The organism is Spirillospora sp. NPDC048911, assembly GCF_043198015.1.
Taxonomy (GTDB): domain Bacteria; phylum Actinomycetota; class Actinomycetes; order Streptosporangiales; family Streptosporangiaceae; genus Spirillospora.
This window is the reverse complement of record NZ_JBICUD010000002.1, coordinates 715,827-831,169: the sequence shown is the minus strand read 5'-3', so window position 1 is coordinate 831,169 and position 115,343 is coordinate 715,827. Positions and strand designations below refer to the sequence as shown.

At 70.5% G+C, this 115,343-nt stretch carries 99 protein-coding genes (2 of these 99 cut by a window edge); 45 read left to right on the top strand and 54 right to left on the bottom strand.

Annotated elements, in window-relative coordinates:
* The 3 genes from ACGFNU_RS11065 to ppdK form a co-directional block, all read right to left on the bottom strand.
* Window positions 1–953 carry the 5' portion of a deoxyguanosinetriphosphate triphosphohydrolase gene (locus ACGFNU_RS11065; RefSeq protein ID WP_392592339.1) on the bottom strand. It extends 304 nt beyond the left edge of the window, so the window shows 953 of its 1,257 coding nt (coding positions 1–953); its start codon is at window positions 951–953; the stop codon falls past the left edge of the window.
* 55 nt (window positions 954–1,008) lie between these two features.
* Window positions 1,009–1,761, bottom strand: coding sequence for a YdcF family protein (locus ACGFNU_RS11060; RefSeq protein ID WP_392592337.1), 753 nt, complete (start codon window positions 1,759–1,761; stop codon window positions 1,009–1,011).
* 125 nt (window positions 1,762–1,886) lie between these two features.
* Window positions 1,887–4,565, bottom strand: a complete 2,679-nt coding sequence (gene ppdK / locus ACGFNU_RS11055; RefSeq protein ID WP_392592335.1) for a pyruvate, phosphate dikinase — start codon at window positions 4,563–4,565, stop codon at window positions 1,887–1,889.
* A gap of 332 nt (window positions 4,566–4,897) precedes the next feature.
* Here ppdK and ACGFNU_RS11050 point away from each other — a divergent pair, with 332 nt between their 5' ends.
* Window positions 4,898–6,775: a glycoside hydrolase family 15 protein gene (locus ACGFNU_RS11050; protein WP_392593497.1), complete on the top strand. Its 1,878-nt coding sequence runs from the start codon at window positions 4,898–4,900 to the stop codon at window positions 6,773–6,775.
* Between the two features lie 116 nt (window positions 6,776–6,891).
* Window positions 6,892–7,518: a Uma2 family endonuclease gene (locus ACGFNU_RS11045; protein ID WP_392592333.1), complete on the top strand. Its 627-nt coding sequence runs from the start codon at window positions 6,892–6,894 to the stop codon at window positions 7,516–7,518.
* Window positions 7,519–7,560: 42 nt separating this feature from the next.
* Here ACGFNU_RS11045 and secD read toward each other — a convergent pair whose 3' ends face one another.
* Together secD and ACGFNU_RS11035 are read right to left on the bottom strand one after the other, a co-directional pair.
* Complete coding sequence (gene secD / locus ACGFNU_RS11040; RefSeq protein ID WP_392592331.1) at window positions 7,561–9,828, bottom strand: protein translocase subunit SecD; 2,268 nt, start codon at window positions 9,826–9,828, stop codon at window positions 7,561–7,563.
* A gap of 42 nt (window positions 9,829–9,870) precedes the next feature.
* The gene (locus tag ACGFNU_RS11035) at window positions 9,871–10,293 is read right to left on the bottom strand and encodes a hypothetical protein (protein ID WP_392592329.1); all 423 of its coding nucleotides are present in this window, start codon (window positions 10,291–10,293) and stop codon (window positions 9,871–9,873) included.
* A gap of 223 nt (window positions 10,294–10,516) precedes the next feature.
* Between ACGFNU_RS11035 and ACGFNU_RS11030 the strand changes: the two genes are divergently transcribed.
* Entirely contained in the window at window positions 10,517–11,200 is a 684-nt protein-coding gene (locus ACGFNU_RS11030) for a hypothetical protein (protein ID WP_392592327.1), read from the top strand.
* 242 nt (window positions 11,201–11,442) lie between these two features.
* Here ACGFNU_RS11030 and ACGFNU_RS11025 read toward each other — a convergent pair whose 3' ends face one another.
* The 3 genes from ACGFNU_RS11025 to ACGFNU_RS11015 form a co-directional block, all read right to left on the bottom strand.
* The gene (locus tag ACGFNU_RS11025; RefSeq protein WP_392592325.1) at window positions 11,443–12,831 is read right to left on the bottom strand and encodes a glycine--tRNA ligase; all 1,389 of its coding nucleotides are present in this window, start codon (window positions 12,829–12,831) and stop codon (window positions 11,443–11,445) included.
* 228 nt (window positions 12,832–13,059) lie between these two features.
* The gene (locus ACGFNU_RS11020) at window positions 13,060–14,418 is read right to left on the bottom strand and encodes a DUF1906 domain-containing protein (protein ID WP_392592323.1); all 1,359 of its coding nucleotides are present in this window, start codon (window positions 14,416–14,418) and stop codon (window positions 13,060–13,062) included.
* A 71-nt stretch (window positions 14,419–14,489) separates the two neighbouring features.
* Complete coding sequence (locus ACGFNU_RS11015; RefSeq protein ID WP_392592321.1) at window positions 14,490–14,801, bottom strand: antibiotic biosynthesis monooxygenase family protein; 312 nt, start codon at window positions 14,799–14,801, stop codon at window positions 14,490–14,492.
* Here ACGFNU_RS11015 and ACGFNU_RS11010 point away from each other — a divergent pair.
* The 6 genes from ACGFNU_RS11010 (at window position 14,788) to ACGFNU_RS10985 (ending at window position 18,752) form a co-directional block, all read left to right on the top strand.
* Window positions 14,788–15,195 carry a DUF6703 family protein gene (locus ACGFNU_RS11010; protein WP_392592319.1) on the top strand — a complete coding sequence of 136 codons (408 nt, stop codon included), beginning with the start codon at window positions 14,788–14,790 and terminating at the stop codon, window positions 15,193–15,195. The two genes, ACGFNU_RS11015 and ACGFNU_RS11010, sit on opposite strands and share 14 nt — an antisense overlap.
* Window positions 15,196–15,238: 43 nt before the next feature.
* Complete coding sequence (locus ACGFNU_RS11005; RefSeq protein ID WP_392592317.1) at window positions 15,239–16,186, top strand: metal ABC transporter substrate-binding protein; 948 nt, start codon at window positions 15,239–15,241, stop codon at window positions 16,184–16,186.
* Complete coding sequence (locus tag ACGFNU_RS11000) at window positions 16,183–16,902, top strand: metal ABC transporter ATP-binding protein (RefSeq protein WP_392592315.1); 720 nt, start codon at window positions 16,183–16,185, stop codon at window positions 16,900–16,902. Before ACGFNU_RS11005 ends, ACGFNU_RS11000 begins: the two co-directional genes overlap by 4 nt.
* A complete protein-coding gene (locus ACGFNU_RS10995; RefSeq protein WP_392592313.1) occupies window positions 16,899–17,783 on the top strand; it encodes a metal ABC transporter permease in 885 nt (294 codons plus the stop codon). The genes ACGFNU_RS11000 and ACGFNU_RS10995 overlap by 4 nt, the downstream gene beginning before the upstream one ends.
* Window positions 17,780–18,151 (top strand): Fur family transcriptional regulator, encoded by a 372-nt coding sequence (locus tag ACGFNU_RS10990; RefSeq protein WP_392592311.1) that lies wholly within the window; start codon window positions 17,780–17,782, stop codon window positions 18,149–18,151. Before ACGFNU_RS10995 ends, ACGFNU_RS10990 begins: the two co-directional genes overlap by 4 nt.
* 175 nt (window positions 18,152–18,326) lie before the next feature.
* A complete protein-coding gene (locus ACGFNU_RS10985) occupies window positions 18,327–18,752 on the top strand; it encodes an OsmC family protein (RefSeq protein ID WP_392592309.1) in 426 nt (141 codons plus the stop codon).
* 199 nt (window positions 18,753–18,951) lie between these two features.
* Here ACGFNU_RS10985 and ACGFNU_RS10980 read toward each other — a convergent pair whose 3' ends face one another.
* The 3 genes from ACGFNU_RS10980 to recO form a co-directional block, all read right to left on the bottom strand.
* A complete protein-coding gene (locus ACGFNU_RS10980; RefSeq protein ID WP_392592307.1) occupies window positions 18,952–19,695 on the bottom strand; it encodes a TauD/TfdA dioxygenase family protein in 744 nt (247 codons plus the stop codon).
* Window positions 19,696–19,765: 70 nt separating this feature from the next.
* A complete protein-coding gene (locus ACGFNU_RS10975; RefSeq protein WP_392592305.1) occupies window positions 19,766–20,563 on the bottom strand; it encodes an isoprenyl transferase in 798 nt (265 codons plus the stop codon).
* Window positions 20,560–21,312: a DNA repair protein RecO gene (gene recO, locus ACGFNU_RS10970; protein WP_392592303.1), complete on the bottom strand. Its 753-nt coding sequence runs from the start codon at window positions 21,310–21,312 to the stop codon at window positions 20,560–20,562. The genes ACGFNU_RS10975 and recO overlap by 4 nt, the downstream gene beginning before the upstream one ends.
* 119 nt (window positions 21,313–21,431) lie before the next feature.
* On the opposite strand from recO, the gene ACGFNU_RS10965 reads away from it, so the two are divergent.
* Together ACGFNU_RS10965 and ACGFNU_RS10960 are read left to right on the top strand one after the other, a co-directional pair.
* Window positions 21,432–22,460, top strand: a complete 1,029-nt coding sequence (locus ACGFNU_RS10965; protein ID WP_392592301.1) for a M4 family metallopeptidase — start codon at window positions 21,432–21,434, stop codon at window positions 22,458–22,460.
* A 21-nt stretch (window positions 22,461–22,481) separates the two neighbouring features.
* The gene (locus ACGFNU_RS10960) at window positions 22,482–22,736 is read left to right on the top strand and encodes a protealysin inhibitor emfourin (protein WP_392592299.1); all 255 of its coding nucleotides are present in this window, start codon (window positions 22,482–22,484) and stop codon (window positions 22,734–22,736) included.
* 123 nt (window positions 22,737–22,859) lie between these two features.
* Here ACGFNU_RS10960 and leuA read toward each other — a convergent pair whose 3' ends face one another.
* The 3 genes from leuA to ACGFNU_RS10945 form a co-directional block, all read right to left on the bottom strand.
* A complete protein-coding gene (gene leuA / locus ACGFNU_RS10955) occupies window positions 22,860–24,566 on the bottom strand; it encodes a 2-isopropylmalate synthase (RefSeq protein ID WP_392592297.1) in 1,707 nt (568 codons plus the stop codon).
* A gap of 290 nt (window positions 24,567–24,856) precedes the next feature.
* Complete coding sequence (gene ddaH, locus ACGFNU_RS10950) at window positions 24,857–25,654, bottom strand: dimethylargininase (RefSeq protein ID WP_392592295.1); 798 nt, start codon at window positions 25,652–25,654, stop codon at window positions 24,857–24,859.
* Window positions 25,651–26,262: a zinc-ribbon domain-containing protein gene (locus ACGFNU_RS10945; RefSeq protein ID WP_392592293.1), complete on the bottom strand. Its 612-nt coding sequence runs from the start codon at window positions 26,260–26,262 to the stop codon at window positions 25,651–25,653. Before ACGFNU_RS10945 ends, ddaH begins: the two co-directional genes overlap by 4 nt.
* Before the next feature lie 123 nt (window positions 26,263–26,385).
* Here ACGFNU_RS10945 and ACGFNU_RS10940 point away from each other — a divergent pair, with 123 nt between their 5' ends.
* Window positions 26,386–27,300, top strand: coding sequence for a hypothetical protein (locus ACGFNU_RS10940; RefSeq protein WP_392592291.1), 915 nt, complete (start codon window positions 26,386–26,388; stop codon window positions 27,298–27,300).
* Here ACGFNU_RS10940 and era read toward each other — a convergent pair whose 3' ends face one another.
* The 3 genes from era to ACGFNU_RS10925 all read right to left on the bottom strand — a co-directional run bounded on the left by era (window position 27,301) and on the right by ACGFNU_RS10925 (window position 34,161).
* Window positions 27,301–28,209 (bottom strand): GTPase Era, encoded by a 909-nt coding sequence (era, locus tag ACGFNU_RS10935; protein WP_392592289.1) that lies wholly within the window; start codon window positions 28,207–28,209, stop codon window positions 27,301–27,303.
* Between the two features lie 75 nt (window positions 28,210–28,284).
* Window positions 28,285–31,950 carry a BTAD domain-containing putative transcriptional regulator gene (locus tag ACGFNU_RS10930; RefSeq protein WP_392592287.1) on the bottom strand — a complete coding sequence of 1,222 codons (3,666 nt, stop codon included), beginning with the start codon at window positions 31,948–31,950 and terminating at the stop codon, window positions 28,285–28,287.
* A 78-nt stretch (window positions 31,951–32,028) separates the two neighbouring features.
* Entirely contained in the window at window positions 32,029–34,161 is a 2,133-nt protein-coding gene (locus ACGFNU_RS10925; protein WP_392592286.1) for an MMPL family transporter, read from the bottom strand.
* Window positions 34,162–34,286: 125 nt separating this feature from the next.
* Here ACGFNU_RS10925 and ACGFNU_RS10920 point away from each other — a divergent pair, with 125 nt between their 5' ends.
* Window positions 34,287–34,619, top strand: a complete 333-nt coding sequence (locus ACGFNU_RS10920; RefSeq protein WP_392592284.1) for a cytidine deaminase — start codon at window positions 34,287–34,289, stop codon at window positions 34,617–34,619.
* Here ACGFNU_RS10920 and ACGFNU_RS10915 read toward each other — a convergent pair.
* The 5 genes from ACGFNU_RS10915 to ACGFNU_RS10895 all read right to left on the bottom strand — a co-directional run bounded on the left by ACGFNU_RS10915 (window position 34,612) and on the right by ACGFNU_RS10895 (window position 39,006).
* Window positions 34,612–35,286: a hypothetical protein gene (locus ACGFNU_RS10915; RefSeq protein WP_392592282.1), complete on the bottom strand. Its 675-nt coding sequence runs from the start codon at window positions 35,284–35,286 to the stop codon at window positions 34,612–34,614. The two genes, ACGFNU_RS10920 and ACGFNU_RS10915, sit on opposite strands and share 8 nt — an antisense overlap.
* Window positions 35,287–35,367: 81 nt before the next feature.
* Window positions 35,368–36,657: a hemolysin family protein gene (locus tag ACGFNU_RS10910; RefSeq protein ID WP_392593495.1), complete on the bottom strand. Its 1,290-nt coding sequence runs from the start codon at window positions 36,655–36,657 to the stop codon at window positions 35,368–35,370.
* A gap of 67 nt (window positions 36,658–36,724) precedes the next feature.
* Window positions 36,725–37,201, bottom strand: coding sequence for an rRNA maturation RNase YbeY (gene ybeY / locus ACGFNU_RS10905; protein WP_392592280.1), 477 nt, complete (start codon window positions 37,199–37,201; stop codon window positions 36,725–36,727).
* A gap of 209 nt (window positions 37,202–37,410) precedes the next feature.
* The gene (locus ACGFNU_RS10900; protein ID WP_392592278.1) at window positions 37,411–38,490 is read right to left on the bottom strand and encodes a PhoH family protein; all 1,080 of its coding nucleotides are present in this window, start codon (window positions 38,488–38,490) and stop codon (window positions 37,411–37,413) included.
* Window positions 38,491–38,661: 171 nt separating this feature from the next.
* On the bottom strand, window positions 38,662–39,006 hold the full coding sequence (locus tag ACGFNU_RS10895; RefSeq protein WP_392592276.1) for a histidine triad nucleotide-binding protein: 345 nt from the start codon (window positions 39,004–39,006) through the stop codon (window positions 38,662–38,664).
* A gap of 304 nt (window positions 39,007–39,310) precedes the next feature.
* Here ACGFNU_RS10895 and ACGFNU_RS10890 point away from each other — a divergent pair, with 304 nt between their 5' ends.
* A complete protein-coding gene (locus tag ACGFNU_RS10890) occupies window positions 39,311–39,898 on the top strand; it encodes a SigE family RNA polymerase sigma factor (RefSeq protein WP_392592274.1) in 588 nt (195 codons plus the stop codon).
* A complete protein-coding gene (locus ACGFNU_RS10885; protein WP_392592272.1) occupies window positions 39,895–40,611 on the top strand; it encodes a hypothetical protein in 717 nt (238 codons plus the stop codon). Before ACGFNU_RS10890 ends, ACGFNU_RS10885 begins: the two co-directional genes overlap by 4 nt.
* Before the next feature lie 133 nt (window positions 40,612–40,744).
* On the opposite strand, the gene ACGFNU_RS10880 is transcribed toward ACGFNU_RS10885, so the two are convergent.
* The 3 genes from ACGFNU_RS10880 to hrcA form a co-directional block, all read right to left on the bottom strand.
* Window positions 40,745–41,476 carry a 16S rRNA (uracil(1498)-N(3))-methyltransferase gene (locus ACGFNU_RS10880; protein ID WP_392592270.1) on the bottom strand — a complete coding sequence of 244 codons (732 nt, stop codon included), beginning with the start codon at window positions 41,474–41,476 and terminating at the stop codon, window positions 40,745–40,747.
* A gap of 97 nt (window positions 41,477–41,573) precedes the next feature.
* Entirely contained in the window at window positions 41,574–42,707 is a 1,134-nt protein-coding gene (gene dnaJ, locus ACGFNU_RS10875; protein ID WP_392592268.1) for a molecular chaperone DnaJ, read from the bottom strand.
* Window positions 42,708–43,721, bottom strand: a complete 1,014-nt coding sequence (gene hrcA / locus ACGFNU_RS10870) for a heat-inducible transcriptional repressor HrcA (RefSeq protein ID WP_392592266.1) — start codon at window positions 43,719–43,721, stop codon at window positions 42,708–42,710.
* A 146-nt stretch (window positions 43,722–43,867) separates the two neighbouring features.
* On the opposite strand from hrcA, the gene ACGFNU_RS10865 reads away from it, so the two are divergent.
* Window positions 43,868–44,722, top strand: a complete 855-nt coding sequence (locus ACGFNU_RS10865; protein WP_392592264.1) for a DUF3097 domain-containing protein — start codon at window positions 43,868–43,870, stop codon at window positions 44,720–44,722.
* A 65-nt stretch (window positions 44,723–44,787) separates the two neighbouring features.
* Entirely contained in the window at window positions 44,788–45,390 is a 603-nt protein-coding gene (locus ACGFNU_RS10860) for a DUF4870 domain-containing protein (RefSeq protein ID WP_392592262.1), read from the top strand.
* Between the two features lie 15 nt (window positions 45,391–45,405).
* On the opposite strand, the gene hemW is transcribed toward ACGFNU_RS10860, so the two are convergent.
* Together hemW and ACGFNU_RS10850 are read right to left on the bottom strand one after the other, a co-directional pair.
* Window positions 45,406–46,614, bottom strand: coding sequence for a radical SAM family heme chaperone HemW (gene hemW / locus ACGFNU_RS10855; protein ID WP_392592260.1), 1,209 nt, complete (start codon window positions 46,612–46,614; stop codon window positions 45,406–45,408).
* A gap of 118 nt (window positions 46,615–46,732) precedes the next feature.
* The gene (locus ACGFNU_RS10850; RefSeq protein WP_392592258.1) at window positions 46,733–47,173 is read right to left on the bottom strand and encodes a hypothetical protein; all 441 of its coding nucleotides are present in this window, start codon (window positions 47,171–47,173) and stop codon (window positions 46,733–46,735) included.
* Between the two features lie 187 nt (window positions 47,174–47,360).
* On the opposite strand from ACGFNU_RS10850, the gene ACGFNU_RS10845 reads away from it, so the two are divergent.
* Both ACGFNU_RS10845 and ACGFNU_RS10840 read left to right on the top strand, forming a co-directional pair.
* Complete coding sequence (locus tag ACGFNU_RS10845; RefSeq protein ID WP_392592256.1) at window positions 47,361–48,488, top strand: hypothetical protein; 1,128 nt, start codon at window positions 47,361–47,363, stop codon at window positions 48,486–48,488.
* A gap of 70 nt (window positions 48,489–48,558) precedes the next feature.
* A complete protein-coding gene (locus ACGFNU_RS10840; protein ID WP_392592254.1) occupies window positions 48,559–49,971 on the top strand; it encodes a hypothetical protein in 1,413 nt (470 codons plus the stop codon).
* A 125-nt stretch (window positions 49,972–50,096) separates the two neighbouring features.
* Here the strand turns inward: ACGFNU_RS10840 and ACGFNU_RS10835 are convergent, their stop codons facing one another.
* Window positions 50,097–50,255 (bottom strand): hypothetical protein, encoded by a 159-nt coding sequence (locus ACGFNU_RS10835; protein WP_392592252.1) that lies wholly within the window; start codon window positions 50,253–50,255, stop codon window positions 50,097–50,099.
* A 78-nt stretch (window positions 50,256–50,333) separates the two neighbouring features.
* Between ACGFNU_RS10835 and ACGFNU_RS10830 the strand changes: the two genes are divergently transcribed.
* On the top strand, window positions 50,334–50,660 hold the full coding sequence (locus ACGFNU_RS10830) for a DUF4870 domain-containing protein (protein WP_392592250.1): 327 nt from the start codon (window positions 50,334–50,336) through the stop codon (window positions 50,658–50,660).
* 131 nt (window positions 50,661–50,791) lie between these two features.
* Here the strand turns inward: ACGFNU_RS10830 and ACGFNU_RS10825 are convergent, their stop codons facing one another.
* A complete protein-coding gene (locus tag ACGFNU_RS10825) occupies window positions 50,792–51,541 on the bottom strand; it encodes a Uma2 family endonuclease (protein ID WP_392592248.1) in 750 nt (249 codons plus the stop codon).
* 311 nt (window positions 51,542–51,852) lie between these two features.
* Window positions 51,853–53,697, bottom strand: a complete 1,845-nt coding sequence (gene lepA / locus ACGFNU_RS10820; protein WP_392592246.1) for a translation elongation factor 4 — start codon at window positions 53,695–53,697, stop codon at window positions 51,853–51,855.
* A 270-nt stretch (window positions 53,698–53,967) separates the two neighbouring features.
* Between lepA and rpsT the strand changes: the two genes are divergently transcribed.
* From rpsT to ACGFNU_RS10805, 3 genes are all read left to right on the top strand, one after another.
* A complete protein-coding gene (rpsT, locus tag ACGFNU_RS10815; RefSeq protein ID WP_392592244.1) occupies window positions 53,968–54,237 on the top strand; it encodes a 30S ribosomal protein S20 in 270 nt (89 codons plus the stop codon).
* A gap of 97 nt (window positions 54,238–54,334) precedes the next feature.
* Window positions 54,335–54,883, top strand: a complete 549-nt coding sequence (locus tag ACGFNU_RS10810; RefSeq protein WP_392592242.1) for an RNA 2'-phosphotransferase — start codon at window positions 54,335–54,337, stop codon at window positions 54,881–54,883.
* An 8-nt stretch (window positions 54,884–54,891) separates the two neighbouring features.
* Window positions 54,892–55,305: an SRPBCC family protein gene (locus ACGFNU_RS10805; protein ID WP_392592240.1), complete on the top strand. Its 414-nt coding sequence runs from the start codon at window positions 54,892–54,894 to the stop codon at window positions 55,303–55,305.
* A 246-nt stretch (window positions 55,306–55,551) separates the two neighbouring features.
* Here the strand turns inward: ACGFNU_RS10805 and holA are convergent, their stop codons facing one another.
* A complete protein-coding gene (holA, locus tag ACGFNU_RS10800) occupies window positions 55,552–56,505 on the bottom strand; it encodes a DNA polymerase III subunit delta (RefSeq protein ID WP_392592238.1) in 954 nt (317 codons plus the stop codon).
* Between the two features lie 465 nt (window positions 56,506–56,970).
* Window positions 56,971–57,879, bottom strand: a complete 909-nt coding sequence (locus ACGFNU_RS10795; RefSeq protein ID WP_392592236.1) for a LysR family transcriptional regulator — start codon at window positions 57,877–57,879, stop codon at window positions 56,971–56,973.
* A gap of 116 nt (window positions 57,880–57,995) precedes the next feature.
* Between ACGFNU_RS10795 and ACGFNU_RS10790 the strand changes: the two genes are divergently transcribed.
* Window positions 57,996–59,531 (top strand): MFS transporter, encoded by a 1,536-nt coding sequence (locus ACGFNU_RS10790; protein ID WP_392592234.1) that lies wholly within the window; start codon window positions 57,996–57,998, stop codon window positions 59,529–59,531.
* Between the two features lie 5 nt (window positions 59,532–59,536).
* Here ACGFNU_RS10790 and ACGFNU_RS10785 read toward each other — a convergent pair whose 3' ends face one another.
* From ACGFNU_RS10785 to hflX, 6 genes are all read right to left on the bottom strand, one after another.
* On the bottom strand, window positions 59,537–61,507 hold the full coding sequence (locus ACGFNU_RS10785; RefSeq protein WP_392592232.1) for a ComEC/Rec2 family competence protein: 1,971 nt from the start codon (window positions 61,505–61,507) through the stop codon (window positions 59,537–59,539).
* A gap of 317 nt (window positions 61,508–61,824) precedes the next feature.
* Window positions 61,825–62,079, bottom strand: a complete 255-nt coding sequence (locus tag ACGFNU_RS10780) for a hypothetical protein (protein ID WP_392592230.1) — start codon at window positions 62,077–62,079, stop codon at window positions 61,825–61,827.
* 204 nt (window positions 62,080–62,283) lie between these two features.
* Entirely contained in the window at window positions 62,284–63,036 is a 753-nt protein-coding gene (locus tag ACGFNU_RS10775; protein WP_392592228.1) for a helix-hairpin-helix domain-containing protein, read from the bottom strand.
* 91 nt (window positions 63,037–63,127) lie between these two features.
* Entirely contained in the window at window positions 63,128–63,979 is an 852-nt protein-coding gene (locus ACGFNU_RS10770; RefSeq protein ID WP_392592226.1) for a DegV family protein, read from the bottom strand.
* An 892-nt stretch (window positions 63,980–64,871) separates the two neighbouring features.
* Window positions 64,872–66,086 (bottom strand): imidazolonepropionase, encoded by a 1,215-nt coding sequence (hutI, locus tag ACGFNU_RS10765; RefSeq protein ID WP_392592224.1) that lies wholly within the window; start codon window positions 66,084–66,086, stop codon window positions 64,872–64,874.
* Between the two features lie 888 nt (window positions 66,087–66,974).
* A complete protein-coding gene (gene hflX, locus ACGFNU_RS10760; protein WP_392593493.1) occupies window positions 66,975–68,378 on the bottom strand; it encodes a GTPase HflX in 1,404 nt (467 codons plus the stop codon).
* Between the two features lie 498 nt (window positions 68,379–68,876).
* Here hflX and aceB point away from each other — a divergent pair, with 498 nt between their 5' ends.
* From aceB to ACGFNU_RS10725, 7 genes are all read left to right on the top strand, one after another.
* Entirely contained in the window at window positions 68,877–70,484 is a 1,608-nt protein-coding gene (aceB, locus tag ACGFNU_RS10755) for a malate synthase A (protein ID WP_392592222.1), read from the top strand.
* 121 nt (window positions 70,485–70,605) lie between these two features.
* Window positions 70,606–72,063 (top strand): FAD-linked oxidase C-terminal domain-containing protein, encoded by a 1,458-nt coding sequence (locus ACGFNU_RS10750; protein ID WP_392592220.1) that lies wholly within the window; start codon window positions 70,606–70,608, stop codon window positions 72,061–72,063.
* Window positions 72,063–73,436: an FAD-binding oxidoreductase gene (locus ACGFNU_RS10745; RefSeq protein ID WP_392592218.1), complete on the top strand. Its 1,374-nt coding sequence runs from the start codon at window positions 72,063–72,065 to the stop codon at window positions 73,434–73,436. Before ACGFNU_RS10750 ends, ACGFNU_RS10745 begins: the two co-directional genes overlap by 1 nt.
* Window positions 73,436–74,785: a (Fe-S)-binding protein gene (locus ACGFNU_RS10740; RefSeq protein WP_392592216.1), complete on the top strand. Its 1,350-nt coding sequence runs from the start codon at window positions 73,436–73,438 to the stop codon at window positions 74,783–74,785. Before ACGFNU_RS10745 ends, ACGFNU_RS10740 begins: the two co-directional genes overlap by 1 nt.
* Before the next feature lie 260 nt (window positions 74,786–75,045).
* A complete protein-coding gene (locus ACGFNU_RS10735; protein WP_392592214.1) occupies window positions 75,046–75,765 on the top strand; it encodes a hypothetical protein in 720 nt (239 codons plus the stop codon).
* A gap of 157 nt (window positions 75,766–75,922) precedes the next feature.
* Window positions 75,923–76,537: a TetR/AcrR family transcriptional regulator gene (locus ACGFNU_RS10730; RefSeq protein ID WP_392592212.1), complete on the top strand. Its 615-nt coding sequence runs from the start codon at window positions 75,923–75,925 to the stop codon at window positions 76,535–76,537.
* A 564-nt stretch (window positions 76,538–77,101) separates the two neighbouring features.
* Window positions 77,102–79,057 carry a sensor histidine kinase gene (locus tag ACGFNU_RS10725; RefSeq protein ID WP_392592210.1) on the top strand — a complete coding sequence of 652 codons (1,956 nt, stop codon included), beginning with the start codon at window positions 77,102–77,104 and terminating at the stop codon, window positions 79,055–79,057.
* 517 nt (window positions 79,058–79,574) lie between these two features.
* Here ACGFNU_RS10725 and dapF read toward each other — a convergent pair.
* Entirely contained in the window at window positions 79,575–80,417 is an 843-nt protein-coding gene (gene dapF, locus ACGFNU_RS10720) for a diaminopimelate epimerase (protein WP_392592208.1), read from the bottom strand.
* Window positions 80,418–80,517: 100 nt separating this feature from the next.
* On the bottom strand, window positions 80,518–81,426 hold the full coding sequence (gene miaA / locus ACGFNU_RS10715) for a tRNA (adenosine(37)-N6)-dimethylallyltransferase MiaA (RefSeq protein WP_392592206.1): 909 nt from the start codon (window positions 81,424–81,426) through the stop codon (window positions 80,518–80,520).
* Between the two features lie 89 nt (window positions 81,427–81,515).
* Between miaA and ACGFNU_RS10710 the strand changes: the two genes are divergently transcribed.
* Entirely contained in the window at window positions 81,516–81,722 is a 207-nt protein-coding gene (locus ACGFNU_RS10710; RefSeq protein ID WP_392592204.1) for an antitoxin, read from the top strand.
* Between the two features lie 33 nt (window positions 81,723–81,755).
* Here ACGFNU_RS10710 and miaB read toward each other — a convergent pair whose 3' ends face one another.
* Window positions 81,756–83,288 carry a tRNA (N6-isopentenyl adenosine(37)-C2)-methylthiotransferase MiaB gene (gene miaB / locus ACGFNU_RS10705; protein ID WP_392592202.1) on the bottom strand — a complete coding sequence of 511 codons (1,533 nt, stop codon included), beginning with the start codon at window positions 83,286–83,288 and terminating at the stop codon, window positions 81,756–81,758.
* Window positions 83,289–83,604: 316 nt separating this feature from the next.
* Between miaB and ACGFNU_RS10700 the strand changes: the two genes are divergently transcribed.
* The 4 genes from ACGFNU_RS10700 (at window position 83,605) to ACGFNU_RS10685 (ending at window position 87,079) form a co-directional block, all read left to right on the top strand.
* Window positions 83,605–84,411, top strand: a complete 807-nt coding sequence (locus ACGFNU_RS10700; RefSeq protein ID WP_392592200.1) for an amino acid ABC transporter ATP-binding protein — start codon at window positions 83,605–83,607, stop codon at window positions 84,409–84,411.
* Window positions 84,412–84,452: 41 nt separating this feature from the next.
* On the top strand, window positions 84,453–85,283 hold the full coding sequence (locus ACGFNU_RS10695) for a glutamate ABC transporter substrate-binding protein (protein WP_392592198.1): 831 nt from the start codon (window positions 84,453–84,455) through the stop codon (window positions 85,281–85,283).
* Between the two features lie 84 nt (window positions 85,284–85,367).
* Entirely contained in the window at window positions 85,368–86,099 is a 732-nt protein-coding gene (locus ACGFNU_RS10690) for an amino acid ABC transporter permease (RefSeq protein ID WP_392592196.1), read from the top strand.
* Complete coding sequence (locus ACGFNU_RS10685; protein ID WP_392592194.1) at window positions 86,096–87,079, top strand: amino acid ABC transporter permease; 984 nt, start codon at window positions 86,096–86,098, stop codon at window positions 87,077–87,079. Before ACGFNU_RS10690 ends, ACGFNU_RS10685 begins: the two co-directional genes overlap by 4 nt.
* Before the next feature lie 66 nt (window positions 87,080–87,145).
* On the opposite strand, the gene ACGFNU_RS10680 is transcribed toward ACGFNU_RS10685, so the two are convergent.
* A complete protein-coding gene (locus ACGFNU_RS10680) occupies window positions 87,146–87,691 on the bottom strand; it encodes a hypothetical protein (RefSeq protein WP_392592192.1) in 546 nt (181 codons plus the stop codon).
* A 180-nt stretch (window positions 87,692–87,871) separates the two neighbouring features.
* Here ACGFNU_RS10680 and ACGFNU_RS10675 point away from each other — a divergent pair, with 180 nt between their 5' ends.
* The gene (locus ACGFNU_RS10675; protein WP_392592190.1) at window positions 87,872–88,939 is read left to right on the top strand and encodes an NAD(P)-binding domain-containing protein; all 1,068 of its coding nucleotides are present in this window, start codon (window positions 87,872–87,874) and stop codon (window positions 88,937–88,939) included.
* 88 nt (window positions 88,940–89,027) lie between these two features.
* The gene (locus ACGFNU_RS10670; RefSeq protein WP_392592188.1) at window positions 89,028–90,989 is read left to right on the top strand and encodes a prolyl oligopeptidase family serine peptidase; all 1,962 of its coding nucleotides are present in this window, start codon (window positions 89,028–89,030) and stop codon (window positions 90,987–90,989) included.
* Window positions 90,990–91,120: 131 nt separating this feature from the next.
* On the opposite strand, the gene ACGFNU_RS10665 is transcribed toward ACGFNU_RS10670, so the two are convergent.
* The 5 genes from ACGFNU_RS10665 to recA form a co-directional block, all read right to left on the bottom strand.
* Window positions 91,121–92,044 carry a trypsin-like serine peptidase gene (locus ACGFNU_RS10665; RefSeq protein WP_392592186.1) on the bottom strand — a complete coding sequence of 308 codons (924 nt, stop codon included), beginning with the start codon at window positions 92,042–92,044 and terminating at the stop codon, window positions 91,121–91,123.
* A gap of 506 nt (window positions 92,045–92,550) precedes the next feature.
* Entirely contained in the window at window positions 92,551–94,119 is a 1,569-nt protein-coding gene (gene rny / locus ACGFNU_RS10660; RefSeq protein WP_392592184.1) for a ribonuclease Y, read from the bottom strand.
* 460 nt (window positions 94,120–94,579) lie between these two features.
* The gene (locus ACGFNU_RS10655; protein WP_392592182.1) at window positions 94,580–95,422 is read right to left on the bottom strand and encodes an NAD(P)H-binding protein; all 843 of its coding nucleotides are present in this window, start codon (window positions 95,420–95,422) and stop codon (window positions 94,580–94,582) included.
* Window positions 95,423–95,823: 401 nt separating this feature from the next.
* Window positions 95,824–96,393, bottom strand: coding sequence for a recombination regulator RecX (gene recX, locus ACGFNU_RS10650; protein ID WP_392592180.1), 570 nt, complete (start codon window positions 96,391–96,393; stop codon window positions 95,824–95,826).
* A gap of 189 nt (window positions 96,394–96,582) precedes the next feature.
* Window positions 96,583–97,698 carry a recombinase RecA gene (gene recA / locus ACGFNU_RS10645; protein ID WP_392592178.1) on the bottom strand — a complete coding sequence of 372 codons (1,116 nt, stop codon included), beginning with the start codon at window positions 97,696–97,698 and terminating at the stop codon, window positions 96,583–96,585.
* 277 nt (window positions 97,699–97,975) lie between these two features.
* Here recA and ACGFNU_RS10640 point away from each other — a divergent pair, with 277 nt between their 5' ends.
* The 5 genes from ACGFNU_RS10640 to ACGFNU_RS10620 all read left to right on the top strand — a co-directional run bounded on the left by ACGFNU_RS10640 (window position 97,976) and on the right by ACGFNU_RS10620 (window position 101,814).
* Entirely contained in the window at window positions 97,976–98,833 is an 858-nt protein-coding gene (locus ACGFNU_RS10640) for an ATP-grasp domain-containing protein (protein WP_392592176.1), read from the top strand.
* Window positions 98,834–99,054: 221 nt separating this feature from the next.
* Window positions 99,055–99,438: a hypothetical protein gene (locus tag ACGFNU_RS10635; protein ID WP_392592174.1), complete on the top strand. Its 384-nt coding sequence runs from the start codon at window positions 99,055–99,057 to the stop codon at window positions 99,436–99,438.
* A 6-nt stretch (window positions 99,439–99,444) separates the two neighbouring features.
* Entirely contained in the window at window positions 99,445–100,602 is a 1,158-nt protein-coding gene (locus ACGFNU_RS10630; protein ID WP_392592172.1) for a glutathionylspermidine synthase family protein, read from the top strand.
* A 54-nt stretch (window positions 100,603–100,656) separates the two neighbouring features.
* Window positions 100,657–101,115 (top strand): DUF350 domain-containing protein, encoded by a 459-nt coding sequence (locus ACGFNU_RS10625; RefSeq protein ID WP_392592170.1) that lies wholly within the window; start codon window positions 100,657–100,659, stop codon window positions 101,113–101,115.
* A gap of 3 nt (window positions 101,116–101,118) precedes the next feature.
* Window positions 101,119–101,814, top strand: coding sequence for a hypothetical protein (locus ACGFNU_RS10620; protein WP_392592168.1), 696 nt, complete (start codon window positions 101,119–101,121; stop codon window positions 101,812–101,814).
* A gap of 63 nt (window positions 101,815–101,877) precedes the next feature.
* On the opposite strand, the gene ACGFNU_RS10615 is transcribed toward ACGFNU_RS10620, so the two are convergent.
* Both ACGFNU_RS10615 and ACGFNU_RS10610 read right to left on the bottom strand, forming a co-directional pair.
* The gene (locus ACGFNU_RS10615; RefSeq protein WP_392592166.1) at window positions 101,878–102,072 is read right to left on the bottom strand and encodes a DUF3046 domain-containing protein; all 195 of its coding nucleotides are present in this window, start codon (window positions 102,070–102,072) and stop codon (window positions 101,878–101,880) included.
* A gap of 9 nt (window positions 102,073–102,081) precedes the next feature.
* On the bottom strand, window positions 102,082–103,341 hold the full coding sequence (locus tag ACGFNU_RS10610; RefSeq protein ID WP_392592164.1) for an alpha/beta hydrolase fold domain-containing protein: 1,260 nt from the start codon (window positions 103,339–103,341) through the stop codon (window positions 102,082–102,084).
* A 123-nt stretch (window positions 103,342–103,464) separates the two neighbouring features.
* Between ACGFNU_RS10610 and ACGFNU_RS10605 the strand changes: the two genes are divergently transcribed.
* Window positions 103,465–108,288 (top strand): DEAD/DEAH box helicase, encoded by a 4,824-nt coding sequence (locus ACGFNU_RS10605; protein ID WP_392592162.1) that lies wholly within the window; start codon window positions 103,465–103,467, stop codon window positions 108,286–108,288.
* 31 nt (window positions 108,289–108,319) lie between these two features.
* On the opposite strand, the gene ACGFNU_RS10600 is transcribed toward ACGFNU_RS10605, so the two are convergent.
* Window positions 108,320–109,039, bottom strand: coding sequence for a hypothetical protein (locus ACGFNU_RS10600; RefSeq protein WP_392592160.1), 720 nt, complete (start codon window positions 109,037–109,039; stop codon window positions 108,320–108,322).
* A 75-nt stretch (window positions 109,040–109,114) separates the two neighbouring features.
* Window positions 109,115–110,005, bottom strand: a complete 891-nt coding sequence (locus tag ACGFNU_RS10595; RefSeq protein WP_392592159.1) for a DMT family transporter — start codon at window positions 110,003–110,005, stop codon at window positions 109,115–109,117.
* A gap of 69 nt (window positions 110,006–110,074) precedes the next feature.
* Here ACGFNU_RS10595 and ACGFNU_RS10590 point away from each other — a divergent pair, with 69 nt between their 5' ends.
* The gene (locus tag ACGFNU_RS10590) at window positions 110,075–110,638 is read left to right on the top strand and encodes a TetR/AcrR family transcriptional regulator (RefSeq protein WP_392592158.1); all 564 of its coding nucleotides are present in this window, start codon (window positions 110,075–110,077) and stop codon (window positions 110,636–110,638) included.
* 99 nt (window positions 110,639–110,737) lie between these two features.
* Here ACGFNU_RS10590 and secA2 read toward each other — a convergent pair whose 3' ends face one another.
* From secA2 to ACGFNU_RS10575, 3 genes are all read right to left on the bottom strand, one after another.
* Window positions 110,738–113,101 (bottom strand): accessory Sec system translocase SecA2, encoded by a 2,364-nt coding sequence (gene secA2 / locus ACGFNU_RS10585; protein WP_392592156.1) that lies wholly within the window; start codon window positions 113,099–113,101, stop codon window positions 110,738–110,740.
* 177 nt (window positions 113,102–113,278) lie between these two features.
* Window positions 113,279–113,950: a hypothetical protein gene (locus tag ACGFNU_RS10580; protein ID WP_392592154.1), complete on the bottom strand. Its 672-nt coding sequence runs from the start codon at window positions 113,948–113,950 to the stop codon at window positions 113,279–113,281.
* 339 nt (window positions 113,951–114,289) lie between these two features.
* Window positions 114,290–115,343, bottom strand: partial view of a glycoside hydrolase family 3 protein gene (locus ACGFNU_RS10575; protein WP_392592152.1) — the 3' portion only. Its footprint extends 407 nt past the window's final position; only the last 1,054 of its 1,461 coding nucleotides appear in the window; its start codon lies off the right edge, out of view; its stop codon occupies window positions 114,290–114,292.

Here is a 115,343-nt window from a genome sequence, read left to right as displayed (position 1 = left end):
CGGGTCAGCGGCCGGTCGCCGTAGCGCGCCCGGGTGGCGTCTTCGGCGGCCAGGCAGAACCGGCCGATCAACGTGCTGGTGAGGTTCTTGAGCGCGGCCAGGGAACGCGGCGTGCCGTCGTAGCGGTCTGGCCAGTACGGCTCGGCCATCAGCGCGGCGAAGCGTTCCTCCAGCTCGGCCAGGGTCGCGTCGTCGCAGTAGAGCTTGATCGCGGTGGCGGCCACCACGCGCCGCTCAGCCGGGTCGGCCAGCCGCGCGAAGTCGATGTGCCCGGCGACCAGCGCGTCCTCCAGATCGTGCACGGAGTAGGCGACGTCGTCGCTCCAGTCCATCACCTGCGCCTCGAAGCAGGTCTGCCGGTCGATGACGCCCGCGCGGACCCAGCGGGCCACGTCGGCGTCGTCCTCGTACACCCCGAACTTGCCGTTCACGGCCTCGGACTGCGGCCAGGGGTACTTCATGGACGCGTCGAGCGCGGCGCGGGTCAGGTTGAGGCCGACGCTCCGCCCGTGCAGCGGCGGCCCGTCCGCCGCGAACGACTTCGGCTCCAGCCTGGTGAGGACGCGCAGGCTCTGCGCGTTGCCCTCGAAGCCGCCACAGTCGCGGGCGACCACGTCCAGGGCCGACTCGCCGTTGTGGCCGAACGGCGGGTGCCCGATGTCGTGGGCGAGACACGCCGCCTCGACGAGGTCGGGGTCGCATCCGAACGATTTGCCCAGCTCACGCCCTACCTGGGCGCACTCCAGCGAGTGCGTGAGCCGCGTGCGCAGGCTCTGGACGTTGTCGGCCGCCGCGTCCGAGCCGGGCGAGGCCACCTGTGTCTTGGCCGCCAGCCGCCGCAGGGCGGCGCTGTGCAGCACGCGGGCGCGGTCGCGCTCGAACGCCGTGCGGTCGCGCCGCTTGGCCGCCTCGGGAGCCCAGCGCTTCCGGTCATGATCCGAATAACCCCTCATCGGTCACCAGGGTATGCGGGCCCCGTGCCGTCCCGATGAAATCCAGGCGTCACGGTCAGGACGGGCTGGGCGGGGTGCTGCCCTTGATGGTCTCGCTCGGCGGCTTCCAGCTCTTGCCGAGCAGGACGTAGGACAGGTAGCCGCCGGTCTCGCGGACGATGTAGTGGAACTGGGTGTCGCGGGTCTGCACGCTCGGGCCGCTGCGCGTCGGCGAGGCCGCCGCCTTGATGCCGCTGTCCTCGGCCATGCGCTTGGAACGCAGGCCGTGCCACGGGTCGGTGACGATCACGCCGGAATGCAGATCACGCTTCGTGAACTCCCGGCCGACGGCCTTCATGCTCTCCAGCGTGTCCCGGCCCTCCGCGACGGCGATCACCCGGTCGGCGGGCATCCCGCCCTTCTCGATCAGCCAGCGGCGGCCGGCCGCGGCCTCGGTGAAGTTGTCGTTCGGCTGCTTGCCGCCGACGGTGACGATGCGCGGCGCCACCCCGGCCCGGTAGAGGTCCAGAGCGTGCTGCAGCCGCCATTTCAGCGTCGGGGACGGCACGCCGTTGTACTGGGCGGCGCCCAGCACGATGATCGCGTCGGATTTGGGGTGTTCGTCCTGACGTGCCTGGTACCAGACCCGCCAGCCCACGGTGAGCGGCGTGAGCACCACGATCGCGAGCAGCCCGAGGACCACGCTCATCGTCAGAACGAACCAGCGCGGCCGGGGCTTGCGCCTCCGCTTCCCCTTGGGGGCCTCGTCTTCCGAGATCTCGTCGCGATCTTCGGCCTCGGTCTTCGGCAACTCGACTTCCAACGTCATCGCATCGGACACGTTAGTTAGATGGTCCGCCGTGCCGGTGGAGTTCACAACCATCGGCGTGGCGTGAACCTCACTAAAACGATCTAGGGCCCGAACCGGCCGGCTCGGGCCCCGGATCGCGAGGACTAAGAAGCGGCTTCGATAGCCGCTCGCCCGGCTTCCAGGCGTGCGACGGGGATGCGGAAGGGGGAGCAGGACACGTAGTCGAGGCCGACCTCGTGGCAGAAGTGCACCGATTCGGGGTCGCCGCCGTGCTCGCCGCAGATGCCGAGCTTCAGCCCGGGACGGGTCTCGCGGCCCTCCTCGGTGGCGATCTTCACCAAGCGGCCAACGCCGTCGCGGTCGAGCGTCTCGAATGGCGAGACGCCGAAGATGCCCAGATCCAGGTAGCGGGAGAAGAACGCCGCCTCGACGTCGTCGCGGGAGAAGCCCCAGGTGGTCTGGGTGAGGTCGTTGGTGCCGAACGAGAAGAACTCGGCCGCCTCGGCGATCTGCCCGGCCGTCAGCGCCGCCCGCGGCAGCTCGATCATCGTGCCGATCAGGGCGTTCACGTCGACGCCGGAGGCCTCCTTGACCTCGGCCAGGATCCGCAGCGCGTCCTCGCGCACGGCCTCCAGTTCCTGGACGGCGCCGACCAATGGGATCATGATCTCGGGCCGCGGATCGCCGCCGGCCCCGATCCGTCCGGCCGCCGCTTCGGCGATCGCCCTCACCTGCATCGAGAAGAGGCCAGGAATCGCCAAACCCAGCCGCACGCCGCGGAGTCCAAGCATAGGGTTCTGCTCGTGCAGCCGGTGAACGGCCTCGAGCAGCCTCCGGTCCTGGGGGTCCGCGTTGTCACCGGCGAGGGCCACCTTGACCGAGAGCTCGGTGAGGTCGGGGAGGAATTCGTGCAGCGGCGGGTCGATGAGCCGGATCGTCACCGGCAGGCCGTCCATCGCCGTGAAGATGCCCTCGAAGTCCTGCTTCTGCAGCGGTTCGAGGGCGTCGAGGGCCGCCTGCCGCTCGTCCGGCGTCTCGGCCAGGATCAGCTTCTCGACGAGCTGCCGCCGGTCGCCCAGGAACATGTGCTCGGTCCGGCAGAGGCCGATGCCCTGCGCGCCGAACCGGCGGGCCCGCGCCGAGTCCTCGGGGTTGTCGGCGTTGGCCCGGACCTTGAGCCGGGCGCGCCCGTCCGCGTGCTTCATGACCCGGTGGACGGCCTGGACGAGCTCGTCGCCGTCGGAGGCGCGCAGCTCGCCCTCGAAGTAGCGCACGACCGGCGAGTCCTCGACCGGCACCTCGCCGAGGAAGACCTCGCCGGAGCTGCCGTCGATCGAGATGACGTCGCCCTCGCCGACCGTCACGCCGCCCGGCGCGGTGAACGAGCGGGCCTTGACGTCGACGTCGAGCTCCTCGGCGCCGCAGACGCAGGTCTTGCCCATGCCGCGCGCCACGACCGCGGCGTGCGAGGTCTTGCCGCCGCGCGAGGTCAGCACGCCCTGGGCGGCGACCATGCCGGACAGGTCGTCGGGGTTGGTCTCGCGGCGGACGAGGATGACGTCCTCGCCCTGCGCGGCGAGCTCGACGGCCCGTTCGGACGTGAAGACGACCTTGCCCACGGCGGCGCCGGGCGAGGCGTTCATGCCCTTGGTCAGCTTCGTGGCCCCCTTGGCGGCGGCCGCGTCGAAGCGCGGGAACATCAGCTGGGCGAGCTGGTCGCCGGTGACCCGGCGCGCGGCCTCGTCGGCGTCGATGAGGTCCTGGTCGAGCAGCTGGCAGGCGATGCGGAACGCCGCGGCGGCGGTCCGCTTCCCTACTCGCGTCTGGAGCATCCAGAGCTTGCCGCGCTCGATCGTGAACTCGATGTCGCACATGTCGCGGTAGTGGTTCTCCAGCGTCTCCATGATCTCGAGCAGCTGGGCGTACGAGGTCTTGTCGATCTTCTCGAGCTCGACCAGCGGCACGGTGTTGCGGATGCCGGCGACGACGTCCTCGCCCTGCGCGTTCTGCAGGTAGTCACCGTAGACGCCCTGCTGGCCGGACGCGGGGTCGCGGGTGAACGCCACGCCGGTGCCCGAGTCCATGCCCAGGTTGCCGAACACCATCGAGCAGATGTTGACGGCGGTGCCGAGGTCGACCGGGATGCGCTCCTGGCGGCGGTAGAGGATCGCGCGGTCGGCGTTCCACGAGTCGAACACGGCCATCGTGGCCAGGTTCATCTGCTCGCGCGGGTCGGTCGGGAAGTCCCGGCCGGCGTGCTCGCGCACGATGCCCTTGAACGTCTCGACCAGGCCGCGGAAGTCGTCCGCGTCGAGGTCGACGTCGTCCTGGGTGCCCTTGCGCTCCTTGGCCGCCTCCAGCGCCTCCTCGAAGAGGTCGCCGTCGATGTCCAGCACGGTCTTGCCGAACATCTGGATCAGGCGCCGGTAGGAGTCCCAGGCGAACCTCTCGTCTCCCGCCTGGGCGGCGAGGCCGTGGACCGACTCGTCGTTGAGGCCGATGTTGAGGACCGTCTCCATCATGCCCGGCATGCTGAACTTGGCACCGGAGCGTACGCTGACGAGAAGCGGGTCGTCGGCCTGCCCCAGGCGCTTGCCCATCGTGCTCTCGAGCGCGGTCAGATGGGTGTCGATCTCGGCCTCGAGGCCGTCGGGAAGCGTCCCGTGCTCGAGGTAGTACCTGCAGGCCTCCGTCGTGATCGTGAACCCAGGCGGCACTGGCAGGCCGAGATTGGTCATCTCGGCCAGGTTGGCGCCCTTGCCACCCAGCAGATCCTTGAGGTCCTTGTTTCCCTCTGTGAAGTCATAGACGAGCTTCGGCACGAGGAGCTCCTTCACGCTCCGGTTCCACCCAATCGAACAGGGGCGCCCGGGTCGCCCCGGACGGCCGGGTCTCCCCGGTCGGGAGAACGCTGCGCCGCGATCCGCCTGGCCGTGGAAGCCCTATGCCCTGTTTGCCGGGACTGTACCCGCGAACCCGGCCGCCGCTCGGCGCCCCGCTCGCGGGACGCTGTTTTCGCAGGTCAGAACCAGTTTAGTGGTCTATTCCAATGCGGACATTCCAGACAAGTCACGTCGGAAACCGCTCTGACACATGGCGTACCCATTGCGATGGAGAGGGAATGATGGATCAAGGAGGTGAGGTTGTGAGGCCGATGGTCGCCGGAGGCCGGGCGGGGGATCCGTTCGCTCCGATCGCCGATTACGGGTTCCTGTCCGACTGCGAGACGACCGCGCTGGTGGCGCCCAGCGGGAACATCGAATGGATGTGCCTGCCGCGGATGGACTCCCCCAGCGTGTTCGGATCGATCCTGGACCGGGACGCGGGCTACTTCCGCGTCGGCCCGGCGGGGGTGGAGGTGCCCGCGGCCCAGCGCTACATCCCCGGCACCATGGTCATGGAGACCACCTGGTGGACCCACGGGGGCTGGCTGGTGGTGACCGACGCCCTGCTGATGGGCCCCTGGCACCACGAGACCGAACGGTCGCACACGCACCGGCGCGCCCCCACCGACTACGACGCCGACCACGTGCTGCTGCGCATGGTGCGGTGCGTGAACGGCCAGGTCCAGGTCCGGCTCGACTGCATGCCGAACTTCGACTACGGCCGCGCGCCCGCCCGGTGGGAGCACACCGGCGCCGGCTACCACGAGGCCGTCGCGCGGGGCAACGGCGTGTCGCTCCGCCTGACCACGGACATGAACGTGGGCTTCGAGGGCAGCCTGGCCACCTCGCGCACCCTCCTCAAGCAGGGAGAGGCCCGCTACGTCGCCCTCTCCTGGAGCGAGCACGAGCCGCCGCACACCTACGAGGACGCCCACGAGCGCCTCGTGTGGACCGTCCACCACTGGCAGCACTGGCTCGACCGGGGCCGCTTCCCCGACCACCCGTGGCGCAGCCACCTGCAGCGCAGCGCCCTCACGCTGAAGGGCCTGACGTTCGCCCCCTCCGGCGCCGTCGCCGCCGCGGCCACGACCTCCCTGCCGGAGACCCCCGGCGGCGACCGCAACTGGGACTACCGCTACACGTGGATCCGCGACTCCACGATGGCCCTGTGGGCGTTCTACACACTCGGGTACGACTGGGAGGCCAACGACTTCTTCTACTTCATCACCGATGTGGCCGAGGCCGCCGAGGGCAAGCTCCAGATCATGTACGGCCTCGACGGCCGCGAGGAGCTGCCCGAGTCGACGCTCGACCACCTGTCGGGCTACGACGACGCCAAGCCGGTCCGCATCGGCAACGAGGCCTACATCCAGGCGCAGCACGACGTGTGGGGCTCGATCATCGGCTCCATCTACCTCTTCGTGCGCAAGCGGGACCGCCTCGACGACCGGCTGTGGAAGATCGTCGTCAAGCAGGTGGAGGACGCCCTCGACAACTGGCAGCAGCCCGACTGCGGCATGTGGGAGGTGCGCGGCGAGCCGCAGCACTTCACCTCGTCCAAGGTGTTCTGCTGGGTCGCGGCCGAGCGCGGGGCGCGCCTGGCCCGCATCCGCGGCGACAACGAGCGGGCCCGGCGCTGGCAGGCGGCCGCCGACGAGATCCACGCCGACGTCCTGGCCAACGCCCTGGACGAGCGCGGGGTCTTCACCGCCCACTACGGCGCCTCGGCCCTCGACGCCTCGGCGCTGCTGATCCCCCTGCTGGGCTTCCTGCCCGCCGACGACAAGAGGGTCCGCGAGACCGTCCTCGCCATCGCCGACGAGCTGTCGGAGGACGACCTGGTCCTGCGCTACCGGGCCACCGAGACCGACGACGGCTTCGAGTCCGAGGAGGGCACGTTCACCATCTGCTCGTTCTGGCTGGTGAGCGCCCTGGTCATGATCGGTGAGCTCGAACGGGCCAAGGCCCTCTGCGAGAAGCTGCTCTCGTACGCCAGCCCGCTCCAGCTGTACGCGGAGGAGATCGACCCCCACACCGGACGGCACCTGGGCAACTTCCCGCAGGCCTTCACCCACCTGGCCCTCATCAACGCGGTCATGCAGGTGATCCAGGCCGAGGCCGACCAGAACCCGCCTCCCCTCGCCTGACCCCACCGCCGTGGCCGGGTTCACCCGGCCACGGCGGCTCACGACGCCTCACGACGGCTTACAACGACGCGCTGAGATAGGCTGAGCGCCCGGATTCGGCGCTTCGGGGAGCCAGCATGTCAGCGATCTTCGACTGGGCACGGGTGGAGAATCTCCAGCCCGAGCCGATCACTCTGGAGATCTGGAAGAAGCTGCCCGAAGATTTCTGCCGCCTCGTCGAAGTCGTCAACGGTGAAGCGATCAGAGCGGAGTCGCCGACCCGAGAACACCAGAACGCCGCCCGTCGCCTGGCGTCCATGCTCGAAAGCGCGGCCGACTCGCACGTCAGCCAGCACAAGGATGCTTGTCTCGACGTGTGCACCGACTTCGATGTCCTGCTGTGGGACGTGCCGCGGACGACCATCAGGCGCCCTGACGCAGCCCTGTTCGAGTGCGCTCCCTCGGACGAGAGGCCGCTGCGTGTCCACCGCGTAAAGCTCGTCATCGAGGTCGTCTCACCCGGCAGCGAGAAGGTCGACCTCAGCGACAAGAAGGCCGAGTACGCGGCGGCGGGCATCCCCTGGTATTGGCTGGTCTGGGTCTCCGACAACGCGGTGGCGTCCATCGAGATCCACGTGCTGGATCATGCGTTGGGCGCGTATCGCCGGTACCAAGTACTTGAGCAGGACGACGCTGGCACGACCATCGACGTCCCGGTCCGGATCAGGATCGAGTGGGACCGCCTTCGCGGGCTGAGCCGCTGAACGACGAGTCGCGCCGGGGTGCGGCGCGACTCGTCGTTTCCGTTAGACGACGGCGCCGGACTCGCCGGGCTGGCGGGCGGGGCGCTTGAGCGTCTTCTGGCGGGGCGCGGGGGCCTTGACGAAGCGCTCGAACTCGATGGCCAGCGGGGTCGCGGTGAAGACGCTGGAGTAGGTGCCGACGCCGATGCCCACCAGGAGGGCGAGGGCGAAGTCGGTCAGCGAGTCGCCGCCGAGGAAGGCCAGGGCCGCCAGGATGAAGACCGCGCCCATGCCGGTGTTGACCGTGCGGGGCACGGTCTGGAGGGCGCCGCGGTTGGCGATCTCGGCGAAGCGGGCCTTGGGCTGCGCGCCCCAGAGTTCGCGGATGCGGTCGAAGACCACGACGGCGTCGTTGACGGAGTAGCCGATGATCGTGAGCAGGGCGGCGAGGAAGACGCCGTCGACGGGTTTGCCGAGCCAGGCGAAGACTCCTGTCACGATGATCACGTCGTGGAACATCGCGAGGACCGCGCCGGCGCCGAAGCTCCAGCGGAAGCGGAGGGCCAGGTAGGCGAGCTGGACGAGCAGGGCGACACCGAGGGCGATGAGGGCCTTCTTGCGCAGCTCGTCACCGAGGCTCGGGCCGATCAGCTCGTCGCGTTGCTTGGTGGTCTGGCCGCCCTTCTCGGCCAGGGCGTTCTGGATCTTCACTACCTCGGCGTTGCTGAGGTTCTCGGTGCGGACGGAGATGTCGTCCTTGCCGGACGTCTGCACGACCGCCCGGGGGAAGCCCGCGTCGGCCACGGCCGAACGGGCGTCGTCGATGTCGAGGGCCTTGCTCGTCGAGTACTCGACCAGGCGGCCGCCGGTGAACTCGACGCCGTAGTTGAGCCCCTTGGAGAAGATCCCCGTGGCGGCGACGACGACGGCGAGGCCGGAGAGCGCCAGCCAGAGCTTGCGGCGCTTCATCAGGTCGGGGTTGCGGCGGTCCAGCCACGTGCGGAGGCGGCCGGTGGAGCCCAGGCCGGTCAGGCCGGGGCGGCGCGCGATGAACCTGCGGCTGAGGGCGGCGTCGGTGAGGACGCGGCTCAGGAGCATCGCCGAGATCAGCGAGCCGAGCACGCCGATCGTGAGCGTCACGCCGAAGCCCTTCACCGGGCCCGAGGCCAGGAAGAACAGCAGCGCGCCGGCCAGCAGGGTGGTGATGTTGGAGTCGGCGATGGCCGACCAGGCCTTGGTGAATCCGGTGGTCAGCGCGGTGCGCACGCCGCGTTTGGGTGACGCCTCGTACTCTTCGCGGGCCCGTTCGAACGCGAGGACGTTGGCGTCGATCGCCATGCCGATCGCGAGGACGAAGCCCGCCAGGCCGGGCAGGGTGAGGGTCGCCCCCATCAGGACGAGCGCGGCGTAGGAGATGAGCGCGTAGCAGGCCAGGGCGATGGTCGCCAGCGCCCCGACGAGCCGGTAGACGGCGATGATGAACAGGCCGGTCAGCAGCACGCCGATGACGGCGGCCTTGGCGCTGGCGTCGATGGCCGCGTCGCCCAGGGTCGGGCCGACCACCCGCTGCTCGATGGTCTTCACCGGGACGGGCAGCGAACCGCCCTGGACGAGCGCCGCCAGGTCCTTGGCCTCGTCGGCGCCGAAGTCGCCGGTGATCTGCGTCGAGCCGCCGGCGATGCCGACGTTGCACGGCACGTCCTGGACGACGCCCGGCGAGGAGATCACCTTGCCGTCCAGGACGATGGCGACGCGCCGCTCGTCGCCGGCGGCGCACGCGGCCTTGGCGGTGACCCGCTGCCAGGCCTTGCCACCGCCGCCGCGGAAGTCGATCGTGACGAACCAGCCGGTGCCGTTCTGGGTGTCGAGCGACGCCTGCGCCGAGCCGATGCCGTCGCCGTTCAGCGCGACGGGGCCGATGAGGATCGGCTGGCCGCGCTCGTCGGCGATGACCTGCTCGCCTTCGGCGGGCTTGCCGTCATTGGCGCGGACGGGGTGCGCGGTGAGCTGGGCCGTCTTGCCGATCACTTCGGCGGCCCGGGTGGGGTCCTGGACGTCGGGCAGCTCGACGATGATCCGCTTCTCACCGGACCGGGTGATCGACGATTCGGCCACGCCGAGCGCGTCGACGCGGCGGTGCAGCACCTCCTTGGCCCGGTCGGTGTTCTCCCGGGTCGCCTTGGCCTGCGGCGAGTCCTGGGTCTCGAGCACGATCTGGGTGCCGCCGCGCAGGTCGAGGCCGAGGCGGGCTGGTTTGGACAGGGCGAAGTACAGCGATGCGGCGAGCACGGCGAATGCCAGGATCGCCCGCACCACGTTGGCGCGAGTCAAAGGAAGAACCTTCCACGAGGTCTGATGGGGGATGTCGTCAGATCACGTGGAGAGCGGTGGAGCGCGCCCGCGGGGCAGGCCGGCCGCGACGGCCTCGGCCTGCTCGGGCCGCGCCGCCGGGCGGTCGGCGCGGACGCTGGACGGCCACACGTCGATGCCGGGTGGCAGGACCGCGGCGACGGGCGCCGGGGCGGGCGCGGCGGCGATCTGCCGCGCCGAGGCCGAGCTGGCCGCCGTGTCGGACCGGACGGGGCAGGGCTTGGAGCTCTTGCCCCGGTTGGCGAGATTGGCCTGGCCGGGCTGGGCGGCGGTGCCCGCCCGGATGCCGACGCCGGTCGCGCCGGACGCCGGTGCCGCGCCGGGCAGGACCACGAAGCCGAGGACGCCCAGCGCGACGAGGAGCAGCCGGGCGACCCGCCCGCGATCTTCGCAGGCAGGCGGAGAGGGCCGCTGAGCGTCGCTCACGCGCGTCCTCCCGTCCCGTCCGGCCGCCGGATCCACGCCACGCTACCGGACCGCCCGCGCACCTTGATCCGTTTCGGCCGGAGCCGGCCCGGAGCCGTCACCTCGGAAAACGCGAGGGTGTCTCAATCCGGCCATACCAAGGTCTCCACAAAGCATTGCAGAGCCGGTAAAAGACGAATTACTTTCACGATGCCCACCCCCGAACCGGACAGAGGAGTTTCCGGTGGCACGCATCCGACACACCGTCACGGTCGGCATCACGGCTCTCGCCGTCGTCGCCGTCGCCGCCCCGCCAGCATCCGCCGTCACCACGACCGTCCGTAAGGGCTCGGCCACCGCCGACGCCTACACCGGCAACGTCCGCGCCTCGCTGCTCGGCGAGGCCACCGTCACGACCTCCATCGGCAGCGGCAGCTGCAACCAGTCGACGATGACGGGGTCGATCGGGACCGGCGGTGCGAACCTCAGCATCTCGAGCGTCTCGTTCAACACCAACGGCGGCCCGTGCAGCGGCTCCGTGTCCTCCACCATCACCCCGCAGAACCTCCCGTGGACCGGCGGCAACGTCACCTGGGACTCCGCCCACACCGGCGGCCGGGACGCCACCGTCCTGATCTCCAACTTCAAGATCAAGGCCGTGGTGGACCTGCTCGGCGGCATCACCTGCTACTTCGGCGGCAACCTGACCGCCAACGGGTTCAACGGCGACAACCCCTCCCGGCCCGTGACCAGCAACGACCAGGCCCAGGTCGGCGTCAAGGACGCCGTCGTCAACAGGCAGTCGGGCGGCAACTTCTTCTGCCCGTCGACCGCGACGGTCAACGCCACCTACCAGCTCCAGGGTGAGACCACCCCAGGATCCGGCACCTACGACCAGCCCCTCTACGTGACCGGCACCAACCCCTGATCCACCCCCGCCAGCTCCCCCACCAGGAAAAAGAACGACCGCGTGACCACAACGAGGTGATCACGCGGTCGTCCGCCCGGGTATTCCTACGAGCTCAGCCCGCACGCGAGGGCGCTAACGGGTCGTGAAGCCAGCCGAAGGCGAGGCTTCACGAGAGATCGCGAAGCGATGTCGCGCTCGCCGCTTTGGCGGATCGGCGGGTGAGCCGCCAGGCGAGGCCGTCGAGGCCGCGAAACCCGTAGTTAACAGCCGATGAGCTGGGCGGCCAGGAAGGCTTCCACCTGGCCGATCGAGATGCGTTCCTGGCTCATGGTGTCGCGCTCGCGCACGGTCACCGCGTCGTCTTCGAGGGTGTCGAAGTCGACGGTGACGCAGAACGGCGTGCCGATCTCGTCCTGGCGCCGGTAGCGGCGGCCGATGGCCCCCGCGTCGTCGAAGTCGACGTTCCAGTTCTTGCGCAGCCGGGCGGCCAGGTCGCGGGCCTTCGGCGACAGGTCGGCGTTGCGCGACAGCGGCAGCACCGCGACCTTGACCGGGGCCAGCCGGCGGTCGAGCCGCATGACGGTGCGCTTCTCGAGCTTGCCCTTGGCGTTGGGCGCCTCGTCCTCGGCGTACGCGTCCATCATGAACGTCAGCGTGCAGCGGTCGACGCCCGCCGCGGGCTCGATCACGTACGGGACGAAGCGCTCACCGGCCTCCTGGTCGAAGAACGACAGGTCGGCGCCCGAGGCCTTGGAGTGCGTCGCCAGGTCGTAGTCGGTGCGGTTGGCGACGCCCTCCAGCTCGCCCCACTCGCTGCCGACGAAGCCGAAGCGGTACTCGACGTCGACGGTGCGCTTGGAGTAGTGCGAGAGCTTGTCCTTCGGGTGCTCGTAGAGCCGCAGGTTCTCCTTGTTGATGCCCAGGTCGACGTACCACTGCAGGCGCTCGTCGATCCAGTACTGGTGCCACTCCTCGTCGCTGCCCGGCTTGACGAAGAACTCCATCTCCATCTGCTCGAACTCGCGCGTGCGGAAGATGAAGTTGCCGGGCGTGATCTCGTTGCGGAACGACTTGCCGATCTGGCCGATGCCGAACGGGACCTTGCGCCGGGCCGACTGCTCGACGTTCTTGTAGTTGATGAAGATGCCCTGCGCCGTCTCGGGCCGCAGGTAGGCCAGGCCGGACTCGTCCTCGACCGGGCCGAGGTAGGTCTTCAGCAGTCCGTTGAACATCTTCGGCTCGGTGAAGGAGCCCTTCACGCCGCAGTTGGGGCAGGAGATGTCGGCCAGCCCGTTCGCGGGCGGCCGGCCGTGCTTCTCCTCGTAGGACTCTTCGAGGTGGTCGGCGCGGAAGCGCTTGTGGCACGACTGGCACTCGGTCAGCGGGTCGACGAACGCCTGGACGTGCCCGCTGGCCTCCCAGACCTCCCGGGCGAGGATGACGCAGGAGTCGAGGCCGACGACGTCGTCGCGGCCCTGCACCATCGACTTCCACCACTGGCGCTTGACGTTGTTCTTGAGCTCGACGCCCAGCGGCCCGTAGTCCCAGGAGGCGCGCAGGCCGCCGTAGATCTCGCTCGACGGGTAGACCAGGCCCCGCCGTTTGGCGAGGTTGACGATCGTGTCCATCACGTCGGAACGGCGTGCCATGAGCGTTTCTCCATCCGGCTGGCAGTCGGCGGGATTATTCGTACGCCCCGCGCGCCGCCCCTGCGGCGCGGTGGAAGGCGAGTGTGATCCCCGGTGGTGTGACGCCCTGGAACGCCCCGGCCGCGACGGCGCGCCCGGCGTTCCAAGAGCGTTTCCGAGTCTAGGGCACCGCCGTCGCCTCCCGAACGTCAACCCGGCGAATCCGGGCCGACACGTACCGTGACACGATCAGTAGACGCGGCCGTCCACGTGGTTGCTGTCGATGTTCAGCTTGACGCCGCCGTGCTTCTCCTTGTGGCTGCCCCGGTACTGCTTGATCCGGCGGTGCGGGTGCCACCAGTGGTCGAGGAGGTACGGGCTGCCGTACGCGGTCGGCTTGCCGTCCCAGTGCGCGAACCAGATCGCCTTCGGTTTGGTGATCCCGGTGGCCTGGCCGAGGTCGCGCACGGCCGATCCAGCGCTGCTGTAGACGCCGGAGATGTACCTCCGGGCGGCCAGCCCGTGCGACCAGGAGTTCAGGAAGGTCAGCACGGCCTGGCGACACTTGGTCTTGCCGCTCGGGTACGCCTCCATGTCGAAGTAGATGGGCCTCCTGCGCGGGATACCGAGGGCCCTGGCCCGCGCGACGGCATCGGCGGCGGCCAGGCGGCCCTGCCGTGCGGCGGCCTTGGCCTTGAAATGCGCGCGGAAGGTGTCCTCGTTGCAGGGCGCCTGCAAGCCGACGTACGTCGGGATCAGCCGGTAGCCCATACGGCGGACGGTGCGCACCCAGTACCTCGTGAGGTTGGGCTGGGAACATCCGCGCGAGGCGCCGCCGATGTAGATGTTGGTGACGCCGTACGAACGGCGCCAGGCGGCCATCGTCCGCACGGAGGGCGCCGTGCAGGTGTCGAAGCCCTTGCCCGTGACCCAGCCCCTCCCCCGCGCGGTGAACGTCGGGTCCGTTCTCACGCCCCGCGCCGGTTCGCTCCGCGCGGGCCGCGCGGGCCGCGCGGGCGGGTTCTTCGTCGTGGTCCCCGCCGGCTCGCCTCGCGCCGGTTCATCACGGCCGATGCCGAACGGGAGTTGCAGCGCGCGATCGGCGGTCAGCCGGATCGAGCGGATGACGTCCTGCAGCAGGCTCGTGTCCGCGCCGTACACGCCGGTGATCGCGGCGCCCACCTCGGGCAGCACGATCCGTACCTCGTGATCGGCGTCGTCCGGGACGGTGAAGCGGGCCAGCTTGGTGGCCCGCACCGCCTCCCGCCGTCGCTGCGCGGACACGGGGGCCCCGTCGAGCGGCTCGATATGCAGCGTCTCCGCGCCGCCGATCAGCCGGGCCGGGCAGTCGGGCTGCGACCCCTGCCGGCCGAGGTAGAGGGCGGGACGGTCGTGCCGTACGCACCGCGTCGGATCGAGGTCGAGCCGGTGCACCTCCCAGCCGGCCGGCACCGGGACCCGCACGCCGCGGTACTGGGCGAGGTGGGCCCCGGTCAGCGCGGCGGCCGGGACGGCCGGGGACCGCGCGGCGGCCGGCTCGAGGCCGGTGACGAGGGGTGCGAGACCCGCCACCCCGAGCAGTCCGCCGAGTACGACCGCATGCCGCATCACAACTCCCCCCGCCGGGCGCCCTGCCCGTCAGCGGCATGATCACCGGCGTGGGGAGCGGTGAAACGGGCTCAAAGACGATCTTGCCCGGAGCCTGCCGTTCGTTGACTGACGACCTCGTAGGCGCCGGCCTCGTCCAGCGCCATCGCGGCCATCGGGATGAAGACCAGGCGGACCTCGTACGCGCCGAGCGCGCGCCGGTAGTAGCCGGCGCCCTCCCACTCGGTGATGAGCGCCCAGAGGTCGGGCTCGTCGACCGTGCGGGCCAGCCGTCCCGACACGTAGCCCGGGCTCGCGGCGAGAGCGTCGAGGACGGAGGTCATCTGGGCGGCGAAGCCGTCGGCCTCCGGGCCCGGCACGCGGTACCGGGTGATAGCGATCATCGGCCCATCCTGCCAGTCCCGGCGTCCACCCGAGGCGGGTCGGCCGGGTCGAGGCCGGCCGGGGACGGCAGCGGCTACGTTTGGGCCTGTGGACACTGAGAGCGAGACCTCGGGAATGCGCGCCGGCGTGGAGCGGTTGAGCGCGAAGCCGGTGGTGTTCCTGCACACACTCCCGCGCTGGGTGCTGCTCGCCGCGGTCTTCGGGCTGCTGGTGATCGGCATGTGGGGGAACGGGTGGGTCGGCGCCGCGGGACTGCTGGTCCTGCTGCTGTTCCTGGCCTGGTTCGCCTACCTCAACTGGCCCGTGCTCGACACTTCGGGACGGGTCCTGCGGGTGGTCGGGATGGGGCTTTTGGCGGCCTTCGCGGTGGGTCACGTGGTTGGCGGGTTCTAAGTCGGTTTTGACAACCGTTTTCATCTTCGTACACACTTGAGGGGTGTTCACCTCCCCGAAGCCCCTCCGGTCCCTCTCGCTGCCGGCGCTCGCCGTCGCCATGCTGCTCGGCCTCACCGCCTGCGGCAGCGCCGGTGCCGACGGCGGCTCCGGCAAGACGAAGATCGTCGCGTCGTTCTACCCGATGGCCTGGCTGGCCGGGAAGGTCGGCGGCGGCCACGTGTCGGTCGAGACGCTCACCAAGCCGGGCGCCGAGCCCCATGACCTGGAGCTGACGGCACGGCAGATCGCCGATGTCCAGAAGGCCGACTACGCCGTCTACGTGAAGGGCGTCCAGCCCGCCATGGACGAGGCCGTCGCCAAGCACGCCAAGGACAAGTCCCTCGACGCCGCGAGCGTGGTCAAGACGCTGCCCGCGGGCGAGGACGAGCACGAGCACGAGGCGGCGGGGCACGAGCACGAGGGCGAGCTCACCTACGACCCGCACGTCTGGCTCGACCCGAGCCGCATGGCGACGATCGCCACGGCCCTGGGCGACCGGCTCGCCGCCGCCGACTCCGGCCACGCCGCCGACTACAAGGCGAACGCCAAGGCGCTCGCCACCCAGCTCGCCACGCTCGACCAGAGCTACAGCGAGGGCCTCAAGAGCGCCAAGGGCAAGACGATCGTCACCGCGCACGCCGCGTTCGGCTACCTGGCCGACCGGTACGGCCTCAAGCAGGTCTCGATCGCCGGAGTCGACCCGTCCAGCGAGCCGTCGCCCAAGCGCATCGCCGAACTCACCCACGAGGTGCGCGCGGCCGGCGCCACCACGATCTTCACCGAGACCCTCGTGAGCCCGAAGGTCGCCGAGAGCCTGGCCCGCGAGGCCAAGGTGAAGACGGCCGTCCTCGACCCGGTCGAGGGCGTCGCCAAGGGCTCCTCGGACGACTACGTATCGATCATGACGAAGAACCTCGCCACCCTCCGCACCGCACTGGGAGCCACATGAAGGGCATGACATCCGGCACGTCCGTGCCCTTCGAGATGACCGGCGGTCACGTCCGTCTCGAAGGGCGCGAGGTGCTGCGCGGCATCGACCTGACCGTCGAGCCCGGCGACGTCCTCGCCGTCATGGGCGCGAACGGCGCGGGCAAGTCCACCCTGATCAAGGCCCTGCTCGGGCTGATCCCGCTGGCGGCCGGCCGCACCGAGATCTTCGGTGCGGCCCCGGCCCGGTTCCGGGACTGGAAGCGCGTCGGGTACGTGCCACAGCGGTTGCCCATGGGCGGCGGCGTGCCGTCGACCGTGCGCGAGGTCGTGGCCTCGGGCCGGGTGGCGCGGCAGTCGCGCTGGCGGCCGGCCTCCGCCGCCGACCGCGCCGCGGTGGACCGGGCACTGGAGGCCGTCGGGCTGACCGGCCGGGCCCGCGACTCCGCGCACCTGCTGTCGGGCGGCCAGCAGCAGCGGGTGCTCATCGCCCGCGCACTGGCCGGCGAGCCCGAGGTCTTCGTGATGGACGAGCCCACCGCGGGCGTCGACGCCGCCAGCCAGGCCGCCCTTGCCGGAACGCTCCGCGAACTGGCCGCCGCAGGCCGTACGGTGGTCCTCGTCACGCACGAACTGGGGCCGATGGAGTCCGTCGTCACGCGGAGCATCGGCCTCGAACACGGCCGTGTCGCGTACGACACCACCCCCCTGACCGCACAGACCGGGACCCCCGCGTGACCGAGATGCTCCAGTACGACTTCATGCGCATCGCCCTCGTGATGGCGGTGCTGATCGGGCTGACCGCCCCCGCGGTCGGCACGTTCATCGTGCAGCGCAAGCTCTCCCTGCTGGGCGACGGCATCGGGCACATCGCGCTGACCGGTATCGGTCTGGGCCTGCTCACGGGCAACTCGCCCATCCTGGGCGCCCTGCTGGTCTCCGTGCTCGGCGCGGTCGCCATCGAGGTGCTGCGCGCGCGCAGCCGCAGCGGCGCCGACGTGGCGCTCGCGCTGCTCTTCTACGGCGGCCTGGCGGGCGGCGTGCTGCTCACCAACGGCCAGGACGGCGGCTCCAGCCTGCAGTCCTACCTCTTCGGATCCATCAGCAGCGTGTCGCGGGCCGACCTGTACGTGGTGGCCGGGCTGGCGGTGGTCGTCCTCGGCATCGTGGCGCTCTTCGGGCGGGAACTGTTCCTGCTCTGCCAGGACGAGGAGGTGGCCCGGGCGGCCGGGCTGCCCGTCCGGTTCCTCAGCATCCTGATCGCCGCGACCGCCGCCGTCACCGTGGTCATCGCGATGCGGGCCATCGGCCTGCTCCTCGTCAGCGCTCTGATGGTCGTGCCCGTGGCGGCCGCCCAGCAGCTCACCCGGGGATTCAAGAGCACGATGTTCGTGGCGATGGGCATCGGTGTACTGTCGGCGGTGTCCGGCCTGGCCGGCTCGTTCGAGTACGATCTCCCGCCGGGGCCCTCGATCGTGTTGCTGGCCCTCGCGGTGTTCGTCGTCGCGGTGATCGGAGGGACGGTCCTGCGGCGGAGACGGACCGCCGCGGTGCCGGTGCCCGCCGATCGGCCGGCGCGGGCCGGCGTGGAAGCCGAGGCGGAGGTGTTCGGAGGATGACGGCCCGTCGGAACGCGGTGCGGGAGGCCCTGAGCGGCTGCGAGAACTTCCGCAGCGCGCAGGACATCTACGCCGATCTTCGCGCGGACGGCTCGAAGATCGGCCTCACGACCGTCTACCGGGCGCTGCAGGCGCTGAGCGACTCCGGCGAGGTCGACGTGCTCCGCACGGACGAGGGCGAGGCCGTCTACCGCGCCTGCCGCACCGAGGAGCACCACCACCACCTCGTCTGCCGCGCCTGCGGCCGCACGGTCGAGGTCGAGGGCCCGGCCGTGGAGAAGTGGGCCGACGCGATCGGGGCCGAGCACGGCTTCGTGGAGATCACCCACACCGTCGAGGTCTTCGGCACCTGCTCGAACTGTATTTAAGGCTTTCGGGGCCTTGGGCCCTCGCCTGGCGGCTCGGACCCAAACCCCAAAAGCGGCGAGCGCGACATCGCTTCGCGATCTCTCGTGAAGCCTCGCCTTCGGCTTGCTTCACGACCCGGTCGCGCGCTCGCGCGCAGATTCCTGTTACCGGTGGGTAATAAGCAAGGATCGTCGCATGGCTACGACACGTACCGCGAACGCGCACTGGGAAGGGCCGCTGATGGGCGGCCAGGGCAAGGTCTCCTTGGACTCCTCCAACGTCGGCGAGTTCGAGGTGAGCTGGCCCTCGCGCGCCGAGGAGGCCAACGGCAAGACGAGCCCCGAGGAGCTCATCGCCGCGGCGCACTCCACCTGCTACTCGATGGCGCTCTCGCACGGCCTCGCCGGAGCGGGCACGCCCCCCGAGAAGGTCGACACCAAGGCCGACGTCACCTTCCAGCCGGGAGAGGGCATCACCGGCATCCACCTGACGGTCCGCGCCAGCGTGCCGGGCCTGTCGGCGGCCGACTTCGAGAAGGCGGCACAGAACGCCAAGGAGAACTGCCCCGTCAGCAAGGCCCTCACCGGCACCAAGATCACCCTCGACGCGGCCCTGCTTTAGGCTTTCACGGCCTCGGGGGCTCGCCTGGCGGCTCACCCCCGAACCGCAAAAGCGGCGAACGCGACATCGCTTCGCGATCTCTCGTGAAGCCTCGCCTTCGGCCGGCTTCACGACCCGGTCGCGCGTTCGCGTGCGGGGCTGGGCGTTCCGCTCGGAGTCGTACTGAGAAGGCGGGGGCGCACCTGCGCTCCCGCCCCGGTCAGGTGCCTACGGGGACGACGGAATCACCTGTGATGGTGGTGGCGTGGAGGCGCCGGGGCCGGTCGCCGAAGTCGTTGACGACCCGGTGCTGGGTGGCGCGGTTGTCCCAGATGGCCACGTCGCCTTCCCGCCAGCGCCAGCGCACGGTGTTCTCCAGGCGGGTCACGTACTCCTGGAAGAGCCTGATCAGCGCCTCGGAGTCGGCCCGCTGGCTGAGCCCGACGACGGAGTGCGCGAAGCCGCCGAGCAGGAGGGCACGTTCGCCGGTCTCGGGGTGGACGCGCACGAGGGGATGTCTGGTCTCCAGGGCGCCGTGCGCGGCGGAGTGCAGGAACCACAGCCGGTCGGCCAGATCGCGCAGCTCTACAGGAAGGTCCTCGTAGGCGGTGACGGTGTTGGCCCACACGGTGTCGCCGCCGTGCGCGGGCACCTCCAGGGCCCGCTGGACCGACGCGAGCGGCGGGCGGTCGAGGAACGTCGCGTCGCTGTGCCAGGCGTCGAGCGACGGGATGACCGTGTCGGGGTCGATGAGCTCGCCGAGCCGCCGCGTGAAGGCGGCCTGGGAGCGGGCGTCCAGGTGGTGCTGGCCGCGGAAGAAGACGACCTTGTGCCGGAGGAGCGCGAGGCGGATCTCGTCGACGGTCTCCTCCGCGAGCTCGCCGGAGAGCTCGGCACCCGAGACGACCGCCCCGATACGGCCGCTCACCGGGCTGAGTGCGAGCACGCTGGTTGCCGTGAGCATGGCAACGAACGTAGGTGACCCGGAACCTTAAGTCAACTATTCAAGTAGGAAATACCTGTAGCTGTGGAGCTCAAGAAGACGCGGCCGGCTCGGTGAGGTTGGGGACTGCTCCTCCGTAGCGCCGGTCGCGGCTGGCGTAGAGCTCGCAGGCGTGCCACAGGTGCCGCCGGTCGAAGTCGGGCCACAGCGTGTCGAGGAAGACCATCTCCGCGTACGCCGACTGCCAGAGCAGGAAGTTGGAGATGCGCTGCTCGCCCGAGGATCGCAGAAAGAGATCGACGTCCGGGATGCCCGGCTCGTCGAGGTAGCGGGCGAAGACCTTCTCGGTGACCTTGTCGGGGTTGAGCTTGCCGGCCTTGACGTCCCGGGCGATGGCCGCGGCGGCGTCGGCGATCTCGGCGCGGCCGCCGTAGTTGACGCAGAACTGCAGGGTGAGGACGTCGTTGTCGCGCGTCATCTCCTCGGCGTCCTCGAGCTCCTTGATGACGCTGCGCCAGAGCTTCGGCCGCCGGCCCGCCCAGCGGACCCGCACGCCCATCGAGTGCAGCTGGTCGCGGCGCCGCCGGATCACGTCCCGGTTGAAGCCCATGAGGAACCGCACCTCGTCGGGCGAACGCTTCCAGTTCTCGGTGGAGAACGCGTACGCCGACAGGTTGGGGACGCCCAGCTCGATCGCGCCCATGATCACGTCGAAGAGGGAGTCCTCCCCCATCTTGTGGCCCTCGGTGCGCGGCAGCCCGCGCTCCTTGGCCCAGCGCCCGTTGCCGTCCATGACGATGGCGACGTGCCGGGGCACCAGATCGGCCGGGATCGCGGGCGGGCGGGCGCCGCCGGGGTGGGGATACGGCGGCTGGACGGCCCTTCTCAAGCTCTCTCCTTCGTTACCTCGTGAGACCGCTCCACATGCCGGAGCGACCGGATGCCGTGCTCGAGGTGCCACTGCAGGTAGGCCGCCACGAGGCCGCTGCACTCTACCCGGTGCCGCGGCTCGCTCCCGTCGGCGTACTCCCAGTCGCCGCGCAGCAGGGCCACCATCAGGCCGAACGTCGGCGGCGCGGGGGTCGCGGCCCCCGGCTGGCGGCACCGGGCGCACAGCGCGCCGCCCGCCGCGATCGCGAAGCCGCGCAGCTGCCCGCGGTCGCCGCAGCGGCTGCACTCGTCGAGCGCCGGGGCCCAGCCCGCCACCGACAACGACCGCAGCAGGAACGCGTCGAGCACCAGCCGGGGATCGTGGTCGCGCTCCACCAGCGTGCGCAGCGCGCCCACCAGCAGCAGGAACTGCCGCAGCGCGGGCTCCCGCTCCTCGGTGAGCTTGTCGGCGGTCTCCAGCATCGCCGTGCCGGCCGTGTAGCGGGGATAGTCGGTGACCAGCTGCTCGCCGTAGGGGCGCAGGGTCTCGGCCTGGGTGATCAGGTCGAGCGAGCGCCGCTCGTACAGCTGCAGGTCGACGTGGGTGAACGGCTCCAGCCGCGCCCCGAACCTCGACTTGGTCTTGCGGACGCCCTTGGCGGCGGCGCGGATGCGGCCGGTGCGCCGGGTCAGCACCGTCACGATGCGGTCGGCCTCGCCCAGCTTCTGGGTGCGCAGCACGATGCCTTCGTCACGGTAGAGCGTCACCGTGCCATTCTCCCGCACTCGGCGACACGGACCGCACATCACCGTCCGTGACCGCAACCGGTCGCACTGGAGCCGGGAAAGCTGTGGCTTGAATCACAGTCACCTGGCAGCGTTGTTCTATGAGATGCACCATCGTCCCCCCGCACATGCTGGAGCGGGTCGTCCATGACGCCGACGACCCCGCCCTCCGCGACATCGCGCGCCGCACCCTGGCGCTCAGCTCGGCGCTGCGCAGCGAACGCCGCACCATGCCGATCGAACAGCCCTCGCCCACCGAGGACTTCGTTCCCGATCGCACCATCGGGGACGCGCAGAACCTGGAGGTCCTGCCCGGCGAGACCGTGCGGGCCGAGGGGGCGCCCGCCACGGGCGACACGATCGTGGACCAGGCGTACGACTGGCTCGGCGTCACGTTCGACTTCTTCGAGGCCGTCTACCGGCGTAACTCGATCGACGCCGCGGGGCTGCCGATGATCTCCACGGTGCACTACGGTCGCGACTACGACAACGCCTTCTGGAACGGCGAGCAGATGGTCTACGGCGACGGCGACGGGGTGCTCTTCAACGCGTTCACCGCGCCGCTCGACGTCACCGGGCACGAGCTGTGCCACGGCGTCACGCAGTACACCGCCGGCCTGGAGTACTACGGCCAGTCCGGCGCCCTCAACGAGTCGGTCTCCGACGTGTTCGGGTCACTGATCAAGCAGTGGCATCTCGGGCACACCGCGGACCGGGCCGACTGGCTCATCGGAGAGGGACTGCTCGCCGCGGGCGTCAACGGCAAGGCGCTGCGGTCGATGAAGGAGCCCGGCACCGCCTACGACGACCCCCGGCTCGGCAAGGACCCCCAACCCGGCCACATGGACGACTACGTCGAGACCCATCGCGACAACGGCGGCGTCCACATCAACTCCGGGATCCCCAACCGCGCGTTCTACCTGGCGTCCGCCGCGATCGGCGGGAACGCCTGGGAGAAGGCCGGCCGCGTCTGGTACGACACGCTCACCGGCGGCGCCATCAAGACCGACGAGGACTTCACGGGCTTCGCCGCCGCGACGATCGCCACCGCGACGGGACTGTACGGGGCCGACGCGGCCGAGACCCGCGCGGTGAAAGAGGCGTGGGCGGGGGTAGGCGTCCAGGCGTGACGAACGACCCGAGGTGACAGCGTGAGGGTGAAAGTGGTCCGCAGCGGCGGCTTCGCGGGCATCGAGACGCGTGGCGAGTCCGACACCACGAGCGATCCGATGCTGCGCCGGCTGGTGGACCGGGTGGACCTGGGCTCCGTCCCGCCGCCCGGCCGCATCCCCGACCAGTTCCTGTACGACATCGACATCGACGGCGACAAGGCCACCGTCGGAGAGGCCCAGCTGCACGGGCCCCTCCGCGAGCTCGTCCACCACGTCCTCGGCCGCCCGTCGTGACCTGGCCACGAACAGAGCGGACCCTGCCGTGAGGTCGTCACGGCAGGGTCCGCACAATCGATCACACGCATGGTTCGCACACCAATGTGACCGGGCTTGAATTCCCTGGGGCCTCTTGGGGTCTCAGGAGGACCGCGAAACGCGGTTGACGGCGGAGAGCATGGCCTTGAGCGACGCGGTGACGATGTTGCCGTCGATGCCCACGCCCCAGACGGTCGTGCCGTTCACGTCGCACTCGACGTAGGCGGCGGCGCGGGCGTCGCCGCCGGCGCTCAGCGCGTGCTCGCTGTAGTCGAGGACGCGCACGTCGATCCCGACGCCGGCGAGGGCCTCCTCGAACGCCGAGACGGGGCCGTTGCCGACGCCCTGGATCTCGCGGATCTCGCCGTCGATCCGGATGTCGCAGTTGAGCACGTCCTTCTCGTCTACCCGCGACGTCGCGCGATGCGCGAGCAGTCCCACGCGGGGGCCGGCGACCAGGAACTCCTTCTCGAAGATCTCCCACATGAGGTCGGCCGAGACCTCGCCGCCCTCGTCGTCGGTGTGCTGCTGCACCACGCGCGAGAACTCGATCTGCAGCCGGCGCGGGAGCTCCAGCGCGTGCTCGGTCTTCATGATGTACGCCACGCCGCCCTTGCCGGACTGGCTGTTGACGCGGATCACGGCCTCGTACGAGCGGCCGACGTCCTTGGGGTCGATGGGCAGGTACGGCACCTGCCAGGTGAAGTCGTCGACCGGCACGCCCGCCTCGGCGGCGTCGCGCTCGAGGTGGTCGAAGCCCTTGTTGATCGCGTCCTGGTGCGAGCCCGAGAAGGCCGTGTAGACCAGGTCGCCGCCGTAGGGGTGCCGCTCGTGGACCGGCAGCTGGTTGCAGTACTCGACCGTCCGCCGGATCTCGTCGATGCCGGAGAAGTCGATCTTCGGGTCGACGCCCTGGGTGAAGAGGTTCAGCCCGAGCGTGACCAGGCACACGTTGCCGGTGCGCTCGCCGTTGCCGAACAGGCATCCCTCGATGCGGTCGGCCCCGGCCATGTAGCCGAGCTCGGCCGCCGCGACGGCCGTCCCGCGGTCGTTGTGCGGGTGCAGGGAGAGGATGACCGAGTCACGGTGGGCCAGGTTGCGGTTCATCCACTCGATCTGGTCGGCGTAGACGTTGGGCGTGGCCATCTCGACCGTCGCCGGCAGGTTGACGATCGTCTTCCACTCCGGGGTCGGCTGCCACACGTCGTTGACGGCGTTGCAGACCTCGACCGCGTACTCCAGCTCCGTCCCGGTGAAGGACTCCGGCGAGTACTCGAAGAAGATCTGGGTGTCGCCCATGTCGTCGGCGAGCTTCTTGCACAGCTTGGCGCCCTCGACCGCGATCGCGGTGATGCCGTCCTTGTCCTGCCCGAACACCACCCGGCGCTGCAGCGTGCTGGTGGAGTTGTAGAGGTGGACGATGGCCTGCTTGGCGCCCCGCACCGCCTCGAAGGTCCGCTCGATCAGCTCCGGCCGCGCCTGGGTCAGTACCTGGATCACCACGTCGTCGGGGATCCGGCCCTCTTCGATGATCTGCCGGACGAAGTCGAAGTCGGTCTGGCTGGCCGCCGGGAAGCCGACCTCGATCTCCTTGTAGCCCATGCGTACCAGGAGGTCGAACATCTGCAGCTTGCGGTGCGCGTCCATGGGGTCGATCAGCGCCTGGTTGCCGTCCCGCAGGTCGACCGCGCACCAGCGCGGCGCCTCGGTGATCACCTTGTCCGGCCAGGTCCGGTCCGTGAGCTTGATCGCCTCGAACGGCCGGTAACGCTCGAACGGCATACCGGAAGGCTGCTGTCGCGGATACATGTGTGGGTTCCCTCTGCTCGGATCCTGCGGCCGACGTCCACGTCAAAGTCCCGCAGCGAGGGAGCCGACCTGTTACAGGCCCCCGCTGCGGCCGCTAAGGAGGAGCAGCTCACGCGACACGCTGGCAAAACTAACAGATTCCATCCGCGTTACGGAAACACCGTCCGCCATTTGAGACGCTGCCACAATCCCCCCGTACGCCCCAGAACGCCACGAACACCCCTGCCCATTCCCGGCGAGGACGTTCATCGTGCCTGGTCAGACGGCCATATGAGGCTCGTTGCCGAAAGTCAGCGGACGAGCACGGAGAGACAGGTGACGCAGCCCTCCAGGGCCTCGAACTCGCCGATGTCGACCACGGTCACGCGCAGGCCGTCGGCGGCGAGCCGTTCGGCGGTACGCGGCGCGGCGGCCGACAGCAGGACGTGGTCGGGGCCCAGCACGACCACGTGCGCCCCGGCCGGCTCCGGGGCGACCCGCAAGCCTGGGAGGACGGAGGTGTCCAGGTGGTCGGGCATCCCGATCAGGGTGCCGTCGGGCAGCGCGGTCATCGCCGACTTCAGGTGCAGGCAGCCGCGGACGTCGACCGGCACCACCCGCCGGCCGCCCAGGAGGTGGGCGAGCTGGCAGATGCCCTCCTCGTTCGTCCGGGCGCTGCGGCCCGCGTAGACGGTGTCGCCCGCCTGCAGCACGTCACCGCCGTCGAGGGTGCCGGGCTCCTTGACGCGCTCGATCCGCAGGCCGAGCTCGACGGCCACCTGCTCGGCCGCCGCCGCCTCGCCCCGGCGTTCCGGGGCGCCCGACCGGCCCACGACCGCGAGATCGCCGCTCACGACGACGGCGTCCTCGACGAACACCGCGTCGGGATGGTCGTCGTCCGGCGCGACCGCGCGAATGTGCCAGCCCGCCGCCCGCAGGGCCGCGACGTACGCCGCGTGCTGCCGCGCGGCCAGTTCGACGTCCACCGGACGCCGCTCCAGATGCGTGACGATCCCCTCGGCCAGCCGCGGGCCGGGCGGGCGCACCAGCGCGATGCCCGCCTGCGGGACGGGGTTCGGCCGGGCGAACGGCCCCGGCGGCGTGATCACCGGGCCGCGCCCTCGGTCGTCACGATGACCCCGAGGGCGTGCGCGCGGGACATGCCGAGCAGCTGCGCGACGCGGTGCAGGGTCCGGCGCTCGTTCTCGGTGAGCGGCCCGCCGGCCAGCCCGACCCGGACGGCCTGCGACAGGAACCACTCCTTGGCCTCGACCGCGAGCTGGGCGCCCGCCCGCGCGACCTCCTCCTCCAGGAACTCCACCCGGAGCTGAAGATCCGCCGCCACGTCGTCCTCGTCGTAGCGCTCCTCGCCGTACCCCCGCACGGCCTCGACGGCGAGGTCGCGCGCGGCCTCGTCGGCCGGGTCACCGGCCCGCAGCACCAGCGTGGCGGCGGCGCGCATGCCGGCGGGCAGCGCGGCGGCCATCTGCAGGGCGGTGGGGGTGCGCAGGACCGACACGCCGAACCGGGTACGGCAGGTACGGCACTCGACGGCCTCGCCGACGCGGTTGAGCGGGATCACCGGCACGAAGAACAGCGTGAACCACCGTCGCCCGGCCCGCCGCCGGTAGTTCCGGTCACCGCCGCACTGCGGACAGTGGAACGAACCCTCGCTAACCGTGCGGAAGAACACCGACAGGCCGAAAATTAGCAACACCGGGGCTCCCCTCCCAATACGGACTCCCTCCAACGTACCGATCCCGGAGCCGTGACGCGGCCGACCCGCCGACTTCACCGCGCCGCCCGGGATCGGCGCCGCCGCGACCTTTACTCTGGGTCCATGAGTGGTGACCAGGGCCCGGACGCGCGCGCCGGGCGGTCGCGCCCGGACTTCCTGCCACCGGCCGACGACCGTCCGCCGGCGGTTCAGCCCGCCACGGAGCAGGCCCCCGAAACGCCGCCCGCCACGGCCGCCGCTCCCGGCCCCGTCTCAAGCTCAGGCCCCGTTTCCAGCCCCGATTCCGGCTCCGATCCGGCGGGCACGTGGTGGAACATCATGGTGATCTGTGCCGCGTCGGCCCTGCTGGTCGCGGCGTTCCTGCCCTGGGTGCGGGCGCGGGTCGTCGTCGACGCCTTCGGCCAGACCCTCACCCACGACCTCGGCGAGGCGGCGGGCATCGAGGCCGACGGCATGGTGCTGGCCGTCCCGGTGCTCGCCCTCACCGCCGTCGGCATGGCGGTCTGGGGCATCGCCGCCCGCGACACCCGCATCTCGTTCCTCACCGCCGTCCCTGGCGGGCTGGCCCTGCTGGTGTGCACGCTCTTCCTGCTCCGCCTGGACGACGCCAGCGAGGGCCTGGGCGGGGAATCGACGCTGCTGCCGTACGACGTCACCCCGGCCTATGGCTGGTACGTGTCGGCGGCAATGTCTCTGCTCGTGCTGGGCTTCAGCCTGGTGCGGCCCTTGGTCGACCGCGGCCGGAGGGACGGCGGCCAGGTGCGGCGACAGCCGCACCCACCACAGCAGCCGGACGCGGCGCAGCAGCAGTACGTGAACCAGCAGTACGCAAGCCAGGGCCAGCAGTACGCGGCTCCGACCTATGACACTTCGGCCTACGACGCTCGCTCGTACGACGCTTGGGCCTACGCCGAGCCGTACGAGACGTACGAGACGCAGCCATCGGAGAGCGGATCGCAGGCCGACGGCACGCCCGCCCGGAAGCCCGAGATCGACCCCGGCCCGCCGCCCTCCTGATCAGTCGTAGAAACCCAGCCTGCGCAGGTGCTTGGGGTCGCGCTGCCACTCCTTGAGGACGCTCACCCGCAGGTCGAGGTAGACCTTGGTGCCGAGCAGCGCCTCGATCTGCTTGCGCGCATGGGAACCGACCTCGCGGAGGCGGCTGCCCTTGTGGCCGATGATGATGCCCTTCTGGCTGGACCGCTCGACATAGAGGTGCGCGTACACGTCCATGAAGTCGTCGCGGCCCTCGCGCGGCGCCATCTCGTCCACCACCACGGCGATCGAGTGCGGCAGCTCGTCGCGGACGCCCTCCAGCGCGGCCTCCCGGATCAGCTCGGCGACCAGGACCTGCTCGGGCTCGTCGGTGAGGTCGCCCTCGGGATAGAGCGGCATGCCCTCGGGCAGGCGCTGGATCAGCAGGTCGCCGACCAGGTCGACCTGGAAGCCGTTCTCGGCCGAGCACGGGACGATGTCGGCGAAGTCGCCGAGCCGCCCGACCGCCATGAGCTGCTGGGCCACCTGCTCGGGCGAGGCGAGGTCGGTCTTGGTGACGATCGCCACGATGGGCGTCTTCTTGATCCCGGCCAGTTCGCGGGCGATGTACTTGTCGCCGGGACCGATCTTCTCGTCCGCCGGCACGCAGAACCCGATCGCGTCGACCTCGGTCAGGGTCGACCGCACCAGGCTGTCGAGCCGTTCGCCGAGCAGGGTGCGGGGCTTGTGCAGGCCCGGCGTGTCGACGACGATCAGCTGCGCGTCCGGGCGGTGCACGATGCCGCGGATCGCCCGGCGGGTGGTCTGCGGCCGGTTGCTGGTGATCGCCACCTTGGTGCCGACGAGCGCGTTCATGAGGGTCGACTTGCCCACGTTGGGCCGCCCGATGAAGCAGGCGAACCCGGACCGGAAAGCTTCGTTCGTCGTCACACCGTCACTCGTCACACCGTCAATTGTCGCAGCAGAACACGGCGGCTCCGTTGATCGGGTCGTGGCCTCCGCGAGCTAGGCGGCGTGGTGGCCCAGGGACGCCAGCGCCGTACGGGCGGCCTCCGCCCAGTGCCGCGCGCCGACCCGTTCGGCGACGCGCGCGGCGCGCCGGTAGTGGCCCGCCGCCGGTCCGGGGCGGCCGAGGAAGACCGCCAGGTCGCCGAGAACGTGCGCGACCGGCCCGACGCTCGCGACGGCGCAGGCGCCGCCGCTCACGTGCCCCTCGTACGGCAGCAGCGCGCCGTAGGCCTCGACGGCGGCCTCATGGTCGTCCAGGGCGATGGCCCTCAGCCCGCGGATCGTCATCACCAGGTCGAAGAAGTAGTCCGGCCGCACGGGCCCGGCCTCCGCCGCGACCCGGCGCGCCTCGGCCGGACGCCCCGCGCCGGCCAGCGCCATCGCGTAGAGATCGACGGCGGCCCCGACGTGCGACCACTGCCGCCATACCCATCGCGCCTCGTCGACCAGCTCACCGGCCCTGCCCTGCGAGAGCCGGACGCAGAAGATCCCGAGCAGCTCCATGCCGCGTTCGCTGCTCCAGATGCCGGTCCGCGCGATGGCCTCGCTCACCTCGACGTACGCGCGTTCGGCCGCCTCGGTCCGGGCGGCGAAGACATGCTCGATCGCGGTGTACCAGCTCGCGATCAGGCCCAGCAGCGGCAGTCCGTACTGGTCGGACAGCCGCCGGCCCGCCGCCAGATGCTCGCGCGCCGTCTCCAGGTCGAGCGAGGCGATCGAGACCGCCTGCAGCTGCAGCCGCCCCAGGACCTGGTAGATGCCGAGATCGTGGGTGGTCGCCAGCTCCAGGATCTCGGTGGCGACGCGGCGGCGCTCGGCCAGCTGGTCCGCGGTCCGGTAGGCGTTGAGATAGCGGCCGTTGAGGGCGACCGCCAGCAGCTCGGGCCGGCCGAGGCGCCGGGCCCGCCGGACGGCCTCCACGGAGGCCTCGGTGCCGCGCCCGTCCAGATCGCCCTCCAGCTCGATCGCCAGCGAGGTGAGCAGCCGCACGCGCAGTTCCTCGTCATCGTCACCGAGGCCGGCCAGGGCCTCCTCGGTGGCGTCGACGGCGTCCTGGTCGACCGTGCCGTACATGTGGCTGGTCCAGAACGTGGGCACGTCGTGGCTCACGATGATGCGGCCCAGCAGCCGGACGTCGCCGAAGGCCCGGGCCTCGGCCATCGCGCGCAGCCGGCGGTCCCGCGCGGCGACGACCAGCCCGGCCAGGGCGGACGCGCGGATCGCGGCCGCCTCGACCTCCAGAAGTTCGCGGACGGAGGCCGGGCCCCGCGCACGGAGCTGGTCGGCCGCCCGCACCAGCAGGTCGGCGGCGGTCGCGTGGGCGAACCTGGCCTCGGCCGCCTCGGCCGCCAGCCGGGCGTAGCGGACGGCTCTGGCGGGCTGGTCTCCGGCGGCGAGGAAGTGGTGGGCCAGCGCGGCGATCTCGCCCGGGCACCGCCGTTCCAGCGCGTCCGCCACCCGGCCGTGCAGCCGGGTGCGGCGGATCCGCGACAGGCCCTCGTAGAGCGTGTCGCGGACGAGGGCGTGCCCGAACCGGATCCGGCCGGCCACCGGTTCGACGATCAGTCCGCTGGCCAGCCCGGCCTCGACCGCCTCGATCACCGCGTCCTCGTCGCCGCCCGAGATGGCGGTCAGGACGGCGAGATCGACGTCCCGGCCGACGACCGCCGCGTTCCGCAGGATCGACTGGGCGCCTTCGGGCAGCCGGGCGACGCGACGGCGCAGCACGTCGCCCACGCCCGCGGGGACACCGCGGGTGGCGGCCGAAGGCCCCTCGGCCTCCAGCAGCCGGGCGATCTCGCGGGTGAAGAACGGGTTGCCGCCGGTGCGTTCGGCGATCCCGGCGACGTCCGCCTCGGCCACCTCGGTGGCGCACACGGCCCGGACGAGCCTGGCCACCTCGGCGGCGGCGAGCCCGGCCAGCTCGACGCGGAACGGCTCCTGCCGCGCCAGCGTGGCCAGGGCCGCGGCCAGCCGATCGGAGATCTCCGTCTGCCGGAACGTCCCGATCACGAACACGGGCCGGCCGCGCAGCCGCGCCGTGAGCCTGGTGAGGAGCGCCAGGGTCTCGTCGTCGGCCCAGTGCAGGTCATCCAGGACGAGCAGCAACGGCGCCTTCTCCGACAGCGCGCACAGGTAGTCGCCCACCGCCAGGTGGAGCCGGAAGCGGCCGGTGGTGGCGTCCGGCTCGCCGGGGCCCGGCACCGCGTCGCCGAGCAGCGGCCCGAGCGTCCGCGCGAGCTCGCCCTCCGGCGGGTCGGCCGCGGCCAGCTCGCGGAGCAGCTCGGCCCAGGGCCAGGCGGCCGGGGCGCCGCCGGTCTCGGGCGCCCCGCCCCAGGCGCAGGTCCAGCCCTCGCCGCGCAGCCTGTCGCTGAGCCGTTCGATGAGGGAGGTCTTGCCCATGCCCGCGTCGCCGCTGATCAGCGCGACCGAGCACCGACCCGCCGCGGCGGCGCGGGCGGCGGTGGTGAGCCGCGCCAGCTCGTCCTCCCGTCCGACGAAGAGCGGGCCCGCCGGCGCCTCGTCCTCCGCCGGCACGGGCACGAGGCGCAACGCGGGCCCCGACGTCCCCGGAGAAGTCCGAGTCGCCGAAACCGCCCCAGAGGAAGTCGCCGCTTCCCGAGTCGCCGCTGACGGGGTCGCCGCTGACGGGGTCGCCGCTGACGGAGTCGCCGCTGACGGAGTCGCCGCTGACGGAGTCGCCGCTGACGGAGTCGCCGCTTGTGAGGGCGCCGCTTGTGAGGGCGCCGCTTGTGAGGGCGCCGCTTGTGAGGGCGCCGCTTGTGAGGGCGCCGCTTGTGAGGGCGCCGCTGATGGCGTCGGCGCCTGGGGAGTGGGCGCTTGTCGTGTGGGCGCCGGGGGGATCGGCGCCGGTTGCGGGTCGAGCTCTGGGGCCTGGGCGAGGATGTCGGCCTCGAGGCGTCTCAACGCCGGACCGGGATCGACGCCCAGCTCGTCGGCAAGGATCGTGCGGGCGCGGCGCAGGGCTCCGAGGGCGTCGCCTTGGCGTCCCGCGCGGTAGAGGGCCAGGGCCAGCAGCCGCCAGGCCTCCTCGCGAAGCGGGTTGGCGGCCGCGTGCGCCTCCAGGTCGGGCACCGCCTCGATGGCGGCCGCGAGCCGCAACATCGCCTCGGCGCGGCGTTCGACGGCCTGGCGGTGGCGTTCCTCCAGCCGCCCGGCCTCGGTGGCGGCCCAGGGCAGCTCGGCGAACTCGGCGTACGCGGGTCCGCGCCACTCCCCCAGCGCCGCCTCGGCCCGCAGCCGTGCCGCCGCCGGATCGGCGGCGGCCAGGAGCTCGCCCGCCTCGTCCACCAGCGTGTCGAAGCGCCAGGCGTCCACGTTCGCGGCGGGCAGCCGCAGCGCGTACCCGGGCGGCGAGGTGACCAGCACCCCGGCGGGAGTGCGCGGCGGCCGGTCGGGTTCGAGGGCGCGCCGCAGGTGGGAGACGAACGACTGGAGGCCGGCGGACGCGCGGGGCGGCGCCTCGCCGGGCCAGAGTTCGTCGATCAGGCGGTCGGCCGGGACCATCTGGCCGTGCGCGGCCGCCAGCCGGGCGAGCACGGCACGCTGGCGGGGTCCGCCGAGATCGGCGAGCGTCCCGTTGACGGACGCCTCGAACGGGCCGAGCACCCGGATCGCCGCCCCCGTCACGCCTTCCGCCATGAAAAGCAGCCTAAACCGCCCCTGGCGGAGGGCCAGGGGCGGTCCGGGTCCAGCGTGCGCGGGGCGGCCACGCGACCGTCAGACCTGCACGGTCTCCCGCGACCGGCCGGCCGTGGCGGCGGGCTCGGCGCCACCGTGCATGTCGATCTTCGGGATGATCCGGTCGAGCGGCCGGGGCAGCCACCAGTTGGCGCGGCCCAGCAGGGCCATCGTGGCGGGCACGAGGACGAGGCGCACGAGCGTCGCGTCCAGGGCGACCGCCACCGCGAGCCCCACCCCCATCTGCTTGATGACCAGGCCGGGATCGAGCGCGAAGCCGAGGAACACCGCGACCATGATCAGCGCCGCGCTGGAGATCACCCGGCCGGTCGCGGCCAGGCCGGTGGCGACCGACCCGCGGGCGTCGCCGGTGCGCAGCCACTCCTCCCGCACGCGGGACAGCAGGAACACCTCGTAGTCCATCGAGACGCCGAACAGCACCGCGAACATCAGCAGCAGGATGAAGCTGGACACCGGCACGCTGTGCGGCAGCCCGAGGAGTTCGGCGCCCCAGCCCCACTGGAAGACCGCCACCAGCACGCCGTACGCGGCGCCGATCGACAGCAGGTTCATCGCGGCGGCCTTGAGCGGGGCCAGCAGCGATCTGAAGACGATCATCAGCATGAGGAAGGAGGTGGCCACGACCACGCCGATGACCGGCCAAAGCCGTTCGGACAGGACCCGGCTGAGATCGACGTAGACGGCCGTGTAGCCGGTGACCTCCGCGCCGTCCGGCAGCGTGTCCGCCCTGATCCGGTCGACGAGCCCGGTGACGCGCTCGTCCTGCGGCCCGTACTCCGGCGTCACCGCGACCACGGCGGCGCTCCTGTCCGGCGCGAACTGCGGCGGCGCTACGGCCACGACGCCCTTGGTCCTCGCCAGCTTGTCGCTCAGCGCGGGCAACGTGCCCTGGTCGACCTTCTTGAGGTCGGCGGTCACGAGCAGCGGCGCGTTCACCCCGGGCCCGTACGACTCGGCGATCAGGTCGTACGCCCGCCGCACGGTGTTGGACGTGGGCTCGCTGCTGGCGTCGCTGGGCCAGGTGCGCATGCCGAGAGCCGGGGCCGCCAGCGTCAGCATCAGGACGAGCGCGGCCAGGAGCCACGCCCACGGCCGGCGCGCCACATGGTCGGCCCACCGCCGGACGCGGGGCGACTCGATCTTCAACTGCGCGCCCTCCGCGCGGTCCCGCTTGCGCAGCACCCTGCGTCCCGCCAGGCCGAGGACGGCGGGCAGCAGCGTCACGGCGCTCGCCACGGTCGCCGCCACCACGATCCCGGTGGCGAAGCCCATCGTGATGAACACCGGGATCCGCGACAGCACCAGCCCGCACAGCGCGAGCAGCACCGTGAACCCCGCGAAGATCACCGACTGGCCCGCCGTCGCGGTGGCCCGGCCGACCGACTCCGGCACGTCGAGTCCCTGCGCCAGACCCTCGCGGTGCCGCGTCAGGATGAACAGCGCGTAGTCGATCCCGACGCCCAGCCCGACCATGACCGCCAGGGTCGGCGCGGTGTTGGCCACGTCCGTGAACGCGGCCAGGATCGTGATCCCGGACACCCCCACGCCGAGCCCGGCCAGCGCCACCACCAGCGGCAGGCCCGCCGCCACGACGGAACCGAACGCCAGGAGCAGGATCACCAGCGCCGCCACGATCCCGACCGCCTCGGCCACCCCGCCGGGAGCCGTCACGTTCTCGGGGACCTGCCCGCCGAACTCCACCTGGTGCCCCGTCGACGCCAGCCCCTCGGTGGCGTCCTCAAGGTCCCCGAGGGTCTCCTTCGGCGTCAGGTCGGTGACGGGCACGTCGTACCGCACCGTCAGCAGCACGGTCGCGCCGTCCTTGCTGGGCGGCGCGGTCTCCACGGCGGTCACGTGCGGGAGCCGCTTCAGCCGCTCGGCCGCCGCCGCGACGCCGGATTCGGCGAGCTTGCCCGACTCGGCGCGTACGACGACCCGGGCGTCGGCCCCCGCCACGGCCGGGAACCGTTCCTTCAAAAGATCCGTGGCCTGCTGCGACCCCGTCCCGGAAAGCGTGTAGTCGTCGTGCAGGGCGCCGCCCGCGACGCCGGAGACCCCGGCCACCGCGCCCACGAGCAGGACCCACACCAGCACGAACCGCCAGGGCCGCAGCGCCGCGGCCCTCCCCAGGCGGTAAAGCGAACGAGACATCGTTTCCCTCGCAAGAGCGTCTTCCGTTGAGGTGACGAGCCTCGCCCGCCGCTCTTGCCGCCCACTTGGCGGCGACTTGCGACGGGATCCCAGGGCGTCTGTCTCGCGACAGGCGCCTTAGGCTGGTGCCCGTGAACGACGAGGACAAGAAGATCATCACGCTGGCCCGGGCCGGCCGGGCGCGCACCGGCGCGGCCGAGGGCGCGGCGGTCCGCGACGAGACCGGCCGGACCTACTCGGCCACCAGCGTCGACCTGCCGTCCCTGAAGCTGAGCGCCCTGCACGTGGCGGTCGCCATGGCCGTGTCCAGCGGGGCCGAGGACCTGGAGGCCGCCGCCCTGGTCACGGCCGCCGACACCGTCGGCGACGCCGACCTGGCCGCCGTACGCGACCTGGGCCCCAAGGCCGCCGTCTTCGTGGCCGCCCCGGACGGCTCCCTGAAGGCCGCTCTCACCTGACCTTGCCGGCGTGGACGGCGCGAAGCTTCGCCAGGGCCTTGATCGCGAACTGCTCGGTCGTGCGGGCTCCCGCCGGGCCGCCGAACGAGCCGGGGGCGGCCACCACGAGCAGGTCGTCGTCGACGGCGGCCATGACCACGTCCAGGGCGACGCGTTCGCGCACGTTGATGTAGCGGACGGCGAGCGCGTCGCGGAGGGCCTTGACCCTCCGGTGGTCCTCGCGGCGCAGGCGGATGTCGCCCTCGCCCGCCTCGACCTCGATCCGCGGGCATTTCACGACCGCCCTGCGCGCCTCGGTCACATGCCGCGCGGCGCGGCCGGACGGCAGCCGGAACAGGTGCTCGGCGAGGCTGGCGACGGGGCTCACGCGGTAGAACGCCGCGTGCGCGTCGGGCGCGTCCTTGATCCCGTGCAGGTCGCGCGGGACCGGTACGTCGGCGAGGCCGAACAGCCGCGCGCAGTCGGGGTCGACGGGCTCCATGCCCTCGAGGACGCGCTGGTTGTCGGCGAGCTTGAACCCCGCGGGCACCTCGTCGAGCGACACCACCGCGGCCGCCATGGCCGACTCCCCCGCCGCGAACTTCTCCGACGAGGCCTCCGCGCCGCATCCGGCGACGAGCCCGGTCAGCCCCATGGCGAGCACGGCTCCGGCAACGATGCGCACCATGAGATCCCCCTGAAAGCCCTCAGCGCGGGATCGTTCCCAGCGGGTGCCCGTTCAACCCTGGTACGGGGGAGAACGCGCTGGTCAGCCTATGGAAGCAGGCGACTCGCCCGGCTCCCCGATCCGGCGGACGAGGACCGTGCCGATGCGGTTGCGGCGCCCGGCGATGCTCTCGGCGGTCAGCGCCAGCCCCGCCACCTCGGCGGTGGAGCCCGCGATGGGCACCCGGCCCAGCGCGTGCGCCAGCAGGCCGCCGACCGTCTCGACCTCCTCGACGTCGATCTCCACGTCGAAGAGGTCGGCCAGATCCTCCACCGGCAGCCGGGCGGTGACGCGGGCGGTGTCCTTGTTGTCGTCCAGCCAGTCGACCGGCGGCGTCTCGACGTCGTACTCGTCGGCGATCTCGCCCACGATCTCCTCGAGGATGTCCTCGATGGTGACCAGGCCGGCGGTGCCGCCGTACTCGTCGATCACGATCGCCACGTGCGTCTGCCGGGCCTGCATCTCGCGCAGCAGCTCGTCGATCGGCTTGCTGTCGGGCACGTAGGTGGCGGGGCGCATCACCGACTCGACCTTCTCCACCGACTCGCCCTCGCGGTGCTCGTGGCTGCGCCGGATGACGTCCTTGAGGTAGGCGATGCCCACCACGTCGTCCTCGTTCTCCCCCACGACCGGGATGCGCGAGAACCCGCTGCGCAGCGCCAGCGACATCGCCTGCCGCAGCGTCTTGCCGCGTTCGATGAACACGATGTCGGTGCGCGGCACCATCACCTCGCGCACGAGCGTGTCGCCCAGCTCGAACACCGAGTGGATCATCTCGCGCTCGTCCGGCTCGATCAGGCTGCGCTGCTCGGCCAGGTCGACCAGGTCCCTGAGCTCGGCCTCCGTCGCGAACGGCCCCTCCCGGAAGCCCCGCCCCGGCGTCAGCGCGTTGCCCAGCAGGATCAGCAGCTTGGGCAGCGGCCCGAACACGCGCGTCACCGGGTGCATGACGGCCGCCCCGGCCAGCGCGATCCGGTCGGCGTGCTGGAGGCCCAGCGTCCGGGGGCCGACCCCGACCACCACGTAGCTGACCACGATCATGATCGCGGCCGCCGACACGTACGCGCCCCAGGTCTCGTCCAGCCAGGAGATGCACAGATCGGCCACGATGACCGTCGCGATGAGCTCGCAGCTGATCCGCAGCAGCAGGACCATGTTGAGGTACCGCGCGGGGTCGGCCACCACCTCGGCGAGCCGCTGCGCGCCCCGCCGGCCCTCCCGGACCAGCTCCTCGACCCGCACCCGCGACACCCGCGCCAGCGCGGCCTCGGTACCGGCGAGCAGCCCGGCGAGGATGACCAGCCCGATGGCCAGGGTGAGCAGCCACCCCATCTGTGCGTTCACCGTCCTCCCCCTACCCGGCCACCAGCCCTCACCTGGCCTCCAGCTTTCGCGGCGCTCATCGCTGGCGGCGCTTCTCCCGCCAGGTGTTCAGGAGGTCGGCCTGCAGGCCGAACATCTCCTTGTGCTCCTCGGGCTCGGCGTGGTCGTACCCGAGCAGGTGCAGGATCCCGTGCGTGCAGAGGAGCTCGAGCTCGTCCTGGGTGCCGTGGCCGGCCTCGGCGCCCTGCCGCGCGGCCACCGCGGGGCAGAGCACGACGTCGCCGAGCAGCCCCGGATCGGCCTCGTCCTCGTCGGTGCCGCCCGACATCGGCCCCGGGCGCAGCTCGTCCATGGGGAACGCCAGGACGTCGGTGGGGCCGGGCTCCCCCATCCACTTCTCGTGGAGCTCGCTCATCGCCGCCTCGTCGACCAGCAGCAGCGACAGCTCGGCGAGCGGGTGCACCCGCATGCCGTCCAGCGCGTGCCGGGCCAGATCGACGAGACTCTTCTCGTCGACCTCGACGCCCGACTCGTTCAACACCTCGATGCTCATCGCAATCCTGTCCCGTGGATCTCCGCAGGACGGCCGAGCCGGTCCGGCGTGGGCCCGCCCGGCAGGCGGCCCGGATCACGTCCGGGACCTGCCGGGCCTTCGCCCGCGCAAGATCGGCCGGCGGCCCCGAACTCTGCCACAGCCTACCGACCCGCGGCTTCGAGACGTGCCCCGGGCAGCACGGCGTGGTCAGAGCTCGGTGGAACGGATCAGCGGCCCCGCTTGCGGGAGCCGCCGCGCCCGGCGGCGCCCTTGATCTCCGAGACCCGGTCGCCGCCCTTGCCGCCCTGGCGGGCCACCTCGTCGAAGCGGCTGTAGGCCTCGACGATGTCGGTCACCAGCTTGTGGCGGACGACGTCGTGGCTGTTGAGCCGGCAGAAGTGGATGTCGTCGACGCCCTCCAGGATGTCCTGGACGACCCGCAGCCCGCTCAGGTGACCGTTGGGCAGGTCGACCTGGGTGACGTCGCCGGTCACCACGACCTGGGAGCCGAAGCCCAGGCGGGTGAGGAACATCTTCATCTGCTCGGGCGAGGTGTTCTGCGCCTCGTCGAGGATGATGAACGAGTCGTTGAGCGTGCGGCCGCGCATGTACGCCAGCGGCGCCACCTCGATGGTGCCGGCGGCCATCAGGCGCGGGATCGAGTCGGGGTCGACCATGTCGTGCAGCGCGTCGTACAGCGGCCGCAGGTAGGGGTCGATCTTCTCGTAGAGCGTGCCCGGCAGGAAGCCGAGCCGCTCGCCCGCCTCGACGGCCGGCCGCGTCAGGATGATGCGGTTGACCTGCTTGTCCTGCAGCGCCTTGACCGCCTTGGCCATCGCCAGGTAGGTCTTGCCGGTGCCGGCGGGGCCGATCCCGAACACGATCGTGTGCTTGTCGATCGCGTCGACGTACCGCTTCTGGTTGAGGGTCTTGGGCCTGATGGTGCGACCCCGGGAGGAGAGCACGTCGAGGGTGAGGACCTCGGCCGGGCGCTCGCCGGACTCGTTGCGGAGCATGGCCAGGCTCCGCTCCACCGCGTCGGGGGTGAGCGGGGTGCCGCCCTTGAGCAGGTCGATGAGCTCGGCGATCAGCCGCGACACCAGTTCGGTCTCGGCCTCCGCACCCGTCACGGTGATCTCGTTGCCGCGAACATGGATGTCGGCGTGGAACGCGCGCTCGATGACGTGGAGCAACTCATCCCGTGAACCGAGCAGGCTCACCATGGAATGGTCGTCCGGCACCACGATCTTGATTTGGGACCGCGAGCCCGTGCGGTCGTCGCGTCCCGCGTGAGTTGATTGGGTCATCAGCCGGGCCTTGCGGCCTCTCCGACCTGCCTTCTGTCTGCTCCAGGTGTCCAGTAGCTGTCTCTTCCATGGTACTGGGCACCCGCGACATAACGCCGCTGTATTTATGGTCGCCGAGGACCGTGCCGGACCACTGGAACGGAAGGCGCAACGCCAGGGGAACGCGACGGGTCAGCCGGGCGGCCAGTTGAGGCCACGGCCGCCCAGCACGTGCGCGTGGACGTGGAAGACGGTCTGGCCGGCCTGGGCGCCGGTGTTGAAGACCACGCGGTAGCCGGCCTCGGCCACCCCCTCGTCGACCGCGACCTGACCGGCCTCCTGGAGCAGCTCCGCGAGCAGATCGGCGTCGGCGGCGGCGAGATCGGCGACGGTCGGGTGGTGGTCCTTGGGGATCACCAGCACGTGCGTGGGCGCCTGGGGATTGATGTCACGGAACGCGACCGTGCGCTCGGACTCACGAACGATCTTCGCGGGCACGTCACCTGAAACGATCTTGCAGAACAGGCAGTCCGTCATCTCTGTCCCTCCGTCGCCACGAACGCTGCGAATCCTATCGAGGGCGCTCCCGGCCGTAGCCCGCGGCCCGCCGCGCCCGATAATCTCCGATTGATCAACCGAACGATAGTTCGGCACCACGGGGCCGACGTTCACTGGATAAAGTTGCAAACTCAGGCGTTCCCCCCGGGCTCCCGAAGCCGTGCGCCACACTGCCTCAGACCGGCCGGGGATCGCCCATCCACGCCGTACCGAAGGTGACCATCCGAATGGGTGGCCGGGGGACGGCAAAGGCGGCGGATAGGTGACTGAGGCAAGACAGAAGATGCCCTTTCGTAAACCGGACGAGGAGGGTACGCGTCCCACAGACGTGACCGAGACCCTCGTGGCCAGGGGCACTGCCGGGGCCGTGGCCGTAGCCTGGGACGCCGACCAGGCCGTGACCGCCCTCTACAGCGCCAACTACCGCTCCCTGGTACGCCTGGCCGCGATGCTCGTACGGGACTCCGGGACGGCCGAGGAGGTCGTCCAGGACGCGTTCGTGGCCATGCACGGCGGGTGGCGCCGCCTGCGCGACCCGGACAAGGCCCTCTCGTACCTGCGTCAGTCGGTGGTCAACCGGTCACGATCGGTGTTGCGGCACCGCGCGGTGGTCGAGAAGTACGCCCCCAAGGGCCTGCCCGACGCGCCCAGCGCCGAGGCCGGGGCCATCGGGGAGCTCGAACGCTCCGCGGTCGTCGACGCGCTGCACACGCTGCCCAACCGGCAGCGCGAGGCGCTCGTCCTGCGCTACTACGCCGATCTGTCCGAAGCCGAGATCGCCCACGCCATGGGCATCAGCCGCGGCGCTGTGAAAAGTCATACGGCGCGCGGTATGGCCGCGCTACGTAACGTCCTGGAGCAATTCTCATGACCGACCCCCACGAAGAGCACGGCGAGATCCTGCGCCGCGCCCTGAACGCGGAGGCGGACACGGTCACCCCATCCGCCGAGGGACTGGAGCTCATCCGGACCCGCATCGAAGAGCGCCGAGGCAGGTGGTGGGCCCCCTTGCAGGGGCCCGCGACGCCGCGCCGCTTCGGATGGGCTTGGTTCACCGAGAGCTGGGCACGCCCCGTACTGGCCGTCGGGGCGGCCGTCGCCATCGCGGGCATCGGCGTGTCCGCACCTCAGACGGTCAGTCTCTTCACGTCGCCGGCGGGCCACAACGGCCCGTCCGCCGGCGAGAAGGACGCGCCCAAGGGCACCGTCGCCAGCACTCAGGGGCAGCCGAACGGCTCCCCGACCCAGGGATCCCCGCCTCCCGCCCAGAACGGCACACCCGCCTCCTCGCAGCGTGCGACCCCGCCGAGCTCGTCCTCGACGGCCACCTGCGGGCCTTCCGGCGGTGGCTCGCCGCCGCAGAGCGCGACGACCCCGTCGCCGGGCGCCACGGTGCCGAGCAAGCCGGTCCTGCCCGCGTGCCCGACGCCGACGCCGCCCACGACGCCGCCGCCGACGCCGGATCCGACGGACAAGCCCACCGACAAGCCGACCGAGGAGCCGGAGCCCTCGGTGACCCCGACCCCGACGTCCTCGGACCAGCAGCAGTCCACGACCAACGAGTCCACCGGCGCGCAACCCTGATCCGCGCGGGCCACAGGCGGCGCCGTCACAGGCCCTTGGACGGCGCCGCCGCTCCCCCGCCCGCGCACCCGGACCGGCACGATGGCCGGGCGCCCCACCAGGCGCCCGGCCATCGGCGTTCAGCGGGAGGTGATCACCAGCGGCCGGTGGCGGCCAGGAGGACGCTGGCCGCGGCCACGCCCGCCGTGGAGGTGCGCAGGACGGTCGGGCCGAGAAGGGTCGGGAGGCCGCCGGCGGCCGTGAAGCCGTCGAGCTCTTCGTCGCTGACGCCGCCCTCGGGACCCACGATCAGGACGATCTCGCCGGTCGCGGGCGGCCGGAGGGCGCTGAGGGGGGACGTGGCCTCCTCGTGCAGGATCAGCGCGCGGGAGGCGGCCTTGACCCGGTCGGCCACCTGGGCGGTGGTCGCCAGGTCGGTGATCTCGGGGAGCCAGGGACGGCGGGCCTGCTTGGCGGCCTCGCGGGCGGTCGAACGCCAGCGGCCGAGCGCCTTGGCCCGGCGCTCGGGCTTCCACTGCGTGACGCAGCGAGAGGCCGCCCAGGGCACGATCTCGTCGACCCCCACCTCGGTCATGGTCTCGACCGCGAGCTCGCCTCTGTCGCCCTTGGGGAGGGCTTGAACGACCACCAGGCGCGGCTCGGGGCGCGGGTGATGGTGGCGGGCGAGGACGTCCAGGGTCAGGGACTCCTTGCCGGCCGCCGTCACGACGCACTCGGCCATGGCTCCGGCGCCGTCGGTCAGGTCGACCCGCTCTCCGGCGCGCAGGCGCCGCACGGCCGCCGCGTGCCTGCCCTCGGGCCCGTCGAGGACGAGGCTCTCGCCGTCCAGGTGATCGGGCTCCACGAGGAACACCGGCGGGCTCATGCCTCATCCTCCCGTACGAGAACCCCGCCGCGACCGGGTGGGGTCACGGCGGGGGGTCACCACGCAGGCCCTCGTGATAGGACCGCACGGTGTCTCTTCAGTGCTGGTTGAACACGTCCCGCAGGCGCGAGAAGACACCGCGCTGGCCCGGGGCGAACTTGCCCGGGGGACGCTCTTCGCCGCGCAGCTTGGCGAGGGTGCGCAGGAGCTCCTCCTGCTCCTCGTCGAGCTTGCCCGGCGTCTCCACCGTCACGTGGATCATGAGGTCGCCGCGGCCGCTCTCGTTGAGGTGCCGGACGCCGCGGCCGTAGAGCGTGATCACCTGGCCGGACTGCGTGCCCGGCTTGATGTCGACCTCCTCGGCGCCGTCGAGGGTCTCGATCGTGACGTTGGTGCCGAGGGCCGCCGCCGTCATCGGGATCTCGACCGTGCAGTGCAGGTCGTCGCCCTCGCGTTCGAAGATCTCGTGCGGCCGCTCGACGATCTCCAGGAACAGGTCGCCGGGGGGACCGCCGCCCGGGCCGACCTCGCCCTCGCCGGCCAGCTGGATGTGGATGCCGTTCTCGACGCCCGCCGGGATCTTGACCTTGACCGTGCGGCGCGTCCGGACCCGGCCGTCGCCCGAGCACTCCGGGCACGGCGTGCGGATGACGCTGCCGTAGCCACCGCACTGCGGGCAGGGCCGAGAGGTCATGACCTGGCCCAGGAACGAGCGCTGGACCTGCTGGACCTCGCCACGGCCGTGGCAGGTGTCGCAGGTCTCGGGACGCGTGTCGGGCGCGCATCCGGAGCCGGTGCAGCTCGTGCAGACGACCGCGGTGTCGATCGACAGCTCGCGCGTCGTGCCGAACGCGGTCTCCTGGAGGCTCAGCTCGACGCGCAGGGTCGCGTTGCGGCCGCGCCGGGCGCGGCTGCGCGGCCCCCGGGACGTGGCCGTGCCGAAGAAGGCGTCCATGATGTCGCTGAACGGGAACCCGGCGCCGCCGAACCCGGCCGCGCCCGCGCCGCCGCCCGGGGCGAACGGATCGGCGCCCAGGTCGTACATCTCGCGCTTCTTCGGGTCGGAGAGCACCTCGTAGGCCTGGGTGATCTCCTTGAACTTCTCCTGCGTCTCCGGATCCGGATTGACGTCAGGGTGCAGTTCGCGCGCGAGCCGGCGGTACGCCTTCTTGATCTCGTCCGCGCTCGCGTCGCGGCGGACCCCTAGGGTCGCGTAGTAGTCGTTGGCCACTTACGAACCCGCCAGGATCTGTCCGACGTAGCGTGCCACTGCCCGTACCGCTCCCATCGTGCTGGGGTAGTCCATGCGTGTCGGCCCGAGCACTCCCAGCCGGGCCAGTGTCTGATCGCCGACTCCGTAGTCGGCGGCGACGACGGAGGTGGACCGGAGCCCCTCGTCGGGGTTCTCGGTACCGATGCGCACCGTAAGAGTAGAGGAATCACCGGTTTCCCCGAGCAACCGCATGAGGACCACCTGTTCCTCCAGGGCTTCGAGGACGTCGCGCAGGCTCCGGGAGAAGTCGACGGCGGCCAGGTTGGCGGCCCCCGCGAACACGATCTTTTCGTCGTGCTTCTCGACGAGGGTCTCCAGCAGGACCGACAGGACCGCGGCCGCAACCGGCCGATCGTCGGCAGCGACCTTCTCCGGCAGGTCGGCCACCGCGACCGGGACCTCGCCCAGCCCGCAACCGTCCAGACATGTGTTGAGCAACGCGCGCAGGTGGCCGATCGATTCCTCCGACACCTCGCCGTAGGTGTCGATGACCCGCTGCTCCACCCGGCCGGTGTTGGTGATCAGGACGAGGAGCAGCCGGCGCGAGGCGACCGGCACCAGCTCCACGTGCCGCACCGACGAGCGGGTGAGCGAGGGGTACTGCACGACCGCGACCTGGCGGGTCAGCTGGGCGAGCAGCCGGACGGTGCGGCCGACGACGTCGTCGAGGTCGTACGCGCCGTTGAGGAACGTCTCGATGGCCCGGCGCTCGGCCGACGACAGCGGCTTGACCGTGGACAGCCGGTCGACGAAGAGCCGGTAGCCCTTGTCGGTGGGGATACGGCCCGCGCTGGTGTGCGGCTGGGCGATGTAACCCTGCTCTTCCAGGACGGCCATGTCGTTGCGGATCGTGGCCGAGGACACACCGAGGTTGTGCCGGTCGACCAAGGCTTTGGAGCCGACCGGCTCATTGGTGGAGACATAGTCCTCGACTATGGCGCGCAGGACCTCGAGTTTGCGGTCGTCGAGCACGTGGTCACCTCCTTCGCCCCCGTACTGGCGCTGCCTGCGGGTGCCGCCTGTACTGGCACTCCGTACTTACGAGTGCCAAGTGTACGGCCCGGAAGGGACGATCAGGAGGATGCCCGGAGGGTCTCCGGTCACTAGAGTGCCGATCCGTGCAGAGCAAGGACTACGGTGACGACGTTCTCGCGGGCGACTGGCGACGTCCCCGCAAAGGCCAGATTCCCGAGATCCCGGCCGAAATCGACCTCGTGGTGGAAGATCCCGGCAGCGGCTTCTGCGGCGCCGTGGTCGGCTGCGACAAGTTCGGCGTGACCCTTGAGGACCGGTTCGGCAAGCGGCGGGTCTTCCCGCTGACGAAGGCGGGCTTCCTGATCGACGGCAAGCCGGTGACGCTCGTCCGGCCGACCGGGACCGGCGCCGCGGGGACCGGCGCGGCAGGGACAGGCATGGCCGGGGGCAGGCCAGCGCGGTCGGCCTCAGGGTCGATCGCCGTTCCGGGGCTGCGGGCCAGGGTCGCCAAGGAGAGCCGCATCTACGTGGAGGGCGTGCACGACGCCGAGCTGGTGGAAAAGGTCTGGGGCCATGACCTGCGGGTCGAGGGCATCGTGGTCGAGTACCTGGAGGGCGTCGACGGCCTTCCGGCCATCGTCGACGAGTTCGGCCCCGGCCCCGAGCGCAAGCTCGGCGTCCTCGTCGACCATCTCGTGGCGGGTTCCAAGGAGAGCCGGATCGCCGCGCGGGTCTCGTCCCCGCACGTGCTGGTCACCGGGCATCCGTTCATCGACGTCTGGGAAGCGGTCAAGCCCGCCGCGGTGGGCATTCCCGGGTGGCCACGAGTCCCGCGCGGCGTACCCTGGAAAGAGGGGGTGCTCGCGGCACTGGGCTGGGAGGACAACGTGGGGGCGGCATGGAAGCGGATCCTGCGATCCGTGTCCGACTACACCGACCTGGAACCAGAACTCCTGGGCCGCGTCGAAGAGTTGATCGACTTCGTGACGGTCCCCTGAAACCGATGAAACCGAACATCTGACGCCCCCCGCCGCTGTAAGCCGAACCCATCGAGGAGCAGGCGATGACGTACGGGCCCCCGGAACAACCGGACTACGGACAGAAGCAGCCGGGCTACGGGCAGGACCAACCCGGGTACGGCCAGCAGCAGGGCTATGGCCAGCCCGGCTACGGGCAACAGCAACAGCCCGGCTATGGCCAGCAACAAGGCTACGGGCAGCAGCAGGGCTACGGCCAGTCGCCGAGCTACGAGCAGGTGCCGGGGTACGGGCAGGCGCCCGGCTACGACCAGTCGTACGGCTACGGCGGCCAGGTGCAGCCGTACGGGCAGGGGTACGGCCCGACCTCCGACGACCGGACCTGGGGGCTGCTCTGCCACCTGGGCCAGTTCCTGCTCGGCTTCATCGCGCCGCTGCTGGTCTACCTGATCAAGAAGGACGAGTCGCCGTTCCTGCGCCACCACGGCCAGCAGGGGCTCAACTTCGCGATCACGCAGTTCGTCTACCTGATCATCAACTTCGTGCTGTGCTTCATCCTGATCGGGTTCGTGCTGCTCCTGGCGCAGGCGATCGCTCAGATCGTCTTCCTGATCATGGCGGCGGTCGCGGCCAACCGGGGCGAGTACTACCGGTTCCCGACCTTCATGGCCTGGCCGATGATCAAGTAGCGAACGCTCGGGTGGTCACGTCAGATCGCGGACGACGGCGTCGGCGAGCAGGCGGCCGCGCACGGTGAGGACGGCGCGGCCGCGCTCGTACGGCCCTGCCTCGATCAGGCCGTCGCCGATCGCGCGCCGCACCGCCGCGTCGTCGAGGAGCTCCACCGGGCAGCCCGCCGCCAGCCGCAGCTCCAGCATGATCCGTTCGATCCGGCGGTCGGCGGCGTCGAGGATCTCGCGGGCGTGCGCCGGGGTGGTCCCCTCGGCCAGCCGCGACGCGTACGCGGCCGGATGCTTGACGTTCCACCAGCGGGTGCCGCCGACGTGGCTGTGCGCGCCGGGGCCCACCCCCCACCAGTCGGCGCCGGTCCAGTAGAGCAGGTTGTGGCGGCAGGCCGCCGCGTCGCCGGTGGCCCAGTTGGAGATCTCGTACCAGCGGAGCCCGTGCGCGCTCAGCAGCTCGTCGGCCATCAGGTAGCGGTCGGCCATCGCGTCGTCGTCGGGCGTGGCGAGCTCGCCCCGCCGCACCTGCGCGGCGAGCCGGGTGCCCTCCTCGACGATCAGGGCGTACGCGGACACATGGTCGGGTTCGGTCGCCAGCGCGGCCTCCAGCGAGGCCCGCCAGTCGTCGTCGCTCTCCCCCGGCGTTCCGTAGATCAGGTCGAGGTTGACGTGCTCGAAGCCCGCTCGCCGCGTCCACTCGACCACCTGCGGCACGCGGCCGGGCGTGTGGGTGCGGTCGAGCGTCGCCAGGACGTGCTCCCGCGCGCTCTGCATGCCGTACGAGACGCGCGTGAACCCGGCCTCGCGCAGTTTGCCCAGATATGCCTCGTCCACGGACTCGGGATTGGCCTCCGTGGTGACCTCGGCGCCCGGCGCCAGCCCGAACTCGGCGTCGATCGCGGCCAGCACCCGTCCAAGATCGTCGGGTGAGAGCAGTGTCGGTGTGCCCCCGCCGACGAACACGGTCTCGACCGGCAACTCGGCGTCACCCAGCACCCGGCGCGCCATCCGCACCTCGCGGATCGCGGTCTCGGCGTAGGTCTCCCTGCTCGCGCCAGACCCCAACTCAGTGGCGGTGTAGGTGTTGAAGTCGCAGTAGCCGCAGCGGGTCACGCAGAACGGCACATGGACGTAGAAGGCGAACGGCCGGTCGCCCAGGCCCGTCAGGGCGCTGCGGGGCAAGGTTCCATCAGCCGGTACAGGGTCGCCATCGGGCAGGGTCGCGGGCACCCTTCAAGTCTGCCTTGCCGCCTCCCGTGGTCCGACCGCCTGCGACGGACGTCATGAGGTTTGGCGAAGCGTCCGTGAGGCTTGGCGAAGCGAGGCGTCAGGCCTGGCGAAGGGAGCGTCAGGCTTGGCGGAGCTTGGCACGGAGCCAAGGCGGGATGTGCTCGTCGGTACGCGGGAAACGTTCGAGATCCAGGACGTAAGCGGACGGAGTCAGCGGCGGCGTGAAATCCGGCTCTCCGTCGTAGTCGAACTCGGCGTTCACCCGTCCCGACCTTTGCACCATCAGGCGCGCGGTGAACCAGGCGCCCTTGCCCCGCTCGTACATGGCCCTGCGCAGCTCGTCCATCTTGCCGATGGCCTGCCCGGGCGGCACGGCCGTGCGCGACGACCCGTGCGCGTCGATCACCTCGAACGAGGCGCTGTCGATGCCGACGGTGGCGCGGAACTCGAAGCCGAGCCGTTCCCAGCCGAAGGGCGCGGCCGACCGCAGGGCCCGGACGGCGCCGTTCACCGCTGCCCGCTCCCTCGGCGAACGCAGAACCTGCTCGGAGTGGGGCACGTAACCCTCCCGGACCTCGGTGACCCTTGCCGTCCGACCGTATCGACAGATCCGCCCAGGCCAAGCAGCCCCCGCCGTGTCGCGCGCAACCCCGGACCGGAGCGGGCCGGACAAGATGGGGCGATCATGGTCGTTCGGTGCACGGCGACCCGCCCCCGGAGCCCGCGGGCCCGGATAGGGTCTCCGGGTGCGGAACGAGGGGGCAATCAAGTTCGGGCGGGTGCCCATCCGGGTGCTGCTGCGCGGCGAGGCCGGCGGCTGGCACCACGTGATCGTCGACAAGGACGGCGCCGAGGAACGCGCCGGCATGCGCGGCCCGGGCGTGCGCTGGGAGGGCGGCGACCCCGAGCCCGCGTGGTGGCGGCGCAGGCTGGACGAGACCGCCGACGGGCTCCGGGAGCACATCGGCCGGGTCCTGAGCGACAGGACGTTCCTCGAACTCGGCCTGGAGGCCGACGTCTCGTGGTTCGCGGTCGAGGCGCCGACCGAGTGGGAGGGCCTGGTCACGCTGCGGGATCCCGATCCGGCGCGGTTCCCGGGCAAGGTGCCCCCGTACGTCGTCACGCTCGAACCGGGCAACGGCGCCGTTCTGCCAGACGCGCACCTGCGCTTCTCCACGCGGGCGGCCGACGCGTGGACGACGCTCGCCACCATCGCCGAGCAGTGCGGCACACAGCCGCCGAAGGCGCAGTTCCTGTGCGGCTGGGCCGATCACCGCAGCATCTGGGTGGGCCGCGGACGCCTCGCCGTCTCAACCGAACGCCGCCTTGGTGGTGGCTACGGCAACGGCTTCGGCAGTCTCGGCGGCCAGGGCGGTCTCAGCAGCCCAGGGAATTCCGGCGGCCAGCGCGGCCTTAGCGGCGGCCCAGGGAGTTCCGGCGGCGAGGGTGGTCTCAGCGGCCAAGGAGGTCCCGGCGACCAGCGCGGTGGCGGCGGCCAAGGCGGTGGCGGCGGCCCAAGGGGTCTCGGCGGTTCAAGGGGCGTCGGCGGTCCAGGCGGCGTCGGCGGTTCAAGGGGCGTCGGCGGTTCAGGGAGTGCCAGTGAGGAGTTCGTCGGCGAGATCTACGGTGAACGTGTCACGGGCTGGGGCGGCAACCCCGAGTTGCGCTTCCATCTCGACGGCATCGACCTGCTCGACGATCCCGCCGACGACGTGATCGCGTTGTTCCGGGGCCTGGGTCATGAGGTGATCGAACGAGGCCGTATGTCGCATCTGCCCGAGCTGGGGCTGCGGCTCTACCGGCCGGAGGGCGACACCTCGCACGGCCTTTTCACCGGCGTCTCGCTCCACGTCGCGCGCGGTCACCACCGCTGAACGATCCCGACATGCGCGTGGGACCGGTTCTTCACCGGACCGCAATCATGGCTCTCTAGATTTCCTGATCATGAGAAGCCGCGCTCGCTCCGCCGCCTTCGGTCTGACCGGCGCCCTCGCCGGTGCTCCCCTCGTCCTCGTCCCCGCCACCGCCTCCGCCACCGTCTCCGCCGCCCAGACGATCACCGTCGACCGCGGTGGTCCGGCGCGCACGCTCACGTTCACCGCCCGGCAGGCCGGTGAAGCGGTGATCGCGTTCACCGCCGCCGCTCCCGGCGTCTCCTGGGTCCGCAAGGGCGCCGAGTCCGCGATCGTGGCGATCTCGGTGGACGGGCGGCACGTGACCGACCTCGTCGTCCCCTCAGCGGATCCGACCCCGCGCAGTCTCGGCCTGGGACCCGTCAAATCCGGCAAGCACAAGGTCACGCTCAGGTTCGCGAAGGGCAGCGCCCCGTCCGCCCGCCGCGTCACCCTGGCCAGGCCTGCCGTGCGCCTGCCCCAGGCCGACCAGCTCGCCCTCCGCCACGCGCCCGTCGTGGTCGGCCGCACCGGCTGGCCGTTCGGCGACCCGTACCAGAACGCCCGCACCGACGCCCCGCTCATCGCCTGGCACGAGACGCGCCCCGCCACGACGCCCGGGAACAAGATCATCGAGTACTCGGTGGTGTGGAGCAACGAGGACGGCGGCACCGACAGCCCGGCGCTCATGGCCCGCTGGGGCCGCACGACCGACATCGAGTGGGCGTACCGGGTCGAGGTGGACGCGTCCGGCCGCCGGGTGGCGGGAACCGGCGTCTACCAGGGGCCGCAGCACCTCACGCTGAAGTTCACCGGCCGCTACGAAGGCGACCACCCCGTCCTGCAGACATGCACGCAGAACAACAATCTGTGCGACGTCATCATGCCGAACTCGCCGCTCCGCTTCCTCCTCGACGCGTCCCGCACCAAGCCGACCGCCCGCGCCCGCGAGGTCGTCATGGACCGCGAGCCGTGGACGTACCGGATCATGGCCCAGGAGATGCTCCGCGAGGGCAAGATCGAGAAGCCGTCGAGCCCCGCCACCAAGGCGGTCGGCGACCAGCGCACGTACCTCTTCGTCGAGTTCGCCAAGCGCACCGGTGCCCCCGCCGGCAGTGGCTCGGCTCCGGGAGTGTCTCTCGGCGTGCGACTGAAGCGTGATCCCGCCAAGCTCTACCGTTCCGACCACGACGAGGCCTCCTGGAGCATCGAACGCGACGGCCCCGCCGCAACGACGGTCGAACTCCCCCAGGGCACGACCGTCGCCGACATCGCGTCCATCGAGGCCATCCGCCGTCCGGTGGGTTTCGGTGACAACGGTGCCCCCGCCACGGTGACCTCCATCAACCGTGGTTTCTTCCTGCGCGCCACCTACCTTCCGCAGCGCTCTGCGATCTCCTGGACCGGCTCGATCACCCTCACCCCGCAATCGCCCACCGCGGTCCTCTGGCGACCCGGTGCATGACGTCTCTCACGAGAATTAACTCGGGGAACCTGCGAACCTCGCGTGCGTCGAAGTAGTCGTACACTTCGCCAAGAGCTCTCGCAGACTCTGAGAGGACACGCCTCATGGCCTACGGGCCTCCCCCGTCACCCGGCCACGGTCAGCCGCCGGGACAGCCCGGATGGCAGCAGCAGCCGCAGGGCCAGCAACCCTGGCAACAGCAGGGTCAGGGCCAGCAGGCCTGGCAGCAGCAAGGCCAGCAGAGCTGGCAGCAGCAGCCGCAGCCGTCCGCCTGGCAGCAGCAACAGCCCCCTGGGCAGCAGCCGTCCTCGCCGCCTTCACAGGGCCGCCGCACCGCCCAGATCCCAGGGCACTTCGGCCAGGTGAGCCACGATGACAAGACCTGGGCCCTCATGGCGTACGTGGGTCAGTTCCTGGTCGGCGCGATCGCGCCCGCCGTCGCGTTCGTCGGCAAAGGCCGGTCGCCGTTCGTCCGCGCCCACGCCGCGCAGGGCCTCAACATGGGCCTCGCCGCGATCGCCGTCTGGCTGGTCGGCGGCCTGCTCTCCCTCGCCGTCGAGGTGATGATCTGGGTTCCGCTCGGCTTCACCGCCGTCACCATGTTCTACCTGGTGTACGGGGCGCGCGCGGCCAACCGCGGCGAGTACCGCCGCGTACCGGCTCCGGTGGCCTGGCCGATCTTCAAGTGACCCCGCCCGGCTGACCGCCCAGGCGTCCGGGCGGCCGCAGACCCGGGCGTCCGGACGAACGCAGACCCGGGCGTCCGGACGAGCGCAGGCTTAGGCGTCCGGGCGGACGCAGACCCGGGCGTCCGGATGGCTCAGGCGTCGTCAGGGACGCCGGGGCCGGGCAGGACGGTCAGCGTCCCGGGCTCGCCGGGCGGCTGGTCCAGCCGGACGACCCGGCCCGGATAGGCACGCTCGGCGATCTGGACGTCGCGCTCGTCCCAGGCCCCGTAGAAGACGGGGCAGCCGTCCCACAGCTCCACCTTCTCGGCGCCCGTCGGCCAGCGGCCGAACGCGTCGATCAGGATGGGCTCCTCGCAGTGCGGCAGATCCGGGCCGTTGTGGTGATCGTGGTCGAGCATGTGGATCCCCCTCCTCGGGGCGGGCGGCGGTGGCAGCCGGTCGAAGATCTTGTCCGGGGCGAGCTCGATCGCGAACGGCCGGGTGATCGTGCAGGTCCGCCCCCAGGTGACGCGCGCCTCCTCGGCGTACCGCCCGTCGTCGCTCAGCTCGAACACCTGGAGCTCGGGTTCGTGGCCCTTGAGGTCGACCACCCAATAGGACGGGACCGCGAACCGCTCGTACATGTCCTTCTTGGCCCCGAGATCCACCTCGCGCGAAGCGTCGGAGGTGACCTCGATGGCCAGGAGCGGCGCACCGTCGATGTACCCGCGGTCCGCCGCGTCCTGCTCCTTGCGGAAGACCATGAGATCGGAGCGCAGCCACGTGTCGTGGGCCGGCCGCGGGCCCGATCCGGTACGGGACGCCTGCCCGGCCGTCACCGCCAGCCCGATCGGGACCACCAGGTCGGAAACGAGAACCTGATGTAGCAACGTATGGGTCACAACGCCCAGTGTCCTCGCGAGGACAGTACGTCACCGCCACTTTGCGATAACCAGACGTTTGCGGAACGCGCCGCCACATCAACGCGACGTCCCATAACGCGCGGTATCCCTGAACGCACGGTGCCCCTCAACGCGCGACGTCCCTCAACGCGGTGCCCCTTTGACGCGCGCGCCCTCAACACGCGGTGTCACTCAACACGCGGTGTCAACGCGGGGTGTCACTCAACACGCGGTGTCAACGCGGGGTGTCACTCAACGCGGGGTGTCATTCCAGCGCCGGGTTCCGGAACGCGGGTGAGTGTGGGGCAGTGCTACTTCTTGGCCTTGTCCGTGGAGGTCTCGCCGGTGGACAGGGCGGCGACGAAGGCTTCCTGGGGGACGTCGACGCGGCCGATGGTCTTCATCCGCTTCTTGCCCTCCTTCTGCTTCTCCAGCAGCTTGCGCTTACGGGAGATGTCGCCGCCGTAGCACTTGGCGAGGACGTCCTTGCGGATGGCGCGGATGTTCTCGCGGGCGATGATGCGGGCGCCGATGGCGGCCTGGATGGGCACCTCGTACTGCTGCCGCGGGATGAGCTCCTTGAGCTTGGAGGTCATCATCAGCCCGTATTCGCGGGCCTTGTCCTTGTGGACGATCTGGCTGAACGCGTCGACCGACTCGCCCTGCAGCAGGATGTCGACCTTGACCAGGTCGGACTCCTGCTCGCCGGTGGGCTCGTAGTCCAGGGAGGCATAGCCGCGCGTGCGCGACTTCAGCTGGTCGAAGAAGTCAAAGATGATCTCCGCGAGCGGCAGGGTGTAGCGGATCTCGACCCGGTCCTCGGACAGGTAGTCCATGCCCTGCAGCACGCCGCGGCGGCCCTGGCACAGTTCCATGATCGCGCCGATGAACTCGGACGGGGCGAGCAGCGTGGCCTTGACCATCGGCTCGTACACGTTGCCGATCTTACCCTCGGGGAACTCGCTGGGGTTGGTGACCACGTGCTCGGTGCCGTCCTCCATGACCACGCGGTAGATCACGTTCGGCGCGGTCGAGATGAGCGAGAGGTTGAACTCGCGCTCCAGCCGTTCGCGGACGATCTCCATGTGCAGCAGGCCCAGGAAGCCGCAGCGGAAGCCGAAGCCCAGCGCCGCCGACGTCTCCGGCTCGTAGATGAGCGCGGCGTCGTTGAGACGCAGCTTGTCGAGGGCGTCGCGCAGGTCCGGGTACTGGTCGCCGTCCATGGGATAGAGGCCCGAGAACACCATCGGCTTGGGGTCCTGGTATCCGCCGAGCGACTCCGGCGCCGGCCGCGAGGCCGCGGTGACCGTGTCGCCGACACGCGCCTGCCGGACGTCCTTCACCCCGGTGATCAGGTAGCCGACCTCGCCGACGCCGAGCCCCGCGACGGGCTTGGGCTCCGGCGAGATGACGCCGACCTCGAGGGTCTCGTGCGCCGCGCCGGTCGACATCATCAGGCTCTTCTCGCGGCGCGACAGGTGGCCGTCGATGATCCGCACGTACGTGACGACCCCGCGGTAGGTGTCGTACACCGAGTCGAAGATCAGCGCCCGCGCCGGGCCGTCCGGGTCGCCCACGGGGCCCGGCACCGTCTCGACGATCTTGTTGAGCAGCTCGGGGACGCCCTCGCCGGTCTTGCCGGACACCCGCAGCACGTCCCCGGGGTCGCAGCCGATGATGCTCGCCAGCTCCTCGGCGTACTTCTCCGGCTGGGCCGCGGGCAAGTCGATCTTGTTGAGCACCGGGATGATGTGCAGATCGGCCTCGAGCGCCATGTAGAGGTTGGCGAGCGTCTGCGCCTCGATGCCCTGCGCCGCGTCCACCAGCAGCACCGCGCCCTCGCACGCCGCCAGCGAACGGGACACCTCGTAGGAGAAGTCGACGTGGCCGGGCGTGTCGATCAGGTTGAGCACGTAGTCGACGCCGTCGTCCCCGGTCCAGGGCAGCCGGACCGCCTGGCTCTTGATCGTGATGCCGCGTTCCCGCTCGATGTCCATGCGGTCGAGGTACTGCGCGCGCATCTGGCGCGCCTCGACCACCCCGGTGAGCTGCAGCATGCGGTCAGCGAGCGTCGACTTGCCATGGTCGATGTGCGCGATGATGCAGAAGTTCCGGATGATCGCGGGATCGGTCTTGTTGGGCTCAGGCGCAGGCACCGGGGTCCGTTCGCAAACTCACAGGTGGACAGGACGGGCAGATCTTGCCGTATCCCATAATCCCATGTCCCCGACCATGCTCCGTTCACCCGGCCGGGAGCGGTTTCGCCCCGCTGGTTTTGGGTGGAGCGCTGGGATTGGTAGGCTGTGCGACTGCGTGTGGCGTTGCGTCGTGCCGTGGGGCACCGAGGCCGCCGTCGGTGTCGGCCCCCTCCGGGCCGGTGAACGCAACCCAGGTAACCAACGACTTTCAAGCTGAGGCTCTTCGACGTGGCGAACATCAAGTCCCAGATCAAGCGGAACAAGCAGAACGAGAAGGCTCGGCTGCGCAACAAGGCCGTCAAGTCCGAGCTGAAGACGGCGATCCGCAAGTTCCACGAGGCCGCCGGCGCGGGCAACGTCGACGAGGCGATCGACGCTCAGCGCACCGCGGCCCGCAAGCTCGACATCGCGGTCAGCAAGGGCGTCATCCACAAGAACCAGGCCGCCAACCGCAAGTCGGCGATCGCCAAGCAGGCCGCCGCCCTGCAGGCCAAGTAAGACTCCGCACCGGACGCCGTAGCCCTTGGGGCTACGGCGTTTCAGTGCTGTCCAAAAATAACGGGCGCCACAGGCCTGATCGTCATACGGTGATCGAATGGACGACCGGCGCACCGTGAAGATCTCCAAATACCTGGCCAAGCACCTGCGCCATCAGCCGGAACGGATCGGCCTCACCCTCGACGACGCCGGCTGGGCCCGCGTCGACGAGCTGCTCGCGGCCACGGCCCGCAACAACTTCCCGATCACCCGCGCCGAACTCGACCACGTGGTGGCGACCAACGACAAGCGCCGCTACGCGTTCGACGAGACCGGCGAGCGCATCCGCGCCAGCCAGGGCCATTCCGTCGAGGTCGACCTCGACCTGCCCGTCACGGCCCCGCCCGCCGTCCTCTACCACGGCACCGTGGCCGCCGCCGTCGCCGCGATCCGCCACGAGGGCCTGCGTCCCATGGCCCGGCACGCCGTGCACCTCTCCCCCGACCGCGAGACCGCCACCCGCGTGGGCGCCCGCCGCGGCCGCCCCGTCATCCTGGTGATCGACGCCGCCCGCATGGCCGCGGACGGGCACGAGTTCCGCGTGAGCGCCAACGGCGTCTGGCTGGTCGACACCGTCCCGCCCGGCTACCTGATGATCCCCGGCTGAGGAGCGACATGCACCACGAAGTCATCGTCGAGATCGACGCCCCCGCGGAGACCGTCTGGCGTCTCCTGGAAGACGTCGAACGCTGGCCCGAGATGACCGCCTCCATCACCCGGGTAGAACGACTCACCGACGGCCCGTTCGGCAAGGGCACCCAGGCCCGCGTCCACCAGCCCAAGTTCCCCGCCGCCGTCTGGACCGTCACCGAGTTCGAACCGGGCCGCTCGTTCACCTGGGTGGCCCGCACCCCCGGCATGACCACAGTGGCGTCACACGAGATCACCCCCGGCACCCCAGTGACCGTCCGCCTGGCGCTAGCCCAGACCGGCCCCCTGGCACCCCTGATCGCCCTCCTGGCCGGCCGCCGCTCCCGCCGCTACGTGGCAATGGAAGCCGCAGGCCTAAAACAAAAGTCCGAACCCTAACCCCACACCACCCGCAGAGAATCCAGCCAGGCCCTGAGCCCAGGCCCAGGAGGGTGACACAAGCCCGGGAAAGCTCTACGCCCAGCCCAAAGAGCGTCCACACCAAACCCAACAAGGGCCTCGGGCTCGGGGAGGTCTGCATTGGGCCGAGAGAGGCCAGCCCAGCGAGAAGCCTGGGCCAGCCTGGAGAGGTCCCGGCCCGGCCCAGGGAGGCTACGCCGTCCCCAGGGAAGGTCTGCGCTCGGCCTATCCGCGAGCGGCGACGATGTCGCTGACGGCCTTTTCCAAGGCGTAGGCGGGGTCGGCGGCGCCGCCTTTGACCTGGAGATCGGCCTCCGCGACGGCCCCCAGCGCCCGGGCGACGCCGTCGCCGGACCAGCCGCGGAGTTGACGCTGGACTCGTTCGATCTTCCAGGGAGGCATGCCGAGGTCCTTGGCCAGGGCCGCGCCGCGGGCACCGCGTGGCGCTCCGCCGACCTTGGCGAGGCCGCGGACGCCCTGGGCGAGGGCGCTCACGATGAGCACGGGCGCAACCCCCGTCGCCAGGGCCCAGCGGAGTTGTTCGAGGGCGTCGGCGAGCTGTCCCTCGATCGCCTTGTCGGCCACGCTGAAGCCGCTGACCTCGGCGCGGCCCCGGTAGTAGCGCGCGACCGCGGCGTCGTCGATCTTGCCGCCGGTGTCGGCGACGAGCTGGCTGCAGGCCCCGGCCAGTTCGCGCAGGTCATTCCCCACCGCGTCGAGGAGATTGCGCGCGCCGTCCGCGGAGATCTTCCCGCCGTGACGACGGATCTCGTTGCGGAGGAAGTCGATCCGTTCGCCCATCTTGGTGATCTTCGGGCATGCGATCTTGCGGGCACCGGCCTTGGCGAGACCCTCGGCGAGCGCCTTGCCCTTCGCGCCGCCCGCGTGGACCGCGACGAGGGCGACGTCCTCGGCGGGGTTCTTGACGTACGCGAGGACCTCGGCCGCCAGGTCCTTGCCCAGATCCTGGGAGGAACGCAGGACCAGCACCTTCGTCCCGCCGAACAACGACGGCGACGTGAGCTCGGCCAGCCGTCCCGTCTCCAGCCCGCCGGGCGCGAGGTCGATCACTTCGACCTCGGGATCGGCCGAACGGGCGGTGGCGATCACGTCGCCGACCGCGCGGTCCACGAGCAGTTCTTCGTCACCGACGATGAGCGTGATGGGGTCAGCTGGCACCCCAGCAGCATGCCACGCCCGGCCCCCTGCCCGGTCCCCAACCAGCATCGGGCGGTCACGGCACCCGCCCAAGCTTCTGCTTCCGCCGCCCAGACCGACCGCCCGTTATCGCGGCGGCCACGTCCTCAGGCCGAACCACGCACCCCGCCGACCAGCGAGCGCAGCACGGCCCTCAGGGCGCGGGCGCGGTCTGGCTCAACCCAGGCACCGCTCAGGGCATCCACACAACGGCCCACCCGCTGCGACGGCCACGGTCCGGCATCGTGGATACACCCCAGCTCGGTCGTCCTACAGGCCCGGTATGTCCCAGCCTGGGTGTCGGCGCCTGCTCGGCCTTACCGAGACCGGCACGTGGCCCTCGCCCATCTACGGCCACGCCGATTTCAGCGTCCATATTCGGGGGGCGGGTTGCGCGATGCTGAGGCGATCGCGGAGTGGCTTGAGCCTGGGGTGCGGACGTGACGGTCATGCCCATATCGGCGTCCATGTTCGAGGGTCGGGTTGCGCGATACCGAGGTGGTCGCGGAGTGCCTTGAGCGTGGGGTGCGGGTTGTCGCCGCGCCAGATCAGCGAGTGCGGATAGACCGGTGTCGGGTCGTGAACGGCGATGCGCAGCAGGCCGTGGTCGGCGGGCCAGGCGAGCCGGGTCTGCTCGCCGACGAAGGTGGCCAGGGTGGCGGAGTCGGCGATCGTGTCGAGGAGGGGTTCGGTGCCGAAGTCGGGGCCGGTCGCCTCGATGGTGAGGCCGAACGCGGCGGCGAGGTCGCCGTAGAACTCGGCCCATTCGGTTCCGGCGACGATGCCGGGCATCCAGATCCTGTGCCCGGCGAGCTGGGTGGGTGTGACGGCGCGGGCGGGGGCGAGCTTGTGGGCCGGTCCGGTGACCAGCTGGACGGCCTCGTCGAAGACCCGGACGCTCTCGATGCCGTCGGGGAGCCGCCGCGTGACGGCGCGGAAGGACGCGTCGATCGTGCCGGTCCTGATCGCGGCGATGGCGGCGTCGGCGTCGAAGAGGGTCACGACGTCGAGTTCGAGGTCGGGATGCGCGCGGTGGAAGCCGCGGAGCAGATCGGCCGGTGCGAGCCGCCGGCCGATCACGTCCACGCGCAGCGCGCGGCGGCCAGGCCGGACGGAGGCGGCCGCGCGTTCCTCGGCGCGGAGGAGCTCACGGGCATGGGGCAGGAACGCCTGCCCGTCGATGGTCGGCCGGGCTCCCCGGGCGGTGCGGGTGAACAGCCGGACGCCGAGGTCCTTCTCCAGCGCGGCGATGCGCTTGGAGACCGCCTGCTGGGTGATCGACAGGTCGGCGGCGGCCCCCTGGAACTGGCCCGCGTCCGCGACCGCCACGAACGTGCGTACGGCATCGAGATCCACGCGGCGACCTTACACAACGCTCGGTTGTGGCGTGCCGCCGAGATGGTTGTTTGATCCAGGTTGAGACCGCTCGCTACGGTCCCGATCACCAACTCACGGTTGTAGAGGAGAGCTGGATGAGACGGACGTTGGGACGGGAGTTCCGGTGGCTCTGGACGGCCTACGCGATCAGCACGTTCGGCACCCGGCTCTCGCTCGACGCCTTCCCCTTCATCGCGATCTTCGTCCTGCACGCCGGGCCGGCCGAGGTCTCGATGCTCGCGGCCGCCGGACTCGCGGTCGGGGCGGTGGTCGCGGTGCCGCTCGGCCCATGGGTGGAGTTCCGCCGCAAGCGGCCGGTGATGGTGGCGACGGACATCGTCCGGTTCACGGCGCTGATGAGCGTCCCTCTCACGTTCGCGCTCGGCTGGCTCACGTTCACCCAGCTCCTCCTCGTGTCGGTCATCGTCGCCGCCGCCGACATCGCGTTCAGGGCGGCCAGCGGGGCGTGCCTGAAGGCGCTGGTGCCCCCGCGGGACCTCCTCGTCGCGAACGGACGGCTCGAGTCCACGAACTGGACCGCCACCGTACTGGGACCGCCGCTCGGCGGCGTCGCGATCGGGGTCTTCGGCCCGGTGGCGACCGTGGTGGCCAATGCGATCGGCTACCTGCTCTCGGCGGCGGGGATCCGCGCGATCGGCGGGACCGAGCCGCGGCCCGAACGCATCGGCGCGCCACGGCTCCGGCCCGCCGACCTGCTCGAAGGATGGCGCTACATCCTGACCCACTCCTCGCTGCGGCCGCTGTTCCTCAACACCATCCTGTTCAACGGCCTGATCATGGCGACCTCGCCGTTGCTGGCGTCCCTCATGTTCGGTCCTCTCGGATTCGCGCCCTGGCAGTACGGGCTGGCGTTCGCCGCGCCGTGCGTCGGCGGTCTCATCGGCTCGCGGCTGGCCCGGCACCTCGCCGCGCGGTTCGGGCAGCACAGAGTCATGCTCGCCGCCGGGTACTCGCGCGCATGCTGGCCACTGGGACTGGCCTTCATCCACTCCGGCACCACGGGCTTGGCGCTCGTCATGGTCGTCGAACTCGGCCTGATCACGTGCATCGGCGTGTTCAACCCGATCGTCGCCACGTACCGGCTTGAGCAGACCGCCGCAGACCGGGTCGCCCGTACCCTGGCCGCGTGGACGGTCACCAGCAGCGCCACCATCGCGGCCTTGACCGCCCTGTGGGGCCTGCTGGCAAGCATCACGACCCCTCGCACCGCGATCACGGTGGCCGGCCTTCTGGCTCTGGCGACCCCGTTCCTCCTCCCCCGCCGCAACGAGCCGCGGCCGGACGAGCAAGACCCACCATGTGAATCCCAGCAAACACGCCCAGAAGGCAGCGGCCCCAAAAGCCAGGCGCACACCCGCTTCGGAAGCTCGGTGCCCCAGCCTGATACGCCATCGCTCCCACCTGCCAGCGAGCCGGACGGCGGCCACGTTCGCTGGAATGACTCCTCTGCCAGCGCCCCGGCCCCGGCCGCACCTGGTGGGGGTGCTGTCTCGGACGACGCCCCGGCCTTGACGACAAGCACCCACCACCCTGCGAACCCGACGCTCCGACAATCGCCCACCCGGCCTTTGAATGAACGCTCTGCTGCGGCCGGTGACGGCTCTTCTTGATCGGCTCATCGGCGCGTGACCGCCAGCACGCCTCGCGCCGCCCGGACCACGGCCACGTCGCCGTTCTGGTCAGTGCGGTAGATACGGCCGCCGCCACGCCGGAGCAAGGCGAGGGTGGCGGATGCGGGATGCCCGTAGTCGTTGCCCCGCCCGACCGAGATGACCGAGATCGCGGCATGTGCGGCGGCCACGAAGGCGGGGTCCTGGCTGCGCGATCCGTGATGCGCGACCTTGAGGACGTCGACCGGCGGAACGTTCGCCGCCAAGGCCCGCTGCGCCTCGGTCTCGACGTCGCCCGCGAGCAACGCGCTGAAGCCCGGGCGCCGGGCCACCAGCACGATGCTGGCGTTGTTGATCGTGGTGCCGTCGTCGGCCGCTGACAGGCGCGGCCCCTCGGCCGGCGCCAGCACCGACAGCCGCAGATCACCGACCATCCATTGCTGCCCGGGGACGGCCGCCCCGACCTGCAGGCCTCCGATCAGGCGCGACTCCCTGCCGGTGCTGCGGGACGTGGTCAGCACCATGCCGACCTTCCGGTCACGCCGAACGCCGCCGACGCCGTTGACGTGATCCGCGTGGGGGTGCGTGAGGACCAGCATCGGCACGGCCCGTACTCCCAGCCGCCGCAGGCATCCGTCCATCAGCCGCGGCTCCGGCCCCGCGTCCACGACGACCGCCCGTTCACGCCCGGCCGCGAGGACCAGCCCGTCGCCCTGCCCCACATCGCACACGATCAGCGCCCACCCTTGCGGCGGCCAGCCTGGAGCCGTCACCCGCAATCCGATGACGGCGATCAGCACGCCGGCTGTCACCGCCGTGCCGATGAGCCGTGCCACCCGCCATCGCAGGATGACGAGGGTCGCGGCGCCTGCCACCAGCAGCGTGCATGCGCCCAGCGCACCTCCGCTCCAGGCGATGGTCGCGTACGGCAGATCGGCGGCCGTACGCGCGATCCAGATGATCCAGCCCACCGCGAGGCCCGCGGGCCAGGCGACCAGGCGCGCCAGTGCCGGCTCGGCGAACGCGACCATCGCGGCAAGGGCTCCGAGCAATGTCGCGGGCGCGACCGCCGGGGCGGCGAGGAGGTTCGCCGCGATCGAGACGACTCCCAGTTCGCCTGAAAGCATCACCAGCAGCGGCGCGACGGCGACCTGCGCCGCCGCCGCGACCGCCAGCGCGTCGGCCAGCGGCCCGGGCATCCGACGGCGCAGCCGCCTGCGCCAGGGCGGTGCCAGTACGAGCAGCCCGGCCGTCGCGACCACGGACAGCGCGAACCCGTACGAGCGCGCCAGCGACGGGTCGGCCAGGACCAGCAGGAGCACCGCCGCGCACAATGCAGGCAGGCCCTGCCGTTCGCGGCCGCTCACCAGCGCGAGCAGACCGATCATCCCCATCACCGCGGCCCGCAGCACACTGGGCTCCGGCCGCGCGACGAGCACGAACGCGATCACCGCGACGGCCGCGATGAACGGGGCCCGCCGCCGCCCCACGCCCAGCAAGCGGCACAACCCCAGCACCGCGCCGATGACGATCGCCAAGTTGGCGCCGGAGACCACGAGCAGATGGGAGAGGCCCGCCGTCCTGAAGTCCTCGGCCAATCCGGCGTCCAGCCGAGACGTGTCTCCGACGACCATGCCGGGCAGGACGCTTCGCTGATCGTCCGGCAGCCCTGCCACGGCCTGGCGCAGCTTGGCCCGCACCTCCTCCGCCGCCCGCTGGACCCGTGACGGCGGCCCCAGGACCTGCGGTGGTCCCCGTACCACCGCCGCGGCCGCCAGCAGCTCGCCATGCCGGGGAACGGTCAACCGGGCGGTCAGCCGCACCCGCTGGCTCGGCACCAGCCCCGCCCACCGCCGGTCCGACGCGATCAGCAACACCGGCACCCGGACCCGTGTCCGCCGCACCGCTTCCGCCCGGGCCCGCACCAAGAGGACCTGACGTCGCGCCGACCCGGTGAGCTGCGGCTCCCCCGTCAAGACCACCTCAAGGGACACAACGCGCTCTGCCCGAGCCATCTCCCGGACCGGCCCCGTAGCCACCGCGGCCACCCGTACTCCCACCCCGGCCGCCGAAGCCGCCACGCAGGCCAGCACAACCCCCACAACCGTCCGCCGAACCTTCACCGCCCCCAACAACCGCCCCCAGCGAGAACTCCCCCACCCCTTCCAATAACCACCCCACCCGAGATCACCACGTCCAAAGCCACCTCGCCCCAGAGCGCCGCCTCCGGCGCCACCCCGCCCCCGATCAGCGCGTTCCGGGCCACCCGGCCTCAGATCACCGCATCCGGAGCTCACCTGCCCCGAATCACCACGTCCGGATACAAGCCGCTGCGAATCACCACGCCCAGAGCCGGCCCGTCCCGGATCACCACGCCCGGAGCCGGTCCGCCAATCACCTCCAGAGGCAACCCGACCTTCAACAGTCTCCGCCCCGGTGTGCGCCACACTGGGCCCGCGGGCGGCGACGGATTGGGGCTCAGCGCCACGTTCAGACATAGCACCGGCTTCGCGCTCCAGATCGCCAGTGCGGGCAGCACTGCCGTCACGCTTGACCCCACCATCACGGCAGGTGAAGCGCCGCCAGCAGGTGGTCAGTAAGAAGATGGCTGCGACTCCCGCGGCGGTGGCAGCGCCGAAGGTGATGACGGGCGGGATTCCGATCGCGAGCGCCGCCGACAACCATGCAGCCAGCGCGGGTGGGACGAGCCGCAAGTCGTGCCGCTGCCGCACACCGTCATCATCCGGCGGAGTCACACGCGGACCATGGGTTTGAGCTCGGAGAAGCGGCGTGCGCCGATCCCGGAGACCTCCTGCAGTTGGTCGACCGAACGGAACGAACCATGCTGGCCGCGGTAGTCCACGATCCGCTGAGCCAGCACCGGGCCCACGCCGGGCAGATCGTCCAGCTGCTCAACGGTCGCGCTGTTGAGGTCGAGCGGTGCCCCTGGAGCTCCAGGCACCGGCGCTCCGCTCATGGCGGGAACGGCGACCGGAGGTGGGACACCAACCGGGATCTGCTCCCCGTCGACGAGCTTGCGGGCCAGGTTGAGGGCGTCCGTCCGAGCTGCTCCTCGTACGCCGCCCGCCGCTTTGATCGCGTCGGTCACCCGCGAGCCGGCCGGCAGGGTCACCACGCCCGGACGCCGAACCTTGCCGGACACATGGACGACGACCCGGCCGGCGGGCGCCGTCGCGGCCGCGATGGAGAGAGATGGGCTCGGAGCCGGGTCGGTTGGCGGCTCCGGCCGGGGCCGCGCCATCCACAGGTACACCCCGGCGGCGAGCGCCGCGATCACACCGAGCAGGGCGAGAGCGCGGGCGCCTGGAAGGCCCGGATCGAGCCGGTCGCGAAGCAGCGGCGCGGGCGCCTCCGGCTCCGAGCGTAAGGACACGGCGGGCGGTCCGCCGCCGAACGAGCGAGGCGGGCCGCCCGTTCCCTGCCCGGGTGGGCGCAAGCGTTCGACCAGCTCGTACAGCCTGTCGGTGGCGCTACTGAGCTTCATGAGTCACGAAGCTAGCCATCCCCGACCCGCACCGACAGATCCTGAGTGAATTGTGGATAACTCTCCGGAGCAGGCCGCGGACGCCGGTCGTTCAGTCGAGCTGGGGGGCCACCACGACGCCGATCATGCCGGGGCCGACGTGCGCTCCGATGACCGGCCCGACCTCGCCGACGTAGACGTCTTCGACATTGGGGATGCGTTCCCGCAGCCGCGCCGCCAGGGCCTCGGCCCGGGGGGCGGCGGACAGGTGCTGAACGCCGAGATCGACGACCGGGTGACCAGCGGCGGCTTCGGCGGCCAGTTCTTCGAGACGGGCCAGGGCCCGGGAGGACGTCCGGACCTTCTCCAGCGGCACGATCTTGCCGTCAACGATGTCGAGCAGCGGCTTGACCATGAGCGCCGAGCCGAGCAGCGTCGCGGCGGCACCGATGCGTCCGCCGCGGCGGAGGTGCTCGAGCGTGTCGACGTAGAAGAGCGAGCGGCAGAGCTCCGCCCGGCGGGTCGCCGCGGCCACGACCTCGTCCAAGCCCGCGCCACGGAGCGCGGCTGCGGCGGCGGAAAGAGCGGTCAGGCCAAGCCCCAGGCCGATGGTGCCAGAGTCGATGACTCGCACAGGCACGGGTGCGTCTTCGGCGGCGAGCCGAGCCGCCTCGAGGGTGCCTGACATTTCCGCCGACAGATGCACCGAGACGATGGAGCTCGCTCCCGCTCCGGCGCAAGCCTTGAAGGCATGCGCGAAACGTTCCGGAGCCGGTCGCGACGTGGTGACCGGATGCCACTCCTTGAGCGCCTGAGCCGCCTCGGCCGCGGTGATGTCGCCCTCGTCCCGCACGGCCGCACCGATGGCGATCTGCAGCGGAACGACAGTGAGCTCATGCCGTTCGGCAAGGCCCGGAGGGAGGTAGGAGGTGGAGTCCGTGACAACCGCGACGGCGCTTCCCATGGAGCGAGGTTATCCCTTCGGAGGAGAAGCCGAATTATCACGAGGTAACGATCGTTCTTCACGACCCTCACAAACCCAGGGCGTGCCACCTGACACGCACGAGCACCAACATGCAGCCAAGCGCCAACAGCCCAGAACAGCAGCCATCAGACCGTTGAGCGGCAGCTCGTCTCCTCCTCCACGCCTGCACACGAACTGACGCAGGCCGTCGCCAGCGTCCGCAGGCGGGGTGGTCGGCGCAGCATCGGTCCGACGGCGCGGAAGGTCGCGGACGGATCGCACGGCACTCTTGGCCAGTCACCCGAGACGTAGGTGGTTCACACGGAGCCGCAGGCAGCCTGCCCGGGATCCGGTGAAGCGCTCGGGTCGCAGGTACGCGCCGTCCCGTGAGAGGCGCGGACGATCCGCGCAGAATCGTAGGTGGCTCGCTCGGAGGTGTGGGCGGTTTACGCACAGCCGTGTGTGCGCGTCATACGCACTGCCGTGCGCGCGTGTCGTGTGCGCAACCGGGGAGCGCCCCAGTGCAGGCGCGGCCAGTGTGCGCGGAGGCACGCGCTTAGCTTGCGCGGAGGCGTCGTGGCTTGCGCGGGGGCACGCGCTTAGCTTGTGCGCGGAAGCGCGCTGCCCAGCTTGCGCAGAGGCACGCTGCTTAGCTTGCGCGGAGGTGTCGTGGCTTGCGCCGGGTGCGACCGAGACGCTGGTGTGTGCCGCCGCATGGGATGGCATGGGCGGTTCGCGCGCAAGCATGTGCGTGCAGATATCGGGGATTCACCCGGCTCGCGGATTTGTGCCAACCGGCCCTGAGACCGTGCGGGTTCGGCTGCTGGCTAGGCGGTGTGGGGCCCCAGGTGATTTCTTCGTCCTGAGTTGTGAGTGGTTGGGGCGGCTTGGGTTAGGGCTGGACGGGGACTCCGCCTCGCCAGACTCTGAGGGCGCGGAGGCCGAAGGCCCAGGCGAAGGCGCCTTCGTGGTCGGCGTCCCAGAGGACTATGTCGGCGAGCATGCCCGGGGCCAGGGAACCGCGGTCGCCCACGCGGAGCGCGGCGGCTCCGCCCAGGGTGGCTGCGCGGAGGGCCTCGGTGACGCTCAGGCCGAACATCGCCACGGAGAGGCCGATGACGAGGGGCATCGAGGTGATGCCGCACTGGCCCGGGTTGTGGTCGGTGCCGAGGGCCACGGTCACGCCGCGGTCGAGCATGGCGCGGACCGGGGCCGGTGGGCGGGCGCTGTTGAGGGCGCTGCCCGGGCAGACGGTGGCGGTGACACCGGCGTGCGCGAGGGCCTTGATGTCGTCGTCGTTGGCCTGCGTCAGGAGGTCGGCGGAGGCGCAACCCACTTCGGCCGCCACCTGGGCGGCGCCGACGCGTTCGTTGGCGCAGGCGTGCATGCGTGCCTTGAGGCCAGAGCGCTTGCCGGTCAGGAGGAGGGCGCGGGCCTCTTCGGCGGTGAAGTGGCCCTCGTCGCAGTAGACGTCGATCGAGTCGGCGCCGGCCGCGGCGGCGTCGCCGGCCCAGAGGCGGACGGCCTCGATGTAGTCGCGGCGGCGGCCGAAGAACTCCGGCGGCAGGATGTGCGCGGCGAGGAACGTGGCGTGGATGCGCGGCATGGACGGCTCGCCTTCGAGCGAGCGGAGCATGCGGATGTCGGCCAGCTCACCGTCGCGGGTGAGGTGGTAGCCCGTCTTGGCCTCGACGGTGGTGGTGCCGGCGAGGATCCACTGGCGGAGGCGTTCGCGGACGGCGTTGCACAGGGTCCACGGGTCGGTGCCGCGCGTCACGGTGACGGTGGAGTTGACGCCGCCGCCGGCCGCGGTGATCGCGGAATGGGAGGAGCCGCTGGTGCGCATGGCGAGCTCGGCCCAGCGGTTGCCCGCGTACACCGGGTGCGAGTGCGCGTCGATGAGCCCGGGGGTGACCAGGCCGCCGCCGAGGTTCTCCACGTGGTCGACGTCGACGATGTCGTCGATGATGCCGGGAACGCTCTGGGGGAGGTCCGACGCGGGCCCCGCCCAGACGATCCGGTCGTCGTGGATGAGTACGGCGGCGTTGCTGCAGACGTCGGTGCCCGTCCAGAGCCTGCCGATGTTCGTCAACAGCCGTACCGTCATCGGGTCACCGACCTGAATGGATCAATGCGCCGACCGGCACGGGACCGGACGCCGCGGCGAGCTGGGGCGGGCCACCTGCTCTCGACCATGAACGCAGACATGCCATGCAGAGGGCCACCTGCTCTCGATCCGAACGCCGACTGGGTGCCGACGAACTCAGCGTTGGAGGAACAGGTGATCAAATGATCACCTTGAGCAACGAGACCGGAGGTATCGGTTTCGTCACGGTAGTGCACTGAAGGCCCGACCGACAACCTCTGGCCATCAAACGCACCCATCTCGGAAAAGGTTCCGGGAACCCGCTCCTCACCGGGCCGCGACGGCCTCTCGTTCGCGCAGGTCACCGGACCATGACAACCGGACAAAGTTCGCAGATCCCTCGGTAGTCCATCCAATATGCGGTCGTTCCCCATCACTGCCGACGCCCTGTCCTTAGTTCTACGACCGTACGGACTCCCGGAAGCCCGTCAAGCGGAATTGAGAAGCCGTCACCGTAAGGCGACCACCATTAACATTCGCCCGGGCAAAGGCATGCCCGGCCCGTACGACCATTCGCCTCACCCCCGCGCATCCACTCCTGGCCGTCGACAAACGGACGCCCCGTCCGGCCGGCCGTCGCCGCGCTCGGCACCACGGACGGCTCGTTCACCGCACCTCGACGGAGCGGAAGAGTACACGGACTGCGCTTCGAATGGCCCCCCACACAAGCGCAGAACCGCGTGAGCCCAATGGAATCGGCCTCGACGCGGCTCAGCCGGATCGTTCCGGCCGCACCGCCCAGGGCCCCGGGGCGGACCGGGCCATGGCCTCATCCGCCCCGGTAGGACCCTAAGGGCTCGTTCGATCCATCGCACCACTCCGGAGAGTGACGTTAGAACGATACAAAGGTTAGGACGTCGTGACCGTTTGCTCTGCGTAACGCCCGAGCTCCCCTGCCAGGTCAGCGGGTACGCGAGCGTGCAGGACGGTGCCTTCGGCCACGTGCTCCTGCTTGATGACCTCGCCACGCTCGTGCACCTGCGCGACCAGGTCACCGCGATCGTACGGGACGACGGCGTGCAGCTCACGCTCCAAGCCGGGCAGGTCGCGCTCGATCAGCTGGCGGAGCTCGTCCATGCCCTGGCCCGTGCGGGCGGACACGACGACGCTGTGGGGCTCGCGGCGGCGCAGGCGGGCGAGCGTCAGGTCGTCGGCGGCGTCGGCCTTGTTGATGACCACGATCTCGGGGATCGAGTCGGCGCCGATCTCGCGGAGCACGACGCGGACCGCCTCCAGCTGGGCCTCGGGGTCGGCGTCGGAGCCGTCGACCACGTGCAGGATCAGGCCCGCGTCGGTGACCTCTTCGAGGGTGGAGCGGAAGGCCTCGACGAGCTGGTGCGGCAGGTGCCGGACGAACCCGACCGTGTCGGCCAGCGTGTAGGCGCGGCCGTTCGGGGTCTCCGCCCGGCGGACGGTCGGGTCGAGGGTGGCGAACAGCGCGTTCTCCACCAGCACCCCGGCGCCGGTCAGGCGGTTGAGCAGCGACGACTTGCCCGCGTTGGTGTAGCCGGCGATCGCCACGGCAGGGACGGCGTTGCGGCGGCGCTCGCCGCGCTTGGTGTCGCGGGACTTGGCCATCTCGGCGATCTGGCGGCGCAGCTTGGCCATGCGCGTGCGGATCCGGCGCCGGTCCAGCTCGATCTTGGTCTCACCGGGGCCGCGGCCGCCGATGCCGACGCCGCCGGCGGCCCGGCCGCCGACCTGCCGGGACAGGTTGCCGCCCCAGCCGCGCAGGCGCGGCAGGAGGTAGTCGAGCTGCGCGAGCTCGACCTGGGCCTTGCCCTCGCGGCTCTTGGCGTGCTGGGCGAAGATGTCGAGGATCAGCGCGGTCCGGTCGATGACCTTGACCTGGACGATCTCTTCGAGGTGCCGCAGCTGGCTGGGCGCGAGCTCGCCGTCGCAGATGACGGTGTCGGCGCCGGTGGAGATGACGATGTCGCGCAGCTCGGCGGCCTTGCCGGAGCCGATGTACGTGGCGGCGTCGGGACGCGTGCGGCGCTGGGACAGGCCTTCGAGCACCTCCGAGCCCGCCGTCTCGGCGAGCAGCGCGAGCTCGCGCAGGGAGTTCTCCGCCTCGTCGGCGGTGCCTTCGGTCCAGACGCCCACCAGGACGACCCGTTCGAGCCGCAGAGCCCGGTACTCGACCTCGGTGACGTCGGTCAGTTCGGTGGAGAGTCCCGCGACGCGGCGGAGCGCCCGCCGGTCTTCGAGGTCGAGCTCGCCGGTCAGCGGCTCGCCGTCCTCGCCCGTCATCAGCCGGTCGTCGAAGACGACGTCCCGGTCGTCGAAGCTCTCGATCTCGTCCCGCTCGATCTCGTTGCGGATCTTGGTCTCCTGGTCTGCGAAGAAAACGTGGGTCATATGCCTTGTTCAACACCGCCGCGCGGGCGCGTCTTCCCTCACGTCCGGGCGATCGTCTCACGTCCACGACCACGCGGTCATTCGATTATCCCCCTGCCATCCGGGGATACCCAGCGGGCCATCCCTCACCCCTCTCGGGCTTCCGGCGACCGAGCACGGCAGGACCTGGGGAGGGACGACGCGGCGGCGCGAAGCAACCGAGTCGGGCGCGGCGAAGGCAAGCGAACCGGCTGCGCCGAGGAGGAGGCCTAGGAGGAGGCCGGGGAGGAGCAAGTCGGCAGGCCGGGGCGCGTGCACGGTGTGGCCACCCGCTTTGACCGGCTCCCGTACCGGCGAGTAGCGTTCTCCACATAACAGAAGCAGAATTTCACGATACGAAAGGGCAGCCAGATGACCGCACTCGAAGGCGTGGAGGTCACCGGCCCCCTCCACGAGCGCTACGACGAGATCCTCACGCCTGAGGCGCTCGGCCTGGTCGCCGCGCTGCAGCGCGAGCTCGGCGCCCGGCGCCCGGCGCTTCTGCGGGCCCGCGCCGACCGGCAGGCGCGCCTGTCCGCGGGCGGCACCCTGGACTTCCTGCCGGAGACCGCCGAGGTCCGCGCCGACGAGACCTGGCGGGTCGCGTCGCCGGCGCCCGGCCTGGAGGACCGCCGGGTCGAGATCACCGGTCCGACCGACCGGAAGATGACGATCAACGCGCTCAACTCCGGCGCCAAGGTGTGGCTGGCCGACTTCGAGGACGCCAACACGCCGCTCTGGAACAACATGATCGAGGGCCAGCTCAACCTGCGCGACGCCCTCGACCGCACGATCGACTTCACCGACCCCAAGTCCGGCAAGTCCTACGCGCTCAAGGCCGACGACGAGCTGGCCACCATCGTGGTCCGGCCCCGCGGCTGGCACATGGAGGAGAAGCACCTCCTCGTCGACGGCGAGCCGGTGTCCGGGTCGCTCTTCGACTTCGCCCTCTACTTCTTCCACAGCGCGCGCCGCCAACTGGAGAAGGGCAAGGGCCCGTACTACTACCTGCCCAAGATGGAGAGCCACCTCGAGGCGCGGCTCTGGAACGACGCGTTCAACCTCGCCCAGGACACCCTGGAGATCCCGCGCGGCACCATCCGCGCCACCGTGCTGATCGAGACCATCCCGGCCGCGTTCGAGATGGAAGAGATCCTCTACGAGCTCCGCGACCACTCCGCGGGCCTGAACGCGGGCCGCTGGGACTACCTCTTCTCGGTCATCAAGAAGTTCCGGGACCGCGGCGCCGACTTCGTCCTGCCCGAGCGGAACGCGATCACCATGACCGCCCCGTTCATGCGCGCGTACACCGAACTGCTGGTGCGCACCTGCCACAAGCGCGGCGCCCACGCGATCGGCGGCATGGCCGCGTTCATCCCGTCCCGCAAGGACGAGGAGGTCAACAAGATCGCCCTGGAGAAGGTGCGGGCCGACAAGACCCGCGAGTCCGGCGACGGCTTCGACGGCTCCTGGGTCGCGCACCCCGACCTGGTGCCGATCTGCCGCGAGGTCTTCGACGGCGTGCTGGGCGACAGGCCCAACCAGCGCGACCGGCTCCGCGAGGACGTGCGGGTCTCGGCCGCCGACCTGCTCAACGTGGCCGCGACGCCGGGCGACATCACCGAGGCGGGGCTGCGCGGCAACGTCGACGTGGCGCTGCGCTACCTGGCCACCTGGCTGAACGGGTCGGGCGCGGTGGCGATCCACAACCTGATGGAGGACGCCGCGACGGCGGAGATCTCCCGCTCCCAGGTGTGGCAGTGGATCTACAACGGCATCTCCACCAAGGAGGGCCGGAAGATCACCAAGGACTGGGTCGAGCAGATCCTGGACGAGGAGCTCGCCAAGATCCGCGAGGAGCTCGGCGACGCCTACAACGAGCCGCGCTTCAACGAGGCCGTGGCGCTCTTCAAGGACGTCACGCTCGCGGACGAGTACAAGGAGTTCCTGACTACTCCCGCGTACGTCCGCTTCCCGTAGGCACGACGGCGACTGCGGGATCACCCCGTCCGGGGCGGCACTCCCGCCGGAAAAGACGGGGTGATCTTGCAGTCGTTCGAGTCGGGGGAGGAAGCTGAAGGGGCGAGGGGAGGTGGGGGGGATGGATGAAGCACTCCCCGCGCTCGCGGCACTGGCCGGGCGGCTGGCCGGAGCGCTCGGCGCCGAGGCCGTCATCACCGATCCGGTGCGGCTGCGGACGTACGAATGCGACGGGCTGACCAACCACCGCGCCATGCCCGCGATCGTCGTGCTGCCCGAGACCGCCGAGCAGATCGCGGCGGTCGTCCGGGAGTGCGCGGCGGCAGGCGTGCCGTACGTGGCGCGCGGGTCGGGCACGGGGCTGTCGGGCGGCGCGCTCCCCCGGACGGACGGCGTGCTGATCGTCACGTCCCGGATGCGCCGCGTTCTGGAGATCGACATTCCGAACCAGCGCGCGGTGGTCGAGCCCGGCGTGATCAACCTCGACGTGAGCCGCGCCGTCCGCCCGTACGGCTACTACTTCGCGCCCGACCCCTCCAGCCAGCAGATCTGCTCGGTCGGGGGCAACGTGGCGGAGAACTCCGGCGGCGCCCACTGCCTCAAATACGGCTTCACCGCCCACCACGTCCTCGCCTGCGAGATCGTCACGCCGGACGGTGAGCTGGTCACCCTGGCCGCCGGCGATCCCGGCTATGACCTGCTGGGCGCGTTCGTCGGCTCTGAGGGAACGCTCGGCATCACGACCAAGATCACGGTCCGGCTGACGCGCGTGCCCGAGACCGTGCAGACGCTCCTGGCCGCGTACGACTCGATCGAGGCCGGCGGGACGGCCGTCTCGGCGATCATCGGCGCGGGCGTCGTGCCGGCGGCGATCGAGATGATGGACGCGCTGTCCATCGAGGCCGCCGAGGCGTCGGTCGCGTGCGGCTACCCGCCCGGTGCCGGCGCCGTCCTCATCGTCGAGCTGGACGGCCCCGAGCCCGAGGTCGCGGCCCAGTTCGCCGAGGTGGAACGGCTGTGCCGCGAGGCGGGCACGTTCGAGATCCGTATCGCCGCCGATGATGCCGCGCGGGCCCTGATCTGGCGCGGACGTAAATCCGCCTTCGCCGCCGTAGGCCGCATCAGCCCGGCCTATATCGTCCAGGACGGCGTGATCCCACGTACGGCGCTACCTCAGGTCCTCGCCAGGATCGACGCGCTCTCGGCAGAGTCGGGCGTGCGCGTCGCCAACGTCTTCCATGCGGGCGACGGCAACCTGCACCCGCTGGTGCTCTTCGACGACGCCGAGCCAGGCGCGGCTCAACGCGCCGAAGAAGTCTCCGGCAAAATCCTCGACCTCTGCATCGAGCACGGCGGCTCCATCACAGGCGAGCACGGCGTGGGCGTCGACAAGGCCCGCTACATGTCCCGGATGTTCAGCGACACCGATCTCGACACGATGCAGATGGTGCGCTGCGGTTTCGACCCGGCAGGTCTATGCAACCCAGGCAAGGTCTTCCCGACGCCTCGCCTCTGCGGGGAGGTGCCGGGCGTACGGAAGGGCCCGCACCCGTACGAAGGAAAGGCGGACATCTTCTGATGGGCGGCTCCCTGGACCCCCTGGACGCGCTGGCGAAAGTCTGTGGTGACGTACGGCCGGGAGAGCCCGAGGAAGGCGTTCTCGGCGTCGCCCCAGGAGTCGTGGCCACGCCCTCGACAGTGGCCGAGGCCGCCGAGCTCATGCGTGCCGCCGCCGAGCAGAAGCTCGCCGTCATCCCCCGAGGCGGCGAGACGCGCCTCGACTGGGGCCTGCCGCCGGATCGCTGCGACGTTCTCCTCGACACCTCACGGCTGGACCGCGTCATCGAACACGCCGCCGGTGACCTGGTCGTCAAGGCAGAGGCCGGGCTTCCGATGGAACGGCTCGCCGAGGTGCTGGCCGAACGCCGCCAGCGGCTGTCGCTCGACGTGCCCCTCCCCGGCTCCACGGTCGGCGGGACGATCGCCACCGGCGCCGCGGGGCCCCTCCGGCTGCTGTACGGATCGCCCCGCGACCTGGTCATCGGCCTCACCATCGTGCGTGCGGACGGGCAGATCGCACGTTCGGGCGGCAAGGTCGTCAAGAACGTGGCGGGGTACGACTTGGGACGGCTGTTCGCCGGTTCGTACGGAACGCTTGGCCTCATCGTCGAAGCCGCGTTCCGCCTGCATCCGGTGCCCGCGGCCCACGCCTACGTCACCACCCGCATAGCGGACGCGGCAAAGGCACACGAGGCCGTCCAGGCCGTCCTCCACTCCCCCGTCGCCCCAAGCGCCCTCGAATGCGACGTCTCCCCAGGTGCCACGCCAGGCGCCTCCCCTGGTGCTTCGCCAGACGCCTCTCCAGAGTCGCCCCCAGGTGCCTCCCGGCAGTCGTCCTCAGGCGCCTCGCCAGAGCCTTCCCCAGCGTCCTCCCTGGAGGCGTCCTCGGACGCTTCCGCAACCGCGTCTTCTGGCGGCATCACGCTCGGCGTGCTCTTGGAAGGCGTTCCAGATGGCGTGGCCGCCCGCGCCACCCATGTCGCAGATTTCCTAGGCCCGGACGCTCACATCAGCCAGGAGCCACCCGCCTGGTGGGGCGCCTATCCCGATGGCACGACCCTCATAGAAGTCACCGCCCCTCCATCCGCCCTCCGGCCCCTCCTAGATGACCTGTCCTCAAATGCGGCTTCGACAGTGCGGTGGTCTGCGTCCGGCAAGGGATATGTGGGGCTGACAGCGAATGCGGACGAGGTAGCTGAAGTGCTGGCGCGCCTACGCGCGACGCTTGGCGAACACCGGGGCGGCGCCGTGGTGCGGTACGCGCCTGAAGGTGTGCGCACGGCCGACGATGTGTGGGGGCCCGTGCCCGCGCTGACGTTGATGCGCCGGGTGAAGGACCAGTTCGATCCGGAGCACCGGCTGTCCCCTGGCCGTTTCGTGGGAGGAATCTGATGACCGCGCCACAGGACCTCCCTGAACCGGTCGTGGGAACGCCCAGGGCCACTTCTCCGGACCTTCTCGGCGGCGGCGAGTTGCCGAAGCTGCTCGGAGACTGCGTGCACTGTGGGTTCTGCCTGCCGACATGTCCCACGTACGTGTTGTGGGGCGAGGAGATGGACTCGCCGCGCGGCCGCATCCATCTCATGCAGCAGCACGCCGAGGGGACGCCGCTGACCGGGCCGATGGTCGAGCACTTCGACCGGTGCCTGGGCTGCATGGCGTGCGTCACGGCGTGCCCGTCCGGCGTCCAGTACGACCGGCTGATCGAGCTCACCCGGGCCGAGGTCGAACGCGAGCACCCCCGGTCGGCCAGGGAACGCCTCGTCCGCGAAGCGATTTTCAAGCTGTTCCCCTACCCCGCCCGCCTCCGGGCCCTGCGCGGCCCGCTCCGCGCGTATCAGCGGACGGGCCTCGACCGGCTCGTCCGCCGCAGCGGCGTCCTGGAGCGCCTGTCGCCGGCCCTCGCCGCCATGGAACGTCTCGCGCCGCCGCTCGGCCGCGCGCAGCGCCTCCCCGAGCGCGTCGCCGCACGGGGCGACCGGCGCGCGACGGTCGGGATGCTGACCGGTTGCGTGCAGCGGGAGTTCTTCCCCGGCGTGAACGCGGCGACCGCGCGTGTGCTGGCGATGGAGGGCTGCGACGTCGTCATCCCCAAGCAGCAGGGGTGCTGCGGGGCGCTCTCTCTGCACTCCGGTCGCGACGACGAGGCGCGTGACTTCGCGCGCCGGACGATCGTGGCGTTCGAGGCCGTGGACGTGATCGTGGTGAACGCGGCGGGCTGCGGTTCGGCGATGAAGGAGTACGCGAAGCTGCTCGCGGACGATCCCGCCTGGGCGGGGCGGGCCGAGGCGCTGTCGGTCAAGACGAGGGATCTGGCCGAGTTCCTCGCGGAGATCGGTCCCCGAGCGGAACGGCGGCCAGTTCCGGCCACGGTCGCGTATCACGACGCCTGCCATCTCGCGCACGCGCAGGGCGTCCGCAGCCAGCCGCGCGCCCTGCTCGCCGGCATCCCGGAGCTGGTCGTGCGGGAGATCGCCGACCCCGAGCTGTGCTGCGGCTCGGCCGGGACGTACAACATCCTCCAGCCGGCGGCCGCCGCCGAGCTCGGCGGCCGCAAGGCCCAGAACGTAAGGGCCACCGAGGCCGAGCTGCTCGTCGCCGCGAACCCCGGCTGCTCCATGCAGATCGCCACCGCGCTGGCCCGGCAGGGCACGCACATCGCGGTCGCGCACACGGCCGAGGTCCTGGACGCGTCGCTCCGCGGCCTCGGCGCCGGCCCCCTCCTTAAGCGATCTTCGTAGAGATCTGACCGGCTTTTCCGCCTAATCCACTTTGGTAACACGCCGTCACGATCATTACGAACGCCCTGCTATGGTGACTGCCCCCAGGGATAGGGAATGCTTACCGGGCCTCGTGTGACAGGGCCCGCCGGAGCACCCGAACCCGCAGGCGGGTCCGGCGACGCGCCCGCCCGCGGCAGCAGGCAGGCCCGACGACGCGCCTGAACCTGATGGGGGTGAGGTCCGAGGACTGTGCTGGAGAGCCCGAGGAGCGCGACACCATGTCCAACAGCTACCGTTCCCATCACCGCCGGAAGAAGAGCAGCGCGGGCAAGGTCGGCCTGGCCGGCGTGCTCACGGGCGCCATCGGGATCGCGGCCGTGGCGGGCGGAATCCTCATCCTGCGCCCCGGCTCGGACGGCGACGCCGAGACCACGACGTCGCCGCCGCTCTCCAGCCAGCTGAACAACGCGCCGGCGCCCGCGCCCGCCCCCAAGGTCGGACCGGCGCTGAGCATCACCACTCCCGAGGGCTACGCCTACAGCCTCGCCGCCTCGAGGACGGGCGTCGACTCCAAGCCGCTGAACGACAGCACCCCCGCACCGGCCGGTCTGACCTACGCGTACGCCGAGTACGTGATCACGAACAACCAGAAGCGCCCGGTCCTGCTGGACTTCCCCGCCGACATCTTCCTGCCGCGCGCAGAGGTGCCGAGGGACGCACAGAATCGCTGCATGCCCCAGGCCGGCATCCCGGCGGGGATGTGCACTCTCCCCAACCACAGCAAGGTGACGGCGCGCCTGGACGACTCGGAGCCGCCCATCCAGGACGAGGGCGACACTCTCATTCCTGTGGGCGCCTCGTACCTCGTCCGGATCGCCACGGACCTGCCCGTGAACGAGACCCTTTCCACCGAGGACATCAAGCTCTACGTGTGGAACGCCCGCTACACCAGCGACCGCAAGGGCATAGAACTAGCCCGCCCCCAGCCCGCCACCTGACCGGACGCACTACCTGGCCGGGGCCTCTGGACGGCCGGGCGCCGGCTCGGACCTGCACGGGGATTCAGGTCCGAGCCGACTTCACCTCCTGATGGCGGCATGGTGCGGCCGGGGTGGCGGAGTTGTGAAGAACGAATACTCGTTTTATATTGCGGGCATGCCACGAGTCAGCGAAGAGCACCTGGAACGCCGGCGCGCGCAGATCCTCGACGCCGCGCGGGCCTGTTTCATCCGCAAGGGCTTCCACGAGACGTCCATGCAGGACATCTTCGCCGAATCGGGCCTCTCCGCGGGAGCCGTCTACCGATACTTCAAGAGCAAGACCGAGATCATCGAGGCGCTGGCCTCGGTCGCGATCGGGGGCCTCGCCGGTTACGTCTCCGAGGTCCTCAAGGAGGATCCCGTCCCGCCGCTGGACGACGCGGTCGGCCGCCTGACCCAGCTGATCGTCACGATGGTCGGCCCCGACGACACCCTCCGCCTCGCGCCCCAGGCGTGGGCCCTCGCGATGTACGACGAACAATTCGGCACCTACGTCCGCACCAGGATGACCGAGGTCCGCCAGCTCTGGATCATGTACGTGGAGCGCCTGCGCGACGCCGGCATGGTCCCGCCCGACACCGATTGCACCGCCGCCGGCAAGGCCCTCTTCGGCATGATGCCGGGCTTCGTCATCCAGTACCTCCTCGTGGGCGACCTCACCTCGGAAGAGTTCCGCCGGGGCCTCCGTTCGCTCGCCTCCCCCGCGACTCTCGCCCCGGATCCCGCCTGACGGCGTTTCTACCCCGGCCCGGACACGCTCAGCGGGGCGCGTCACGTTCCGCTCGGCCACATCTCCGTGGCGTGCCGGTACGCCGCGGCTCGACGGAAGGCGCGGGTAGCCTGGCCAAGGCATGTCAATAGAGAGCCGATGCCGCCTCCAGGGCGTGGGGACGGCAGCGATCACCAGCGTCCGGCGATCTTAAGACGGGGGACGGGGCGCGATCGCGAGCGAACCGCCAGTTCCCACCAGCGCCCGGCGGCCGTCGAGGCCCGTTCCCCGCGAAGGTCGGATAGTGCCGTTTCTTGCACTGTGCGGCTAGAGTCACGACCACCCCCGCCGCCACGACTCCTTGCCAGACGTGCGGCGGAGGCGCAACCCCGCCTACGTACGACCACCCCGCGCATACCGAAATCCCCCTTTTTTGCATCGCCCGCGCGACCCCGGTTACACGCGGGTGACGAGGCGATTCTCCACACCCCGCAGTCCCGATGTCCTGAGGCGGCCGCCCCTGCGTCATCAGGACATGACCCTGAAGCTTTACCATTCCATTACTTTTTGACTCGGGGAGCGTGGATGGTCACGGTGAGGCACGACCAGCGGGCCGCCGCCCGGGGAGCGTTTCTGCTCGCCGTGACGGCGGTCGTGGTCGTGTGCGCCTCGCTCCTGCTCGGCCTGGACGTGCCCGAGAGCCGGCGGATGGTCTGGTGGCATCCGGAGATCGTGATCGCGCTCTTCTGGACGCCCGTCGCCGCGTTCCTGATCCGGCATCGCCCCGGGCTCCGGGTGGGCTGGGTGATGCTCGTGGCGGGGTTCAGCGCGTCGGTCTACGTGCTGTCCCTCAATCTCGGGCCCTGGCTCGACGAGCACGGCTGGTTCGGGGCCGGGTTCTTCCTGTGGCTGAGCCACTGGCTGTGGGCGGTCGACACGTTCGTCCTCACCCTCGTCATGCCGCTGATCTTCCCGGACGGGCGGCCGGTCTCCCGGCACTTCCGGCCGGTGCTGGTGCTGGCCTGCGCGATTCCACTGATCGTCTGCGTGCACCTGACGGTCGACCCGGACGCGCGGAGCTTCCACAACGGCGTCTCGGTCTACCCGCTCCAGGACGTCCCCTGGCCCATCGGCACGCTGATCGTCGGCACGCTGCTGCTGAGCATGGTGTCGATGGTCGTCCGGTTCGTGCAGTCGCCGCCCGACGTGCGGCGGCAGATCGGCTGGGTCATCTACCCGGGCGTCCTCGGGCAGGCGATCATCTGGATCGGCGAGGTCACCCCGATCGGCGATCCGATCCGCAACACCACGATCGCGGCGGTCCCGATCTGCATCGCGATCGCCATCACCCGCTACCGGCTGTACGACATCGACGTGGTCATCAACCGCACCCTCGTGTACGCCGGCCTCGTCATCGTGATCACCGGCGTCTACTTCGCGCTGGTCGGGGCCACCAGCCTCCTCGTCGCCGACCGGGGATCGCTGGCCGGGCTGGCGGGCGCGATCGCGGCGGGCGCGGTCTTCGAGCCGGCGCGCCGGCGGCTCCAGCGCGCGGTCGACCGGCTGCTGCACGGCGAGCGCGACCCGTACCGGCTCGCCGACGGGATCAACCGGCGCCTCCAGGCCGCCGCCGACCCGGCCGCCGCGCTGGCCGTGGCCGCCGAGGCCGTCCGCGAGGCGCTGCACGCGAACGGCGTCATCATCGAGGTGCTCGACCGGGACGGCCGCGCGGCCACCTCCGACAGCGGGAAGATGGACGAGCGGCCCGAGGTGATCCCGCTCGTCTGGCACGGCGAGCCCGTCGGGCGCCTGCTCTTCTCCCGCCGCCGCACGCCCGACCTGCGCCTGGCCTCGATCCTCGCCTGCAACCTCGCCGAGTTGGCGAACGCGGCGCGGCTGGCCGCCGACGTGCAGCGCTCTCGTGAACGCATTCTGCGTACGCGCGAGGAGGAACGCCGCCGTCTGCGCCGCGATCTGCATGACGGGCTAGGCCCGACCTTGGCCAGCCTCGCGATGACCGTGGACGCGGCACGCATCACCCTTAAGCGCGACCCGGAAGCTGTGGACGCCCTCCTGGAAGAACTGCGTTCCACCATGGGACGGACGATCGGCGACATCCGCGACCTCGTCTACGGCCTCCGTCCGCCCGCGCTGGACGACCTGGGCCTGGCGGGCGCCATCCGCGCCCTCGGCGGAGTGGTCTCGACGGAGGACGGCCCCCGTGTCGACGTCCACGTGGAGGGCGACCTGTCGAGTCTCCCTGCCGCCGCCGAGGTCGCCGCCTACCGCATCGTCCAGGAAGCCCTTACCAACGTGCACCGGCACGCCAGAGCCCGCGCCGCCGTCGTCCACCTCAACATGAACGGCGACCTCCACGTCACCGTTGGAGACGACGGGGTCGGCCTTCCCCCGGACGTTCGTTCTGGCATCGGCATGTCGTCCATGCGCGAACGCGCCGCGGAGCTGGGCGGGTCGTGTTCAGTCGGCCCCGCCCCCAACGGCGGGACCGTGGTGAGCGCCCGCCTTCCCATCCCCCCATGACCCCGCTCCGCTCGACCATCAACCGGCTCTCGAAAACACAAACGTGTCTGATCGCGGCGCGACCTTCAACCAGAGGAGGGCGTGGACGCGGCTCACAGGGAATCTGAGAAGCGTTCAGGCACGAATGGGACTCCGCAGCAGGGTGGCGGCTCTGAGGCGCCAGAGAGGCCGTTCACGGGGCCCTTTACCGCCGTGATCCCGCAGGGGTAACAGCGGAAGCGGGACCACGGCGGAAGAGGACGCACCCCCACAATGCATGAGGGCCGGTGACCGCCCCCCGCCAAGAAGGTCGCCACCGGCCCTCGGGCTCCGCTCCGGTGCCGGGGCTCCCATCCCGGACCCGTGCGGGCCTTTCCACCAGGAGGTGTGCACGACCGAAGTTAAGCCCCGGGGGGTCCCGCCAGTGAGGGACATCTGTCCCGGTCCTTCCGGGACGAACAGCTACAACGGCTCTGATCTCGATAAATACCGAACAGTTTCCTCAGACGTCGACATATGCCACAGCGGTACGCCGCGGCTAGGCGAGCCAGTCCGGGCGGAGCTCGCCCTCGGCGACCAGGACGGCCGGGCCCTTGAGGTAGCTGGTCTCGCCGTCGAGGGTCACGGTGACGCGGCCGCCCAGGACGTCGATGATCCATTCGCCCCGCGGGAGCTCGCCGCCGGCGACCGCGCCCGAGCCGGTCGCCGCCGCCAGCGCGGTGGCCACGGTGCCGGTGCCGCAGGAGCGGGTCTCGCCGGAGCCGCGCTCGTACACCCGCATCTCCAGGTGGTGATCCCCGACGAACCGGAAGAACTCGACGTTGACGCCCTCCGGGAAGGCCTCCGGGTCGAAGTCCGGCGCGCGGCTCAGATCGAGGACTGCGACCGGCTCGTCGATGCGGCAGGCCAGGTGCGGGTTGCCCACCGAGACGCGCTTGCCCGCGTACGGGCGTCCGCCGACGGAGGCCTCGCCGGCGCCCTGGTAGACGGGCGCGCCCATGTCCACGCGCACGTCACCGGTCTCGCCCAGCGTGACGCGGCGCAGCCCGGCGCGGGTGGCCAGATTCCACTCGCCGGGCGCCGCGAGGCCCGCGTCGACCAGATATCTGGCCAGAACGCGCACGCCGTTGCCGCACATCTCCGCGATGTTGCCGTCGGAGTTCCGGTAGTCCATGAACCACTCGGCGTCTCCGGCGAAGGCCTCCAGGGCGGGGTCGCCGGCGGTCTTCGTCCGGACGACGCGCAGCACCCCGTCCGCGCCGATCCCGGCACGCCGGTCGCAGAGGCGGACGACCATCTCGGGCGTCAGTTCGAGCCCGCCGTCGGGATCCGGCAGGATCACAAAGTCGTTCTCGGTCCCGTGGCCCTTGATGAAACGCATGTCCCGATCGTATTGGCTGCGGCCGCGACTCATCGCGTCAGAAGCGCGGCGGCCCATCGCGCCAAAGCAGGGCGGCTCATCGCGCCTGAACCACGGCGGCCTAGCGCGTCAGAGCCAGCGCCTGTTCGAGGAGGTCGGGCGCGTCGTACGGCAGCCAATGGACGCGCGGATCGCGGCTGAACCACGATTCCTGGCGCCGCGCGAAGCGCTTCGTTGCCCGGATCGTCTCTTCCCTGGCCTGCTCCTCGGTCCACTCCCCCGCCAGGAAGCGCAGCACCTGGGCGTAGCCGAGGGCACGCCCGGCCGTCAGACCTTCTCGGAGCCCCTCTCCCTCAAGCTTGCGCACCTCATCGACCAGCCCTGCCTCCCACATCCGGGCGACACGCAGCGCGATGCGCTCGTCCAGCTCGGGGCGTGGCACGGCGAGACCGATCTGTACGGCGTCGTACCGGTATCGGTGCTCGGGCATGGTCGCGGTGAACGGACGCCCGGTGATCTCGATGACCTCCAGCGCGCGGACGATGCGCCGCCCGTTGCTGGGCAGGATCGCGTCCGCCGCCTTGGGATCGCGCTCCCGCAGCCGTTCGTGCAGCACGCCGGAACCCACCGCGGCGAGCTCGTCCTCCAGCCGCGCCCGGACGGCCGGATCCGTGCCCGGAAACTCCAGATGATCGAGCGCGGCGCGCACGTACAGTCCGGACCCCCCGACCAGCACGGGAATCGCGCCGCGCCCGTGAACCTCGTCGATCGTCTCGGCGCTGAGCCGCTGGAACTCGGCGACGCTGGCGGTCACCGTCACCTCCCAGAGATCGAGCAGATGGTGCGGAACGCCGCGCATCTCGCCCGGCGTGAGCTTCGCGGTGCCGATGTCCATGCCCCGGTAGAACTGCATCGAGTCGGCGTTGACCGCCTCGCCGCCCAGGCGCAGCGCCAGATCCACGGCGAGATCGGACTTGCCGGCGGCGGTCGCTCCCACGACGGCGATGACGTTTGCTGAGGTCACAGTCATGATTCTGTCAATGGAATGGGTATGGGTCCTGGTGTACGGGCGTCGTCCGGCTCGGCCGGCGCCAGGGGACGTGGAATCGGGGGAACCATATGTCCATCGTCGACAAGGTCAAGGAAATGCTCGGCGGCCACGCCGACAAGGCCAAGGGAGCGGTCGACAAGGCCGGCGACATGGTCGACAAGAAGACCGGCGGGAAGTACGCCGACAAGGTCGACATGGGCCAGGACAAGGCCAGGGAGTTCATCGACGGCCCCCGGCCCGAGCCGAGGGACCCTGGCACTCCGCCTCCGTCCTGAACGGGACGCCCCACCCCTGGAGGCGACTTCACCCTACGGGTGGGCTGAGCAAGCGGAGGTGGCCTGCGGGACGGCGGCCGGGCGGCCGATGGAGGGCATGCCCAGGGTGACGCCCTTGGGGCGGCCCTGGCGGGCCTCCCACGCGTCGCCGGCGCGGGTGCGCCGGATGGACTCCGCGGGCTTGTCGGCGACCAGATGGTGCGGCGCCGCGTACGTGACCTCGACCGTGACCATGTCGCCCGGCCGTACCGGCTCGTCCGGGGCGGCGAAGTGCACCAGGCGGTTGTCGGGCGCGCGACCGGACAGACGCCGGGTGGCGCCGTCCTTGCGGCCCTCGCCCTCGGCCACGAGGACTTCGAGCGTGCGGCCGAGCTGCTTCTTGTTCTCGGCCCAGGAGATCTCCTCCTGGAGCGCGATGAGGCGTTCGTAGCGGGCCTGCACGATCTCCTTGGGAATCTGACCGTCCATGGTGGCGGCCGGAGTGCCGGGACGCTTGGAGTACTGGAACGTGAACGCCGACGAGAAGCGCGCCTCACGCACGACGTGGAGGGTCTGCTCGAAGTCGTCTTCGGTCTCGCCGGGGAAGCCCACGATGATGTCGGTGGTGATGGCCGCGTCCGGGATGGCGGCGCGCACCTTCTCGATGATGCCGAGGTAACGCTCTTGGCGGTACGAGCGGCGCATCGCCTTCAGCACGGGATCCGACCCCGATTGCAGGGGCATGTGCAGCGACGGCATCACGTTCGGCGTCTCGGCCATGGCGGCGATGACGTCGTCGGTGAAGTCCTTGGGGTGGGGCGAGGTGAAGCGCACCCGTTCGAGACTCTCGATGTCGCCGCAGGCGCGGAGGAGCCCGGCGAACGCGGACTGGCCGCCCGCGGTCATCTCGCGGACCTCTTCGGGCGCCGTGGCGAGCGACCCGAAGCCCGAGCCGTAGGCGTTGACGTTCTGGCCCAGCAGAGTGATCTCCTGGACGCCGTCCGCGACCAGGGCCTCGATCTCGGCCAGGATCTCACCGGGCCGGCGGTCCTTCTCCTTGCCGCGCAGCGACGGCACGATGCAGAACGTGCAGGTGTTGTTGCAGCCCACGGAGATCGACACCCACGCGGCGTACGGCGACTCGCGGCGCGTCGGGAGCGTCGAGGGGAAGGTCACCAGCGACTCTTCGATCTCGACCTGCGCCTCGTCCTGGACGCGCGCACGCTCCAGGAGCACCGGCAGCGAGCCGATGTTGTGCGTGCCGAAGACCACGTCGACCCAGGGGGCCCGTTTGACGATCGTGTCGCGGTCCTTCTGCGCCAGGCAGCCGCCGACCGCGATCTGCATGCCCGGGTGACCGTCCTTGACGGGCCGCAGATGGCCGAGGTTGCCGTAGAGCCGGTTGTCCGCGTTCTCCCGTACGGCACAGGTGTTGAACACGACGACATCGGGCTCGCCGCCGTCGGCGCGGACATAGCCGGCGTCCTCGAGGAGGCCGGACAGCCGCTCCGAGTCGTGGACGTTCATCTGGCACCCGTAGGTACGGATCTCGTACGTGCGGGGGCCGGTCTCGATAGGCGCACTCATGACAGTGCCCAAGCGTACGCGGCGCCACCGACTCCCCGCGCGTGATCACCGAGCGAGACGGGCCCCTGACGAGCGGCGACACGTCCACCGGACCGGGTCCTGATCACGAGTGGATCACGACCCGATCACACCCCGGACGAGCTGCCTGGTGAGGGCGCCTAAACGATCTACTCCCGGCCGGCGGCCCTATTAGCGAGTTGTAAAAATTTGCCGGCCCTCCCGGACCCCGACGACCGTGATGACGTGGGGATTCGTGATCGGATCGGTACCGCTCCGAGGGTTGTTCATTGCTAATGATGACGTAAAGTCCGGGCCCATGACGGACAGCGGAGTCGGGCCCGAGCTGAGCAAAGACGACAGCGGGCCCCAGGATGAGATCCCGGGCGGCGGCCCCCTCGTCGTGCTCGAGAACGTCAACAAACACTTCGGTGAATTGCACGTTCTCAAGGACATCAACCTCACGATCCAGCGCGGTGAGGTCGTCGTCGTGATCGGCCCGTCGGGCGGCGGCAAGTCGACCCTGTGCCGGTCGATCAACCGGCTCGAGCCCATCGACGACGGCACGATCCTCGTCGACGGGAAGAAGCTGCCCGAAGAGGGCAAGGACCTCGCCCGGCTCCGCGCGGACGTCGGCATGGTGTTCCAGTCGTTCAACCTGTTCGCGCACAAGACGATCCTGCAGAACGTCACGCTCGGGCCGATCAAGGTCCGCAAGATGGACAAGCGGGACGCCGAGAAGTACGCGATGGAGCTTCTCGAGCGGGTCGGCATCGCCAACCAGGCCGAGAAGTACCCCGCCCAGCTCTCCGGCGGCCAGCAGCAGCGCGCCGCGATCGCCCGCGCGCTGGCCATGAAGCCCAAGGTGATGCTGTTCGACGAGCCCACCTCGGCCCTTGACCCGGAAATGGTCAAGGAGGTGCTCGACGTCATGACCGGCCTGGCCCACGATGGCATGACCATGATCGTGGTCACCCACGAGATGGGCTTCGCCCGCCGGGCGGCGCAGAAGGTCGTCTTCATGGCCGACGGCCAGATCGTCGAGGAGAGCACTCCCGACGAGTTCTTCACCAACGCGCGCACCGAGCGCGCGAAGGACTTCCTTTCCAAGATCCTCACGCACTGAGCCGCTGGGGCTCCGTCAGGGAAGAAGAGGTAGAGACAGACATGCGCGTTAGTAAGTACGGGGTGGCCCTGGCGGCACTGGCCACGGGTTCGATGGTGCTGTCCGGCTGTAGCGAGAAGAAGGACTCTTCTATCGCCGACAAGGACAAGCTCGTCATCGGCGTGAAGTACGACCAGCCGTCACTCGGCCTGAAGACGGCCAACGGCGTCGAGGGCTTCGACGTCGACGTGGCCAACTACATCGCCAAGAAGATGGGCAAGAAGGTCGAGATCAAGGAGGCCAAGTCGGCCAACCGCGAGAGCTTCCTCGCCAACGGCACCGTCGACCTGGTCATCGCCACGTACTCGATCACTGCCGCCCGCAAGCCGAAGGTGACCTTCGCCGGGCCGTACATCATCACCCACCAGGACATCATGGTCCGGGCCAACGACAGCTCCATCAAGGACCTGGCGTCCCTCAAGGGCAAGAAGCTGTGCGCGGTGCAGGGTTCCAACTCCTGGAAGAACATCACCGAGGGCACCAACAAGACCAACACCAAGGTCGCCGCGGAGACCGTTCCGGCCGAGGGTTACGACGCCTGCATCACCCAGCTGAAGGGCGGCACCATCGACGCGGTGTCGACCGACGCCACGATCCTCGCCGGCTTCGTCAACCGCGAGGGCTCGAAGCTCAAGGTCGTCAACTCCCCCTTCACCGACGAGAAGTACGGCGTCGGCCTCAAGAAGGGTGACAAGAAGGGCTGCGAGGAAGTCAACAAGGCCATCACCGACATGTACAAGGACGGTTCGGCCAAGACCTTCTGGGACAAGTGGTTCGGCAAGGCGGGCCTTCCGTTCGAGACCGCCCAGCCGCCCGCCGAAGGCTGCAGCTGACCCGACGGTTCGACCAGGGTGCCGGTGAGCCCCGTGCGGTCTTTCGCATGAGCTCACCGGCCCGGGTCCACGACGTGGAGCACCATGGACTGGGACGTTCTTATTGACTTCACGCCGGTCTTCGACAATTCAGGCAAGTTTCTTCAAGCCTTCTGGTCGACGATCCGGCTTTCGCTGATGTGCGGTGTGTTGTCCCTCATCATCGGCACGATCCTCGCCGGTATGCGGGTCTCTCCCACTCCGGTGCTACGTGGGGCCGGGACGCTGTGGGTGAACATTTTCCGTAACACCCCGCTCACGCTCGTACTGACCTTCTGCAGTCTGGCGAACGCCACGCTCCACATTCGTTTCGTGAACGGGAAGCACAGCGTCGACATCCTCGGCTGGAACATCACGGTGTCGGACACGACCACCAACTTCTACTGGCTGGCGGTCCTGGGTCTCTCGTTCTACACGGCGGCGTTCGTCTGCGAGGCGCTGCGGTCGGGCATCAACACCGTCCCGCTGGGGCAGGCGGAGGCGGCCCGTGCGATCGGGCTGACCTTCACCCAGTCACTCCGCATGATCATCCTGCCGCAGGCGTTCCGCACGGTGATCGCCCCGCTGGGCAGCATCTTCATCGCCATGACGAAGAACACCACGGTGGTCGTGGTGGCCAGCTACGTCGAGGCGACCGCCCTCATGCGGCAGCTCTTCGAGGAGAACGGCGCCACGTTGCCGATCTTTCTCGCGTTCGCCCTGGGCTTCATGATCCTGACGCTGCCGATGGGCTTCTTCTTCGGCTGGCTGGCCAAGCGAATGGCGGTGGTCCGGTGACGGTCGCGACGAAGCCGGCGAAGAAGGTTCGCCCGGCCAAGAGCAAGGGTTCGTCGGTCCTGTTCGACGCGCCCGGCCCGCGCGCCAAGGTGCGCAACAACATCATCACCGTGATCGCGGTGTTGATCTTCGTGGCGATCGCCTACGTGGTCTACGCGAAGCTGGACGGGGAAGGGCAGTTCGAGGGCAAGCTCTGGAAGCCCTTCGTCGAGGCCGAGACCTGGACCGAATTCATCATCCCGGGCCTGATCGGCACGTTGAAGGCCGCCGCCATGGCGTCGGTGATGGCGCTGCTGTTCGGCGTGGTCTTCGGTCTCGGGCGGCTGTCGGACCACTGGTGGATCCGGGTCCCGTCGGGCGCGGTGGTGGAGTTCTTCCGCGCCGTCCCGCTGCTCATCCTGATCTTCTTCATCTTCCAGGGCCCGCCCACGATCGCCAACGCCCTCAACCGGGAGATCCCGGAGATCACTCCGTTCCTCGCGGTGGTCTTCGGCCTGACGCTCTACAACGGCTCGGTGCTGGCCGAGATCTTCCGGGCGGGCATCCAGTCGATCCCCAAGGGCCAGTCCGAGGCCGCCTACGCCATCGGCCTGCGCAAGAACGGCGTCATGCGGCTGATCCTGGTGCCCCAGGCCACGACCGCGATGATGCCCGCGATCGTCGCCCAGCTCGTCGTCCTGCTGAAGGACTCCGCGCTCGGCTCGATCATCGCCTACGAGGAGCTGCTGAACCGCGGCTTCAACCAGATCAAGGCGCAGTACGGCAACGTGGTCGCCTCGCTGGTGGTCGTGGCCCTGGTCTACATCGCGATCAACATGTCGCTGGGCCACCTGGCCAACTGGCTCGAACGCCGTTCCCGCCGCAGCCGCAAGAGCTCCGCCAAGACGCTCAGCGCCGGCCCCGGTGCCGGCGTCTCGGCCGCGGTCGGCATGGGCCAGGTCGGCGGCCCCGTTGACGGCACCGGCACCGGCGGGTCTTGACGCCGCCTCGTAACCCGTGAAGAGGGCGCCGCCGGATCCCCGGCGGCGCCCTTTGCGTTTCCGGGGTCAGGCCTTGAAGACGATGTTGGCGTGCGGAAGGCGGAGCCCCAAATTGTTGGCGGTCGTCGCAGCGCGGAAGGTCTGCTTCCCGCGTGGATTGTTCCTCCACTTCTGCAAGTAACAGAAACCCTCGGTCTTAAATACCTGGAGGTTGCAGAATCTGGACTTCCCCCCTCCTGGGACCGTCCCCAGATTCATGGCGATCGCGGCCGACGGCCTCTTGCAGAAGACCGCCCCGCTGAACAAGATCCGCGATCCCTTGGTGGTCGCGTCGACGTAGGTGCGGCACCAGTTGACGCGGTTCAGCTTCCTCCAAGGCCCCCACTTCTGCCAGCTGCGTTCCTTGGCGACACTGGCGGACGTGACGGACGCCTTGGCTGTGGAAACTGCGAACTGTGCTGCCGAAGACGCCGGGGTCGTCGCCGTTGTGCGCTCGGTCCGAGGAGCGGTCTCGGCGATCGCCGAGTGAGCCGGGGCGACGACTGTTCCGGCCAGGATCAGCCCGGTTCCAAGCGAAACCAGCCGGGCATTCGACGTTCTCTTGCGTCCCATCCGTGGTCCTTTCCATCAGGATGGGATCAGCACAACAGGAGCCCGTCTCAGCGGCGTCGTCGTGGCGCCTTCGCCGCGTCTCCTGGGCGTCTCAGGCGCAGATGAATGGATCGCCGGTCAGCACGGAGTCGTCTGCGCCTCTGCGGGAATCCGGGGAGGGGCCGCATGGTTTGCGTGGGTGTGACTTGGGACGTGGATGTGGTGGTGGTCGGGGCCGGGCAGGCGGGGCTGTCGGCCGGGTATTTCCTGCGGCGGGCGGGGATGGACTTCGTGATGCTGGATCACGCGCCGCGGGCTGGTGGGGCCTGGCAGTTCCGGTGGCCGACTTTGACGTTGGGGGCCGCGCACAACATCCATGACCTGCCGGGGATGCCGCTGGAGTCGCGTGATCCGGAGCGGCCCGCTTCGGAGGTCGTTTCGGAGTACTTCGAGCGGTATGAGCGGGAGTTCGAGCTGGGCGTGCGTCGGCCCGTTGATGTGGCCGCTGTCCGGGACGTGGGCGGGCGGTTGCGTGTGGAGAGCTCTGAGGGCGTCTATACGGCGCGGGCGCTGATTAACGCCACGGGGACGTGGGATCGGCCGTTCTGGCCGTTCAAGCGGGGCATGGAGAGCTTCCGGGGGCGGCACCTGCACACGGCCGGCTATCGGGGGCCGGAGGAGCTCGCCGGGTTGCGGGTGCTGGTCGTCGGTGGGGGCGCGTCGGGCACGCAGGCGTTGATGGAGATCGCTCCGCTGGCGGCGGAGACCACCTGGGTGACGCGGCGAGAGCCCGTGTGGGTGGACGGACCGTTCGACGGGCACGCGGCGGTGGCGCGGGTCGAGGAGCGGGTCCGGCAGGGGTTGCCGCCCGGGAGCGTCGTGAGCGCCACTGGGCTTCTGCTTACCGAGGAGGTGCGGGCCGCTCGGGAGAGCGGCGTTCTGGAGCGCAGGCCCATGTTCGAGCGGGTGATCGCCGAGGGTGTCGAGTGGGCCGACGGGAGCAGGCTGGAGGTGGATGTGATCTTGTGGGCGACCGGGTTCCGGGCGGCTCTGGATCATCTGGCGCCGCTGCGGCTGCGGGGGCCCGGCGGGGGCATCCGGATGGACGGGACGCGGGTGGCGGATGATCCCAGAATCCACCTTTTGGGCTACGGGCCGTCCGCCAGCACCATCGGGGCGAACCGGGCGGGACGGATCGCCGTGCGCGAGATCGGGTCGCTGCTGCGGGCGGTGGACCGGGCGCCGGTCGCGCAGGCCCTCGGTGCCTGAAGACCGCCCCGGTGAGCGGCATGTATCTTTCCGAATTCAAGTGCCCGTTCATCGCCCAACCGATCCCCGTATGCGGGACGATTCGCATATGACCGCTCGTGTGACCCTTCCCTACGGCTCCTGGCCCTCCCCCATCTCCGCCGCCGATGTCGCCCGTGCCCGGCTTCGGCTGAGTTTTCCCACCGTTCACAACAGCGACGTGTGGTGGCAGGAGACGCGACCTGAGGAGGGCGGGCGGACCACGGTCATCCATCTCCAGGGCGGTCACCGCACCGAGCTCCTGCAGGCCCCGTGGGACGCGCGGACGCGCGTCCACGAGTACGGCGGGCGGTCATACCTGCCGGTCCGCACCGGCGAGGGCCATGCGATCGTGTTCTCCAACTACGAGGACCAGCGGCTGCACCGGCTCGACCCCGGTGATCCCAAACCGCGCCCGCTGACGCCGGAGCCGGCGCTGCCCGGCGGCCTGCGGTACGCGGACTATGTCCTGTCGCCGGACGCGACCGAGGTCTGGTGCGTCTGCGAGGGGCACACCCCGGACGGGATCCGCCGGGCGATCGTCGCCGTGCCGCTCGACGGGAGCGGCGCCGAGGACGCGAGCGTCATCCGTGAGCTGGTCAGCGGCGCGCACTTCTACGCGAGCCCCGCGCCGTCGCCGTCCGGCGGCCACCTCGCCTGGGTGCAGTGGAGCCACCCGCGCATGCCCTGGGACGGCACCGAGATCCGCGTCGCCGCGCTCGAGGACGGCAAGGCCGTCGCGCCCCGCACGGTCAAGGGCGGCCTCACCGAGTCGGCGGTCGCGCCGCTGTGGCGGGACGACAGCAGCCTGTACGTGATCTCCGACTGGCCCGGCTGGTGGAACATCTACCAGGTCGGGCTGTACGGCGAGTCGCCGCAGGCGCTGTACCCCGCCGAGGAGGAGTTCGCCGGGCCGCTCTGGCAGCTCGGCGGCATGCCGTACGCGCTGCTGGAGGACGGGCGGCTCGCGGTGCTGCACGGCGAGGGCGACCAGCGCCTGGGCATCTACGACCCGGAGACGCTGGAGCTCACCGACCTCGAGGTGCCCTACGACGACTGGCAGCTCGCCCTCTCGGCGCACGGCACCACGATCGTCGGCATCGCGGGCGGCGCCACCGTGCCGTCCTCGGTCGTCCGGATCGACACCACCACGGGCCGGGTCGAGGGCCTGCGGCGCGAGCTGGCCGAGGTCCCCGACATCGCCTACCTGCCGAAGCCACGGAGCGAGCAACTGGAGGGGCCTTTCGGACGGCCCGTGCACGCGCACATCTACCCGCCCTCCAACCCCGAGGCCGCGGCACCCCAGAACGAGCTTCCGCCGTACGTGGTCTTCGTGCACGGCGGGCCGACGTCTCGTTCGTCCAAGGTGCTCAGCTTGGAACGCGCGTTCTTCACCAGCCGCGGCATCGGCGTCATCGACGTCAACTACGGCGGCTCCACCGGCTATGGCCGCGCCTACCGCGAACGTCTGCGCCGCCAGTGGGGCGTCGTCGACGTAGAGGACGCCATTGCCGCCGCCCAGGCGCTCGTGGACGGCGGCATAGCCGATCCCGCGCGCCTGGCCATCCGCGGCGGAAGCGCGGGCGGCTGGACGACTCTGGCAGCCGTCACGCAGACCGGCCTCTTCAAGGCGGCCACGTCGTACTTCGGCATCAGCGATCTGCAGAGCTTCGCCGCGTCCACGCACGACTTCGAGTCGCAGTATCTCTTCGGGCTCATCGGCCCGCTGCCCGGATACGAGCGTGCGTACGAGGAGCGCTCGCCGCTCAACCACGCCGAAAAGACGGCGTGCCCCGTCCTGCTCCTTCAGGGTTTGGACGACCCCGTCGTGCCGCCAGACCAGTCCGAACGCTTCGCCGACGCTCTGGCGGCCAAGAAGACCCCCTACGCCTACCTCACGTTCGAGGGTGAATCCCACGGCTTCCGCCGTGCCGAGACCACCATCACGTGCCTGGAGTCAGAGCTCGCCTTCTACGGCCAGACCCTGGGTTTCCAGGCTAAGGGAGTGGCTCCCGTCGATCTCAACAACTGAGCTTCGCCCAAGAGAAACCGCCGTGAGCGCCGACGTGGTGACTTTCTCGTCGGCGCTCACGCTTTTGGCGGGAAGCGGTGAAGGAGGGCCCACGGAGGCGGACGGTCGCGTTCGGGCTGGACGGACGTGTCTCAGGCGTGCTTGTCGGTCCAGGAACGCAGGTTGTAGACGTCCTTGTCGAAGTACGGCGAGTACGAGATGTAGTGGACGTTGCCGCCACCCTGGTATCCGCCGATGACGCCGTTGATGGAGCCGGTCCGCGTACGAGTGTTGTAGTTCAGCAACCATGGGCTGCCGCTCGTACCGCCGTGGAAACCGGAGCAGTCCATCCGCAACTGGTAACGCGACTGCTTGCGGGTCGTGGTCACACAGTAGATCGGCCGATCGCGGCGGTCCCAGACGATGCGCGGGTAGCCGGCCACGTTGACCTTGCGCCCGACGCCCTTGTTGATCGAGAGGCTGTTGGCGCCCACGACGTTCTGGATCTTCTTACCGCTCCGCGGGTTGAGCGAGATGAAGCCGAAGTCGAGGTCGGCGTCGCCGTACTTGCTCCAGCGCTGCGGAACGACGAGCCGCTTGGCCGTCCACGTCCCGTACGGCCGCTTGCCCTTGTCGTACTTCGGCACGAACGCGATCTTGGTCGCGTACCTGCCGCCCTTGCCGCCATGGAGGCAGTGCGCGGCCGTGATCAGCAGCTTCTTCGAGTAGCTGTTGACGACGCTCGCGGTGCAGTAGTGGTCGCCCTGCCCGTTGTTGAAGAACAACGCGCCGATCGACGGGACTCCCCCGAACGCCTTCGACCTGGCGGCCAGCACGGTCGCCTGCCCGCTCGCCCCGTCCTTCTGCGCCACCGGCGTGGCCTTCGCCAGCCGCTGCGCGGTCCAGTACTGCTCCGCCGCGCCCGCGTCCGTCGCGCTGATCTCAACGCTCGAGACGGTCCCGACGGTGCGGGTCGCGGGATCGTGCCGCGCGTACGCCACCGCCCCGGCCCCGGCCGCGACGACCCCCGTGGACGCGACGACCGCAGCCGTCACCCGCTTCCGACCCTTCAGCATTTGTCAGAAACTACCGACTCTTCCGCCCCGCCACAACGCGAACGATCAACCTGCCCCCGAGTTCAACGCCACCACCGCCGCCCCTGCCCCTCCGCATCGCCCCCAACTTCTCAGCACCCTGGCCCCAGCGGCCCAGCGGCTCACTCCGGCCACACAATCCCCCTGCCGCCGCTCAGCAGCGCGTCGCCGCTCAGTGGCGCGTGACCGCCGCCCAGAGATGTGGCCGCTGCCAGTGGCGTGGCTGACGCTCAGTGAAAACATGCCCGGCGCTCGGTGGCGTCGCCGACTCTCAGCGGCACAGCTGGCGCTCAGTGGTGCGTGATTGCCCCTCAGCGATGCTTGGCCATCGCTCAGCGGTGCCTCACTGCCGCTCGGCGGCTTGGCCGCCGGTCAGTGGTGCGTGGCTGTTGCTCGGTGGTGCCTCGCTGGCGGTCGGTGGTGTGTGGTTGGTGTTCAGCGGGCAGGAGGGACCCGGCTGGGGGGTGAGGCGGGCTTGGGGCGGCGGGTCAGCGGGCGAACTCTATGGCGCGGGACTCGCGGACGACGGTGACGCGGATCTGACCCGGGTAGGTGAGCTCGTCCTCGACCTGCTTGGCGATGTCGCGGGCGATCACCTGGGCCTGGATGTCGTCGACGGCGTCGGGCTTGACCATGACGCGAATCTCACGGCCGGCCTGCATGGCGAAGACCTTCTCCACGCCCTCGTGCTTGTCGCGGGCGATCTCCTCGAGCCGTTCCAGGCGCTTGACGTAGGCCTCCAGCGACTCGCGGCGGGCGCCGGGACGGCTGCCGCTGATCGCGTCGGCGGCCTGGGTGAGGACGGCCTCGACGGTACGGACCTCGACCTCGTTGTGGTGGGCCTCGATGGCGTGCACCACGTCCTCGTGCTCCCCGTACCGGCGGGCGATCTCGGCGCCGATGAGCGCGTGGCTGCCCTCGACCTCGTGCGTGAGCGCCTTGCCGATGTCGTGCAGCAGGGTGCAGCGCTTGGCCTGCTCGACCGGCAGGCGCAGCTCGGCGGCCATGATCCCGGCGATGTGCGCCGACTCGATCAGGTGCTTGAGCACGTTCTGCCCGTACGACGTCCGGTAGCGCAGCTGGCCGAGCAGGGCGATGAGCTCGGGGTGCATGTCGGCGATGCTCAGCTCGACCAGGGCGTCCTCGCCGGCCCGCACGCACAGCTGCTCGACGTCGCTCTTGCTCCGCTCGTAGATCTCCTCGATCCGCTGCGGGTGGATGCGGCCGTCCAGGACGAGCTTTTCCAGCGTCAGCCGCCCGACCTCGCGCCGCACCGGGTCGAAGCAGCTCAGCAGCACCGCCTCGGGCGTGTCGTCGATGATCAGGTTGACGCCGGTCGTCGTCTCGAACGCGCGGATGTTGCGGCCCTCGCGGCCGATGATCCGGCCCTTCATCTCGTCGCCGGGCAGATGCAGCACCGAGACGACCGACTCGGCCGTCTGCTCGCTGGCGACGCGCTGGATGGCCAGGGTCACGATCTTGCGCGCCCGCTTCTCCCCCTCGGACCGGGCCGCGTTCTCGATCTCCCGGGTGATCGGGATGGCCTCGCGCTTGGCCTGGTTCTCGATGGCGCCGACGAGCTCGGTCCTGGCCTGTTCGGCCGTCAGCCCGGCCACCTGTTCGAGGGCGTGGCGGCGTTCCTCCTCCGCCTTGCCGAGTTCCTCCTTGCGGGCTTCCAGCGCCCGCTTGCCCTCGGCGAGCTTGGTCCCCCACTCCTCGAGACGGCGCACTTCGCCGTCCAGGCGCTGCTCACGTTCGGCCAGCCGGGTCTCGCGGCGTTCGAGATCCTCGCGCAGCGAACGGATGTCCTCGCGGAGCGCGCGGGCCTCCTCGTCCAGCTCGGCGCGCTGGGTCTGGACGAGCTGGTGGGCCTGCGTCTCGGCCTTGCCGAGGATCTCCTCGGCGTCGGTCTTGGCGGCGGCGCGGATCTCGTCCGCCTCCTGCCGCACCTGGGACAGCTCGTCCTCGATCGCCTTCCCGGACGGGCGGCGCAGGACCAGGATGACGAGAGCGACCAGGGTCACCAGCAGTGCGGCACCCAGCAGGACGCTCTCCATGGGGCTGTCCCCTTCCTCGCCCGTGGGCCCCATCGGGAATGGGGCCCTGGTGTGCGAGGATCACCCGCGTCACAGCCGATATGGGGACACGACACCGCCCGGGCGCCCTGTCACCGGGACCCGAGAAAGTCGGACGTCGTGATCCTCTATACCTCTCAACTGCTCGAACGTGCTCAGTTGTATGGCAATCCGCTGCGCGCGGAGTAACTCCTCACTGCCGCAACGGTAAGCGGCACGGAGGTAATGAGCAAGCAAACCATGGGCATTCCGGACTAACCGAACGCGGCCGTGACGAGTTGCTTACCGTCCTCCGACCCGCCCGGACGAGGCGTTCACCTGGCGCATCGCTCTCCACTCCCGAGTAAGACCCAGTCAGATCCCGGTCAGGATCTGCGTCATTCTCCCCGGCGTGTCGAACCTGCGGGCCCGCCGCCGCCGAGGAAAGCGGGCCCATCGCCTTTCAGGCGTCCCACACCCCCGATCCGGCCGTCTCCCGGACGAAGTCGGTGAAGTCACGGGGCTCGCGTCCCAGCGCCCGCCTGATCCCATCGGTCTGATAGGCGTTGCGCCCGTCCAGCACGGTCGTGAACAGGTGCATCAGGAACTCCAGCACATCATCGGGAACGCCCTGCTCCCTGGCGCCGGCGGCATAGTCCTCCGCGCTGATCTGGACGTAGGAGATCTCCCGCCCCGTCGCCTGAGCGATCTCCTGCACCGCCTGGGCGAACGTGAGCAGCCGCGGCCCGGTGACCTCGTACAACTCGCCCACATGTCCGTCCTCGGCAAGGGCCGCGACCGCCACGTCGGCGATGTCGTCGACGTCCACGAACGGCTCGCGCACATCACCGACCGGCAGCACGACCTCGCCCGCCAGCAGCGGCTCGATCATGAAGCTCTCGCTGAAGTTCTGGAAGAACCACGACGCCCGCACGATCGTCCACTCCAGTCCGGACTCACGGACCAGCCCCTCGCAGACTTGCGCCTCCTCCTCTCCACGCCCCGACAGCAACACCAGCCGCCGCACCCCGGCGGCGTCCGCCGCCTCGATGAACGCCTTGATGTCGTCCGACGCCCCGGGCACCGCCAGGTCCGGCGCGTAGCTGACGTAGACCGAGCAGACGCCCTCCAGCACCGCCGCCCAGCCATCCCGGTCCTGCCAGGAGAACGCCGGGCTGGCCGACCGCGACCCGACTCGCACCGGAACGCCCCGGGCCACGAGCCGCTCGGCCACCCGCCGCCCGGACTTCCCCGTCCCGCCCAGCACCAGGGTCAGGCCATTCTGAATGTTCGCGTTGTTCGTCATGCCCTCGAGTCAACCGGCCTCCAACCTGCCCCAACATGGCTGAGAGACTCGCCCCCATACGCGAGCGTCCAGAGCACGACCCGCCTGCACAGGCGAGAGCCCAGTGCCCACTCGCCGAGGCCAGAGGACGAAGGTCGGAGCCAATCCCAGCAGGCCGAGATCACGCCGCCCAGAAGGTCCGGGCCAGGCCCAGCAGTGCCGGGGCTGCATCCGGGAGATCGGAGTCAGCCTCACAAGGTCGGGCCGGGCTTTATGAGACCGGGGCAGGCCCAACGGGTCGGGGCTAGGCCCAGCGGGCCCCAGGAAGCAGGGGCTAGGCCCAGCGGGCCCCAGGAAGCAGGGGCTAGGCCCAGGAGGTCTGGGACGACCGCGGAAGAGCGGGGATGGGGCCGAGGGGCTGGTCAGTCCCAGGGGGTTGGGTCGGGGAGGTCTTCCAGCTCTAGGCCCTCTTCGTCGAGGACCTCTTTGACTACTCGGTAGGCGAGGCCGGGGGAATAGCCTTTGCGGGCGAGCATGCCCACGAGGCGGCGGGTGCGTTTGGCGGGGTCCATGCCTCGGGTCGCGGCGACCTTGCGGGCCATGAGCTCGCGGGCGGTGCGTTCTTCCTGGTCGGGGTCGAGCGTTTCCACCGCTTCCTGGACGGTCTCGTTGTCGACGCCGCGTTGACGCAGCTCGGCGGCCAGGGCGCGTTTGGCCAGGCCGCGGCCGGTGTGGCGGGACTGCACCCAGGCCTGGGCGAACGCCTCGTCGTCGATCAGGCCGACGTCGGTGAAGCGGCCGAGGACGTTGTCGGCGACGTCGTCCGGGACGTTCTTGCGGCGCAGCGCGTCGGCGAGCTGGGCGCGGGTGCGGGGCGCCATCGTGAGCATGCGGAGGCAGACGTCGCGCGCGACCGCCTCGGGGTCGGCGGGCGGGGTGTCCGCGGCGGAGCTTCCTTCGGTCGGCTCGCGCCGTCTGCGCCGCCCGCTCATGCCGGGCCCCACGGGCTGCGTCTCGGCTGCGCGGGAGCGGCGGCGCCATCGGGGAAGGACCAGGCACCGGTCTGTCGGTGCCGGAAAAGGCGCCGCCGCCCTACATACGGGATCATTCCTCAACCTTCGTCAAGAGTCACCCTGAATGGGGGATTCTCCGTCAGAACTCGCCATGCGGTGAGGTGCAGCTCAGGCGTCGCCGGGCTTCGGGGTCTTGGCGCTCTTGCGGCCGGTCGCGGCGGCGGCCACGGGCTTGGCCGCGGCGGCGGGCTTGGCGGCCTCGGTGGTCTCCGGGGCCTCCTTGTCGACCTTGGGCCCGACGCCCAGCTTCTCCTTGATCTTCTTCTCGATCTCGTTGGCGGTGTCGGGGTTGGCCTTGAGGAAGTTGCGGGCGTTCTCCTTGCCCTGGCCGAGCTGGTCGCCCTCGTAGGTGTACCAGGCACCGGACTTGCGGACGAAGCCGTGCTCGACGCCGAGGTCGATCAGGCCGCCCTCCTTGCTGATGCCCTGGCCGTAGATCAGGTCCATGTCGGCGACCTTGAAGGGCGGGCTGACCTTGTTCTTCACGACCTTGACGCGCACCCGGTTGCCGACGGCCTCGGTGCCGTCCTTGAGCGTCTCGATGCGCCGCACGTCCAGCCGGACGGAGGCGTAGAACTTCAGCGCCCGGCCGCCGGTCGTCGTCTCGGGCGAGCCGAACATGACGCCGATCTTCTCGCGAAGCTGGTTGATGAAGATCGCGGTGGTCTTGGTCTGGTTGATGGCACCGGTCATCTTGCGCAGGGCCTGGGACATCAGCCGGGCCTGGAGGCCGACGTGGCTGTCGCCCATCTCGCCCTCGATCTCCGCGCGGGGCACGAGCGCGGCGACGGAGTCGATGACGACGATGTCGACCGCGCCGGACCGGATCAGCATGTCGGTGATCTCGAGCGCCTGCTCACCGGTGTCGGGCTGGGAGACCAGCAGCGCGTCGATGTCGACCCCGAGCTTGGCGGCGTATTCGGGGTCGAGGGCGTGCTCGGCGTCGACGAACGCGGCGATGCCGCCCTGCTTCTGCGCGTTGGCGATCGCGTGCAGGGCGATCGAGGTCTTTCCGGAGCCCTCCGGGCCGTAGACCTCCACCACGCGCCCGCGCGGCAGGCCGCCGATGCCGAGCGCGATGTCGAGGGAGATGGACCCGGTGGGGATCACCTCGATCGGCACCCGGGTCTCCTCACCCATCCGCATGACCGAGCCCTTGCCGAACTGCCGCTCGATCTGGGCCAGTGCGGTCTCGAGAGCCTTCTCCCGGTCGTTCGCTGCCATGGTTGTGCCCCTTGTCGTGTCTGTCGTCGCCGGCCTGCCGGCTCTCGCCCGGCCCGCGGCCCTCACGGACCGTTGCTTGAGATGTCGTGGGCGACGTTACGGGGACCCACCGACAGTTTCGAGTCTCGGGGCGGACCTGTGGATAACGTCGCGTGCGTCGAACAGCTTACCGAACACTCGTTCGATCATGGTGTCGCGATCCGAATTGGGCGAGAATCTCCGGTGCACACGGGGGCCTGAAGCCCGTACGCTGGCGCCGTCCACGGAGGGTTGCACCATGACGCTGACCGTTCTCTTCTGCGTCGATCCGCTCCACCCCCGGCGCGTTGATCCCCATTTCTCCCGCGAGGCCGCCGCCGTACGGGACCACTATGGCGAGATCGCCCTGCTCGATCACGATGCGTTGCAGCAGGGTCACATGGACGCGGCGATCCGCGGCGTCCCCAACGATCTGGGCCCGGTCTGGTACCGCGGCTGGATGGTGACGAGCGAGGAGTACGCCACGCTGGCGGCGGCCCTCAAGAAACGTGGCACCATCCTGCTCACGCATCCGGATGACTATCAACGCGCGCACGAGCTTCCCGGATGGCACGACACGTTCGCCGGGCTCACTCCGCCGAGCGTATGGCGTCCCCTCACCCCTCTCGAAGACCCAGGCGATCTGAGCGAGCTCGTACGAGTCCTTCCGGCTGGGCCCGCCGTGGTCAAGGACTACGTGAAGTCACGCAAGCACGAATGGGACGAGGCCTGTTTCGTCCCGGACGTTCACAATCTCTCGCAGCTCCGCACGATCGTGTCGAAGATGGTCGCGCTCCAGGACCAGTTCCTGGCCGGCGGCCTCGTCATCAGGGAGTACGAGGAGTACGACGGCGGCGAGGCCCGCGTGTGGTGGGTGGACGGCGAGCCCGCCCTGATCGGCCCGCACCCGGACAGCCCCGAGGTGGAGCCCGAGCCGGACGTCGACGCCGTGGCCCCGGCCGTGCGGGCCTTGGGCTGCCGCTTCATCACCACGGATCTGGCGCGCCGTTCCGATGGTGAGTGGCGCGTGGTGGAGGTGGGCGACGGCCAGGTGAGCGACCTCCCCTCCACAGTCGACCCCATGGACCTCTACGCCCATCTCCCGGTCCCCGACTGATCTCCCTCGCACGGCCGGTCCTTGTGACGGAACCGGAACGCACGAAACTTCCGTCTCACTTCGCATCACCCCTAGGCTTTGGTCACTGGAATGCCGGATCGCTTGCAGATGCGAGGTCCGCTCCATCCGTCCGGAACCTCCGGGGTGCCTGCAGTCTCTTTCGAAGGGCGTGTTTCCCCTTGCCTCCACAGGAGTCCCGGCGCCGGCTCAGCTCCCGCGCGGTGAAGATCGGGATGGTGAGCGCGCTGTCCCTTTCGGTGGTGTCGTGCTCGTCCGATGACGATGGCGACGCGGTCACCGCTTACTGCGTCACGCAGGACGACGACCTCTCCACCGGGGCTCCGGCGCCGTTCCCGACCGAGGGCCCCGACGGCTTCAAGGTGGTCGACGACGACAACTGCGACGACCCGGATTCCAGTTCCAGCACTACCAGGAGTTCTCACTCCAGTTACTTCTGGTACTACGGCGGTGTCCGTACGCAGAGCGGGCGAGTTCGCGCCGGCAGCATGTCAATGCCGAGCGGCACGAACATCACCTCTGCGGAAGGAAAGACGATCCGCAGCGGTTTCGGAGGCTCGTCCAGTCACGGCAGTTCCGGCGGCTGAACGAAGATGCGTCGCGAACGTTCGACACCGCGTGCCGACTGGGCCCAGAAGGTGGAGTCGCAGGGACTGGCCTTCCATCGGACCGCGCACCCGGAACATCTGCCGCGCCCCTACTGGGACGAGTCGGTGCACTACGTCTTCGAAATGGACGAGGTACTGGCCCTAGAGGAGGTCGTGGAAGAGCTTCACAGAATGTGCCTCCAAGCCGTGGAGCATGTCGTCACCACTGGCCGCTACAACGTCCTCGGCATACCCGACTGGGTGGCGCCCCTAATCGAGAAGTCATGGCGCCGCAGCGATCCTCATCTGTACGGACGGTTCGACCTGCGGTACGACGGCACCGGCCCGGCCAAGCTGCTGGAGTACAACGCCGACACCCCGACCGCGCTGGTCGAGAGCTCGATCGTCCAGTGGTACTGGCTGCGGGACGTCTATCCGGACGATGACCAGTGGAACTCCATCCATGAGCGCCTGGTGGCGCGCTGGAAGGAGATCCAGCCGGGCCTTCCGGACGGCCCGGCGCACTTCGCCTGGACCAACGCCGACGAGACCGGCGAAGAGGTCATGACGATCGCCTACATGCAGGAGACCGCGGAAGAGGCGGGTCTGCAAGGCGTCGCGATCGCCATAGAGGACGTCGGCTGGAACCCTGCGCGTGATCGGTTCGTGGACCTGGACGAGAAGGAGATCCACGCGCTCTGCAAGCTCTATCCGTGGGAATGGATCGTCGCGGAGCCCTTCGGCCGGCACATTGCGGACGCGCCTACGAGCTGGATCGAGCCCATTTGGAAGATGGTGCTCTCCAACAAGGCGTTGCTGGTGCTCCTATGGGAGCTCTTCCCCGGCCACCCGAATCTCCTGCCCACGTTCCTCAACACGCCCTCGACGCTCACCTCGTACGTGCAGAAGCCGCTCCTGGGGCGCGAGGGCGCGAGCATGCGGATCGTCACGCCTGATGGGGCGGAGACGCGCACCGAAGGCAATTACGGCGCGGAGGGGTTCGTCTTCCAGGAGTTCTGCCCGCTTCCCGATTTCGACGGGGAGCACCCTGTGCTCGGCGCGTGGGTGGTCCACGACGAGTCCGCCGGGCTCGGCATCCGCGAAACCTCGGGCCTCATCACCGACGACACCTCGTCGTTCGTCCCGCACCGCATCCCCCTCTGACCGACACGACGGACGCTAACGGACGCCGGCGAACGCTTCCCCTTAAGGAGTTCCATGATCACGGCCGCTAACGAGGACAGCCTCGTCCAGGTTCTGCTGGAGGGCAGCGGGGCACTTCTGGCGTACGCGGCGGTCGGCCTGGTGCTGTTCATCGTCGGCTTCTACATGACGGACCTGGCGACGCCCGGCCGCCTCATCACCGTCATCCGCGAGCACCGCAACCCGAACGCGACCCTGCTCGCCGCCGCCTCGACCGTCGGCGTGGGGCTCATCGTCTCGGTGTCGATCTACGCGTCCCATGGTGATCTCATGGAGGGCCTCGCGAGGACTCTGGTCTTCGGCGGTGTCGGGATCATCGCCATGACCGTCGCCACGCAGATCTTCGACCGCGTGGTCGGCATCAGCATCAAGCAGCTCGCCGATGACGCGGACGACGAACTCGAGCCCGCCGCCGTCCTCCTCGCCGTCGCCAACCTCATGATCGGCGTCGTCACCGCCGTCGCCACCTACTGACCGATGGCGGAGCTGCGTCCGCCCCTGCGCCTCGATTCGGCAGGCCAGGCCGCGCTCGCGAAACTGACCAGGCCCGGCGAGGGCAGCGTCATCGGGCGCCTCAAGCAGACTTGTTCTGACGGTGAATGGGCCCTTGAGGAGGTCCGGCACAGGGCGCACGCGTACTCCGCCATGCTCGCCGCCGGCACGGACTCTGGCGCGGCTGCTTGGGCCGAAGCACTCCGATGGTTCGGAGCGCGGATCAGCCGAGGCTCGGCGCCGCTCTATGCGCAGGACCAGTTCGAAAGGCGTTTCGGCTCAGTCGTGACGTACAAGCGCAGCACTTCCGCGAAGCTCCCGAACGTAGAGGAACGCCCTCGTATCTATCTCGATGCCGCCGACATGGCCCGGCTCACCGAAATGACGGCGGCCGGCGGGGACAGGGAACAGAGGTTGGCCCGCCTACTGGAGGCCGCTCTGGACGGGCTGACCATCCGCGCACGCTTCGTCCGCACGGCTGAGCAGTACGCTGCCGCGCTCAACGACAGCAACGATCCCGCTGCCGGTGCCTGGGCCGAGGCACTCAAATGGGTCGCCGGAGGGATCCCAGACGCCTCAGCCGCCGCCGAGGCACACCAACGGTTGTTGAGCCGGTTCCCTAGCCTCTCGGGGACTGCCGCTCCGTCCTTGGCGATGCCCCATCCCAGGCACGGCACGTGATACCGCTACGAGCCGAGCGTCGTAGGGGCGAGATGTCGCCTCGTCAGTGAAGGCGTTGGAACGTCAGTGAAGGCGCGCTGGCACGTCGAAGGTGGCGACTACGGCGGCCCAGATCTTCTTGGCGGGCTCCCCGTCCGCTAGGGCCTGATCGACGGTGCGGCCACCCAGGGCGGCTATGACGTAGTCCTTCGCCACGCTCGCCGCGTAGGCCTCGCCGAACTGCTGGTTCATCCGATCCCAGAAAACTGTGAGCCGCACCAGGCCACGCTATCCGACGGACCGCGATACCTCGTCCGGGACGGACGGGCGGCGGGCACCTTCGAGGTATTGCCGGTGCAGACCGGTCAGATAGCGTTCCACGCCCTCGACCACTCGGGCCGTGCGGTACGAGGGGAAGACGTCGAAGGCGTGCTGGCCGCCCTTCATCTCGGCGTAGATGACCGGCGATTCTGAGACGTCGCGGAGCTTCTCCACGAACCGTCTCGCTTCCTCGACCGGGATCAGAGAGTCGTGGCTTCCGTGGATGACAAAGAACGGCGGTGCGTCGGGGCTCAGATAGCTCACCGGGGACGCCTTGGCGAAGGCTTCGGGCTCGTCCGCGAAGGAGCGCTTCATCAGCGCGCGTTCGACCAACGGCGTCGCTCCCATGGGGACAGACCAGGGCCCCGGCTCCACGAAGTCGTACACCCCGTAGAAGGGGACAGCCCCACGGACGCTGGTGTCCACGTCCTCGAAGCCTGGCTGGAACTCCGGCACGTTCGCGCTGAGCGCCACCATCGCCGCCAGGTGCCCACCTGCCGAACCACCCGTGACGCAGAGAAAATCTGGATCGGCCCCATAGGACTCGGCGTTCTCGCGATACCAGGCGATGAAGTGCTTGAGGTCGATGAGGTGCTCAGGCCAGGTGGCTCGTGGGCTCAGGCGGTAGTTGACGTTGAAGCCCACCCAGCCCTGCACGGCCATGTGGTTGAGCAGGGGAAGCCCTTGTTCGCGTTTGTCCCCGATGACCCAGGCGCCGCCGTGGATCTGCATCAGCCCTGGGCGCAACCGCCCGTCCTCAGCGGGCCGGTAGACATCCAGCTTGAGCCGCAGCCGCCCCTCTTCGCGGTAGACGATGTTGCGTTCGGCCTTCACTCCTCGGCGCGGCAGGAAGCAGAGCACCGGCAGGACGAGGTGCGCACGCGGATAGCGCGGCGCGTCGTCGGGGTCGAGGTCCAGCGGCACCCCGGAGTCTCGCAAGGTCACGGTCGTCCGCCTCGCCGCGACGATGGTCGCCGCGGTGCCCGTCGCCCCGAGGAGGCCCGTGACCAGGCCGACCCGGCCCGGCCACCCCTCAAGCCCTCCGTACGCCACCAGGATGCCCAGCCCCGCGACCTCCGCGACGAGCAGGTGCGGCGCCAGCTCGATGGTCAGCCATCCGGCGAAGAAGCTCGGCACCAGCGTCGAGGGGTGGCGCCGGCGCGGGCGGTGCGCGTTCGCGGCGAGCAGGATGGAGATCGCTCCGAGGGCGGCCAGGGCGTAGGTCATCCCTCCAGGATTAACCGAACAAGTACTTGCTTACAACCCTCCCCGCCCGTCGCCACCGGGCTCCGGGAGTGGTGCTCACCACCTGGTCGCGGTTCTGTCGGTGGCACGAGGCAGGATGGAGGGATGAGCGGTGACGTGCTCGAACGCTTCTCCCCGGCCACGCGTGCGTGGTTCACCGGGGCCTTCGCCGCGCCCACGGCGGCGCAGGCGGGAGCGTGGGAGTCGATCTCCGGCGGCGACAACACCCTGGTCGTGGCGCCCACCGGCTCCGGGAAGACCCTGGCCGCCTTCCTCTGGTCGCTCGACCGCCTGGCGGCCTCGCCCGCGCCCGATCCCAAGCAGCGCTGCCGCGTGCTGTACGTCTCCCCGCTCAAGGCCCTGGCGGTCGACGTCGAACGCAACCTCCGGGCCCCGCTCGCCGGCATTCGCCAGGCCTCGCGCCGGCTCGATCTGCCGGAGCCCGACGTGCGGGTCAGCATCCGTTCCGGCGACACCCCGGCCGACGAGCGCCGCCGCCTGGCCACCAAGCCGCCGGACATCCTGATCACCACGCCGGAGTCGCTGTTCCTGATCCTCACCTCGCAGGCCCGCGAGTCGCTCCGGGGCGTCGAGACGGTGATCGTCGACGAGGTGCACGCGGTCGCGGGCACCAAGCGCGGCGCGCATCTGGCGATCTCGCTCGAACGTCTCGACGCCCTCCTCGACCGGCCCGCCCAGCGCATCGGCCTCTCCGCGACGGTCCGGCCCGCCGCCGAGGTCGCCGCGTTCCTCGGCGGTCCCAAATCCGCGAAGGTGGTCCAACCGGCGTCCGACAAGGTCTTCGACCTCGACATCGTCGTGCCGGTCGAAGACATGGGCGAGATATCGCATTTCGTTGACCAGAGCGGCGAGGCCGATCCTCGCCAGAGGTCGATCTGGCCGCACGTAGAAGACAGGTTGCTCGACCTGATCCAGGCGCACCGTTCCACCCTCGTCTTCGCCAATTCGCGGCGCCTGGCCGAACGCCTCTGCGGCCGGTTGAACGAGCTCGCGTACGAACGCGCCGTCGCCGGCACCAGCAACGACGCCGCGGAAGGTCCCGCCACGGCGGGCGACGCCCCGAGGCCCATCAGCCAGGACGACATCGAGCGCGCGCTCCAAGCGCGCGCCCACGGATACGCGACGGATGCCACGGATGGCCCGAACACCACGGGCTCCCCGCCAAGCAGCGACATGGACGCTGCGAAAGCGCCGGCCCGGCGCAGTCCGGCCGAAATGATGGCCCAGGCAGGTGCGGCACGCGGCGTTCCGGCCGAGATCGCTCGCGCGCACCACGGTTCGGTCTCCAAGGAAGAACGGGCGGGCATCGAAGACGCGCTCAAGCAGGGCCGTCTGCCCGCCGTGGTCGCCACGTCCAGCCTGGAGCTGGGCATCGACATGGGCGCGGTCGACCTGGTCGTCCAGGTCGAGTCGCCGCCCTCGGTCGCCAGCGGCCTGCAACGCGTCGGCCGGGCCGGCCACCAGGTCGGGGCGGTGTCCAAAGGCGTCATCTTCCCCAAATACCGCGGCGACCTGGTGCAGACCGCCGTCGTCGCCGAACGCATGCGCGACGGCGAGATCGAGGAGCTGCGCTACCCGCGCAACCCGCTCGACGTCCTCGCCCAGCAGATCGTCGCCATGGTCGCGATGGACGAGTGGACGGTCGACGATCTCGACGCCATGGTCAAGCGCGCCGCTCCGTACGCCACGCTCCCCCGTTCCGCGCTCGAGGCGACCCTCGACATGCTCGCGGGCCGCTACCCCAGCGACGAGTTCGGCGAGTTGCGGCCGCGCCTGGTGTGGGATCGCGTCACCGGCGTGCTGCGTGACCGGCCCGGCGCCCAGCGCCTCGCCGTGACCAGCGGCGGGACGATCCCCGACCGCGGTCTCTTCGGCGTCTTCCTCGTGGGCGAGAAGGCCTCGCGCGTCGGCGAGCTCGACGAGGAGATGGTGTACGAGTCGCGCGTGGGCGACGTCTTCGTTCTCGGCGCGAGCTCCTGGCGGATCGAGGACATCACTCCCGACCGCGTCCTCGTCTCGCCCGCGCCCGGCCAGCCGGGCAAGCTCCCGTTCTGGCACGGCGACGCCCTCGGCCGCCCCGTCGAGCTGGGCAAGGCCCTCGGCGCGTTCACCCGCGAGCTGGTCCAGCTTTCTCCCGAGACCGCCCGCGACCGCGTCACCACCTCGGGGCTCGACGAGTGGGCCGCCGCCAACCTGGTCTCCTACCTGAGCGAGCAGCGCGAGGCGACCGGTCATGTGCCGGACGACCGCACCCTCGTGGTCGAACGTTTCCGGGACGAGCTCGGCGACTGGCGGCTGGTCGTGCACTCACCCCTGGGCGCCCGCGTCCACGCGCCCTGGGCCCTGGCGATCGCCGGCCGCCTCCGCGAGCGGTACGGCGTCGACGCGCAGTCCATGCACGCCGACGACGGCATTGTGATCCGCATCCCCGACATGGACGAGCCGCCGAACCTCGACCTCGCCGTGTTCGACGCCGACGACATCGAACGCATCGTCGTCGACGAGCTCAGCGGCTCGGCCCTGTTCGCCGCGAGGTTCCGCGAGTGCGCCGCCCGTTCGCTCCTGCTGCCGCGCCGCCGCCCCGACAAGCGCATGCCCCTCTGGCAGCAACGCCAGCGCGCCGCGCAACTCCTGGCCGTCGCCAGCAAATACCCCTCGTTCCCGATCGTCCTCGAAACGATGCGCGAGTGCCTGCAGGACGTGTTCGACGTGCCGGGCCTGGTCCAGCTCATGCGCGACCTCTCCGGCCGCAAGGCTCGCCTGGTCGAGGTCGAGACGCCCGAGCCGTCCCCGTACGCCCGTTCGCTCCTGTTCCACTACGTGGGCGCCTTCATGTACGAGGGCGACTCGCCACTGGCCGAGCGCCGCGCCCAGGCCCTCGCGCTCGACTCGGCCCTCCTCGCCGAGCTGCTGGGCCAAGCCGACCTGCGCGAGCTCCTCGATCCCGAGGTGGTCGCCGATACCGAACGCGAACTCCAGCGCCTCGCCCCCGACCGCCAGGCCCGCGACCTGGAGGGCATAGCCGACCTCCTGCGCGAACTCGGCCCCTTGACGACCGCCGAAGCAACCCTCCGCACCACCCCACCCGAGAACGCAGGCGCGACGCGCGGGGAGGTGTCCCAGGCCGACACGGGTCTTCCCGCCGTCCCGCGGTCGGCGGAGGGCGCGCCGGAGGTCGATCCACGGCCGGCTCGGTGGCTGGCTGAGCTCGAGCAGGAGCGCCGGGCCATTCGGGTTCGGATCGGCGGTGAGGAACGCTGGGCGGCGATCGAGGACGCCGGGCGGCTCCGCGACGCCCTCGGCGCGCCGCTGCCCGTCGGCATTCCCGAGACTTTCCTGGAGCCGGTGGACGATCCGCTCGGCGACCTCGTCTCCCGTTACGCCCGCACCCATGGGCCGTTCCGCGCGGCCTCCGCCGCGTCCCGTTTCGGGCTGGGCACCGCCGTCGTCCTGGAGACGCTGCGCCGCCTCAACGCCAACGGCCGCGTCGTCGAAGGCGAGTTCCTGCCGGTCGAGGCGGTCTCCGGCCCGCTGACCAGCGAGTGGTGCGACAACAACGTCCTGCGCATGTTGCGGCGCCGTTCGCTGGCCCGGCTGCGCGCCGAGGTCGAGCCCTCGCCGCCCGAAGCGCTGGGCCGTTTCCTGCCCACCTGGCACGGCATCACCGGCGGCTCCCGCCTGCGCGGCATCGACGCCCTGGTCCAGGCGATCGAACAGCTCCAGGGCGCCGCGGTGCCCGCCTCGGCCCTCGAATCCCTGATACTTCCGTCCCGGGTCCCCGGCTACTCCCCCGCCCAGCTGGACGAGCTGACCTCCGCGGGCGAAGTGATCTGGGCAGGCCAGGGCGGTCTGCCGGGCGGCGACGGCTGGGTCTCGCTCTACCTCGCCGACACCGCGCCGCTCCTCATGCCGGAGCCCGCCGAGATCAGCCTCACCCCTGCTCACCAGGCCATCCTCGACGCCCTCGCGGACGGCGGCGCGCTCTTCTTCCGCACGCTCTCCGACCGGCTCAACGCCACCGAGTCGATCAACGACCCGGACCTGGTCACCGCTCTCTGGGACCTCGTCTGGGCGGGCCACCTCACCAACGACACCCTTGCGCCCCTCCGCGCCGCTTTGGGCTCCGGCCGCCCCGCCCACCGCGCCCGCGCCACCCGCCGCGGCCGCCCCGTCCTGCCGTCCCGGACCGGCCCGCCCACGGTCGCCGGACGCTGGTGGTCGCTCCCCGAACGCGAGACGGCGAGCACCCGCCGCTCCCACGCCCTCGCCGAGGCCCTTCTCGACCGCTACGGCATCGTCATCCGCGGCGCCGTCGCCGCCGAACGCACGCCGGGAGGCTTCGCGGCCGTCTACCCGGTGCTCCGCGCCTTCGAAGACGGCGGCCGGTGCCGCCGCGGCTACTTCGTCGAGGGTCTGGGCGCCGCGCAGTTCGCGCTCCCCGGCGCCGTCGACCGCCTCCGTTCCCTCCGGCCCGCACCCCCGCCACCCGACCCCTGGGAGCTGCCCCTCCCCGGCGCCAAGCCGACCCCCGACACCCGTGCGCTCGTCCTGGCCGCCGCCGACCCTGCCAACCCCTACGGCGCCGCACTGCCCTGGCCCGAACGTGCGGACGAGGTCGCCAGCGGCCACAAGCCCGGCCGCAAGGCAGGCGCCCTGGTCGTCCTGACCGAAGGCCGCCTGGCCCTCTACGTCGAACGCGGCGGCAAGACCCTCCTCACCTGGGACGACGATCCCCAAGTCCTCCAACCCGCCGTGGACGCCCTCGCTCTGGCCGTCCGAGAAGGCGCCCTGGGCAAGCTCACCGTCGAACGAGCCGACGGCGGGTCCATCAACGACTCCCCCTTGGCAGCCGCCCTGGAAGCCGCCGGCTTCCACCCCACCCCCCGAGGCCTCCGCCTCCGCGCCTAGCCCACCTCCTGGGAAGCCCCGGAGGGCTTTGTTACGGCGCTTCGGCTGTGCTGGGGCTGGGGGCTGCGGTCGGGGTTACTGGGTTGTTCTTCGGGGCGCTTTGCCGCCTGCGTCTGAGCAGGGTGAATGTGGTCAGGGCGGCTCCGGCGAGCAGGAAGACGGGTCCCAGCGGCACGAGGAACCCGAAGCGCAGTCCCATCGACACCTTCGCGTCGACGTTGGGTTTGCCGTCCAGGCGCATGACCACGACGGACCAGGCGCCGTGGGTCTTGTCCCATTTGAGGGTGCGCGTGCCCGTTCCTGTGGATGACGCCACCCAGAAGGAGCGGCTGGTCGGAGGGGCAGGACGCGCATCACCGGCGACGCGTTCGAAGGTCGCTCGGAACGGCTTCAGATTGGCCGAGACGAAGTCGTCGTATGCGCTCCCCCGCAGGTAGTTCTCGACCTCATGTTTGGGGCCGATGCCGACGAACAACGGCACGTTCGGGTCTGCGGACGTGGCCACGATGCGCACACGTGCGATCTCGCCGATGTCGGGCGACGGGTCCGCCGCGTGCGCCGAGGAGGAGCCGACGTCGATCTCGTCGGTCTTCAATGCGGTCGCGGTCGTGGCGAAGCGATGCTCGGACGTGCCGAAGTAGCCGCCTTCATCGGCTTGCAGTGACGCCAGTGCGACGAAGCCGAGGCCTCCCGGGAAGAACACCGCCGCTCCCAGCGGAGCGAGCAGCCGTAGGGACCGGGGTGTGTTCATGATCTACCTCTCCCTACTGTGTAGCACAGTTGTGTCACAAAGAAACTAACACGACTGTGCTACAAAACAAGAGGGTCAGGCATGGGTGGGTTCCAGGGGCTCTGCGGGGGTCTTGGTCCGGATCAGAAGGACGGCCAGGGCGCACACTCCTACGCCACCCAGCGACACCGGGGTCATGGTGGTACCGAACATCAGCCACGACCAGGCCATCGTCGCCGGGGGCGTGAGGTAGAGCAGGGCCGAGACACGGGCCACGCCGGTGCGGGCCAGGTTGATCCAGTAGAGGCCGTATCCCCCGAACATCGCCGCCACGACCAGGACGGCGATCGCGATCCAGAACGTGGGATCGGCGGGAGGCGCGAGGGTGCCGGTCGCGGTGGCCAGGCCGCCGAACAGGAGCGCACTGATGCCCGCCTGGATCGTGAGGGCGTCGACGAGGGTCGCGCGAGGACGGGTGCGGCGTTCGAGGAGGGTCGCCGCCACCAGCGAGAGCATCGCGGCGACCGGGAGCAGGTAGGCGAGCAATGGGGCACTGGAGGCACTGAGGTCGCCGCTGACCACCAGGGCCACGCCTCCCAGTCCGATCAGGAAGCCGACGATCTGGCGCGCGCTGACCGATTCACCCAGGAGCGGCACGGCCAGCGCCACCGCCACGATGGGCTGGAGCGCGCAGATCAGGGCGGTCGTTCCAGAGGCGACGCCATGCTCGACGGCCGCGAACACCCCGTACAGGTAGCCGGCCTGGCCGAGCCCGCCGATGATCAGGTGGAGGCCGAGTTCGCGCGGCGGAACCCGGTTGCGGCGGTAGAGCATCCAGCCGCCCAGCAGGGCGAAGGCGATGATGAAACGCCAGGCGAGCAGCGCTGTGGCGGGAGCCGCGCGAGTGCCCAGTTCGGCCCCGATGAAGCCCGAACTCCAGGCGGCCACGAAGCCGACGGCCAGCACCCCGTCCATGCGGTCTGACATACCCTTCCCTGAGGTATACATACCGGTATACTTACCCTAGCTATACCGGTATGTATACCTGGAGGACTCATGGCGACCAAGCCGCTCACACCCGCCGCCGAGCGGGTGCTCGCCGTGGCCGGCGAGCTCTTCTACCAGCGGGGCATCGGTTCGGTCGGCATGGAACTGATCGCCGCCGAGGCGGGAGTCACCAAGAAGACGGTGTACGACCGGTTCGGGTCCAAGGAGGCGCTCGTCGTCGCGTACCTGCGTGCCCGCGACGAACGCTGGCGTGCCTATTTGACCGGCAGCATCGAGGGTGTGGGCGACGCCCGGCAGCGCGTCCTCGCCACGTTCGACGCGCTGGGCGAGTGGCTGCGCACCGAGAGCGGCCGGGGCTGCGCGATGGTGAACGCCCTCGCGGAGCTACCCGACCGCGCCCATCCAGGCCATCGCGCCGCCGCCGACCAGAAGGCCTGGCTCCGCACGCTCTACGCCGATCTCGTGCGTGAGGCCGGTCTGAACGAGTCCCTGGCGGACAAGCTCCTGATCCTGCACGAGGGCGCCGTCGTGACGTTCAGCGTCGCCGGACTTCAAGATGCCGCCGCACTCGCCCGCGAAGCGGCAGATGCCCTGATCTCCCGCCAGTCCTAGTCACGGCGCCACCCGCCCGGCGTAGGTGCGGCGGCTCCCGCGCGGCCTGGGCGCGGCGGCGCCTGTCCGGCGTAGGGGTGGCGGCGGGTTTCGCGCGGTCTAGGTTCGGCGGGAGTTGCGGCGGAACATGTTGATGAGGCCGCGGAGGGCTCGTTCGTCCAAGCCGCCGAACGGGTTGTCGTGGACCAGGTAGGTCCACGTGGCGGAGGGGCGTTGCAGGCCCGCGGCGGTCAGGTCGATGCCATCCGGGGTCGCGGTGAGGGTCGTGAACGTGTCGATGGCTCGTTCTACAGCCTGGCCCAGGAGCTTCTTGCCCGCAGGGACGGCCTCTCGGTTGAACTCGACCAGCGGATCAAGGCCGCGGCCGAGTGAGCGCAGGTGGATGCCTTCGCGCAGGTCGGCCAGATACGCCAGGTGCTCGGTCCAGCAGCGGTCGAGGTGGAAGAGGGCGACCTGGCGGGCGGCCTCGGCGACCGCCTCCTCGCCCGCGATGCCGACGAGTTCGGCGTGGTGGTCGGCGCGGCGTTCGGCCATCAGGCGGCCGGCGTGGTCGCCGCGCAGCAGCTGGCCGCGTTCGGCGAGGACCTCGCGGCGCTGGAGGCCGATCAGCTGGTTGTAGCGCCAGGTGTTGCGGTGGATCTCCACCTCGACGCCCTCCGCGACGCGCTGTGCGTGGCCGACGGTCCAATCGGCGTTCTTGTCCTTGAGGCGGCCGTCGGACGCGGGCGTGGCGTTGACCTCCTCGTCCGGCGCGTACTGCGTGACCAGGTCGTCCTCAAGGCTCGTGAAGAAGACCGACCCGCCGGGGTCGCCCTGGCGGCCCGCGCGGCCGCGCAGCTGATCGTCCAGGCGGCTGCTGTGGTAGCGGCCGGTGCCGATCACCAGCAGCCCGCCCAGCTCGACCACGCGCTCGGCGTCGGCAGCGGACGTTCCGCCGAGGCGGATGTCGGTCCCGCGGCCGGCCATCTGGGTCGAGACGGTGATCGTGCTCGCCGCGCCCGCCTCGGCGATGATGGCGGCCTCCTCGGCGTCGTTCTTGGCGTTGAGGACGACGCAGGACAGGCCGGCGCGTTCGAGGCGGCGCGCGAGGCGTTCGGACTCGGCCACGTCGAGCGTCCCGACGAGGACGGGGCGGCCGGTGGCGTGGGCGGCCGCGATCTCCTCGACGATCGCCACCTCCTTGTCGGTGGACGTGGCGTACAGGCGATCGGGCTCGTCGACGCGGACGCAGGGCCGGTTCGGCGGGATGACCGCGATCTCCAGGCCGTAGAACTCCCGCAGCTGGCCCGCGACCGCGAGCGCCGTGCCCGTCATCCCGCAGCGGACGGGATAGCGGCCGATGAGCTCCTGCACGGTGATCGAGTCGAGGATCTCGCCGCTCGCGGACGTCTCCAGGGCCTCCTTGGCCTCGACGGCGGCCTGGAGCCCGTCCGGCCAGCGCTGCAGCAGCGCCACCCGCCCGCGCGAGGAGCTGATCAGCTTCACGGCGCCGTCGCGGACGATGTAGTCGACGTCGCGCTGGAGCAGGACCTGGGCGTGCAGCGCGACGTTGACCGCGACGAGGGTGTCGGTGTTGTCGGAGGAGTAGAGATCGATGCCGCCCAGCTCGCGTTCGACCGTCCGGGCCCCCGCCGAGGTCAGCTGGACGTTGCGGCCCTCCTCGTCGGTCGCGTAGTGCTGTCCCGGGCGCAGCCGCCGCACCAGGTCGGCGTACACGGGATCGGCCGGGTCGTGCTCGGACGCGCCGGCCAGCACGAGGGGCACCATCGCCTCGTCGACCAGCACCGAGTCGGCCTCGTCGATCAGCACGACCTCGGGCTCGGGCAGGACGGGCTCGTCCGGGGCGGTGGCCAGCCGGTCGCGCAGCAGGTCGAAGCCGACCTCGCTCACCGGCGCGTACGTGACGTCGGCGGCATAGGCCTTCCGGCGTTCCTCGGGCGTGGAGGACTGGCCGACCCAGCCGACCGACACGCCGAGGAGCTCGTAGAGTGGGCCCATCCACTCGGCGTCGCGGCGCGCCAGGTAGTCGTTCACCGACATCACATGCACGCGCCTGCCGCGCAGCGCGTGCCCGGCCGCGGCCAGCGCGCCGGCGAGGGTCTTGCCCTCGCCCGTGGCCATCTCGACGATGTGACCGGAGAGCATGCCGAGCGTTCCGAGGAGCTGCACGTCGAACGGGCGCTCCCCCAGCGCCCGCCGGGCCGCCTCGCGCCCCACCGCGCACAGCTCGGCCAGGTCGAGCTCGCCGGCCGGGGAGCCGGACGTCCCCGCTTTGCCCGCGCTGAGCGTGGCGGCGGCCGGAGCCGGCCGGAGGGCCGCCGCGGCGGTCGTCAACTCCGCGTCGGAAAGCTCGCGGAGGCGCTCTTCGCGAGTGGCCGCCTCGGCGACGACGGCCTTGGAGGGCGCGAGGTCGACGGTGCCGGGCTTCTGCACCAGGCGCCGGAAACGGTCACGCAGCGCCATGACGGGCCTCTCCGATCTCATAAGTCACGATGAGCCAAACGGGTGGCCGCATCTTCTCGTTCCCCCAAATGATCGCAGGCGCGACGTCCTCCGCGCGTCTCCGGACAGGACGAGTCCGAACGGCGCGGGCCACGCCTCTCCGCACGGTACTTGCCGCGCGTCTGCGGGCGGTACGGGTCAGTCTGCCTCGACCACGCGTACCTGGGCGGCGACCTGGCAACCCTCAGGGAGTGCGTCGAAGGTCGGATAGTGGTCGTTCCCCAGTTCCAGGCCCTCCAGGGTCTTCTGGCACTGTCCATTGGCCCGGACGACCTGGACGAGGTAGGGGTCGCCCTGGCCACCCCACTCGATGCCGATGCCCGCCGAACGGATCTCCCACTGTTCGTCACCGACCCGCTCCGCCCGATAGTCGGCCAGGTAGAACCGGTGGCGCTTCTCAGCGAAGATGAAGACGCGCAGGACGTCGTGGCCGAGATCCCGAGCCGTGCCGCCGACCACGAAATCGCGATCCTCCGGAAACTCCTGACCTGGCTCCGGGAACTCCACGTTCACCTTGGCCTCGGGAGCGGGCCGCTTGGTCGGCTTCGAGGACGGCGGCGGGCTGGACCTGCGCGGCTGATCAGGGACCACGGCCGGCGAGGACGGGACGAGCGTCGGCGTCGGCGAGCCGGCCCGTTCCGTCGGAAGCAGCGCACGGGCCTGCGGCGGCGGATGGCCCTCGCCCTCCCCCACCAGTCCGGTGAGCCCGCGCAGGACGACCCCCGCGAACACCGCCACGACACCGAACGCCAAGACGAACCGGCGTTCGAGGAACGACGGTGTCTTCAGCGGTTTACGACGCTTCCCCACGGTCAGCTCACCGGCTCGGCCGGCCGGCCCCCGGACCGCACGCCGGCGGCCGCCCTACGAGCCTCACTCCACCCGCCACGCCGAGCTCCTCGCGCCGTCCGGCCCCACTCCGTGTCAGCTGTACCCTGCGCCCCCGTGGTCACGACCGTCAAGGCGATTGGCGCACTCGACGCAATTCATCGCCGAGACCGGCCGATACCAACGTTCTCGACAGTCAGGGAGCGGGAGTCAGGGACCGAGCGTCAGGGTACAGGGACCGGAGCGCGAGCGCCGGTCGGCATGCGTCAGGAGGCCGGGGTCAGAGGGCGGACGTCACGCGCCGGGGGCCGACGGCCTGGATCAAGGTGCGGAGGTCAGCCCCAGTAGCTCGGCGGCGGCCTGGGCGTTGGCCGCGGCGGCGCCGTAGGTGGCCACGTGAACGACGCTTTCGGGGATCCAGACGGGCAGTCCCATCTCGACGACGATCGCGTCCGGACGGGCCTGGAGGAGCGCGGTGGTGAGAGCGCGCTGGCCCGCGTGCCGGTGGGCGTCACGCAGAACGATCACGAGACCACGGCCGGTGGCACGTTCCAGGAGGGAGCGCGCTTCGCCCGGCGCCCCCTCCGCGCGGACGGTGTCGGGGGCCCACGGGCTCAGGCCCCACGGCGTCGGGCCGACCGCGATGTTGCCGCTGGAGGCCAGCTCGACCACGAGCGGACCGGCCGCGAGGCCGGGGAATTCGCCGGTGACGTGGACGGCCCGCCGCGCGGCCTCGATGCCCGCCGCACGGTCGACGACGGCGGGGGCCGGGTCGGCCAGCCATTCCTTCATCCGGCGGGTCCGCTCGGCGGCGTCGTGGAGGCGCTCCAGGGGAAGCCGTCCAATGCGCACGGCCTCTTCGATGGCGGCCAGGACGGCCTGCAGGCTCTCCTGGTGCTCCTTCGGCCCCAGGCAGAGCAGGTCCGCGCCGGCCAGCAGCGCCCGTACGGACGCCTCAGGGATGCCGATGGCACCGCTCGCGCCCTGCATGTCGAGCGCGTCGGTGACGATGACGCCCTCGTAGCCGAGGTGTTCGCGCAGAAGCCCGGTGATCGCGGCATGCGAGAGCGTGGACGGCACGCCCTTGGTGATGTCGGGCAGGTCGAGGTGGCCGGTCATGACCGCCTGCGTGCCGGCCTGGATCGCGCCGCGGAACGGGAGGAGGTCGCGGCGGTCGAGGAGGTCCAGGTCGGCGTCCACGATGGGCACGCCGAGGTGGGAGTCGTCGACGGTCGCGCCGTGGCCGGGGAAGTGCTTGGCGCACGCGGCGACGCCCGCCTCCTGGGTGCCGATCACGGAGGCCACGGCGTGCCGGGCGACCAGTTCGGGGTCGGAGCCGAACGAGCGGGTGCCGATCACGGGGTTGTCGGCGGCG

Coding starts and splice junctions, on each gene's coding strand:
- ACGFNU_RS10965 (WP_392592301.1), top strand. CDS start 21,432: ATGAGATGCACCATCGTCCCCCCGCACATGCTGGAGCGGGTCGTCCAT.
- ACGFNU_RS10810 (WP_392592242.1), top strand. CDS start 54,335: ATGGACGACCGGCGCACCGTGAAGATCTCCAAATACCTGGCCAAGCAC.
- ACGFNU_RS10940 (WP_392592291.1), top strand. CDS start 26,386: ATGAGTGGTGACCAGGGCCCGGACGCGCGCGCCGGGCGGTCGCGCCCG.
- miaB (WP_392592202.1), bottom strand. CDS start 83,288: ATGAGTGCGCCTATCGAGACCGGCCCCCGCACGTACGAGATCCGTACC.
- ACGFNU_RS10880 (WP_392592270.1), bottom strand. CDS start 41,476: ATGAGCCCGCCGGTGTTCCTCGTGGAGCCCGATCACCTGGACGGCGAG.
- ACGFNU_RS10590 (WP_392592158.1), top strand. CDS start 110,075: ATGGCGACCAAGCCGCTCACACCCGCCGCCGAGCGGGTGCTCGCCGTG.
- ACGFNU_RS10725 (WP_392592210.1), top strand. CDS start 77,102: ATGGTCACGGTGAGGCACGACCAGCGGGCCGCCGCCCGGGGAGCGTTT.
- dapF (WP_392592208.1), bottom strand. CDS start 80,417: ATGCGTTTCATCAAGGGCCACGGGACCGAGAACGACTTTGTGATCCTG.
- leuA (WP_392592297.1), bottom strand. CDS start 24,566: ATGTATCCGCGACAGCAGCCTTCCGGTATGCCGTTCGAGCGTTACCGG.
- ACGFNU_RS10655 (WP_392592182.1), bottom strand. CDS start 95,422: ATGACGAACAACGCGAACATTCAGAATGGCCTGACCCTGGTGCTGGGC.
- ACGFNU_RS10730 (WP_392592212.1), top strand. CDS start 75,923: ATGCCACGAGTCAGCGAAGAGCACCTGGAACGCCGGCGCGCGCAGATC.
- ACGFNU_RS10930 (WP_392592287.1), bottom strand. CDS start 31,950: ATGGCGGAAGGCGTGACGGGGGCGGCGATCCGGGTGCTCGGCCCGTTC.
- ybeY (WP_392592280.1), bottom strand. CDS start 37,201: ATGAGCATCGAGGTGTTGAACGAGTCGGGCGTCGAGGTCGACGAGAAG.
- hflX (WP_392593493.1), bottom strand. CDS start 68,378: ATGACGGGCGAGGACGGCGAGCCGCTGACCGGCGAGCTCGACCTCGAA.
- ACGFNU_RS10610 (WP_392592164.1), bottom strand. CDS start 103,341: ATGACCTACGCCCTGGCCGCCCTCGGAGCGATCTCCATCCTGCTCGCC.
- ACGFNU_RS10790 (WP_392592234.1), top strand. CDS start 57,996: ATGAGACGGACGTTGGGACGGGAGTTCCGGTGGCTCTGGACGGCCTAC.
- ACGFNU_RS10640 (WP_392592176.1), top strand. CDS start 97,976: ATGACGCTGACCGTTCTCTTCTGCGTCGATCCGCTCCACCCCCGGCGC.
- ACGFNU_RS10690 (WP_392592196.1), top strand. CDS start 85,368: ATGGACTGGGACGTTCTTATTGACTTCACGCCGGTCTTCGACAATTCA.
- ACGFNU_RS10900 (WP_392592278.1), bottom strand. CDS start 38,490: ATGACCCAATCAACTCACGCGGGACGCGACGACCGCACGGGCTCGCGG.
- ACGFNU_RS10710 (WP_392592204.1), top strand. CDS start 81,516: ATGTCCATCGTCGACAAGGTCAAGGAAATGCTCGGCGGCCACGCCGAC.
- ACGFNU_RS10895 (WP_392592276.1), bottom strand. CDS start 39,006: ATGACGGACTGCCTGTTCTGCAAGATCGTTTCAGGTGACGTGCCCGCG.
- ACGFNU_RS10735 (WP_392592214.1), top strand. CDS start 75,046: ATGTCCAACAGCTACCGTTCCCATCACCGCCGGAAGAAGAGCAGCGCG.
- ACGFNU_RS11025 (WP_392592325.1), bottom strand. CDS start 12,831: ATGGCACGCCGTTCCGACGTGATGGACACGATCGTCAACCTCGCCAAA.
- ACGFNU_RS10910 (WP_392593495.1), bottom strand. CDS start 36,657: ATGGGGTGGCTGCTCACCCTGGCCATCGGGCTGGTCATCCTCGCCGGG.
- ACGFNU_RS10625 (WP_392592170.1), top strand. CDS start 100,657: ATGATCACGGCCGCTAACGAGGACAGCCTCGTCCAGGTTCTGCTGGAG.
- ACGFNU_RS10925 (WP_392592286.1), bottom strand. CDS start 34,161: ATGTCTCGTTCGCTTTACCGCCTGGGGAGGGCCGCGGCGCTGCGGCCC.
- ACGFNU_RS10605 (WP_392592162.1), top strand. CDS start 103,465: ATGAGCGGTGACGTGCTCGAACGCTTCTCCCCGGCCACGCGTGCGTGG.
- ACGFNU_RS10840 (WP_392592254.1), top strand. CDS start 48,559: ATGAGAAGCCGCGCTCGCTCCGCCGCCTTCGGTCTGACCGGCGCCCTC.
- secA2 (WP_392592156.1), bottom strand. CDS start 113,101: ATGGCGCTGCGTGACCGTTTCCGGCGCCTGGTGCAGAAGCCCGGCACC.
- ACGFNU_RS10630 (WP_392592172.1), top strand. CDS start 99,445: ATGCGTCGCGAACGTTCGACACCGCGTGCCGACTGGGCCCAGAAGGTG.
- ACGFNU_RS10990 (WP_392592311.1), top strand. CDS start 17,780: ATGACGGCCCGTCGGAACGCGGTGCGGGAGGCCCTGAGCGGCTGCGAG.
- ACGFNU_RS10620 (WP_392592168.1), top strand. CDS start 101,119: ATGGCGGAGCTGCGTCCGCCCCTGCGCCTCGATTCGGCAGGCCAGGCC.
- hutI (WP_392592224.1), bottom strand. CDS start 66,086: ATGACGGTACGGCTGTTGACGAACATCGGCAGGCTCTGGACGGGCACC.
- ACGFNU_RS11020 (WP_392592323.1), bottom strand. CDS start 14,418: ATGCGGCATGCGGTCGTACTCGGCGGACTGCTCGGGGTGGCGGGTCTC.
- ACGFNU_RS11000 (WP_392592315.1), top strand. CDS start 16,183: ATGAAGGGCATGACATCCGGCACGTCCGTGCCCTTCGAGATGACCGGC.
- ACGFNU_RS10680 (WP_392592192.1), bottom strand. CDS start 87,691: ATGGGACGCAAGAGAACGTCGAATGCCCGGCTGGTTTCGCTTGGAACC.
- ACGFNU_RS11015 (WP_392592321.1), bottom strand. CDS start 14,801: ATGATCGCTATCACCCGGTACCGCGTGCCGGGCCCGGAGGCCGACGGC.
- ACGFNU_RS10695 (WP_392592198.1), top strand. CDS start 84,453: ATGCGCGTTAGTAAGTACGGGGTGGCCCTGGCGGCACTGGCCACGGGT.
- rny (WP_392592184.1), bottom strand. CDS start 94,119: ATGGAGAGCGTCCTGCTGGGTGCCGCACTGCTGGTGACCCTGGTCGCT.
- ACGFNU_RS10985 (WP_392592309.1), top strand. CDS start 18,327: ATGGCTACGACACGTACCGCGAACGCGCACTGGGAAGGGCCGCTGATG.
- miaA (WP_392592206.1), bottom strand. CDS start 81,426: ATGACTGTGACCTCAGCAAACGTCATCGCCGTCGTGGGAGCGACCGCC.
- recX (WP_392592180.1), bottom strand. CDS start 96,393: ATGAGCGGGCGGCGCAGACGGCGCGAGCCGACCGAAGGAAGCTCCGCC.
- ACGFNU_RS10670 (WP_392592188.1), top strand. CDS start 89,028: ATGACCGCTCGTGTGACCCTTCCCTACGGCTCCTGGCCCTCCCCCATC.
- ACGFNU_RS11045 (WP_392592333.1), top strand. CDS start 6,892: ATGTCAGCGATCTTCGACTGGGCACGGGTGGAGAATCTCCAGCCCGAG.
- ACGFNU_RS10805 (WP_392592240.1), top strand. CDS start 54,892: ATGCACCACGAAGTCATCGTCGAGATCGACGCCCCCGCGGAGACCGTC.
- recA (WP_392592178.1), bottom strand. CDS start 97,698: ATGGCAGCGAACGACCGGGAGAAGGCTCTCGAGACCGCACTGGCCCAG.
- ACGFNU_RS10885 (WP_392592272.1), top strand. CDS start 39,895: ATGACCGACCCCCACGAAGAGCACGGCGAGATCCTGCGCCGCGCCCTG.
- ACGFNU_RS10890 (WP_392592274.1), top strand. CDS start 39,311: ATGCCCTTTCGTAAACCGGACGAGGAGGGTACGCGTCCCACAGACGTG.
- ACGFNU_RS11050 (WP_392593497.1), top strand. CDS start 4,898: ATGGTCGCCGGAGGCCGGGCGGGGGATCCGTTCGCTCCGATCGCCGAT.
- ACGFNU_RS10595 (WP_392592159.1), bottom strand. CDS start 110,005: ATGTCAGACCGCATGGACGGGGTGCTGGCCGTCGGCTTCGTGGCCGCC.
- ACGFNU_RS10740 (WP_392592216.1), top strand. CDS start 73,436: ATGACCGCGCCACAGGACCTCCCTGAACCGGTCGTGGGAACGCCCAGG.
- ACGFNU_RS10665 (WP_392592186.1), bottom strand. CDS start 92,044: ATGCTGAAGGGTCGGAAGCGGGTGACGGCTGCGGTCGTCGCGTCCACG.
- ACGFNU_RS10860 (WP_392592262.1), top strand. CDS start 44,788: ATGACGTACGGGCCCCCGGAACAACCGGACTACGGACAGAAGCAGCCG.
- ACGFNU_RS10775 (WP_392592228.1), bottom strand. CDS start 63,036: ATGAAGCTCAGTAGCGCCACCGACAGGCTGTACGAGCTGGTCGAACGC.
- ACGFNU_RS10770 (WP_392592226.1), bottom strand. CDS start 63,979: ATGGGAAGCGCCGTCGCGGTTGTCACGGACTCCACCTCCTACCTCCCT.
- ACGFNU_RS10915 (WP_392592282.1), bottom strand. CDS start 35,286: ATGGTGCGCATCGTTGCCGGAGCCGTGCTCGCCATGGGGCTGACCGGG.
- ACGFNU_RS10745 (WP_392592218.1), top strand. CDS start 72,063: ATGGGCGGCTCCCTGGACCCCCTGGACGCGCTGGCGAAAGTCTGTGGT.
- ACGFNU_RS11060 (WP_392592337.1), bottom strand. CDS start 1,761: ATGACGTTGGAAGTCGAGTTGCCGAAGACCGAGGCCGAAGATCGCGAC.
- ACGFNU_RS10980 (WP_392592307.1), bottom strand. CDS start 19,695: ATGCTCACGGCAACCAGCGTGCTCGCACTCAGCCCGGTGAGCGGCCGT.
- ACGFNU_RS10700 (WP_392592200.1), top strand. CDS start 83,605: ATGACGGACAGCGGAGTCGGGCCCGAGCTGAGCAAAGACGACAGCGGG.
- aceB (WP_392592222.1), top strand. CDS start 68,877: ATGACCGCACTCGAAGGCGTGGAGGTCACCGGCCCCCTCCACGAGCGC.
- ACGFNU_RS10600 (WP_392592160.1), bottom strand. CDS start 109,039: ATGAACACACCCCGGTCCCTACGGCTGCTCGCTCCGCTGGGAGCGGCG.
- ACGFNU_RS10750 (WP_392592220.1), top strand. CDS start 70,606: ATGGATGAAGCACTCCCCGCGCTCGCGGCACTGGCCGGGCGGCTGGCC.